110 protein-coding genes and 1 tRNA gene (1 of these 111 running past the window's edge) are annotated in these 114,500 nt (G+C 72.4%); 91 read left to right on the top strand and 20 right to left on the bottom strand.

The features are described 5' to 3' along the window. The 53 genes from gcvP to glmM form a co-directional block, all read left to right on the top strand. Positions 1-1,346, top strand: the end of a protein-coding gene (gcvP, locus tag RE027_RS08350) for an aminomethyl-transferring glycine dehydrogenase (protein ID WP_368807786.1). The gene continues 1,516 nt to the left of window position 1, outside the view; 1,346 of the gene's 2,862 nt are visible here — the last part of the coding sequence; its start codon lies beyond the left edge, outside the window; the stop codon is at positions 1,344-1,346. Next, positions 1,343-2,452, top strand: coding sequence for a glycine cleavage system aminomethyltransferase GcvT (gene gcvT, locus RE027_RS08345; protein WP_368807785.1), 1,110 nt, complete (start codon positions 1,343-1,345; stop codon positions 2,450-2,452). Before gcvP ends, gcvT begins: the two co-directional genes overlap by 4 nt. A gap of 254 nt (positions 2,453-2,706) precedes the next feature. After that, positions 2,707-6,216 (top strand): DNA-directed RNA polymerase subunit beta, encoded by a 3,510-nt coding sequence (gene rpoB, locus RE027_RS08340; RefSeq protein WP_368807784.1) that lies wholly within the window; start codon positions 2,707-2,709, stop codon positions 6,214-6,216. Positions 6,217-6,278: 62 nt separating this feature from the next. Then, a complete protein-coding gene (locus RE027_RS08335; protein ID WP_368807783.1) occupies positions 6,279-10,163 on the top strand; it encodes a DNA-directed RNA polymerase subunit beta' in 3,885 nt (1,294 codons plus the stop codon). 149 nt (positions 10,164-10,312) lie between these two features. Further along, positions 10,313-11,077, top strand: a complete 765-nt coding sequence (locus RE027_RS08330; protein ID WP_368807782.1) for an IclR family transcriptional regulator — start codon at positions 10,313-10,315, stop codon at positions 11,075-11,077. 110 nt (positions 11,078-11,187) lie between these two features. Next, positions 11,188-12,384, top strand: coding sequence for a 4-hydroxybenzoate 3-monooxygenase (locus tag RE027_RS08325; protein ID WP_368807781.1), 1,197 nt, complete (start codon positions 11,188-11,190; stop codon positions 12,382-12,384). 147 nt (positions 12,385-12,531) lie between these two features. Further along, a complete protein-coding gene (gene pcaH, locus RE027_RS08320) occupies positions 12,532-13,362 on the top strand; it encodes a protocatechuate 3,4-dioxygenase subunit beta (RefSeq protein ID WP_368807780.1) in 831 nt (276 codons plus the stop codon). Beyond that, complete coding sequence (gene pcaG / locus RE027_RS08315; protein ID WP_368807779.1) at positions 13,352-13,936, top strand: protocatechuate 3,4-dioxygenase subunit alpha; 585 nt, start codon at positions 13,352-13,354, stop codon at positions 13,934-13,936. The genes pcaH and pcaG overlap by 11 nt, the downstream gene beginning before the upstream one ends. A 124-nt stretch (positions 13,937-14,060) precedes the next feature. Beyond that, entirely contained in the window at positions 14,061-15,506 is a 1,446-nt protein-coding gene (locus RE027_RS08310) for a lyase family protein (RefSeq protein WP_368807778.1), read from the top strand. After that, the gene (locus RE027_RS08305) at positions 15,503-15,994 is read left to right on the top strand and encodes an alpha/beta fold hydrolase (protein ID WP_368807777.1); all 492 of its coding nucleotides are present in this window, start codon (positions 15,503-15,505) and stop codon (positions 15,992-15,994) included. Before RE027_RS08310 ends, RE027_RS08305 begins: the two co-directional genes overlap by 4 nt. Next, positions 15,991-16,422, top strand: coding sequence for a 4-carboxymuconolactone decarboxylase (gene pcaC, locus RE027_RS08300; RefSeq protein ID WP_368807776.1), 432 nt, complete (start codon positions 15,991-15,993; stop codon positions 16,420-16,422). Before RE027_RS08305 ends, pcaC begins: the two co-directional genes overlap by 4 nt. Positions 16,423-16,491: 69 nt before the next feature. Continuing rightward, the gene (locus RE027_RS08295) at positions 16,492-17,679 is read left to right on the top strand and encodes a thiolase family protein (RefSeq protein WP_368807775.1); all 1,188 of its coding nucleotides are present in this window, start codon (positions 16,492-16,494) and stop codon (positions 17,677-17,679) included. Between the two features lie 49 nt (positions 17,680-17,728). Then, entirely contained in the window at positions 17,729-18,415 is a 687-nt protein-coding gene (locus RE027_RS08290) for a 3-oxoacid CoA-transferase subunit A (protein ID WP_368807774.1), read from the top strand. Between the two features lies 1 nt (position 18,416). Continuing rightward, entirely contained in the window at positions 18,417-19,106 is a 690-nt protein-coding gene (locus tag RE027_RS08285; RefSeq protein WP_387920916.1) for a 3-oxoacid CoA-transferase subunit B, read from the top strand. A 66-nt stretch (positions 19,107-19,172) separates the two neighbouring features. Then, positions 19,173-19,985 carry an IclR family transcriptional regulator domain-containing protein gene (locus tag RE027_RS08280; RefSeq protein WP_368807773.1) on the top strand — a complete coding sequence of 271 codons (813 nt, stop codon included), beginning with the start codon at positions 19,173-19,175 and terminating at the stop codon, positions 19,983-19,985. Between the two features lie 315 nt (positions 19,986-20,300). Further along, on the top strand, positions 20,301-20,675 hold the full coding sequence (gene rpsL, locus RE027_RS08275) for a 30S ribosomal protein S12 (RefSeq protein WP_062734959.1): 375 nt from the start codon (positions 20,301-20,303) through the stop codon (positions 20,673-20,675). After that, positions 20,675-21,145, top strand: a complete 471-nt coding sequence (rpsG, locus tag RE027_RS08270; protein WP_368807772.1) for a 30S ribosomal protein S7 — start codon at positions 20,675-20,677, stop codon at positions 21,143-21,145. Before rpsL ends, rpsG begins: the two co-directional genes overlap by 1 nt. A 70-nt stretch (positions 21,146-21,215) precedes the next feature. After that, positions 21,216-23,330, top strand: coding sequence for an elongation factor G (gene fusA / locus RE027_RS08265; protein WP_368807771.1), 2,115 nt, complete (start codon positions 21,216-21,218; stop codon positions 23,328-23,330). Between the two features lie 161 nt (positions 23,331-23,491). Further along, a complete protein-coding gene (gene tuf / locus RE027_RS08260) occupies positions 23,492-24,682 on the top strand; it encodes an elongation factor Tu (RefSeq protein WP_368807770.1) in 1,191 nt (396 codons plus the stop codon). A gap of 465 nt (positions 24,683-25,147) precedes the next feature. Continuing rightward, positions 25,148-25,456 (top strand): 30S ribosomal protein S10, encoded by a 309-nt coding sequence (gene rpsJ / locus RE027_RS08255; protein WP_003803825.1) that lies wholly within the window; start codon positions 25,148-25,150, stop codon positions 25,454-25,456. A 16-nt stretch (positions 25,457-25,472) separates the two neighbouring features. Then, on the top strand, positions 25,473-26,129 hold the full coding sequence (gene rplC / locus RE027_RS08250; protein WP_368807769.1) for a 50S ribosomal protein L3: 657 nt from the start codon (positions 25,473-25,475) through the stop codon (positions 26,127-26,129). 6 nt (positions 26,130-26,135) lie between these two features. Next, positions 26,136-26,759, top strand: coding sequence for a 50S ribosomal protein L4 (gene rplD / locus RE027_RS08245; RefSeq protein WP_368807768.1), 624 nt, complete (start codon positions 26,136-26,138; stop codon positions 26,757-26,759). Then, positions 26,756-27,061: a 50S ribosomal protein L23 gene (rplW, locus tag RE027_RS08240; protein WP_368807767.1), complete on the top strand. Its 306-nt coding sequence runs from the start codon at positions 26,756-26,758 to the stop codon at positions 27,059-27,061. The genes rplD and rplW overlap by 4 nt, the downstream gene beginning before the upstream one ends. Positions 27,062-27,091: 30 nt before the next feature. After that, the gene (rplB, locus tag RE027_RS08235; protein WP_017833299.1) at positions 27,092-27,931 is read left to right on the top strand and encodes a 50S ribosomal protein L2; all 840 of its coding nucleotides are present in this window, start codon (positions 27,092-27,094) and stop codon (positions 27,929-27,931) included. Positions 27,932-27,943: 12 nt separating this feature from the next. Beyond that, positions 27,944-28,225, top strand: coding sequence for a 30S ribosomal protein S19 (gene rpsS, locus RE027_RS08230; RefSeq protein WP_368807766.1), 282 nt, complete (start codon positions 27,944-27,946; stop codon positions 28,223-28,225). 53 nt (positions 28,226-28,278) lie between these two features. Beyond that, positions 28,279-28,644: a 50S ribosomal protein L22 gene (gene rplV, locus RE027_RS08225; protein WP_368807765.1), complete on the top strand. Its 366-nt coding sequence runs from the start codon at positions 28,279-28,281 to the stop codon at positions 28,642-28,644. Beyond that, positions 28,645-29,496: a 30S ribosomal protein S3 gene (rpsC, locus tag RE027_RS08220; protein WP_368807764.1), complete on the top strand. Its 852-nt coding sequence runs from the start codon at positions 28,645-28,647 to the stop codon at positions 29,494-29,496. Continuing rightward, positions 29,497-29,913: a 50S ribosomal protein L16 gene (gene rplP, locus RE027_RS08215; protein WP_017833303.1), complete on the top strand. Its 417-nt coding sequence runs from the start codon at positions 29,497-29,499 to the stop codon at positions 29,911-29,913. Positions 29,914-29,915: 2 nt separating this feature from the next. Next, complete coding sequence (gene rpmC, locus RE027_RS08210) at positions 29,916-30,191, top strand: 50S ribosomal protein L29 (RefSeq protein WP_017833304.1); 276 nt, start codon at positions 29,916-29,918, stop codon at positions 30,189-30,191. Continuing rightward, on the top strand, positions 30,188-30,478 hold the full coding sequence (gene rpsQ / locus RE027_RS08205) for a 30S ribosomal protein S17 (protein ID WP_368807763.1): 291 nt from the start codon (positions 30,188-30,190) through the stop codon (positions 30,476-30,478). Before rpmC ends, rpsQ begins: the two co-directional genes overlap by 4 nt. A 362-nt stretch (positions 30,479-30,840) precedes the next feature. Further along, positions 30,841-31,209 carry a 50S ribosomal protein L14 gene (rplN, locus tag RE027_RS08200; protein WP_368807762.1) on the top strand — a complete coding sequence of 123 codons (369 nt, stop codon included), beginning with the start codon at positions 30,841-30,843 and terminating at the stop codon, positions 31,207-31,209. A 2-nt stretch (positions 31,210-31,211) separates the two neighbouring features. After that, complete coding sequence (gene rplX, locus RE027_RS08195) at positions 31,212-31,556, top strand: 50S ribosomal protein L24 (protein WP_368807761.1); 345 nt, start codon at positions 31,212-31,214, stop codon at positions 31,554-31,556. Further along, a complete protein-coding gene (rplE, locus tag RE027_RS08190) occupies positions 31,556-32,125 on the top strand; it encodes a 50S ribosomal protein L5 (protein WP_368807760.1) in 570 nt (189 codons plus the stop codon). Before rplX ends, rplE begins: the two co-directional genes overlap by 1 nt. An 85-nt stretch (positions 32,126-32,210) precedes the next feature. After that, complete coding sequence (gene rpsH, locus RE027_RS08185; protein WP_368807759.1) at positions 32,211-32,609, top strand: 30S ribosomal protein S8; 399 nt, start codon at positions 32,211-32,213, stop codon at positions 32,607-32,609. A 23-nt stretch (positions 32,610-32,632) separates the two neighbouring features. Next, the gene (gene rplF / locus RE027_RS08180) at positions 32,633-33,169 is read left to right on the top strand and encodes a 50S ribosomal protein L6 (protein WP_368807758.1); all 537 of its coding nucleotides are present in this window, start codon (positions 32,633-32,635) and stop codon (positions 33,167-33,169) included. 2 nt (positions 33,170-33,171) lie between these two features. After that, positions 33,172-33,543 (top strand): 50S ribosomal protein L18, encoded by a 372-nt coding sequence (rplR, locus tag RE027_RS08175; RefSeq protein ID WP_368807757.1) that lies wholly within the window; start codon positions 33,172-33,174, stop codon positions 33,541-33,543. Beyond that, positions 33,540-34,271, top strand: coding sequence for a 30S ribosomal protein S5 (rpsE, locus tag RE027_RS08170; protein WP_368807756.1), 732 nt, complete (start codon positions 33,540-33,542; stop codon positions 34,269-34,271). Before rplR ends, rpsE begins: the two co-directional genes overlap by 4 nt. After that, positions 34,271-34,480 carry a 50S ribosomal protein L30 gene (rpmD, locus tag RE027_RS08165; protein ID WP_047804314.1) on the top strand — a complete coding sequence of 70 codons (210 nt, stop codon included), beginning with the start codon at positions 34,271-34,273 and terminating at the stop codon, positions 34,478-34,480. The genes rpsE and rpmD overlap by 1 nt, the downstream gene beginning before the upstream one ends. Positions 34,481-34,482: 2 nt before the next feature. Then, positions 34,483-34,971, top strand: coding sequence for a 50S ribosomal protein L15 (gene rplO, locus RE027_RS08160; RefSeq protein ID WP_368807755.1), 489 nt, complete (start codon positions 34,483-34,485; stop codon positions 34,969-34,971). A 261-nt stretch (positions 34,972-35,232) separates the two neighbouring features. Continuing rightward, complete coding sequence (gene secY, locus RE027_RS08155; RefSeq protein ID WP_368807754.1) at positions 35,233-36,543, top strand: preprotein translocase subunit SecY; 1,311 nt, start codon at positions 35,233-35,235, stop codon at positions 36,541-36,543. 73 nt (positions 36,544-36,616) lie between these two features. After that, positions 36,617-37,180, top strand: coding sequence for an adenylate kinase (locus tag RE027_RS08150; protein WP_368807753.1), 564 nt, complete (start codon positions 36,617-36,619; stop codon positions 37,178-37,180). Positions 37,181-37,297: 117 nt separating this feature from the next. After that, positions 37,298-38,134, top strand: coding sequence for a type I methionyl aminopeptidase (map, locus tag RE027_RS08145; RefSeq protein ID WP_368807752.1), 837 nt, complete (start codon positions 37,298-37,300; stop codon positions 38,132-38,134). Positions 38,135-38,178: 44 nt separating this feature from the next. After that, positions 38,179-39,366: a dual-specificity RNA methyltransferase RlmN gene (gene rlmN, locus RE027_RS08140; RefSeq protein WP_387920964.1), complete on the top strand. Its 1,188-nt coding sequence runs from the start codon at positions 38,179-38,181 to the stop codon at positions 39,364-39,366. 260 nt (positions 39,367-39,626) lie between these two features. Then, positions 39,627-39,848, top strand: a complete 222-nt coding sequence (gene infA / locus RE027_RS08135; protein ID WP_017833319.1) for a translation initiation factor IF-1 — start codon at positions 39,627-39,629, stop codon at positions 39,846-39,848. Between the two features lie 55 nt (positions 39,849-39,903). Further along, the gene (gene rpmJ / locus RE027_RS08130; protein ID WP_017833320.1) at positions 39,904-40,017 is read left to right on the top strand and encodes a 50S ribosomal protein L36; all 114 of its coding nucleotides are present in this window, start codon (positions 39,904-39,906) and stop codon (positions 40,015-40,017) included. A 169-nt stretch (positions 40,018-40,186) separates the two neighbouring features. Then, a complete protein-coding gene (rpsM, locus tag RE027_RS08125) occupies positions 40,187-40,555 on the top strand; it encodes a 30S ribosomal protein S13 (RefSeq protein WP_368807751.1) in 369 nt (122 codons plus the stop codon). A gap of 94 nt (positions 40,556-40,649) precedes the next feature. Then, positions 40,650-41,054: a 30S ribosomal protein S11 gene (gene rpsK, locus RE027_RS08120; RefSeq protein ID WP_368807750.1), complete on the top strand. Its 405-nt coding sequence runs from the start codon at positions 40,650-40,652 to the stop codon at positions 41,052-41,054. A 139-nt stretch (positions 41,055-41,193) separates the two neighbouring features. Next, positions 41,194-42,201 (top strand): DNA-directed RNA polymerase subunit alpha, encoded by a 1,008-nt coding sequence (locus RE027_RS08115; protein WP_368807749.1) that lies wholly within the window; start codon positions 41,194-41,196, stop codon positions 42,199-42,201. Between the two features lie 67 nt (positions 42,202-42,268). Continuing rightward, positions 42,269-43,030, top strand: coding sequence for a 50S ribosomal protein L17, sunset domain variant (rplQ, locus tag RE027_RS08110; RefSeq protein ID WP_368807748.1), 762 nt, complete (start codon positions 42,269-42,271; stop codon positions 43,028-43,030). 134 nt (positions 43,031-43,164) lie between these two features. Further along, entirely contained in the window at positions 43,165-44,070 is a 906-nt protein-coding gene (gene truA / locus RE027_RS08105; protein WP_368807747.1) for a tRNA pseudouridine(38-40) synthase TruA, read from the top strand. A 260-nt stretch (positions 44,071-44,330) separates the two neighbouring features. Continuing rightward, positions 44,331-44,774 carry a 50S ribosomal protein L13 gene (rplM, locus tag RE027_RS08100; RefSeq protein ID WP_062734945.1) on the top strand — a complete coding sequence of 148 codons (444 nt, stop codon included), beginning with the start codon at positions 44,331-44,333 and terminating at the stop codon, positions 44,772-44,774. A gap of 33 nt (positions 44,775-44,807) precedes the next feature. Then, positions 44,808-45,314: a 30S ribosomal protein S9 gene (gene rpsI / locus RE027_RS08095; RefSeq protein WP_368807746.1), complete on the top strand. Its 507-nt coding sequence runs from the start codon at positions 44,808-44,810 to the stop codon at positions 45,312-45,314. 134 nt (positions 45,315-45,448) lie between these two features. After that, entirely contained in the window at positions 45,449-46,804 is a 1,356-nt protein-coding gene (gene glmM, locus RE027_RS08090) for a phosphoglucosamine mutase (RefSeq protein WP_368807745.1), read from the top strand. A 245-nt stretch (positions 46,805-47,049) separates the two neighbouring features. Here glmM and RE027_RS08085 read toward each other — a convergent pair whose 3' ends face one another. Continuing rightward, positions 47,050-47,892, bottom strand: coding sequence for a M15 family metallopeptidase (locus tag RE027_RS08085; protein WP_368807744.1), 843 nt, complete (start codon positions 47,890-47,892; stop codon positions 47,050-47,052). Beyond that, positions 47,892-48,848 carry a type I pantothenate kinase gene (gene coaA, locus RE027_RS08080; RefSeq protein WP_368807743.1) on the bottom strand — a complete coding sequence of 319 codons (957 nt, stop codon included), beginning with the start codon at positions 48,846-48,848 and terminating at the stop codon, positions 47,892-47,894. Before coaA ends, RE027_RS08085 begins: the two co-directional genes overlap by 1 nt. Positions 48,849-49,023: 175 nt before the next feature. Here coaA and RE027_RS08075 point away from each other — a divergent pair, with 175 nt between their 5' ends. The 11 genes from RE027_RS08075 to RE027_RS08025 all read left to right on the top strand — a co-directional run bounded on the left by RE027_RS08075 (position 49,024) and on the right by RE027_RS08025 (position 65,232). Beyond that, positions 49,024-51,120 carry a PTS mannitol transporter subunit IICBA gene (locus RE027_RS08075; protein WP_387920907.1) on the top strand — a complete coding sequence of 699 codons (2,097 nt, stop codon included), beginning with the start codon at positions 49,024-49,026 and terminating at the stop codon, positions 51,118-51,120. Between the two features lie 231 nt (positions 51,121-51,351). Further along, positions 51,352-53,244, top strand: a complete 1,893-nt coding sequence (gene glmS / locus RE027_RS08070; protein WP_368807742.1) for a glutamine--fructose-6-phosphate transaminase (isomerizing) — start codon at positions 51,352-51,354, stop codon at positions 53,242-53,244. Between the two features lie 95 nt (positions 53,245-53,339). Beyond that, on the top strand, positions 53,340-53,723 hold the full coding sequence (locus tag RE027_RS08065) for a holo-ACP synthase (protein WP_368807741.1): 384 nt from the start codon (positions 53,340-53,342) through the stop codon (positions 53,721-53,723). Further along, a complete protein-coding gene (locus RE027_RS08060; RefSeq protein WP_368807740.1) occupies positions 53,720-55,282 on the top strand; it encodes an NAD(P)H-hydrate epimerase in 1,563 nt (520 codons plus the stop codon). The genes RE027_RS08065 and RE027_RS08060 overlap by 4 nt, the downstream gene beginning before the upstream one ends. A 170-nt stretch (positions 55,283-55,452) precedes the next feature. Next, positions 55,453-57,639 carry a glycogen debranching protein GlgX gene (gene glgX, locus RE027_RS08055; RefSeq protein ID WP_368807739.1) on the top strand — a complete coding sequence of 729 codons (2,187 nt, stop codon included), beginning with the start codon at positions 55,453-55,455 and terminating at the stop codon, positions 57,637-57,639. Positions 57,640-57,722: 83 nt separating this feature from the next. Continuing rightward, on the top strand, positions 57,723-60,080 hold the full coding sequence (treY, locus tag RE027_RS08050; RefSeq protein ID WP_368807738.1) for a malto-oligosyltrehalose synthase: 2,358 nt from the start codon (positions 57,723-57,725) through the stop codon (positions 60,078-60,080). Between the two features lie 6 nt (positions 60,081-60,086). Next, positions 60,087-61,961, top strand: a complete 1,875-nt coding sequence (gene treZ, locus RE027_RS08045; RefSeq protein WP_368807737.1) for a malto-oligosyltrehalose trehalohydrolase — start codon at positions 60,087-60,089, stop codon at positions 61,959-61,961. 47 nt (positions 61,962-62,008) lie between these two features. Then, entirely contained in the window at positions 62,009-63,091 is a 1,083-nt protein-coding gene (gene mgrA, locus RE027_RS08040) for an L-glyceraldehyde 3-phosphate reductase (protein ID WP_368807736.1), read from the top strand. Positions 63,092-63,111: 20 nt separating this feature from the next. Continuing rightward, positions 63,112-63,804: a LysE family translocator gene (locus tag RE027_RS08035; RefSeq protein WP_368807735.1), complete on the top strand. Its 693-nt coding sequence runs from the start codon at positions 63,112-63,114 to the stop codon at positions 63,802-63,804. A gap of 166 nt (positions 63,805-63,970) precedes the next feature. Beyond that, on the top strand, positions 63,971-64,510 hold the full coding sequence (locus tag RE027_RS08030; protein WP_368807734.1) for a hypothetical protein: 540 nt from the start codon (positions 63,971-63,973) through the stop codon (positions 64,508-64,510). 182 nt (positions 64,511-64,692) lie between these two features. Continuing rightward, on the top strand, positions 64,693-65,232 hold the full coding sequence (locus RE027_RS08025) for a hypothetical protein (protein ID WP_368807733.1): 540 nt from the start codon (positions 64,693-64,695) through the stop codon (positions 65,230-65,232). A gap of 108 nt (positions 65,233-65,340) precedes the next feature. Here the strand turns inward: RE027_RS08025 and RE027_RS08020 are convergent, their stop codons facing one another. Then, complete coding sequence (locus RE027_RS08020) at positions 65,341-66,129, bottom strand: phosphatase (protein ID WP_368807732.1); 789 nt, start codon at positions 66,127-66,129, stop codon at positions 65,341-65,343. Further along, on the bottom strand, positions 66,126-67,409 hold the full coding sequence (locus RE027_RS08015; RefSeq protein ID WP_368807731.1) for a glycosyltransferase: 1,284 nt from the start codon (positions 67,407-67,409) through the stop codon (positions 66,126-66,128). The genes RE027_RS08020 and RE027_RS08015 overlap by 4 nt, the downstream gene beginning before the upstream one ends. 55 nt (positions 67,410-67,464) lie before the next feature. On the opposite strand from RE027_RS08015, the gene alr reads away from it, so the two are divergent. The 5 genes from alr to tsaD are packed head-to-tail and all read left to right on the top strand — an operon-like array spanning position 67,465 to position 71,610. Then, positions 67,465-68,706 (top strand): alanine racemase, encoded by a 1,242-nt coding sequence (gene alr, locus RE027_RS08010; RefSeq protein WP_438612425.1) that lies wholly within the window; start codon positions 67,465-67,467, stop codon positions 68,704-68,706. Further along, positions 68,703-69,317, top strand: coding sequence for a tRNA (adenosine(37)-N6)-threonylcarbamoyltransferase complex ATPase subunit type 1 TsaE (gene tsaE / locus RE027_RS08005; protein WP_368807729.1), 615 nt, complete (start codon positions 68,703-68,705; stop codon positions 69,315-69,317). Before alr ends, tsaE begins: the two co-directional genes overlap by 4 nt. 9 nt (positions 69,318-69,326) lie before the next feature. Continuing rightward, positions 69,327-70,004, top strand: a complete 678-nt coding sequence (gene tsaB, locus RE027_RS08000) for a tRNA (adenosine(37)-N6)-threonylcarbamoyltransferase complex dimerization subunit type 1 TsaB (protein ID WP_368807728.1) — start codon at positions 69,327-69,329, stop codon at positions 70,002-70,004. Between the two features lie 41 nt (positions 70,005-70,045). After that, entirely contained in the window at positions 70,046-70,516 is a 471-nt protein-coding gene (gene rimI / locus RE027_RS07995; RefSeq protein WP_368807857.1) for a ribosomal protein S18-alanine N-acetyltransferase, read from the top strand. After that, positions 70,513-71,610, top strand: a complete 1,098-nt coding sequence (gene tsaD / locus RE027_RS07990; protein ID WP_368807727.1) for a tRNA (adenosine(37)-N6)-threonylcarbamoyltransferase complex transferase subunit TsaD — start codon at positions 70,513-70,515, stop codon at positions 71,608-71,610. The genes rimI and tsaD overlap by 4 nt, the downstream gene beginning before the upstream one ends. Positions 71,611-71,625: 15 nt before the next feature. Here the strand turns inward: tsaD and RE027_RS07985 are convergent, their stop codons facing one another. From RE027_RS07985 to RE027_RS07955, 7 genes are all read right to left on the bottom strand, one after another. Beyond that, on the bottom strand, positions 71,626-72,609 hold the full coding sequence (locus RE027_RS07985; RefSeq protein ID WP_368807726.1) for a 2-hydroxyacid dehydrogenase: 984 nt from the start codon (positions 72,607-72,609) through the stop codon (positions 71,626-71,628). A 62-nt stretch (positions 72,610-72,671) separates the two neighbouring features. After that, positions 72,672-73,817 carry a glutamate--cysteine ligase gene (locus RE027_RS07980; protein WP_368807725.1) on the bottom strand — a complete coding sequence of 382 codons (1,146 nt, stop codon included), beginning with the start codon at positions 73,815-73,817 and terminating at the stop codon, positions 72,672-72,674. Positions 73,818-73,911: 94 nt separating this feature from the next. Next, positions 73,912-75,186, bottom strand: a complete 1,275-nt coding sequence (locus RE027_RS07975) for a THUMP-like domain-containing protein (protein WP_368807724.1) — start codon at positions 75,184-75,186, stop codon at positions 73,912-73,914. Between the two features lie 59 nt (positions 75,187-75,245). After that, the gene (locus tag RE027_RS07970) at positions 75,246-76,004 is read right to left on the bottom strand and encodes an iron ABC transporter ATP-binding protein (RefSeq protein ID WP_368807723.1); all 759 of its coding nucleotides are present in this window, start codon (positions 76,002-76,004) and stop codon (positions 75,246-75,248) included. Positions 76,005-76,017: 13 nt separating this feature from the next. Beyond that, positions 76,018-77,031, bottom strand: coding sequence for an iron chelate uptake ABC transporter family permease subunit (locus RE027_RS07965; protein WP_368807722.1), 1,014 nt, complete (start codon positions 77,029-77,031; stop codon positions 76,018-76,020). Beyond that, entirely contained in the window at positions 77,028-78,077 is a 1,050-nt protein-coding gene (locus RE027_RS07960; protein ID WP_368807721.1) for an ABC transporter permease, read from the bottom strand. The genes RE027_RS07965 and RE027_RS07960 overlap by 4 nt, the downstream gene beginning before the upstream one ends. 143 nt (positions 78,078-78,220) lie before the next feature. Next, entirely contained in the window at positions 78,221-79,189 is a 969-nt protein-coding gene (locus RE027_RS07955) for a siderophore ABC transporter substrate-binding protein (protein ID WP_368807720.1), read from the bottom strand. Between the two features lie 425 nt (positions 79,190-79,614). On the opposite strand from RE027_RS07955, the gene groES reads away from it, so the two are divergent. The 10 genes from groES (at position 79,615) to RE027_RS07905 (ending at position 95,963) form a co-directional block, all read left to right on the top strand. Continuing rightward, positions 79,615-79,911 (top strand): co-chaperone GroES, encoded by a 297-nt coding sequence (gene groES, locus RE027_RS07950; protein ID WP_047801805.1) that lies wholly within the window; start codon positions 79,615-79,617, stop codon positions 79,909-79,911. A 136-nt stretch (positions 79,912-80,047) separates the two neighbouring features. After that, positions 80,048-81,649, top strand: a complete 1,602-nt coding sequence (gene groL, locus RE027_RS07945) for a chaperonin GroEL (protein WP_368807719.1) — start codon at positions 80,048-80,050, stop codon at positions 81,647-81,649. A gap of 158 nt (positions 81,650-81,807) precedes the next feature. Beyond that, on the top strand, positions 81,808-83,880 hold the full coding sequence (locus RE027_RS07940; protein WP_368807718.1) for an acyltransferase family protein: 2,073 nt from the start codon (positions 81,808-81,810) through the stop codon (positions 83,878-83,880). A gap of 53 nt (positions 83,881-83,933) precedes the next feature. Then, positions 83,934-86,033, top strand: a complete 2,100-nt coding sequence (locus RE027_RS07935; RefSeq protein ID WP_368807717.1) for an acyltransferase family protein — start codon at positions 83,934-83,936, stop codon at positions 86,031-86,033. A 53-nt stretch (positions 86,034-86,086) separates the two neighbouring features. Continuing rightward, entirely contained in the window at positions 86,087-87,649 is a 1,563-nt protein-coding gene (guaB, locus tag RE027_RS07930; RefSeq protein ID WP_368807716.1) for an IMP dehydrogenase, read from the top strand. A 34-nt stretch (positions 87,650-87,683) separates the two neighbouring features. Then, the gene (locus RE027_RS07925; protein ID WP_368807715.1) at positions 87,684-88,805 is read left to right on the top strand and encodes a GuaB3 family IMP dehydrogenase-related protein; all 1,122 of its coding nucleotides are present in this window, start codon (positions 87,684-87,686) and stop codon (positions 88,803-88,805) included. A gap of 81 nt (positions 88,806-88,886) precedes the next feature. Continuing rightward, positions 88,887-89,846: an SURF1 family cytochrome oxidase biogenesis protein gene (locus tag RE027_RS07920; protein ID WP_368807714.1), complete on the top strand. Its 960-nt coding sequence runs from the start codon at positions 88,887-88,889 to the stop codon at positions 89,844-89,846. Then, positions 89,839-90,420 carry a DUF3817 domain-containing protein gene (locus RE027_RS07915; RefSeq protein ID WP_368807713.1) on the top strand — a complete coding sequence of 194 codons (582 nt, stop codon included), beginning with the start codon at positions 89,839-89,841 and terminating at the stop codon, positions 90,418-90,420. The genes RE027_RS07920 and RE027_RS07915 overlap by 8 nt, the downstream gene beginning before the upstream one ends. 23 nt (positions 90,421-90,443) lie before the next feature. After that, a complete protein-coding gene (gene guaA, locus RE027_RS07910; protein ID WP_368807712.1) occupies positions 90,444-92,051 on the top strand; it encodes a glutamine-hydrolyzing GMP synthase in 1,608 nt (535 codons plus the stop codon). Positions 92,052-92,168: 117 nt separating this feature from the next. Further along, positions 92,169-95,963, top strand: coding sequence for a hypothetical protein (locus RE027_RS07905; protein ID WP_368807711.1), 3,795 nt, complete (start codon positions 92,169-92,171; stop codon positions 95,961-95,963). A 179-nt stretch (positions 95,964-96,142) separates the two neighbouring features. Here RE027_RS07905 and RE027_RS07900 read toward each other — a convergent pair whose 3' ends face one another. The 3 genes from RE027_RS07900 to RE027_RS07890 form a co-directional block, all read right to left on the bottom strand. Beyond that, positions 96,143-96,850, bottom strand: coding sequence for an SAF domain-containing protein (locus tag RE027_RS07900; protein WP_368807710.1), 708 nt, complete (start codon positions 96,848-96,850; stop codon positions 96,143-96,145). Positions 96,851-96,963: 113 nt separating this feature from the next. After that, positions 96,964-97,281 (bottom strand): FmdB family zinc ribbon protein, encoded by a 318-nt coding sequence (locus RE027_RS07895; RefSeq protein WP_368807709.1) that lies wholly within the window; start codon positions 97,279-97,281, stop codon positions 96,964-96,966. Positions 97,282-97,344: 63 nt separating this feature from the next. After that, entirely contained in the window at positions 97,345-97,986 is a 642-nt protein-coding gene (locus RE027_RS07890) for a 5-formyltetrahydrofolate cyclo-ligase (RefSeq protein ID WP_368807708.1), read from the bottom strand. 142 nt (positions 97,987-98,128) lie between these two features. Here RE027_RS07890 and galU point away from each other — a divergent pair, with 142 nt between their 5' ends. From galU to RE027_RS07870, 4 genes are all read left to right on the top strand, one after another. Further along, positions 98,129-99,043, top strand: coding sequence for a UTP--glucose-1-phosphate uridylyltransferase GalU (gene galU / locus RE027_RS07885; protein WP_368807707.1), 915 nt, complete (start codon positions 98,129-98,131; stop codon positions 99,041-99,043). A gap of 14 nt (positions 99,044-99,057) precedes the next feature. Next, positions 99,058-99,690 (top strand): GNAT family N-acetyltransferase, encoded by a 633-nt coding sequence (locus RE027_RS07880; protein ID WP_368807706.1) that lies wholly within the window; start codon positions 99,058-99,060, stop codon positions 99,688-99,690. A 155-nt stretch (positions 99,691-99,845) separates the two neighbouring features. Then, positions 99,846-100,766, top strand: a complete 921-nt coding sequence (locus tag RE027_RS07875) for a hypothetical protein (protein ID WP_368807705.1) — start codon at positions 99,846-99,848, stop codon at positions 100,764-100,766. 143 nt (positions 100,767-100,909) lie between these two features. Next, positions 100,910-102,685 (top strand): CHAD domain-containing protein, encoded by a 1,776-nt coding sequence (locus tag RE027_RS07870; protein WP_368807704.1) that lies wholly within the window; start codon positions 100,910-100,912, stop codon positions 102,683-102,685. Between the two features lie 421 nt (positions 102,686-103,106). Here RE027_RS07870 and RE027_RS07865 read toward each other — a convergent pair whose 3' ends face one another. Both RE027_RS07865 and RE027_RS07860 read right to left on the bottom strand, forming a co-directional pair. Further along, complete coding sequence (locus RE027_RS07865) at positions 103,107-103,292, bottom strand: hypothetical protein (protein ID WP_368807703.1); 186 nt, start codon at positions 103,290-103,292, stop codon at positions 103,107-103,109. 93 nt (positions 103,293-103,385) lie between these two features. Beyond that, positions 103,386-103,458: transfer RNA gene (locus tag RE027_RS07860), tRNA-Ala, on the bottom strand. A 120-nt stretch (positions 103,459-103,578) separates the two neighbouring features. On the opposite strand from RE027_RS07860, the gene RE027_RS07855 reads away from it, so the two are divergent. Continuing rightward, positions 103,579-104,481, top strand: a complete 903-nt coding sequence (locus RE027_RS07855; protein WP_368807702.1) for a LysR family transcriptional regulator substrate-binding protein — start codon at positions 103,579-103,581, stop codon at positions 104,479-104,481. 13 nt (positions 104,482-104,494) lie between these two features. On the opposite strand, the gene RE027_RS07850 is transcribed toward RE027_RS07855, so the two are convergent. Then, positions 104,495-104,830: an antibiotic biosynthesis monooxygenase family protein gene (locus RE027_RS07850; RefSeq protein WP_368807701.1), complete on the bottom strand. Its 336-nt coding sequence runs from the start codon at positions 104,828-104,830 to the stop codon at positions 104,495-104,497. After that, positions 104,827-105,816 (bottom strand): mechanosensitive ion channel family protein, encoded by a 990-nt coding sequence (locus tag RE027_RS07845; RefSeq protein ID WP_368807700.1) that lies wholly within the window; start codon positions 105,814-105,816, stop codon positions 104,827-104,829. Before RE027_RS07845 ends, RE027_RS07850 begins: the two co-directional genes overlap by 4 nt. A gap of 130 nt (positions 105,817-105,946) precedes the next feature. Here RE027_RS07845 and RE027_RS07840 point away from each other — a divergent pair, with 130 nt between their 5' ends. The 5 genes from RE027_RS07840 to RE027_RS07820 are packed head-to-tail and all read left to right on the top strand — an operon-like array spanning position 105,947 to position 110,416. Then, a complete protein-coding gene (locus RE027_RS07840) occupies positions 105,947-106,699 on the top strand; it encodes a DedA family protein (RefSeq protein WP_368807699.1) in 753 nt (250 codons plus the stop codon). Between the two features lie 46 nt (positions 106,700-106,745). Continuing rightward, on the top strand, positions 106,746-107,219 hold the full coding sequence (locus RE027_RS07835) for an NUDIX hydrolase (RefSeq protein WP_368807698.1): 474 nt from the start codon (positions 106,746-106,748) through the stop codon (positions 107,217-107,219). Beyond that, the gene (locus RE027_RS07830; RefSeq protein WP_368807697.1) at positions 107,216-108,244 is read left to right on the top strand and encodes a glycine betaine ABC transporter substrate-binding protein; all 1,029 of its coding nucleotides are present in this window, start codon (positions 107,216-107,218) and stop codon (positions 108,242-108,244) included. The genes RE027_RS07835 and RE027_RS07830 overlap by 4 nt, the downstream gene beginning before the upstream one ends. A 44-nt stretch (positions 108,245-108,288) precedes the next feature. Next, entirely contained in the window at positions 108,289-109,506 is a 1,218-nt protein-coding gene (locus RE027_RS07825) for a pyridoxal phosphate-dependent aminotransferase (RefSeq protein ID WP_368807696.1), read from the top strand. A gap of 40 nt (positions 109,507-109,546) precedes the next feature. After that, complete coding sequence (locus tag RE027_RS07820) at positions 109,547-110,416, top strand: PPK2 family polyphosphate kinase (protein ID WP_368807695.1); 870 nt, start codon at positions 109,547-109,549, stop codon at positions 110,414-110,416. Positions 110,417-110,440: 24 nt separating this feature from the next. Here RE027_RS07820 and RE027_RS07815 read toward each other — a convergent pair whose 3' ends face one another. Both RE027_RS07815 and xseA read right to left on the bottom strand, forming a co-directional pair. Next, a complete protein-coding gene (locus RE027_RS07815; RefSeq protein ID WP_368807694.1) occupies positions 110,441-110,707 on the bottom strand; it encodes an exodeoxyribonuclease VII small subunit in 267 nt (88 codons plus the stop codon). Between the two features lie 154 nt (positions 110,708-110,861). Beyond that, on the bottom strand, positions 110,862-112,163 hold the full coding sequence (gene xseA / locus RE027_RS07810; RefSeq protein ID WP_368807693.1) for an exodeoxyribonuclease VII large subunit: 1,302 nt from the start codon (positions 112,161-112,163) through the stop codon (positions 110,862-110,864). A 65-nt stretch (positions 112,164-112,228) separates the two neighbouring features. Here xseA and RE027_RS07805 point away from each other — a divergent pair, with 65 nt between their 5' ends. Beyond that, positions 112,229-113,173, top strand: coding sequence for a hypothetical protein (locus RE027_RS07805; protein WP_368807692.1), 945 nt, complete (start codon positions 112,229-112,231; stop codon positions 113,171-113,173). A gap of 10 nt (positions 113,174-113,183) precedes the next feature. Beyond that, positions 113,184-114,266 carry a 4-hydroxy-3-methylbut-2-enyl diphosphate reductase gene (locus tag RE027_RS07800; protein ID WP_368807691.1) on the top strand — a complete coding sequence of 361 codons (1,083 nt, stop codon included), beginning with the start codon at positions 113,184-113,186 and terminating at the stop codon, positions 114,264-114,266. Positions 114,267-114,500: the final 234 nt, after the last annotated feature.

Below are 114,500 nucleotides of genomic sequence, written 5' to 3'. Positions count from 1 at the left end.
AGCCCATCAGCTGGCCCGAGTTCGCCTCGATCCACCCGCTGGCGCCCGAGGACCAGACCGCCGGCTACCGGGAGCTCATCGCCCAGCTCGAGTCCTGGCTCACGGAGATCACCGGCTACGCCGCCGTGTCCGTCCAGCCCAACGCCGGGTCCCAGGGGGAGCTCGCCGGCCTGCTGGCGATCCACCGCTACCACCTCTCCCGCGGGGACGACCGGCGCAGGACCATCCTCATCCCGTCCTCGGCCCACGGCACCAACGCGGCGTCCGCGGTGCTCGCGGACCTGAAGGTCGTGGTCGTGGCCACCGCCGAGGACGGCTCCGTGGACCTGGACGACCTCGCCGCGAAGATCGACGCGGTGGGGGACGAGCTCGCGGGCATCATGATCACCTACCCCTCCACGCACGGCGTGTTCGAGGAGCAGGTCACCGCGGTGTGCGCGGCGGTGCACGACGCCGGGGGCCAGGTCTACGTGGACGGCGCCAATCTCAACGCCCTCATGGGCCTCGCCCGGCCCGGGCGCTTCGGCGGGGACGTCTCCCACCTGAACCTGCACAAGACCTTCTGCATCCCGCACGGCGGCGGCGGGCCCGGCGTCGGGCCCGTGGCGGTCGCGGAGCACCTCGTGCCGTTCCTGCCCGGGGACCCCGGCGCCGTGGACGCGGCGGCCGAGTCCTTCCCGGTCTCCCAGTCCCGCTACGGCTCGGCCGGGGTGCTCCCGATCTCCTGGATGTACATCGCCATGACCGGGGCGGAGGGGCTCACCGCGTCCTCGCGCACCGCGATCCTCAACGCGAACTACGTCTCCGCCCGGCTCGCGGACGTCTTCCCGACGCTCTACACCGGTCCCGGCGGCCTCGTGGCCCACGAGTGCATCCTCGACCTGCGCCCCCTCACCAAGGCGTCCGGGGTCACCGCCGAGGACGTGTGCAAGCGGCTGGTCGACTACGGCTTCCACGCCCCCACGCTCGCGTTCCCCGTGGCCGGGACACTCATGGTCGAGCCCACGGAGTCCGAGAACCTCGCCGAGCTCGACCGCTTCGTCGCCGCGATGCGGGCGATCCACGCCGAGATGCAGGCGGTGGCCGACGGGGAGGTCCCGCTCGAGGACTCCGTCCTGCGCCGCGCCCCGCACACCGCGGAGGTGCTCACGGCCGACGGGTGGGACCGCCCCTACCCGCGCTCCCAGGCCGCCTACCCGCTGCCCGAGCTGCGCCTGGCGAAGTACTGGGTGCCCGTGGGCCGGGTCGAGAACGCCGCCGGCGACCGCAACCTGGTCTGCAGCTGCCCGCCGATCGAGGCGTTCGCCGCCGCGGGCGCGACCCAGGACGCGGAGGCGGCCCGATGAGCCCCCGGACGACCCCGCTCGAGGCCGCCCACCGGGAGGCCGGTGCCGTGTTCACCGACTTCGGCGGCTGGCAGATGCCCCTCAAGTACGCCAACGACGTCGCCGAGCACCACGCGGTGCGCCGCGCCGCGGGGGTCTTCGACCTCTCCCACATGGGGGAGATCGCGGTCGAGGGCCCCGCGGCGGCCGCGTTCCTCGACGCGGCGCTCGTCTCCCGGATGAGCGCGCTGGCCCCCGGTCGGGCGAAGTACTCCCTCCTCGTCGACGAGGCCGGCCGTGTGCTCGACGACCTCATCACCTACCGCCTCGCGGAGGACCGCTTCCTCGTGGTGCCCAACGCGGCCAACGGGGAGGTCGTCCTGCGCGCCCTGCAGGAGCGCGCGGACGGCTCCGGCGCCGCGGTCGAGGACCGTACGGAGGCGACCGCCCTCGTGGCGGTCCAGGGTCCCGCCGCGCAGGACACGCTGCTCGCCGCCGGCGTCACCGACCCGGACGCCGTGCGCGGGCTGCGCTACTACGCGTGCGTGCCCACCGAGGTCGCCGGGGTGCCGGCGCTCGTGGCGCGCACCGGGTACACGGGAGAGGACGGCTTCGAGCTCTACACGGCCCCCGCGCACGCGCGCACCGTCTGGGACGCGCTGCTCGCGGCCGGGGAGGAGCACGGGGTCGTCCCCTCCGGGCTCGCCGCCCGGGACTCCCTGCGCCTGGAGGCGGGGATGCCGCTGTACGGCCACGAGCTCGGCCCGGAGACCACGCCGTTCGAGGCCGGGCTGGGCCGGCTCGTGGAGGCGGCGCTGCGGAGCAAGGACGACTTCGTGGGGCGCGCCGCCCTCGAGGCGCAGGCGGCCGAGCCGCCGGCCCGGGTGCTCGTGGGGCTCAAGGGCCTGACCCGCCGCCCGGTGCGCGCCGGCAACACGGTGCTCGCTGGGGAGGAGACGGTCGGCGAGGTCACCAGCGGCGTCCCGTCGCCGACCCTCGGCCACCCGGTGGCGATGGCCCTGCTGCGGCCGGACGCGCTGGAGCCGGGGGTCCCGCTCGAGGCCGACGTGCGGGGCCGCCGCGCCCCGGTCGAGGTCGTCGAGCTGCCCTTCTACCGCCGCGGCTGAGAGGCGGCTGAGACGGAGCACACGAAATTCCTCATCCTACGGCCGGTGGGCGCTCGCGTCCACCGGCCGTGTGGACAGACTCGTCTTTCGCGCCTATGCTGGATATTTGCGTTGTCCCTCATTCTGCGTGCCTTCATATAGCGGTGGGCGCCCCCGGGGAAGCGAACCCAGCAGGTCAGCATGCTGGCCCTCGCACCCGTAGACCCGATCGGGAACTGCGCGATTCAACTGCAGGTCTGTGGAAGGAATCCATCTTGGTCGCCTCGAGCACCGATTCGAACGTAACCGCTAACCGACCGGCCGACGGGAACATCCCGCGCCGCATCTCCTTCGCCAAGATCCATGAACCACTGGACGTGCCGAACCTGCTGGCCCTCCAGACGGACAGCTTCGACCGTCTCGTCGGCAACGAGCGCTGGCAGGCCCGTGTCCAGCAGGCCATCGAGACCGGGGAGCAGGGCATCGCCCGCACCTCCGGGCTCTCCGACATCTTCGAGGAGATCTCCCCGATCGAGGACTTCCAGGGCACCATGTCCCTGTCCTTCTCGGAGCCGGAGTTCTACGACCCGAAGTACACCATGGACGAGTGCAAGGACCGGGACGCCACCTACTCGGCGCCCCTGTACGTCAAGGCCGAGTTCATGAACAACAACACGGGCGAGATCAAGCAGCAGACCGTGTTCATGGGCGACTTCCCGCTGATGACGGAGAAGGGCACGTTCGTCATCAACGGCACCGAGCGTGTCGTGGTGTCCCAGCTCGTCCGCTCCCCGGGCGCCTACTTCGAGCGCGGTCAGGACCGCACCTCGGACAAGGACATCTACTCCGCGAAGATCATCCCCTCGCGCGGTGCCTGGTTCGAGCTCGAGATCGACAAGCGCGACCAGGTGGGCGTGCGCCTCGACCGCAAGCGCAAGCAGTCCGTGACCGTGCTGCTCAAGGCGCTGGGCTGGACCGAGTCCCACATCCTCGAGGAGTTCGGCGAGTTCGACTCGATCCGGGCGACTCTCGAGAAGGACACCGTGGACTCCCGCGAGGACGCGCTGCTGGACATCTACCGCAAGCTGCGCCCGGGGGAGCCGCCCACGGTCGACGCCGCGCAGTCGCTGCTGGACAACATGTACTTCAACTCCAAGCGCTACGACCTGGCCAAGGTGGGTCGCTACAAGATCAACCGGAAGCTGGGCCTGGACAAGGCGTTCGAGGACGAGGACGCCTCGGTGCTCTCGGTCGACGACATCGTCGCGATGATCCGCTACCTCGTGACCCTGCACGCCGGCGGCAGCACCATGAAGGGTGTGCGCAACGGTGAGCCCCGCGAGGTCGTCGTGGACGTCGACGACATCGACCACTTCGGCAACCGCCGCATCCGCGCGGTCGGCGAGCTGATCGAGAACCAGATCCGCACGGGCCTCTCGCGCATGGAGCGCGTGGTGCGCGAGCGCATGACCACCCAGGACGTCGAGGCGATCACCCCGCAGACCCTGATCAACATCCGTCCCGTCGTGGCGGCGATCAAGGAGTTCTTCGGCACCTCGCAGCTGTCGCAGTTCATGGACCAGAACAACCCGCTGGCGGGTCTGACCCACAAGCGGCGCCTGTCCGCGCTCGGCCCCGGCGGTCTCTCCCGCGACCGCGCCGGCATGGAGGTCCGTGACGTCCACCCGTCGCACTACGGCCGCATGTGCCCGATCGAGACCCCTGAGGGCTCGAACATCGGTCTCATCGGCTCGCTGGCGACCTACGGGCGGATCAACCCGTTCGGCTTCATCGAGACCCCGTACCGCAAGGTCGTGGACGGCGTGGTGACCGACGACGTCGAGTACCTCACCGCCGACGACGAGCGCGGCGTCACGATCGCGCAGGCCAACGCCCCGCTGACCACGGACAGCCGGTTCGCCGAGGACGCCGTGCTCGCGCGTGCCGCCGACGGCTCCGGCGAGGCCGTGCTGGTCGACCCGACCGCCGTGCAGTTCATGGACGTGTCCCCGCGCCAGATGGTGTCCGTGGCGACCGCCCTCATCCCGTACCTCGAGCACGACGACGCCAACCGTGCGCTGATGGGCGCCAACATGCAGCGCCAGGCCGTGCCGCTGCTCGAGTCCGAGGCCCCGCTCGTGGGCACCGGCATGGAGCGCTACGCGGCCCAGGACGCCGGCGACTCCGTGCTGGCGCGCAAGGCCGGCGTGGTCGAGGAGGTCTCGGCGAACCTCGTGCGCGTGCTCAACGACGACGGGACGACCACGGTCTACCCGATCAACAAGTTCACCCGCTCGAACCCGGGCAACACCTACAACCAGCGCGTGATCGTCTCCGAGGGCGAGCGCGTCGAGGAGCGCTCGGTCATCGCCGACGGCCCCTCGACGGACCAGGGCGAGCTCGCCCTGGGCAAGAACCTGCTCGTGGCCTACATGTCCTGGGAGGGCCTCAACTACGAGGACGCCATCATCCTCTCCCAGCGCATGGTCTCGGAGGACGTGCTTACCTCGATCCACATCGAGGAGCACGAGATCGACGCCCGCGACACCAAGCTGGGCGCCGAGGAGATCACGCGGGACATCCCCAACGTGTCCGAGGAGGTGCTGTCCGCCCTCGACGAGCGCGGCATCATCCACATCGGCGCGGAGGTCCAGGCCGGCGACATCCTGGTCGGCAAGGTCACGCCCAAGGGCGAGACGGAGCTGACCCCGGAGGAGCGGCTGCTGCGCGCGATCTTCGGCGAGAAGTCCCGCGAGGTCCGCGACACGTCCCTGAAGGTGCCCCACGGCGAGTCCGGCACCGTCATCGGCGTGCGGGTGTTCGACCGCGACGACGAGGACGACGACCTGCCCGCGGGCGTCAACCAGGTGGTCCGGGTGTACGTGGCGCAGAAGCGCAAGATCACGGACGGCGACAAGCTCGCCGGCCGGCACGGCAACAAGGGCGTCATCTCGAAGATCCTGCCGCTGGAGGACATGCCGTTCCTGGAGGACGGCACCCCGGTGGACATCATCCTCAACCCGCTGGGCGTGCCCGGCCGCATGAACCTGGGGCAGGTCCTCGAGGTGCACACCGGCTGGCTGGCGAAGCAGGGCTGGAACATCGAGGGCGACCCGGAGTGGCTGGACCGGCTGCCGAACTTCCCGAAGCAGTCGGGCCCCACGAACGTGGCGACCCCGGTGTTCGACGGCGCGAGCGAGGACGAGATCTTCGAGCTGCTCGACTCCACCAACCCGACCCGCGATGGCGTCCGCCTGATCGACCGGTCCGGCAAGGCGCGGCTGTTCGACGGCCGTTCCGGCGAGCCGTTCCCGGACCCGGTCTCGGTGGGCTACCAGTACATCCTGAAGCTGCACCACCTGGTGGACGACAAGATCCACGCGCGCTCTACCGGCCCGTACTCCATGATCACCCAGCAGCCGCTCGGCGGTAAGGCGCAGTTCGGCGGCCAGCGCTTCGGCGAGATGGAGGTCTGGGCGCTCGAGGCCTACGGCGCCGCCTACACGCTGCAGGAGCTGCTGACGGTCAAGTCCGACGACGTCCACGGGCGTGTGAAGGTCTACGAGGCCATCGTCAAGGGCGAGAACATCCCCGAGCCGGGTGTTCCCGAGTCCTTCAAGGTCCTCATCAAGGAGATGCAGTCGCTGTGCCTGAACGTCGAGGTGCTCTCGGCGGACGGCAACACCATCGAGATGCGCGACTCGGATGACGAGGTCTTCCGGGCGGCCGAGGAACTGGGCATCGATCTCTCTCACTCCGAGCCCAGCTCGGTCGAAGAGGTCTGAGACCCTCCGTTCCACCCCCGACGAGACTTCAACTTTTCTAGAGAAAGAGATAAAGGACCCTCATGTCCAACGAATCTTCACTAGGCCTCATGCGGATCGGTCTTGCGACCGCGGAGGACATCCGGACCTGGTCGTACGGCGAGGTCAAGAAGCCGGAGACCATCAACTACCGCACGCTCAAGCCGGAGAAGGACGGCCTGTTCTGCGAGAAGATCTTCGGTCCCACCCGGGACTGGGAGTGCTACTGCGGCAAGTACAAGCGCGTGCGCTACAAGGGCATCATCTGCGAGCGCTGCGGCGTGGAGGTCACCCGCGCCAAGGTGCGCCGTGAGCGCATGGGTCACATCGAGCTCGCCGCTCCCGTGACGCACATCTGGTACTTCAAGGGCGTCCCCTCGCGGCTGGGCTACCTGCTGGACCTGGCCCCGAAGGACCTCGAGAAGGTCATCTACTTCGCGGCATACATGATCACCTCGGTGGACGAGGACGCCCGGCACGACGACCTGCCCAACCTGCAGGCCGCCGTGGACCGCGAGAAGGCGCAGATGGAGTCCACCCGCGACGCCGACATCGCCGCGATCGCCCGCGACCTCGAGACCGAGCTGGGCCGCGTCGAGGAGGAGGGCGGCAAGGCCGCGGAGAAGCGCAAGCTCCGCGACTCCGCCGACCGCCAGATGGCCAACGTGCGCAAGCGCGCCAACGTGGAGATCGACCGCCTCGAGCAGGTCTGGGACCGGTTCAAGAACCTCAAGGTCAACGACCTCGAGGGCGACGAGGCGCTCTACCGCGTGATGGTGGACCGCTACGGCATGTACTTCGAGGGCTCGATGGGCGCCGAGGCGATCAAGAAGCGCCTGGAGACCTTCGACCTCGAGGCGGAGGCCGAGTCCCTGCGCGAGACCATCGCCACCGGCAAGGGCCAGCGCAAGACCCGCGCCCTGAAGCGGCTGAAGGTCGTCAACGCGTTCCTGACCACGGACAACTCCCCGCTGGGCATGGTCCTGGACGCCGTCCCGGTGATCCCGCCGGAACTGCGCCCCATGGTCCAGCTCGACGGCGGACGCTTCGCCACCTCGGACCTCAACGACCTCTACCGGCGCGTGATCAACCGCAACAACCGCCTCAAGCGGCTGCTGGACCTGGGCGCCCCGGAGATCATCGTCAACAACGAGAAGCGGATGCTCCAGGAGGCCGTGGACTCGCTGTTCGACAACGGCCGCCGCGGCCGCCCGGTCACCGGGCCCGGCAACCGCGCGCTGAAGTCGCTGTCCGACATGCTCAAGGGCAAGCAGGGCCGGTTCCGCCAGAACCTGCTCGGCAAGCGCGTCGACTACTCCGGCCGTTCGGTCATCGTGGTCGGCCCGCAGCTGAAGCTGCACCAGTGCGGCCTGCCCAAGCAGATGGCGCTCGAGCTGTTCAAGCCCTTCGTGATGAAGCGGCTCGTGGACCTCAACCACGCGCAGAACATCAAGTCGGCCAAGCGCATGGTCGAGCGCTACCGCCCCCAGGTGTGGGACGTGCTGGAGGAGGTCATCACCGAGCACCCCGTGCTGCTCAACCGTGCCCCCACCCTGCACCGTCTGGGCATCCAGGCGTTCGAGCCGCAGCTCGTCGAGGGCAAGGCCATCCAGCTCCACCCGCTCGTGTGCGGCGCGTTCAACGCCGACTTCGACGGCGACCAGATGGCCGTGCACCTGCCCCTGTCCCCGGAGGCCCAGGCCGAGGCGCGCATCCTGATGCTGTCCTCGAACAACATCCTGAAGCCCTCGGACGGCAAGCCGATCGCCCTGCCCTCGCAGGACATGATCATCGGCCTCTACCACCTCACCACGGTGCGGGAGGGCGAGACGGGCGAGGGGCGCAGCTTCTCGTCGGTGGCCGAGGCGATCATGGCGCACGACGCCCGTCAGCTGCACCTGAACGCGCTGTGCCGGATCGAGCTGGACCACTTCGTGCCGTTCGAGGGCTGGGAGGCGCCCGAGGGCTGGGAGCCGGGTCAGCCCGTCCTGGTCGAGACCACCCTGGGCCGCGTGCTCTTCAACGACACCCTGCCCGAGGACTACCCCTGGGACGAGGCCGTCGCCGACAAGAAGCACCTGTCCGCGCTGGTCAACGACCTCGCGGAGCGGTACCCGATGGTGACCGTCGCGCACACGCTGGACGAGCTCAAGGACGCCGGTTTCCACTGGGCGGCCCGCTCGGGCGTGACCGTGGCGATCTCCGACATCGCGACCCCGCCGGAGAAGCCCGCCATCATGGAGGGCTACGAGGCGCAGGCCGCGAAGATCCAGGGCCAGTACGACCGCGGTCTGATCGACGACGACGAGCGCCGCTCGGAGCTCATCGACATCTGGACCAAGGCCACGGACGAGGTCGCCCAGGCGATGCAGGCCAACCTCTCGCCGCTGAACACCATCAACCGCATGGTGTCCTCCGGCGCCCGAGGCAACTGGATGCAGGTGCGCCAGATCGCCGGCATCCGCGGGCTCGTGTCCAACCCGAAGGGCGAGATCATGCCCCGCCCGATCAAGTCCTCGTACCGCGAGGGCCTGTCGGTGCTGGAGTACTTCATCGCGACCCACGGTGCCCGCAAGGGTCTGGCCGACACCGCGCTGCGCACGGCGAACTCGGGCTACCTGACCCGTCGTCTCGTGGACGTCTCCCAGGACGTCATCGTGCGGGAGGCGGACTGCATGACGGAGCGCGGCCTGAACCTGCCGATCGCCGACGTGCTGGAGGGCGGCGCCCGCACGCTGCACGAGGACATCGAGAACACGGTGCACGGCCGCGTGCTCGCGGTGGACGTGGTGGACCCGAACGGCGAGATCCTGGCCGAGGCCGGCACGGACCTCTCCGACCCGCTGATCCACGCCCTGTTCGCGGGCGGGGCCGACACGGTGCGCGTGCGCTCCGTGCTGACCTGCGAGTCCGCGGTGGGCGTGTGCGCGGCGTGCTACGGCCGCTCGCTGGCGTCCAACCAGCTCGTGGACATCGGCGAGGCGGTGGGCATCATCGCCGCGCAGTCGATCGGCGAGCCGGGCACGCAGCTCACGATGCGCACCTTCCACACCGGTGGTGTCGCGTCCTCGGACGGTGACATCACCCAGGGTCTGCCCCGTATCCAGGAGCTCTTCGAGGCTCGCACGCCCAAGGGCGTCGCGCCGATCTCGGAGGTCGCCGGGCGCGTGAGCCTCGAGGACACCGAGAAGTCGCTGAAGATCGTCGTGACCCCGGACAACGGGGACGAGGCGATCGGCTACCCGGTGCTGCGCCGCGCGAAGCTGCTGGTCACCGAGGGCGACCACGTCGAGGTCGGCCAGCAGCTGGTCTCCGGTGCGGTCGACCCCAAGGAGGTGCTGCGCATCCGCGGTCCGCGGCAGGCGCAGAAGCACCTCGTGGACGAGGTCCAGCGCGTGTACCGCTCGCAGGGCGTGGGCATCCACGACAAGCACGTCGAGGTCATCGTGCGGCAGATGCTGCGCCGCGTGACGATCATCGAGTCCGGCGAGACGAACCTGCTGCCGGGCGAGCTCGTCGAGAACGTCCGCTTCCTGGAGGCCAACCGGAAGGCCGTGGCCGAGACCGCCCGTCCCGCCGCCGGCCGCCCGGAGCTGATGGGCATCACGAAGGCCTCGCTGGCCACCGACTCGTGGCTGTCGGCCGCGTCCTTCCAGGAGACCACCCGCGTGCTCACGCAGGCGGCCATGGAGGGCAAGTCCGATCCGCTGCTCGGCCTCAAGGAGAACGTGATCATCGGCAAGCTGATCCCGGCCGGCACCGGACTCGCGCGGTACAACAACATCGACGTGGAGCCGACGGACGAGGCGAAGGCCTCCCTGTTCACGGAGCCGGGCTCGTTCTCGGACTTCAGCTACGCGGAGGAGAACTCCTCGCCCGCCGAGTTCCAGGCGATCCCCCTGGAGGACTACGACTTCGGCTCCAACTGAGGTCGGCGTCCCTGGAGGACGTGATCACGCGGTGATCACCACGGCAGCCCCGTCCCGGAGGAACACCTCCGGGGCGGGGCTGCCGCCGTTGCACGGCAGGGCAGAGCCCGGCGCGCTGCCCCGGACCCGGGAAGGACCCTGTCGGCACCATGGCGAACTCACCCACCGGCGAGTCCGTGCTCCAGCGCGCGGACCGCATCCTCGCGGCGTTCACGGCGGAGGAGCCCCGGCTGACGGGGGCGCGGATCGCCGCCCTCGCGGGCCTGCCCCCCGCCACGGCCCACCGGCTGGTGCGGGACATGGCCCGCCGGGGGTGGCTCGACCGGGTCGAGGGCGGGCGCTACATCGTCGGCACCCGGCTGTGGGAGCTGGCGAACCGGTCCTCCCGGGAGCTCGGGCTGGCCCAGGCCGCCCGCCCGTTCATGGGGGACCTCCACGCGGTGCTGCGCCAGCACGTGCAGCTCGGCGTCGTGGAGGGCCGGGAGGTGCTGCTCGTGGAGCGGCTCTCGCACCCGCGGGCCGTGCTGGTCCGTTCGGCCGTGGCGGGCCGCCTGCCCCTGCACCTCTCGGCCACGGGCCTCGTCCTGCTCGCGCACGCTCCCCGGGACGTCCAGGAGGCGTACCTGCAGGGCCCGATCCCGGCCGTCACCGAGTTCTCGCCCACTGACCCGCGGGTGCTCGCGGAGGAGCTCGGGCGCGTCCGGACCGCCGGCCACGCCCTCCAGACGGGCTACCTCGAGCCCGGCACGGCGGGCATCGCCGTCCCGGTGCGCAGCCGCGGCGAGCAGGTCGTGGCAGGGCTGGGCGTGATCACCCCCGCCGGGGACCCGGCCGCGCGGGCCGGGGCCGTCGTCCAGGCCCTGCACACCGCCGCCCACGGCATCCGGCGCACCCTGCGGGACACCGGCCGCTGAGCGCACCCACCACCCCTCCGCGGGCGTCCCGTTGAACGGGAGGAGTGTGGTGGCGCCCACGGGGCGCTGGGACACTGGACACGATTCCCTCCGTCCCACCAGGAGCACGCATGAGCGCAGAGCGCACCGTCGTCCCGACCCAGGTCGGCATCGTCGGCGCCGGACCGGCGGGGCTGATGCTGGCGCACCTCCTCGGCCGGGCCGGGATCGACAGCATCGTGGTGGAGAAGCGCGACAGGGACACCATCCACGCCACCCACCGGGCCGGCATCCTGGAGGCCGCCACGGTGCGGATGCTCACCGAGTCCGGCGTCGACGGAAGGGTGCTCACCGAGGGCCACGAGCACGAGGGCACCGTGCTGCGCTTCCAGGGCGAGAGCCACCGCATCGACTTCCAGGGCCTCGTCGGCCACTCCGTGTGGCTGTACCCCCAGAACGAGGTGTTCCGGGACCTGGCCGCGGCGCGGGAGCGCGACGGCGGGGACGTCCGCTGGTCGGTGCGCGACACCGAGGTGGTGGACCTGACGAGCGACCGGCCGGGCATCCGCTTCACCGACGCCGATGGCGAGGACTTCGAGATCCGCTGCGAGGTCCTCGTGGGCGCCGACGGCTCGCAGGGCGTCTGCCGCCGCTCGATCCCCGAGCACGAGCGCACCGACCACTTCGTCGAGTACCCCTTCGCGTGGTTCGGCATCCTCGCCGAGGCCCCGCCGAGCGCCCCCGAGCTCGTCTACGCCACCTCCGAGCACGGCTTCGCCCTGATCTCCTCGCGCAGCGAGAGCGTGCAGCGCATGTACTTCCAGTGCGACCCGGACGAGGACGTCGACGACTGGGACGACGAGCGGATCTGGGCCGAGCTGCAGCGCCGCGTGGACGGCCCGGACGGCCTGCGGCTGGAGCAGGGCCCGATCTTCGACAGGACCGTGCTGAGGTTCCGCTCCTACGTCTGCGAACCGCTGCGCCACGGCAACCTGTTCCTCGTGGGCGACGCCGGGCACACCGTGCCCCCGACCGGTGCGAAGGGCCTGAACCTGGCCTTCTGCGACGTCCGCGTCCTGGCGCCGGCCCTGGTCGACTTCTTCGGCACCGGCGACGCGTCCGGGCTCGCCGGGTACTCCGCGACCGCCCTCGAGCGGGTGTGGAAGGCGCAGAACTTCTCCTACTGGGCGACCAACCTCCTGCACGCCCAGCCGGGGGAGAACCCCTTCCACCGGAAGCGCCGGCTCGGGGAGCTCAGGGCGATCACCACCTCCGCGCGCGGTGCAGCCTACTTCGCGGAGTCCTACACGGGCTGGCCCGAGGACTGAGCCCCCGCCGCTGGCCGGACGACCCGCCCAAGAGTTCGCATCATGAACACATGTGCGAATGACGTACTCGATGGGCTATCGTCGGAGAGTCCTCCGGCGGGACGAGGGTCCGGTGCGGCAGCCACCCTGCAACAGAGGAGCTGAACCATGGCAGAGGAAGACCGGGACGCGCTCGACGGCGGCTTCGCGCCGGTCGCGTGGAGCAGGGGCGCCGACGACGCGGCGGACACCCAGGCCGACCTCGACCGGGAGATGGCCCGGATCCACGAGGAGTACGAGTCCTCCGGTGCGGTCGAGACGCAGCCGCGCCTGGACTACGCGCCGTACCGCAGCTCGGTCCTGCGCCACCCGACCAAGGACCTGCACCACGCGGACCCGGAGACCATCGAGCTCCACGCCCCCGCCTTCGGCGAGCGGGACGTGCACGCCCTCGAGTCGGACCTGACCGTCCAGTCCGGCGGGGAGCCGATCGGGGAGCGGATCAAGATCCGGGGGCGTGTCCTGGACGGTGACGGCCGCCCGGTGCGCCGTCAGCTCGTGGAGATCTGGCAGGCCAACGCGGCCGGGCGCTACCTGCACCAGCGGGACCAGCACCCGGCGCCGATCGACCCGAACTTCACGGGCGTGGGCCGGTGCCTGACCGGCGAGGACGGCTCCTACGAGTTCGTCACCATCAAGCCCGGCCCGTACCCCTGGAAGAACCACCGCAACGCGTGGCGGCCCGCGCACGTGCACTTCTCCCTGTTCGGCACCGACTTCACCCAGCGGATGATCACCCAGATGTACTTCCCGTCCGACCCGCTGTTCGCCCTCGACCCGATCTTCCGCACGATCGTGGACCCGAAGGCCCGGGAGCGGCTCGTGGCGCGCTACGACCACGAGGTCTCCGAGCACGAGTGGCTGCTCGGCTACAGCTGGGACATCGTGCTCACAGGCTCCCACCGCACCTGGACGGAGGGCGACTCCGATGCCCGATGACTCCTCGACCACCCAGCTCACGGCCACGCCCGGGCAGACCGTGGGGCCGTTCTTCGGCGACGCGTTGCCCTACGAGGGGGGAGAGCTGCTCGTGCCGCTGGCGCACCCGCGGGCGGTGCGCCTGCACGGCGTGGTCACCGACGGCGCTGGCGCCGTCGTCCCCGACGCGCTGCTGGAGATCTGGCAGGCCGACGAGCAGGGCAACGTCCCCACCGCGGACGGCTCCCTCGTGCGCGACGGCTACACCTTCACCGGCTTCGGCCGCGCCGCCGTGGACAACGTGGGGCACTACACGTTCACCACGCTGAATCCGGGCCCGACCGAATCGGGCAAGGCCGCCTTCATCGCCCTGACGCTCTTCGGCCGTGGGGTGACCAACCGGCTGTTCACCCGCGTCTACCTGCCGGAGGACACCCGGGCCCTGGCCGCCGACCCGCTGCTGGCCTCGCTGCCGGAGGACCGGCGCCGCACCCTGATCGCCGAGCGGGAGGCCGACGGCTCCCTGCGCTTCGACGTCCGGCTCCAGGGGGAGGGGGAGACCGTCTTCCTCGCCTACCCCCGCCACGAGACGTGACCCGCCCGTGCGGGGGCCGTGCCCGGCCGGGGCCCCCGCGCGCCGTGCCGGGACCGCGCACCGGGCGACCGCACACCGGTCGTCCGCAGACCCACAGCCCGGACGAGTCCCCAGGAGGATCCGCATGACCGACACCGGACTGCTCGACCCCGGAACCCACCGCGGCGCCGCCGCCACGGACGACACCGCGGTGCTCCAGGCGCTGCTCGACGCCGAGGCCGCCTGGGTCGCCGCCCAGGCCGCGGCCGGTCTCGCCCCGGCGGGCGCCGCCGACGCGGCCCGGGCGGCCGCCCGCGCCGCCGACTACGACGCCGCGGACCTCGCCCGGCGCGCCGAGGGCGGCGGCAACCCGGTGATCCCGCTGCTGGCCGACTACCGCCGCCGCCTGGGCGAGCTGGACCCGGACGCCGTGCGCTTCGTCCACCGCGGGCTCACCAGCCAGGACGTCATGGACACCGCCATGATGCTGCTCGTGCGACGGGCCTGCGCGCCCCTGACCCGGGACCTGCGTGCGACGCAGGACGCGCTGGCCCGCCTGGCCGGTGAGCACCGCGGCACAGTCGTGGTCGCCCGGACCCTCACCCAGCACGCCCTGCCCACCACCTTCGGGCTCAAGGCCGCCGGCTGGCTCGCCGGGCTGCAGGAGCTCGACGAGGACCTCACCGCGCTCGTCCGGCCCCCGCTGTCCTACGGCGGAGCCGCCGGGACCCTCGCCGGGAGCCTCGCCCTCTTCCCCGGTGCTCCCGACGCCGCGGAGCGGGCCCTGGGCCTCGCCCGCGCCTGGGCCGGGCAGCTCGGGCTGGGTCTGCCGCCCCACGTCTGGCACACCACGCGCCGGCCCGTGCTGCGCGCCGCGCAGACCTTCGCGGGCGTCTGCGCGGTGCTGGGCCGGATCGCCAACGACGTGCTGCTGCTCTCCCGGCCCGAGCTGGGCGAGCTGCGCGAGCCGGCCGCCGAGGGCCGGGGCGTGTCCTCGGCCATGCCGCAGAAGCAGAACCCCGTGCTCTCCGTGCTGCTCAAGCGCACCGCGCTGACCGCCCCGCAGCTCGTGGCGCAGGTCCACGTCGCGGCCTCCGCCTTCGTCGACGAGCGCCCGGACGGCGCCTGGCAGGCCGAGTGGCCCGCGCTGCGCGAGCTCGCCCGGCTCGCGGTCGCGGCGTCGTCGCACGCGGCCGAGCTCACGACCGGCCTCGTCGTGGACCCCTCCCGGATGCGCGCCAACCTCGACGCCGCGGGCCCGGCCGTGCTCGCCGAGCGGATCAGTGCCGTGCTCGCCCCGCTGCTGGCGCCCGCTGCCGACGGAGCCACGGGCAAGCAGCAGGTCCAGGCGGTGGTGCGGGAGCACGCCACCGACCCGGCCGGCATGCTCGACGCCCTCGTACGCCTCGGTGCGGGCACCGCCCTGCCCGACGGGAGACCGGTCGACGAGGACGTCGTGGCCGGGCTGCTCGAGCCCGCCGGCTACCTCGGCGCCAACGACCTGCTGATCGACCGCGTGCTCGAGCGCCACCGCCGCGCCGCGGGCGACCGCCCGGGCCCGGTCCGCCCGACCCCAGGAGCACCCGCATGAGCGTTCCCGTCCCGACCCTCGTGGAGTTCACCGGGCGCCCCGCGCCCTCGGCGCACGCGCCCCTGGTCGTGCTCGGCCCCTCCCTGGGCACCTCGGTCAGCTCCCTCTGGTCGGCCGCCGCCCGCGCGCTCGAGGGCGAGCACCGGGTGGTCGGGTGGGACCTGCCCGGCCACGGGGCCTCGGCGCCCACGACCGAGCCGTGCACCATGGCCGAGCCGGCGCAGGGGGCGCTCGAGGCCGTGGACCGGTTGCCGTCCCCGGCCGGGGTCGAACACGAACGACCGTTCTACTACGCGGGCAACTCCGTCGGCCAGCAGCTGCTGCTGGACGCCCCCGGCCGGGTGCGCGCCGCGGTCACCGGCGGCCGCGCCGCCGTGCTCGCGGGGGCTACGCACCTGCTCCCCGCCGAGGCCCCCCAGGAGGTCGCCCGCCTGCCGGCCGGGCACTTCGCCTCCGCCCCGATCCCGTCCGAAGGAGCACGAGCATGAGCAGCGATCCCCGCCGCACCGAGCAGCAGGCCCACGCCGAGGGCATGGCCGTGCGCCGGGCGGTCCTCTCCGACGCCCACGTGGACCGCGCCGAGGCCGGCAAGGACGCGTTCACCGCGGAGTTCCAGGACTTCATCACCCGCTACGCTTGGGGCGAGATCTGGACCCGGCCCGGCCTGGACCGGCGGACCCGCAGCGCGGTAACCCTCACCGCGCTCATCGCCGCCGGGCACTGGGAGGAGTTCGAGATGCACGTGCGCGCCGCACTGGGCAACGGCCTGACGCGCGAGGAGATCCAGGAGATCCTGCTGCAGTCCGCGATCTACCTCTCCGTGCCCTCCGCCGCCAACGCCTTCAAGCACGCCCGGCAGGTCCTCGACGCCCTCGACGCCGAGAACGCCGGCGGGCCCACGCCGCCGACTCCTTGACCTCCCCATCCCGACATCCCGGAACCGACGAGCAACGACGCAGGCAACAAGGCACGTGAGGAACACACCATGACCGAGGCCTATCTCTACGACGCCGTGCGCACCCCCTTCGGGCGCTTCGGCGGCGCCCTGGCCGGCACCCGCCCCGACGACCTGGCGGCCCTCGTGCTCGGCGAACAGGTCCGGCGCGCGCCCGAGCTCGATCCGGCCACGATCGACGAGGTGGTCCTGGGCAACGCCAACGGCGCGGGGGAGGAGAACCGCAACGTGGCGCGGATGGCCACCCTGCTCGCGGGGCTGCCGGTCGACATCCCCGGGACCACCGTCAACCGCCTGTGCGGGTCCTCCCTGGACGCGGCGATCATCGCCTCCCGCCAGATCGACGCGGGCGAGGCCGATGTCGTGCTCGTCGGTGGTGTCGAGTCCATGAGCCGGGCCCCCTGGGTGCTGCCCAAGACGGAGAAGCCCTATCCGGCCGGGGACCTGACCCTGGCCTCCACCACGCTCGGCTGGAGGCTCGTCAACCCGAGGATGGACTCCGCGTGGACCGTGTCCCTCGGCGAGGCCACCGAACTGCTCGCCGAGAAGCACGGCATCACCCGGGAGCGGATGGACGAGTTCGCGTCCACCTCCCACCAGCGCACCCAGCAGGCGTGGGACGAGGGCTTCTACGACGACCTCACCGTCCGGGTCCCCGGCACCGAGCTGACCCGGGACGAGTCCGTGCGCGCCTCCTCGACCGTGGCGAAGCTCGGCGGGCTGAAGACCGTCTTCCGGAAGGAGAACGGGACCGTGACCGCCGGCAACGCCTCACCGCTCAACGACGGCGCCTCGGCCGCACTGCTGGGCTCCGAGCAGGCCGCCGAGCTCACCGGCCTGCAGCCCCTGGCCCGCATCGCCGGGCGGGGCGCGGCGGCCAACGAGCCGCAGTACTTCGGTTACGCCCCGGTCGAGGCCGCGAACCTCGCCCTGCGGCGGGCCGGCATCACCTGGGACGACGTCGCGGCCGTGGAGCTCAACGAGGCCTTCGCCGCGCAGTCCCTGGCCTGCATCGACGCGTGGGGGATCGACCCGGGCATCGTCAACCGGCACGGCGGGGCCATCGCGATCGGCCACCCGCTGGGCGCCTCCGGCACCCGCGTCCTCGGCACCCTCGCGAAGTCGCTGCAGTCCTCCGGGGCGCGCTGGGGTGTGGCCGCGATCTGCATCGGCGTGGGGCAGGGGCTCGCCGTCGTGCTCGAGAACCAGAACGTCTGAGACCCGCCAGGGACCCGGCGGAACAGAACACCGAGGAGAGGCACACCGCATGCTGCACATCACCGACAGCTGCGCCGAGGCCGTGGCCGGGATCCCGGACGGGGCCACCGTCATGATCGGCGGCTTCGGCGTGGCCGGCCAGCCCGTCGAGCTCATCGACGCGCTGATCGAGACCGGCGCGACCGGCCTGACGGTCGTCAACAACAACGCCGGCAACGGCGACGTCGGGCTGGCCCGGCTCATCCGGCTGGGCCGGGTGGAGAAGATCATCTGCTCCTTCCCGCGCCAGTCCGACTCCTGGCACTTCGACGAGAAGTACCGGGCCGGGCAGATCGAGCTGGAGGTCGTGCCCCAGGGCAACCTGGCCGAGCGGATCCGCGCCGCCGGTGCGGGCATCGGCGGCTTCTTCACCCCCACCGGCTACGGCACCCCGCTGGCCGAGGGCAAGGAGGTCCGGGAGATCGACGGCCGCCACTACGTCCTGGAGCACCCCGTCAGGGCCGACTTCTCCCTCACCAGGGCGCACGTCGCCGACCGGGCGGGCAACCTGGTCTACCGCAGGACCGCGCGCAACTTCGGGCCGATCATGGCCGCCGCGGCCACCACCTCGATCGTGCAGGTCACCCGCCTCGTCGAGCGCGGCGGGCTGGACCCGGAGGTCGTGGTCACCCCCGGCATCTACGTGGACACGGTCGTGCAGGTCGACGCCCCGGCCCACCCCCGAGAGGAGTTCTGAGATGAGCGAGAACACCGGCCTTGAGAACACCGGCGCCGTGCCCATGACGTCCGGGGCCCCGCTGACCCCGGAGGAGCTCGCGCAGGTGGTGGCCCGGGACATCCCCGCCGGGTCCTACGTCAACCTGGGCATCGGCCAGCCGACGCTCGTCGCCAACCACCTCACCGCCGAGGACGACGTCACCCTGCACACCGAGAACGGCATGCTCGGCATGGGTCCCGAGGCCCACGGTGACGAGGTGGACCCCGACCTGATCAACGCGGGCAAGATCCCCGTGGTCGAGACGCCGGGCTGCTCCTACTTCCATCACGCCGACTCGTTCGCCATGATGCGCGGCGGGCACCTCGACTGCTGCGTGCTCGGCGCCTTCCAGGTGGACCAGCAGGGCAACCTCGCCAACTGGCACACCGGCCGGGCGGGCGCCATCCCGGCCGTGGGCGGGGCCATGGACCTGGCCACCGGCGCGAAGCAGACCTTCGTGATGATGTCGTTGCAGACCAGGAACGGACAGTCCAAGCTGGTGGAGCAGTGCACCATGCCGCTCACCGGCGTGGGCTGCGTGTCCCGGATCTACACCGACCAGGCCGTGTTCCTCGTCGAGGCCGACGGGGTGAGCGTGCGCGAGACCTTCGGCACGAGCTTCGAGGAGCTCCGGCGGATCGTCGGCGTCCCGCTGCGGCCCGCCCGCTGAGCGCGGCGCGGCTCCGGGTGCCCGGCGTCCGCCGCGCACCCGACCCAGGCTCCCAGGAGGCCCCCGATGACCGAGCAGGACCAGACCGCCCCCGCGGGGGAGCGGGGCGTGCCCGGGCAGTTCGTGCAGTCCCTCGCACGCGGGCTCCACGTGATCACGGCCTTCGACGACCGCCACCCCCGGATGACCCTCAGCGACGTCGCCCGGCGCACGGACCTGACCCGCGCCACCGCGCGCCGGTTCCTGCTGACGCTCGAGGAGCTCGGCTACGTCCGCACCGACGGGCGCCTGTTCGAGCTCACGCCCAGGGTGCTGCAGCTGGGCTTCTCCTACCTCTCCTCGCTGTCGCTGCCGGCCCTCGCCGGCCCGCACCTCGAGGCGCTGTCCGAGCAGGTCGAGGAGTCCACCTCCGCCTCGGTGCTGGACGGCTCCGACATCGTCTACGTGGCCCGCGTCTCCACGCACCGGATCATGACCGTCGCCATCGCGGTCGGGACCCGCTTCCCGGCCCACGCCACGTCCATGGGCCGCGTCCTGCTCGCCGGGCTCGACGCCGACCAGTGCGCCGAGTACCTGCGCTCGGCACGGCTCGAGCGCCTGACCGAGCACACCCTCACGGACCCCCGTGCCCTCGAGGCCGACCTGCGGCGGGTCCGCGCCCAGGGGTGGGCGCTCGTGGACCAGGAGCTGGAGATCGGCCTGCGCTCCGTCGCCGCCCCCGTGACGGACCGGGCGGGGCGCGTGGTCGCCGCCGTGAACGTCTCCATGCGCGTCGGCATGCCCGGCGCGAGCGCGGGGGACCCCGTGGACGACGTCGTGCCCCCGCTGCTCGAGTGCGCCCGGCGGATCTCCGCGGACCTCGCCGCGACCGGGCGCTGAGCGCCGGTCGGCCCCCGTTTCCCGGGCGGGGTCCGGTCTGATAGGCTGTCGAGGAATTGCACGGTCGTCCGTCGGCGCTCTCAGGCGCCGCCGGGGGCCGCGGAGATCAATGGCAGAACGGACTCGGTCCTCTGGTACGCGGTGTGTACCAAAATGCCATCCTTTTCGTCTGCCCACGTGCCAGCAGCGCGGTAACCGTGGCGCCCGCCCGCCGGGCCCGCACCAGGCGCTGCACCCGTGCCCGGCCCCGGCCGGTCGCGGGGGAGCCGACCATCCAGCGGGCCGCTGTCGCGGCCCGTCCAATCAGGAGACACTGTGCCTACAATCCAGCAGCTGGTCCGCAAGGGCCGGACCCCGAAGGTCGTCAAGACCAAGGCGCCCGCACTCAAGGGCAGCCCCATGAAGCGCGGTGTGTGCACCCGCGTGTACACCACCACCCCCAAGAAGCCGAACTCCGCGCTGCGCAAGGTCGCCCGCGTGAAGCTCAACGGCGGCATCGAGGTCACGGCCTACATCCCCGGTGAGGGCCACAACCTCCAGGAGCACTCCATCGTGCTCGTCCGCGGCGGTCGCGTGAAGGACCTCCCCGGTGTCCGCTACAAGATCGTCCGCGGCGCGCTCGACACCCAGGGTGTCAAGGGCCGCCAGCAGGCCCGTTCCCGCTACGGCGCCAAGAAGGAGAAGAAGTAATGCCTCGTAAAGGTCCCGCTCCCAAGCGCCCGCTCGTCGTCGACCCGGTTTACAGCTCCCCGGTCGTCACGCAGCTGATCAACAAGGTCCTCCAGGACGGCAAGAAGTCCACCGCGGAGCGCATCGTCTACGGCGCCCTCGAGGGCGTCCGCGGCAAGACCGGCGCCGACCCGGTCGCCACCCTGAAGAAGGCCCTGGAGAACGTCAAGCCGGCCCTCGAGGTGAAGTCCCGCCGCGTCGGCGGCGCCACCTACCAGGTGCCCGTGGAGGTCAAGCCGGGCCGTGCCCAGGCGCTGTCCCTGCGCTGGCTCGTCGGCTACTCCAAGATCCGCCGCGAGAACACCATGACGGAGCGTCTGCAGAACGAGATCCTGGACGCGTCCAACGGTCTCGGTGCCGCCGTGAAGCGCCGTGAGGACACCCACAAGATGGCGGAGTCCAACAAGGCCTTCGCCCACTACCGCTGGTAGAATCTTCTTCGGCCTGTCGGCCCCACCCGGGCCGACAGGCCGCCGGCACCATCTCCTGAAGGGAAACACCGTGGCACTTGACGTGCTTACCGACCTCAAGAAGGTCCGCAACATCGGCATCATGGCCCACATCGATGCCGGTAAGACCACCACCACCGAACGCATCCTGTTCTACACCGGTATCTCCCACAAGATCGGCGAGACCCACGATGGTGCCTCCACCATGGACTGGATGGCGCAGGAGCAGGAGCGCGGCATCACGATCACGTCGGCCGCGACGACCTGCTACTGGCACGACAACCAGATCAACATCATCGACACCCCCGGCCACGTGGACTTCACGGTCGAGGTCGAGCGCTCCCTGCGCGTGCTCGACGGCGCCGTCGCGGTCTTCGACGGCAAGGAGGGCGTCGAGCCCCAGTCGGAGACCGTCTGGCGCCAGGCCGACAAGTACGACGTCCCCCGCATCTGCTTCGTCAACAAGATGGACAAGCTGGGCGCCGACTTCTACTTCACCGTCGACACCATCATCAACCGCCTCGGCGCGAAGCCGCTGGTCATGCAGCTGCCGATCGGCGCCGAGTCCGAGTTCACCGGCGTCGTCGACCTGCTCACCATGAAGGCCTTCGTCTGGCCCGGCGACTCCAAGGGCGACGTCTCCCTCGGTGCGAAGTACGAGATCGAGGAGATCCCCGCGGACCTCCAGGAGCGGGCCGAGCAGTACCGCAGCGAGCTGGTCGAGGCCGTCGCCGAGGCCGACGACGACCTCATGGAGAAGTACCTCGGCGGCGAGGAGCTCACCATCGAGGAGCTCAAGGCCGGCATCCGCAAGCTGACCATCAACTCGCAGGCGTACCCCGTCCTGTGCGGCTCGGCGTTCAAGAACCGCGGCGTGCAGCCCATGCTGGACTCGGTCATCGACTACCTGCCGTCCCCGCTGGACGTCCCGAACGTCGAGGGCCACGCGCTCAACGACGAGGAGGAGATCCTCTCCCGCCCGGTCGACTCGACCGCGCCGTTCTCCGCCCTCGCGTTCAAGGTCGCCTCGCACCCCTTCTACGGGCAGCTGACCTACATCCGCGTATACTCCGGCAAGGCCGCCAACGGCGACCAGGTCCTGAACTCGACCAAGGGCAAGAAGGAGCGCATCGGCAAGCTGTTCCAGATGCACTCCAACAAGGAGAACCCGGTCGACACCATCCAGGCCGGCCACATCTACGCCGCCATCGGGCTCAAGGACACCACCACGGGCGACACCCTGTGCGACCTGCAGAACCCGATCGTGCTGGAGTCCATGTCCTTCCCGGCCCCGGTCATCTCGGTGGCCATCGAGCCGAAGACCAAGGGCGACCAGGAGAAGCTCTCCGTCGCGATCCAGAAGCTCTCCGCCGAGGACCCCACGTTCACCGTGTCCCTCAACGAGGAGACCGGCCAGACCGAGATCGGCGGCATGGGCGAACTCCACCTGGACATCCTGGTGGACCGCATGAAGCGCGAGTTCCGGGTCGAGGCCAACGTCGGCAAGCCGCAGGTGGCCTACCGCGAGACGATCAAGAAGTCCGTCGAGAAGATCGACTACACGCACAAGAAGCAGACCGGCGGTTCGGGCCAGTTCGCCAAGGTGCAGATGGCCTTCGAGCCGATCCCGCTGGACGCCGAGGAGCTCTACGAGTTCGACAACAAGGTCACGGGCGGTCGCGTCCCCCGCGAGTACATCCCCTCCGTGGACGCCGGCATCCAGGACGCCATGCGCCTCGGCATCCTCGCCGGCTACCCGGTCGTGGGCGTCAAGGCCACGCTGCTGGACGGCGCGTACCACGACGTCGACTCCTCCGAGATGGCGTTCAAGATCGCCGGCTCCATGGTCTTCAAGGAGGGTGCCCGCAAGGCGCAGCCCGTGCTCCTCGAGCCGCTCATGGCGGTCGAGGTGCGCACCCCCGAGGAGTACATGGGCGAGGTCATCGGCGACCTGAACTCCCGCCGCGGCCAGATCCAGTCCATGGAGGACGTCAGCGGCGTCAAGCTCGTCAGCGCCCTCGTCCCGCTGTCCGAGATGTTCGGCTACATCGGCGACCTGCGGTCCAAGACCCAGGGCCGCGCCGTGTACTCCATGCAGTTCGACAGCTATTCGGAGGTTCCCAAGGCCGTCGCCGAGGAGATCGTCCAGAAGAACCGCGGCGAGTAGGCACCACTCCCTCCGGCCCCGGCCGGGAATTTCATCAATCAAGTACAGCCAAAGTAGACTTGCAGAGGTTTCAGTACTGCTGAGTGCCTCAGCGCCCCCCGGCCCACGCGCGGTGGGGAAGTGCTGAGCAAGTTTCGACAAATGTTCTAGGAGGAACAACCATGGCGAAGGCCAAGTTCGAGCGCACCAAGCCGCACGTCAACATCGGCACCATCGGCCACGTGGACCACGGCAAGACGACGCTCACGGCTGCCATCTCCAAGGTCCTGGCCGACAAGTACCCGGACCTGAACGAGAAGCGCGACTTCGGTGCCATCGACTCCGCCCCGGAGGAGAAGCAGCGCGGCATCACGATCAACATCGCGCACATCGAGTACCAGACGGAGAAGCGTCACTACGCTCACGTGGACGCCCCGGGCCACGCCGACTACGTCAAGAACATGATCACCGGTGCGGCCCAGATGGACGGTGCCATCCTCGTGGTCGCCGCCACCGACGGCCCCATGGCCCAGACCCGCGAGCACGTCCTGCTCGCCCGCCAGGTGGGCGTCCCCTACCTGCTGGTGGCCCTGAACAAGTCCGACATGGTCGACGACGAGGAGCTGCTGGACCTCGTCGAGATGGAGGTGCGCGAGCTCCTCGCCGACCAGGGCTTCGACGGCGACAACGCGCCGGTCGTGCGCGTGTCGGCCCTGAAGGCCCTCGAGGGCGACCCCGAGTGGGTCTCCAAGGTCGAGGAGCTCATGGAGGCCGTGGACGAGAACGTGCCGGACCCCATCCGCGAGATGGACAAGCCGTTCCTCATGCCGATCGAGGACGTCTTCACCATCACCGGTCGCGGCACCGTGGTGACCGGCCGTGCCGAGCGTGGCACGCTGCCGATCAACTCCGAGGTCGAGATCGTCGGCATCCGCCCGGTCCAGAAGACCACCGTCACCGGCATCGAGATGTTCCACAAGCAGATGGACGAGGCCATGGCGGGCGAGAACTGCGGTCTGCTGCTCCGCGGTCTCAAGCGTGACGACGTCGAGCGCGGCCAGGTCGTGTGCAAGCCGGGTTCTATCACCCCGCACACCGACTTCGAGGCGAACGTCTACATCCTCTCCAAGGAGGAGGGCGGCCGTCACAACCCGTTCTACTCGAACTACCGTCCGCAGTTCTACTTCCGCACCACCGACGTCACCGGCGTCATCACGCTGCCCGAGGGCACCGAGATGGTCATGCCGGGCGACAACACCGAGATGACGGTCGCGCTGATCCAGCCGATCGCCATGGAGGAGGGCCTCGGCTTCGCCATCCGCGAGGGTGGCCGCACCGTGGGCTCCGGTCGTGTGACCAAGATCAACCAGTAGTCCCCGGACTGCTCGATCTGCACGGAACCCCCCGTCGCTCGCGTCAGCGGCGGGGGGTTCCGCGCGTCCGGCGGTCCGTGCGGGCCGGCGGACGCGCGTTTGCACCCGGTGCCCATCTCTGGCAGGATGGACGACGTTGTTCAAGCGCCGACGTGTGCTCTCAGCGGTTCGAACCGGCACCTCCCGAGACGTCTTCGGGACCCGAAGCAGAACCGAGGGCCAGCTGCCCGAGACGCTGCCACGCACGGACCACATACAGCCCGCCCCGCAAGACGAATCCGGTGCGCCCTCGTGTTCTGCACGTGGCGACACGCCCGAGTTCGGGGGTCGGAGCTCCAACAGGGTGAGGAACCCGGAACAGTCCGGATTCAGTCTGTGTGGAGGGGCGCCCAGCAGGCGGCGCCATGCACAAGGAGCACATGCTCCGTCACAGGGAAGTACTTGAAGAAAGAGAGTCACGACGCCATGGCGGGACAGAAAATCCGCATCCGGCTGAAGTCTTATGACCACGAGGTCATCGACGTCTCGGCCCGGAAGATCGTTGAGACGGTGACGCGCGCAGGCGCCACGGTGGTCGGCCCCGTGCCGCTGCCGACCGAGAAGAACGTGTACTGCGTCATCCGTTCGCCGCACAAGTACAAGGACAGCCGTGAGCACTTCGAGATGCGCACCCACAAGCGGCTGATCGACATCATCGACCCCACGCCGAAGGCCGTCGACTCGCTCATGCGCCTCGACCTGCCGGCTGACGTGAACATCGAAATCAAGCTGTAAAGAGGATCGCATCCCAATGACTACCACTTTCGAACGCCAGGTGAAGGGCCTGCTGGGCACGAAGCTCGGCATGACCCAGGTCTGGAACGAGAACGGGAAGTTCGTGCCGGTGACCGTCGTCAAGGCGGACTCCAACGTCGTGACCCAGCTGCGCAACCAGGACAGGGACGGCTACTCGGCCGTGCAGATCGGGTTCGGTGCGATCGACCCCCGCAAGGTGACCCAGCCGCTGGCCGGTCACTTCGAGAAGGCCGGGGTCACCCCCCGCCGCCACGTCGTCGAGCTCCGCACCGCGGACGCCGACACCTACGAGCTGGGCCAGGAGCTCTCCGTCGAGCTGTTCGAGGCCGGCCAGAAGGTCGACGTCATCGGCAAGACCAAGGGCAAGGGCACGGCCGGTGTCATGAAGCGGCACGGCTTCTCCGGCGTCGGCGCGTCCCACGGTGCCCACAAGAACCACCGCAAGCCGGGATCCATCGGCGGCGCGTCCTACCCCGCTCGCGTGTTCAAGGGCATGCGCATGGCGGGCCGCATGGGCGCCGTCCGTCACACGACGCAGAACCTTACCGTTCACGCCGTGGACGCCGAGAACTCCCTGCTGCTCATCAAGGGCGCCCTGCCGGGCCCCAAGGGTTCGGTCGTCCTCGTCCGTTCCGCCGTGAAGGGAGCCTGATAGACCATGGCAACTCAGACCGTCAACGTCGAACTGCCCGCTGAGATCTTCGACGTCCAGACCAACGTGCCGCTGCTGCACCAGGTCGTCGTCGCACAGCTGGCCGCCGCCCGCCAGGGCACGCACAAGACCAAGACCCGCGCCGAGGTCTCCGGCGCCGGCCGCAAGCCCTTCAAGCAGAAGGGCACCGGCCGCGCGCGCCAGGGCTCGATCCGCGCCCCGCACATGACCGGTGGCGGCATCGTGCACGGGCCGACCCCGCGCGACTACAGCCAGCGCACCCCCAAGAAGATGAAGGCAGCCGCCCTGCGCGGTGCCCTCTCGGACCGGGCGCGCAACAACCGCATCCACGTCGTGGAGGCCCTCCTCGAGGGCACCGTCCCCAACACCAAGGCCGCCCAGGCGACCCTGCGCGGGCTGAGCGACCGGAAGAACCTGCTGGTCGTGCTCCACCGCAACGACGACGTGGCCGCGCTCTCGGTGCGCAACCTCGACGACGTGCACACCGTCTACGCCGACCAGCTCAACACCTACGACGTGCTGGTCTCCGACGACGTGGTCTTCACCAAGGACGCCTTCGAGTCCTTCGTGGCGGCCGCCGGCAAGAAGAAGCAGGAGGACGCCAAGTGAGCGCGACCACCATCAAGGATCCCCGCGACGTCATCATTGCACCCGTCGTCTCGGAGAAGTCCTACGGGCTCATCGACGAGGGCCGCTACACGTTCTTCGTGGCGCCCGACTCGAACAAGACGGAGATCAAGTACGCCGTGGAGCAGATCTTCAGCGTCCAGGTCGAGTCCGTGAACACCATCAACCGTGCCGGGAAGCGGAAGCGCACGCGCTTCGGCTGGGGCCAGCGCAAGGGCACCAAGCGTGCCGTTGTGACCCTCAAGTCCGGCACCATCGACATCTTCGGCGGTCCGCTCGCCTGAGCGGAGACCACTTTAACGAGGAACTGACACATGGCTATCCGTAAGCACAAGCCGACAACCCCGGGCCGTCGCGGCTCCTCCGTTGCCGACTTCGCAGAAATCACGCGCACGACCCCCGAGAAGTCGCTGGTCCGGCCGCTGCCCAAGAAGGGCGGTCGCAACAACACCGGCCGCATCACCACCCGGCACAAGGGTGGCGGGCACAAGCGCCAGTACCGCGTCATCGACTTCCGTCGTCACGACAAGGACGGCGTCGACGCCAAGGTCGCGCACATCGAGTACGACCCCAACCGCACGGCGCGCATCGCGCTGCTGCACTTCGTGGACGGCTCCAAGCGCTACATCATCGCGCCGAACAAGCTCTCCCAGGGTGACGTCGTCGAGTCGGGCCCCGGCGCCGACATCAAGCCCGGCAACAACCTCCCGCTGCGCAACATCCCCGTCGGCACCGTGATCCACGCCGTCGAGCTGCGTCCGGGCGGCGGCGCCAAGCTCGCCCGCTCCGCCGGCGCGTCCGTGCAGCTCGTGGCGAAGGAGGGCAAGTACGGCCAGCTCCGTCTGCCCTCCGGCGAGATCCGCAACGTCGACGTCCGCTGCCGCGCGACGGTCGGCGAGGTCGGCAACGCCGAGCAGTCGAACATCAACTGGGGCAAGGCCGGCCGCAACCGCTGGAAGGGCGTCCGCCCGACCGTCCGCGGTGTGGTCATGAACCCCGTCGACCACCCGCACGGTGGTGGCGAGGGCAAGACCTCCGGTGGCCGTCACCCGGTCAACCCGAACGGCAAGCCCGAGGGCCGCACCCGCCGCCCCAACAAGGAGAGCGACAAGCTCATCGTCCGCCGTCGTCGCACCGGCAAGAACAAGCGCTAAGGAGCCTGACACATGCCACGCAGCCTGAAGAAGGGCCCTTTCGTCGATCAGCACCTTTTCCTGAAGGTCGCCAAGGAGAACGACAAGGGCACCAAGAACGTCATCAAGACGTGGTCCCGCCGCTCGATGATCATCCCCGACATGCTGGGGCACACGATCGCCGTGCACGACGGCCGCAAGCACACCCCCGTGTTCATCACCGAGTCGATGGTCGGGCACAAGCTCGGCGAGTTCGCTCCCACGCGGACCTTCCGCGGCCATGTGAAGGACGACAAGAAGGGCAAGCGCCGCTGATCCTCCGGGATCGCGCAGCGTGAGCACTTCGAGAAGACGAGAGAAGGAAAGCAATGGAAGCCAAGGCATCTGCGCGCTACATCCGCGTGACGCCTATGAAGGCCCGGCGCGTCGTCAACCTGATTCGTGGCCAACATGCGAATGAGGCTCTGGCGATTCTGAAGTTCGCCCCCCAGGGTGCTTCGGAGCCGGTGTTCAAGGTCCTCCAGTCGGCGGTCGCCAACGCGCGCCAGCTGGCCGACCGCGACGGTCTGGCGTTCAAGGAGGACGAGCTCGTGGTGAGCGAGGCCTTCGTCGACGAGGGTCCGACCATGAAGCGGTTCCGGCCGCGCGCCCAGGGCCGCGCCTACCGCATCAACAAGCGCACGAGCCACATCACCGTGATCGTGGCCAGCCCTGACAGCGAGGAGGTCCGCTAAGTGGGACAGAAGATCAACCCGCACGGGTTCCGGCTGGGCATCACCACCGACCACGTGTCGCACTGGTACGCGGACTCCACCAAGGAGGGCCAGCGGTACAAGGACTACGTCCGTGAGGACGTGAAGATCCGCAAGCTCATGTCCACGGGCATGGAGCGCGCCGGCATCTCCAAGGTCGAGATCGAGCGGACCCGGGACCGCGTGCGCGTGGACATCCACACCGCCCGCCCCGGCATCGTCATCGGCCGCCGCGGCGCCGAGGCGGACCGCATCCGCGGCGAGCTCGAGAAGCTCACGGGCAAGCAGATCCAGCTGAACATCCTCGAGGTCAAGAACCCCGAGGTGGACGCCCAGCTGGTCGCCCAGGGCGTCGCCGAGCAGCTCGCCTCCCGCGTGGCCTTCCGCCGCGCCATGAAGAAGGCCATCCAGTCGGCGCAGCGCGCCGGCGCCAAGGGCATCCGGATCCAGTGCGCCGGCCGCCTGGGCGGCGCCGAGATGAGCCGTTCGGAGTTCTACCGCGAAGGCCGTGTGCCCCTGCACACCCTGCGCGCGAACATCGACTACGGCTTCTTCGAGGCCAAGACCACCTTCGGCCGCATCGGCGTGAAGGTCTGGATCTACAAGGGCGACCTCACCTCGAAGGAACTGGCGGCCCAGCAGGCCGCCGCTCCCTCGCGCGGCCGCGGCGGCGACCGTGATCGCCGCGGCGGTCCGGGCGAGCGTCGCGGAGGCGGCGGCGGCGACCGTCGTCGTCCCGACCGTAACGACCGTGGCGGACGCCGTGAGCGCACGGACTCCGCAGCCTCCCCGGCCCCGGCCGGGGGAGCGACCAACGCAGAGGGTGGTAACTAAATGCTCATCCCACGTCGTGTGAAGTTCCGCAAGCAGCACCACCCGAAGCGTTCGGGTGCTGCCAAGGGCGGCACCACCGTCGCGTTCGGCGAGTGGGGCATCCAGGCGCTCACGCCGGCCTACGTGACGAACCGTCAGATCGAGGCCGCGCGTATCGCCATGACCCGCCACATCAAGCGTGGCGGCAAGGTCTGGATCAACATCTACCCGGACCGTCCCCTGACCAAGAAGCCCGCCGAGACCCGCATGGGTTCCGGCAAGGGCTCGCCCGAGTGGTGGGTCGCGAACGTCAAGCCCGGGCGCGTGATGTTCGAGCTCTCCGGTGTCTCCGAAGAGGTCGCCCGCGAGGCCCTGCGCCTGGCGATCCACAAGCTCCCGATGAAGGCACGCATCGTGCGTCGCGAAGGTGGTGAATGAGAATGGCTGTTGGATCCAAGGATCTGAGCATCGAGAACCTCGCGGCCCTCGACAAGGACTCTCTGGGTGAGGCGCTGCGCAAGGCCAAGGAGGAGCTGTTCAACCTCCGCTTCCAGTCCGCAACCGGTCAGCTCGAGAACAACGGCCGCCTGAAGGCCGTCAAGCGCGACATCGCGCGCATCTACACGGTGCTGCGCGAGCGCGAGCTCGGCATCCGGCCCCAGGCGGGCTCCGCCGAGACCACCGCCGAGACCACCTCCGAGGAGGACGCCAAGTGACCGAGCAGATCAACAACGGGGCCGAGCAGGCTTCCGAGCGCGGCGACCGCAAGAGCCGTCGCGGCTACGTGGTCTCCGACAAGATGGACAAGACCGTCGTCGTCCAGCTGCAGGACAACGTCAAGCACTCGCTGTACGGCAAGGTCATGCGCCGGTCCTCGAAGGTCAAGGCCCACGACGAGCAGAACTCCGCCGGCATCGGCGACCTCGTCCTGATCTCCGAGACCCGTCCGCTGTCCGCCTCCAAGCGGTGGCGGATCGTGGAGATCATCGAGAAGGCGAAGTAGTCCGGCCCGGCTCGACCGAGCCGGCCACTGCTGCGAACGGCCCGTCCCTCCGCGCGAGGGGCGGGCCGTTCGCCCGTTCCCCGGCCGCGCGGGCGGTGGGCCGTCTGTGCTAAGCTGGTGAGCTTGTATGGGCGTTTTCGTCTGCCCGTACGACCCACAGCTCTTCGTGCCAGCGCATAATGACCGCGTGCAGGGCGCCTCCGCGCCGCCTGGTGGCGGGTTCAGATGCTCCTGGCATGGAGGGCTGGGCCCGGTCCGGCGTGCGACGCCGGGGGAGGGCACATCATCCGACAAGCTGTTCCGCAAGGCCCGCACCGTGCTCTCGATCGGTGTTGGAACCGGCGTGACGACAGGAGTAATCAGTGATTCAACAGGAGTCGCGACTGAAGATCGCCGACAACACGGGTGCGAAGGAGATTCTCACCATCCGTGTTCTCGGTGGATCCGGACGCCGCTACGCAGGCATCGGCGACATCATCGTCGCCACCGTCAAGGATGCGATCCCGGGCGGGAACGTGAAGAAGGGCGACGTCGTCAAGGCCGTCATCGTCCGCACCAAGAAGGAGCGCCGTCGTCCGGACGGCTCCTACATCAAGTTCGACGAGAACGCCGCAGTGATTCTGAAGAACGACGGTGACCCCCGTGGTACCCGCATCTTCGGCCCCGTGGGCCGTGAGCTGCGTGACAAGAAGTTCATGAAGATCATCTCGCTGGCCCCGGAGGTGCTCTGACCATGGCGAAGTTCAAGATCAAGACCGGCGACCTGGTGCAGGTCATCTCCGGCAGCAAGGACAACAAGGGCAAGCAGGGCAAGGTCCTGCGCGTGTTCCCGGAGACCTCCCGCGTGCTCGTCGAGGGCGTCAACGTAAACACCCGCCACCGCAAGGCCTCCATGCAGGGCGAAGCCGGCGGCATCGTGAAGGTCGAGGCCCCGATCCACGTGTCCAACGTGGCACTCGTGGACCCGGAGACCAAGAAGCCGACCCGCGTCGGCTACCGCACCGAGACCGTGGAGCGCGACGGGCGCCAGAAGACCGTCCGGATCCGCGTCTCCAAGAGCACCGGCAAGGATCTGTGATGAGCGAAACCACCGAGATCAGCGTGTCCCCGCGCTTCAAGGACAAGTACCAGGAGACCGTCGTCCCCGCGCTGCAGGAGCAGTTCTCGTACGGCAACGTCATGGAGATCCCGCGCGTCGTCAAGGTCGTCGTGAACATGGGCGTCGGTGACGCCGCCAAGGACTCGAAGCTCATCGACGGCGCCGTCCGCGACCTCACCGCGATCACCGGCCAGAAGCCGCTCGTGACCCGGGCGAAGAAGTCCATCGCGCAGTTCAAGCTCCGCGAGGGCATGCCGATCGGCGCGCACACCACGCTGCGCGGCGACCGCATGTGGGAGTTCCTCGACCGCCTGGTGACCCTGGCGCTGCCGCGCATCCGTGACTTCCGCGGTCTGTCCGACCGCCAGTTCGACGGCAACGGCAACTACACCTTCGGCCTGACCGAGCAGTCGATGTTCCACGAGATCGACCAGGACCGGATCGACCGCGTCCGCGGCATGGACATCACGGTGGTCACCACCGCGAAGACCGACGACGAGGGCCGCGCGCTGCTGAAGGCGCTCGGCTTCCCCTTCAAGACCAACTAATCTCGCTACGTTCCAGGTCCGGCCGGGCGCCCACGGGCGCCGCCAGGTGCGGAAACCGGGACGAGGAAGGGCACGTGCCCCCAAAATGACAATGACAGATCCTGTCGCGGACATGCTGACGCGTCTGCGCAACGCCAACTCCGCCCACCACGACTCCGTGAGCATGCCGTACTCGAAGCTCAAGGCTCGCGTGGCGGACATCCTCAAGACCGAGGGCTACATCGCGGACTACCGGGAGGACGCGGCCGAGGTCGGCAAGACCCTGACGCTGTCCCTGAAGTTCGGTCCCAACCGGGAGCGCTCCATCGCGGGCGTCCGGCGGATCTCCAAGCCGGGCCTGCGCGTCTACGCCAAGTCCACCAACCTCCCCAAGGTCCTGGGCGGCCTGGGCATCGCCATCCTGTCCACCTCTTCCGGGCTGCTGACCGACAAGCAGGCCGCGAAGAAGGGCGTGGGCGGCGAAGTCCTCGCGTACGTCTGGTAACCCGGAACAGAAAGGAAGAGAACATGTCACGTATCGGACGTCTCCCCATCTCTGTGCCGGCCGGTGTGGAGATCAAGATCGACGGCAACGTCGTCTCCGTCAAGGGCGCCAAGGGCGAGCTGCAGCACACCGTTGCCAGCCCGATCACCGTCGCGCTCGAGGACAGCACCCTCACCGTCACCCGACCGAACGACGAGCGGGAGTCCCGCTCGCTGCACGGCCTCACCCGCACCCTGATCGCCAACATGATCCAGGGCGTCACCCAGGGCTACACCAAGGGCATCGAGATCGTCGGCACCGGTTACCGCGTGCAGGCGAAGGGCCAGGACCTCGAGTTCGCGCTCGGCTACAGCCACCCGATCACCTTCAAGGCCCCGGAGGGCATCTCGTTCACCGTCGAGGGCGTCAACAAGCTCTCGGTCAACGGCATCGACAAGCAGCAGGTCGGCGAGGTCGCCGCGAAGATCCGCAAGCTGCGCGCCCCCGAGCCCTACAAGGGCAAGGGCGTGCGGTACGCCGGCGAGCAGATCCGCCGCAAGGCCGGAAAGGCTGGTAAGTAACCATGGCTCTGAAGATCAAGGGCAAGTCCAAGGCCGCCGCCCGCGGCCGCCGCCACGTCCGGGTGCGCAAGCACCTGGCCGGCACGGCGGCCCGCCCGCGCCTGGTCGTCAACCGCTCCGCCCGCCACATGTTCGTCCAGGTCGTCGACGACACCAAGGGTGTCACCGTCGCCTCGGCGTCCACCATGGAGGCCGACCTGCGCGGTACCGAGGCGGACAAGACCGCGAAGGCCAAGCGCGTCGGTGAGCTCGTGGCCGAGCGCGCCAAGGCCGCCGGTGTCGAGGCCGTCGTGTTCGACCGCGGCGGCAACAAGTACCACGGTCGCGTGGCGGCTGTCGCCGACGGCGCCCGCGAAGGAGGTCTGGCACTGTGAGCGAGCAGAACAACGAGAAGGAAACTCAGGTGACCGAAGCCAACACTGCCTCCACGGAGGCGACCGGGGCCCAGCAGACCACCGAGTCCAACCGCTCCCAGGACTCCCGCGGCGACCGCGGTGGCCGTGGCGAGCGCGGTGGCCGTGGCGAGCGCGGTGGCCGTGGTGAGCGTGGCGGCCGCGGAGGCCGTGGCGGGCGCGAGGAGGAGAAGGACAAGTTCCTCGAGCGCGTCGTGACCATCAACCGTGTCTCCAAGGTCGTCAAGGGCGGTCGTCGCTTCAGCTTCACCGCCCTCGTCGTCGTCGGTGACGGCAACGGCATGGTCGGTGTCGGCTACGGCAAGGCCAAGGAGGTGCCGGCCGCGATCTCCAAGGGCGTCGAGGAGGCGAAGAAGAACTTCTTCCGCGTCCCGCGCATCGAGGACCGCACCATCCCGCACCGGGTGCAGGGCGAGGCCGCTGCCGGCGTCGTCATGCTCCGCCCGGCGACCCCCGGTACCGGTGTGATCGCCGGTGGCCCGGTCCGTGCCGTGCTCGAGTGCGCCGGCATCCACGACGTGCTGTCGAAGTCCCTCGGCTCGTCGAACCAGATCAACATCGTGCACGCAACGATCGAGGCGCTCCGCCAGCTCGAGGAGCCGGCGGCCGTCGCGGCCCGCCGTGGGCTGCCGATCGACGAGGTCGTCCCCGGTCCGCTGCTGCGCTCGATCCAGAAGGCAGGTGCCTGATGTCCGGCAAGCGTATCCAGCCCGACGGGGCGGAGCTGCGCATCACGCAGATCCGTTCGGTGGTCGGCCAGAAGCAGAACATGCGGGACACCCTGCGGTCCCTCGGCCTCAAGCGGCCGGGCAACGTCGTGGTCCGCAAGGCCGACGGCGTGACCGCGGGCATGGTCAACACCGTCGCCCACCTGGTCAAGGTCGAGGAGGCCAAGTAACCATGGCAGAGAACACTGCTGAGAACACCACTCAGAGCAACGAGAAGGTGCACGCCCTCAAGGTGCACCACCTGCGTCCGGCCCCGGGCGCGAAGACGGCCAAGACCCGCGTGGGTCGCGGTCAGGGCTCCAAGGGCAAGACCGCCGGCCGTGGCACCAAGGGCACCAGTGCCCGGTACCAGGTCAAGGCGGGCTTCGCCGGCGGCCAGCTGCCGCTGCACATGCGCCTGCCCAAGCTGCGCGGGTTCAAGAACCCGTTCCGCGTGGAGTACCAGGTCGTCAACCTCGACAAGCTCTCCGAGCTCTACCCGGAGGGCGGCGAGGTGAGCGTGGAGTCGCTCGTGGCCCGCGGTGCGGTCCGCAAGAACCAGCCCGTCAAGGTCCTGGGCTCCGGCGACATCGCGGTCGCGGTGGACGTGAAGGCGCACGCCTTCTCCGGTTCCGCCGCCGAGAAGATCGCCGCCGCCGGCGGCAGCACCACCGCGCTGTGAGCGCGGGCCGCGGGGCCGGGCACGCCCGGCCCCGCGGCGCACGGACCAGGCCCCGTCCACGCCAGCGTGGGCGGGGCCTGACCCGTTGACGGACCCGTGCCCGCGGCTCGACGCGCCCCGTCGCGGAAGTCCCGGGCGCGACGCGTTCGCTAGACTTGCCGGAGTCGTCCGTGCCCGCCCGCGCGCGGACGGGGACCGCACCCCGGCCCCACCCCACCCCCGCGGCCGGACGCCGGTCGGACCCAGTCTCTAGGAGGACATGTGCTCAGCGCTTTCGGACGGGCGTTGCGAACGCCCGACCTGCGACGCAAGCTGGGGTTCACGCTCGCCCTCATCGTGCTCTACCGTCTGGGCACGTTCATCCCGGCCCCGGGCGTCGACTACGGCAACGTGCAGCAGTGCCTCGCCCTCGGCACCACCACCGGCGGCGTCTACGACATGGTGAACCTCTTCAGCGGCGGCGCCCTGCTGCAGCTGTCGGTCTTCGCGCTCGGCGTCATGCCGTACATCACGGCGAGCATCATCGTGCAGCTGCTGCGCGTGGTCATCCCGCGCTTCCAGGAGCTGCACGAGGAGGGCGCGCAGGGCCAGACCCAGCTCACCCAGTACACCCGCTACCTCACGATCGGGCTGGCGCTGCTCAACGCGACCACGGTCGTCTCCCTGGCCCGCTCGGGCGCCCTGCTGGGCGACTGCCCCCTGCCGATCATCCCCAACGACACGGTGCTGACCATCGTCATCATGATCATCACGATGACCGCGGGCACCGCCATCATCATGTGGCTGGGGGAGCGGATCACGGAGAAGGGCGTGGGCAACGGCATGTCCCTGCTGATCTTCACCTCGATCGCCGCGACCTTCCCCTCCGCCCTGGGCGACATCCTGCGGACCAAGGGCTGGGGGGTGTTCCTCACCGTCCTGGCCGTGGGCCTCGTGGTGATCACCTGCGTGGTCTTCGTGGAGCAGTCCCAGCGCCGGGTGCCCGTGCAGTACGCCAAGCGGATGGTCGGCCGGCGCACGATCGGCGGCACCACCACCTACATCCCGCTCAAGGTCAACATGGCCGGCGTCATCCCCATCATCTTCGCGTCCTCGATGCTGATGCTGCCCGGCATGCTCGCCCAGTTCGGCATGCCCGACGACGGCTCGGACATCCCCGGCTGGGTCAACTGGATCAACACCTACCTCGTCTCCGGCGACCACCCCGTGTACATGGTCATGTACTTCATGATGATCGTGTTCTTCACGTACTTCTACGTGTCGATCACGTTCAACCCGGAGGAGGTCTCCAACAACATGAAGCGCTACGGCGGCTTCATCCCGGGCATCCGGGCGGGCCGTCCCACGGAGAAGTACCTGCAGTACGTGCTGACCCGGATCACCTTCCCCGGGGCCCTGTACCTCGGCATCGTGTCGATGATCCCGCTCGTGGCGCTCGTGCTGGTGAACGCCAACCAGAACTTCCCGTTCGGCGGGCCGTCCCTGCTGATCATGGTGGGCGTGGGTCTCGACACCGTGAAGCAGATCGAGGCGCAGCTGCAGCAGCGCAACTACGAGGGCCTGCTGCGCTGAGCCCGGCCCCCGGGCGCCGGGGGAGCGCCCGGTAGACTGGGCCCGCACCCACCACCGACAGCAAGGAGACCTCATGACCCGCATGCTCATCATCGGCCCCCCGGGCGCAGGCAAGGGGACCCAGGCCGTGCGCATCTCGGAGAAGCTGGGCGTGCCGGCCATCTCCACCGGTGACATCTTCCGGGCCAACATCAAGGGGCAGACGGCCCTGGGCCAGGAGGCCAAGGGCTACATCGACGCCGGCGACCTCGTGCCGGACTCGGTGACCAACCGGATGGTGCGCGACCGCCTGGCCGAGACGGACACCGCCGACGGCTTCCTGCTCGACGGGTACCCGCGCAACGCCGCGCAGGTCGAGGAGCTCGACGCCATCCTCGCGGAGCTGGGCCAGGAGCTCGACGTCGTGCTGAAGCTGACCGCCGACCGCGACGAGCTCGTGCAGCGGCTCCTCGGGCGGGCCCGGAAGGAGGGCCGCACCGACGACACGGAGGACGTCATCCGGCACCGCCTCGACGTCTACGACGCGGAGACCGCCGCCGTCGTGGACCTCTACGACCAGCGCGGGATCGTCCGCGAGGTCGACGGGCTGGGCAGCGTCGACGAGGTCTCCGAGCGGATCATGACGGCGCTGCCCTGACAGGGCCGTCCCCACCACGAACGCCGTGACACCCCCGGACACCCCCGGGGGTCTCACGTTTAACCCACCACCGCCGCGAGCTCCCCGTCCGGGGGAGCGGCTCGGAAGGAAGACCGCATGTTCGGCCGCCGCCGGATCGAGTACAAGACCAACGCCCAGCTGCGCGCCATGCAGCGCGCCGGGGTGGTGACCTCCCGCGCCCTCGACGCCGCCGTGGCGGCCGCCGTGCCCGGGGTGACCACCGCGTCCCTCGACGACGTGTTCCGCTCCGTCCTCGAGGAGCACGGGGCCACCTCCAACTTCCTCGGCTACTACGGCTATCCGGCCACGGTGTGCGTGTCCGTCAACGACGTGGTCGTCCACGGCATCCCGGGGGAGCAGGTGCTGCAGGAGGGGGACATCCTCTCCGTCGACGGCGGCGCGATCGTCGACGGCTGGCACGGCGACTCGGCGCGCACGGTGCTGCTCGGCCGGCCCGACCCCGCGGACGAGGAGCTGTCCGAGATCACCCGCCAGGCCATGTGGCGGGGCATCGCCGCCGCGGCCACCTGCACGCACGTGGGCGACATCGGGGCGGCCGTGGAGGACCACGTGCGGTCGGTCTCCGGGCACCGGTTCGGGATCCTCGAGGAGTACGTGGGCCACGGCATCGGCTCGAAGATGCACATGGCGCCCGACGTCCTGAACTTCCGCAGCACCGACCGCGGCCCCCGGCTGCGCGCCGGGATGGCCCTGGCCATCGAGCCCATGCTCGTGCGCGGAGGGATCGGCACCCGGGTGCTCGACGACGACTGGACCGTGGTCACCACCGACGGGGGCCGCTCCAGCCAGTGGGAGCACTCCGTGGCGCTGCACGCCGAGGGCCTGTGGGTGCTCACGGCCGAGGACGGCGGGGCCTCCGAGCTCGCGCCCCTCGGCGTCACTCCCGTCCCGATCCCGGAGGACCGCCCGTGAACCGGCAGACCGACCCCGACCCGCGACCCCGTGAGGAGGCCCCCGTGGCCCAGGCACCGCAGGAGAACGCCCCGACCAGCACATCGACCCGCACCCCCGTCGAGCTCACCGTCCGCCCGAAGCCGGGGCAGCTGACCTTCACGGCCCCGCGCCGCGGCAAGCCGCCGAAGCACCTCGCCGACTTCGACCTCGCCGGCCGCCGCGAGTTCCTCGCGGAGCTCGGGCACAAGCCCTTCCGTGCGGGGCAGCTCTCCCGGCACTACTTCGACCGGCTCGCCTCGGCCCCCGAGGACATGACCGACCTGCCCGCCGCGGGGCGGGAGGAGCTGGTGGCGCAGGCCCTCCCCACCCTGCTCACCTCCGTGCGCACCCTCGAGGCCGACCAGGGCGCGACGGTCAAGAGCGTGCACCGGCTCTTCGACGGCGCGATGGTCGAGTCGGTGCTGATGCGCTACACCAACCGGGTGACCATGTGCATCTCCTCGCAGGCGGGGTGCGGGATGAACTGCCCCTTCTGCGCCACCGGGCAGGCCGGGCTGACCCGCAACCTGTCGACCGCGGAGATGGTGGAGCAGGTGGTCCAGGGCGCCCGGCTGCTGCGCGGGGGCCGGGTGGGCGCGGCCGAGCAGGAACCGCTGCGGGTCTCCAACATCGTGTTCATGGGCATGGGGGAGGCGCTGGCCAACTACAAGGCCACGCTGGGGGCCGTGCACCGGCTGGTCGACCCCTCGCCCGAGGGCCTGGGCATCTCCGCGCGCGGCATCACCATGTCCACCGTGGGCCTGGTGCCCGGGATCCGGAAGTTCACCCGGGAGAAGCTGCCCGTGACCCTGGCCCTGTCCCTGCACGCCCCGGACGACGAGCTGCGCGACGACCTGATCCCCATCAACACCCGGTGGAAGGTCGACGAGGCGCTCGACGCCGCCCGCGAGTACTACGACGTCACCGGCCGGCGGGTGTCCATCGAGTACGCCCTGATCCGCGACATCAACGACCAGGGCTGGCGCGCGGACCTGCTGGGGGAGAAGCTCAACGCCCGCGGTGCCGGCTGGGTGCACGTCAACCCCATCCCGCTCAACCCGACCCCCGGTTCCAAGTGGACCGCGTCCCGGCCGGGTGTGGAGCAGAACTTCGTGGAGCGACTGCGCGCCCACGGCATCCCCACGACCGTGCGCGACACCCGCGGCTCCGACATCGACGGGGCCTGCGGGCAGCTCGCCGCCGTGGTCTGAGGACCGTCGACCGGCGCCGTCGGGCACCCGCCCCGAGGGGGCGTCCCCCGCGTTGCGGGAGACGCCCCCGATCACGTAGAGTGTTCTGTTGGTTGTCTGTGCTCTAGCGATTCCGCACTCATCGGACCACGCCGACCCTCACCGTGCACCACGAACGGTGATGGTGCACGCGTACAGGTCCGCAGCGGCGTTTAACGACGATGTACACCCGAAACCCTGCCCGCCGCCCCGGCGGAGGGCACCAGAAGTTAGCGGAGGATATGGCCAAGAAAGACGGAGTCATCGAGATCGAAGGCACTGTGGTCGAGGCTCTGCCCAACGCGATGTTCCGCGTTGAGCTGAACAACGGTCACCTTGTTCTCGCCCACATCTCCGGCAAGATGCGTCAGCACTACATCCGGATCCTCCCCGAGGACCGCGTGGTGGTGGAGCTGAGCCCGTACGACCTCACCCGCGGTCGTATCGTCTACCGCTACAAGTAGGACCGGCGGCCGTCCGGGCCGCACCCCACTCGAGAGAACGACGCGAAGGAATGCGATGAAGGTCCAACCGAGCGTGAAGCCGATCTGCGACAAGTGCAAGGTGATCCGCCGCAACGGGCGGGTCATGGTGATCTGCGAGAACCCGCGCCACAAACAGCGTCAGGGCTGACCAGCCCCGACCACCCACGCAAGTGGATCCACTCAGGCACCGCTCCCGACCGGAGAGATCCAGGCGGGTGCCCCCGGCACAGAGGCCGGGGACCGGCGGACGGACATGACGTCACCGACCGGACAGCGATGCTCCAGACCTCTGGAACACCACAAGGAGAACCGCCGATATGGCTCGTCTCGCAGGCGTCGACCTTCCCCGTGAGAAGCGGCTGGAAGTCGCACTCACCTACATCTACGGCGTGGGTCGCACCCGCGCGCTCGCCACCCTCGGTGCCACCGGCATCTCGGGCGACCTGCGCGTGCGCGAACTCACCGATGCCCAGCTCGTGGAGCTGCGCGACTACATCGAGGACAACTACAAGGTTGAGGGTGACCTCCGCCGCGAGGTGGCCGCCGACATCCGCCGCAAGGTCGAGATCGGCAGCTACCAGGGCATCCGGCACCGCCGCGGCCTGCCGGTGCACGGTCAGCGCACCAAGACCAACGCCCGCACCCGCAAGGGCCCGAAGCGCACGGTCGCCGGCAAGAAGAAGTAGCCCGTTGCCGCTCGCGCGCCAGGACCCCACGGTCCCCCGAGCGGCCCACCACCACTCTTCACTGCTCTTCCTGAAAACTTTGTAGGAGAATTCCATGCCCCCGAAGACTCGCGCAGCGGCTTCCCGCAAGCCTCGCCGCAAGGACAAGAAGAACGTCACCCAGGGCCACGCCCACATCAAGTCGACGTTCAACAACACCATCGTCACCATCACCGACCCCAACGGCGCCGTCCTCTCCTGGTCCTCCGCCGGGGAGATGGGGTTCAAGGGCTCTCGCAAGTCCACCCCGTTCGCCGCCCAGATGGCCGCCGAGGCCGCCGCCAAGCGCGCGCAGGAGCACGGCGTGCGCAAGGTCGACGTGTTCGTCAAGGGCCCGGGCTCCGGGCGCGAGACCGCCATCCGCTCCCTGCAGGCCACCGGCCTCGAGGTCGGCTCCATCTCGGACGTCACCCCGAGCGCGCACAACGGTTGCCGCCCGCCGAAGCGCCGCCGCGTCTGATGCGAGCGTGCCCACCGGGACCCCTCCACGGGGCCCGGTGGGCACGCCCACTCCGGACCGGGCACCGGTCCGCACCCATCAACTGTTTTCCACCATTTGCGCGCGTCATATAGCGGATGCCCGCTGAAAGGAAACATCAGTGCTCATCGCACAGCGCCCCACCCTCTCCGAAGAGGTCGTGGCCGACAACCGGTCCCGCTTCGTGATCGAACCGCTCGAGCCCGGCTTCGGCTACACCCTCGGCAACTCCCTCCGCCGCACGCTCCTCTCCTCGATCCCCGGTGCTGCCGTGACCAGCATCCGGCTCGACGGGGTGCTCCACGAGTTCTCCACCGTGGAGGGCGTGAAGGAGGACGTCACCGAGATCATCCTCAACGTCAAGAAGCTCGCCGTGTCCTCGGAGCAGGACGAGCCCGTCGTCGCCTACCTGCGCAAGCAGGGCCCGGGCGTCGTGACCGCCGCGGACATCACGGCTCCGGCCGGTGTGGAGATCCACAACCCGGACCTGCACATCGCCACGCTCAACGCGAAGGGCCAGCTCGAGCTCGAGCTGACCATCGAGCGCGGCCGCGGGTACGTCTCCGCCGCCCAGAACAAGGCGGGGGACGCGGAGATCGGCCGCATCCCGGTCGACTCGATCTACTCGCCGGTGCTCAAGGTGACCTTTCGCGTGGAGGCCACCCGCGTGGAGCAGCGCACCGACTTCGACAAGCTGGTCATCGACGTGGAGACCAAGGAGGCCATCACCCCGCGTGACGCCGTGGCCTCCGCCGGCACCACCCTGGTCGAGCTGTTCGGCCTGGCCCGGGAGCTCAACACGGCCGCCGAGGGCATCGAGATCGGCCCCTCGCCGACCGACGCCGCGATGGCCGCCGACATGGCGCTGCCCATCGAGGACCTCGAGCTCACCGTGCGGTCCTACAACTGCCTCAAGCGCGAGGGCATCCACTCCGTGGGCGAGCTCGTCGGCCGGTCCGAGGCGGACCTGATGGACATCCGCAACTTCGGCGCGAAGTCGATCGACGAGGTCAAGGCCAAGCTCGTCGACCTCGGCCTGTCCCTCAAGGACTCGCCTCCCGGTTTCGACCTCGCCGCTCGCGCCGCCGCGATCGACGACGAGAACCCGTTCGACGACGACGACCACTAGTCCTTCCCGCTGAAGTCCCACCGGCCGCCCGGCACGGACGGGACGAATTTCCAGGAGATCAACAACCATGCCTACTCCCACCAAGGGACCCCGCCTCGGAGGCGGCCCCGCCCACGAGCGCCTGATGCTGGCGAACCTGTCCCAGCAGCTGTTCGAGCACAAGCGCATCACCACCACCGTGACCAAGGCGAAGCGGATGCGTCCCTACGCCGAGCGGCTGATCACCTTCGCCAAGCGCGGTGACCTGGCGGCCCGTCGGCGCGTGCTGGCCCAGCTGACGGACAAGTCCGTGGTGCACGAGCTGTTCACCACCATCGCCTCGGCGATGGAGGACCGCAACGGCGGCTACACCCGCATCACCAAGATCGGCAACCGCAAGGGCGACAACGCCCCCATGGCCGTCATCGAGCTCGTGATGGAGCCCGTCGCGACCAAGGCCACCGTGGCCGAGGCCGAGCGCGCCACCGCGAAGGCCGCCCCGGCCCCCGCCGCCCCGGTCGACACCCCGGCGGACAGCACCGCCGCCGAGGTCGCCGCCGAGGAGATCCCCGCCGAGGAGCAGGCCCCCGAGGTCGGCTCCGAGCAGGCCGCCGAGGTCGCCGCCGAGAACGCCGAGGCCGAGTTCCCCGGTTCGCACGCTCCCCTGGAGTCGGGCGAGACCCCCGAGGGCTTCGAGATCAAGGGCAACCGGAACTCGATGAAGTACCACGTGCCCGGTTCGCGCTGGTACGCGGGCACCACCGCCGAGATCTGGTTCGACTCCCCGGCGAACGCCGAGGCCGCCGGCTTCCAGCCGGCCGGTGGCTCCGCCGCGCAGAAGCTGCGCTGACCGGCAGCCGTCCGGACGAACACCGTGCACGCCGCCGGGGACCTGGTCCCCGGCGGCGTTGCCGTGCCCGGCCCCGCCGGCCCTTCCCCGAACCCGAACCCGAACCCGAACCCGAACCCGAACAGGAGCCTCCCATGACCGCGCCCGAGCCCGCCGTGCGCGTGCGGATCGACCTGGCCTACGACGGAGCGCCGTTCTCCGGGTGGGCCCGCCAACCGGGCCTGCCGACCGTCCAGGGGTCCCTGGAGGAGGCCCTCGCGGTGCTGGTGCGCCGCGACGTGCGGGTCGTGGTGGCCGGCCGCACCGACACCGGCGTCCACGCACGCGGCCAGGTCGTGCACCTGGACCTCGCACCGGAGGAGTGGCGCGGGCTCGCCCGCGGCCGGGAGGAGGACCCGGGGGCGTCGCTCGGGCGGCGCCTCACCGGGGCGCTGGCGCACGTGCTGGGCGGGGGGCGCCGCGCGCAGGGCCTGCCCGAGTGCCCGGGGGCGATCGTCGTGCACCGGGCCGGTGCCGCGCCGGCGGGCTTCGACGCCCGGTTCTCCGCCGTCTCCCGCCGCTACAGCTACCGGATCGACGACGGCGCCGGGGGCCGCGACCCGCTGACCCGGCACCTGACCTGGTGGACGAAGGACGTGCTGGACGCCGGGGTCATGGCCGAGGCCGTCCAGGAGCTGGTGGGCCTGCACGACTTCCTCTCCTTCTGCCGTCCCCGCGAGGGCGCCACCACGGTGCGGAAGGTCCTGGACGTCTCCGTGGAGCGCGACCGGAACGGGCTCGTGGTGCTCGGCATCGAGGCGGACGCGTTCTGCCACCACATGGTCCGCTCCGTCGTGGGCGCCGCGGCGCGCGTGGGGGCCGGGCGCGAGGACGGCGACTGGCTCGGGCGCCGCCTGGCGGAGCGGGTCCGCGACGCCCGGGTGCTCATGGCCCCGCCGCACGGTCTCGTCCTGGAGCAGGTCCGCTACCCCGGCGACACCGCACTGGGGGAGCGGGCGCAGCGCACGCGGGCCCTGCGGGACCCGGTGCACCGGGATTGACCGGCGCATCCTCCGGGTGTATGCCCGGAGTGGTCTTTGGCCGCCCGATCCGGTAACGTGGGGTGCTGTTGTGCGTGTCCCGCCTCGGTTCACGTGTACCCGGATCCGCCGTCCCGTTGCAGGACACATGGCGCTCCGGTGCACCGGGGTCTCGGGCACCGGATGCAGCTCGGTCCTCACCCGAGCCCCGGAAGGCACACCGAGAAACGGCGTGATCCCAACTAGCGCCACCGAGAGAACCCGAACGAAGGCAAACTAACGTGCGTACGTACACCCCGAAGCCCGGTGACATTCAGCGCCAGTGGCACGTCATCGATGCCACCGACGTCGTCCTGGGTCGTCTTGCCAGCCAGACCGCAACGCTGCTGCGCGGAAAGCACAAGCCGACCTTTGCTCCCCACGTGGACGCCGGTGATTTCGTCATCATCATCAACGCCGAGAAGGTGGCCCTGACCGGCTCCAAGCTCGAGAAGAAGCGGGCCTACCGCCACTCCGGCTACCCGGGCGGGCTGAAGTCCACCTCCTACGCCGAGCTGCTGGAGAAGAACCCGGTCCGCGCCGTGGAGAAGGCCATCCGTGGCATGCTCCCGAAGAACAAGCTGGCCGCCCAGCAGATGTCCAAGCTCAAGGTCTACGCCGGCCCGGAGCACCCGCACGGTGCCCAGCAGCCGCAGACCTTCGAGTTCACCCAGGTCGCCCAGTAATCGGGCCTACGACAGAAACTAGCGAGGAGAATCGTGGCTCAGAATACTGAAGAGCAGAACACCGTGGACGGCGAGGAGCAGCTGAACAGCTACACCTCCGAGTCCGCCCCCGCCGCGGAGACCGCCGTCGCCGTCGAGCGCCCGGCCCTGACCGTCTCCGGCCAGGCCGTCGGCCGCCGCAAGGAGGCCGTCGCCCGCGTGCGCGTCGTTCCCGGCTCCGGCCAGTGGACCATCAACGGCCGCACCCTGGAGAACTACTTCCCGAACAAGCTGCACCAGCAGGAGGTCAACGACCCCTTCCGGCTGCTGGAGCTCGAGGGCGCCTACGACGTCATCGCCCGCATCCACGGCGGTGGCGCCTCCGGCCAGGCCGGCGCGCTGCGCCACGGCGTGGCCCGTGCCCTGAACGAGATCGACCTCGAGAACAACCGGGCCACCCTCAAGAAGGCCGGCTTCCTCACCCGTGACCCCCGTGTCATCGAGCGCAAGAAGGCCGGTCTCAAGAAGGCCCGCAAGGCCCCGCAGTACTCCAAGCGCTGATCGTCGGGCCCACCGGCCCGCACGCCCAGCCCCACGGACCCCGTCCGCTCCGGTGCACACCGGCCGCGGACGGGGTCCGTGCGTTTGCGCCCGCCTTCCGACGTGCACGGCGACGGGAACGTAGTATGAGGTCGATGTCTAGATTATTCGGAACGGACGGCGTGCGCGGACTCGCGAACGACCTCCTCACAGCCAACATGACCCTGGACCTGGCCCAGGCGGCCGCCATCGTGCTGGGCCACGGCCACGCCCCCGAGGGACGGCGTCCCACCGCGGTCGTCGCCCGGGACGGGCGCGCGAGCGGCGAGTTCATCGGCGCGGCCGTCTCCGCCGGCCTCGCCGGCTCGGGCGTGGACGTCCACGACGCCGGGGTCCTGCCCACGCCCGCACTGGCCTACCTCGTCGCGGACCTGGACGCCGACTTCGGGGTGATGATCTCCGCCTCGCACAACGCGGCCCCGGACAACGGGATCAAGTTCCTGGCCCACGGCGGGAGGAAGCTGCCGGACCGCGTGGAGGACGAGATCCAGCAGGTCTTCGAAGCCGGCCGGTTCCGGCGCCCCACCGGCGCCGAGGTGGGCCGGATCAGCTTCCTGGCCGACGCGGAGGACCGCTACGTCCTGCACCTGGTGGGGGCGATCCCGCGGCGGCTGGACGGGATGAGCGTCGTCCTGGACTGCGCCAACGGCGCGGCCAGCGGGGTCTCCCCGGACGCCTTCCGGGACGCGGGCGCCACCGTGCACGTCATCGGGGCCGAGCCCGACGGGCTCAACATCAACGACGGCTGCGGCTCCACCCACCTGGACCCGCTCCGCCGGGCCGTCGTCGAGGTCGGGGCCGATCTCGGGATCGCCCACGACGGCGACGCCGACCGCTGCCTCGCCGTCGACGCCTCCGGCCAGGAGGTGGACGGCGACCAGATCATGGCGATCATCGCGCTGGCCATGAAGGAGGCCGGCCGGCTCGTCGACGACACGCTGGTGGCCACCGTGATGAGCAACCTCGGGCTCAAGCTCGCCCTGCGCGAGGCGGGCATCGACGTGCGCGAGACCGCGGTGGGGGACCGCTACGTCCTCGAGACGATGACCGAGCACGGCTACAACCTGGGCGGGGAGCAGTCCGGCCACGTGATCATGTCCGACTACGCCACCACGGGGGACGGCCTGCTGACCGGGCTCATGCTGGCCTCGCGCGTGGCGCAGACCGGCGTGCCGCTGGCCGAGCTCGCCCGGGTCATGACCCGCCTGCCCCAGGTGCTGCTCAACGTCCGCGGCGTGGACCGCACCGCGGTGGGGTCCAACCCCGCCGTCCGCTCGGCCGTCGCGGAGGTCGAGCAGCGCCTCGGCGAGACCGGCCGGGTGCTGCTGCGCCCCTCGGGGACCGAGCCCGTGGTCCGCGTCATGGTGGAGGCGGCCTCCCTGGAGTCCGCCGAGGCCGAGACGCAGTACCTCGCCTCGGTCGTGGAGCGCGAGCTCGCCCTGACCGTCTGAGCCTCCCGGCCCGGACCGGGCCGGCACCGCCGGAGGCGCACACCGTGGTGCGGGCCTCCGGCGTTCCCCCGTCCGGGGCCAGGCGCGGCCTCGCGCGGCGCGGCACGGACGTCCGCCGGCAGCCGGACCTGCACGTCGGCGCCCTCCCGGCGGAAATCGGTGAGCTTCTCCGCCGGCTCACCGCAGGCTGCGCGCCGGTGCGGCCCGGCAGCTCCCCGGCGGCCGCTCCGTGGCCGGGGCCCGGATCAGCGCGGGGCTGGGGTTCCGTAGTCGGGGGCCGGGCCCAGCCCGGAGAACTCCTCCAGGGTCGCGGCGCCCGAGCGCACGAACTCCTGCGCGCGCCCGGGACCGAGGTAGCGCAGGTGCCACGGCTCGTACCAGTAGCCGGTGGTGGCCTCCTCGCCCCACGGATAGCGCACGACGAAGCCGTGCTCGGGCCCGTGCTCGGCCACCCACGCGGCGGCGGACGTCCCGGCGAAGCACACCTGCAGGTCGCACCCGCCGCCCTCGCCGACGTCCACGGCCAGACCCGTCTGGTGCTCCGAGTGGCCCGGCCGGGCGGAGACGGCGTCCGCGGCCCCGGCGCCCTTCTGCGCGACCCACCCGGCATAGGTCTGCGACTGCTCCGCCCAGGAGCGGTAGCCCGACACGATCCGGATCGGCACGCCGTCCGCCCGGGCCGCCGCGAGCATCCCGCGGGCGGCCGCTGCGGCCTCGGGCCGCAGCCGGTGCCCCTCGACGTCCTCGAGGACCGGCGGGGCCCAGTGCGGCGGGGAGAGGGGCCGGCGCTTGTTGACCACGACGGCCAGGGAGGCGGGATCGTCCAGGTCCGGCGGGCGGGACGGGGCGGGTCCGTCCGCGGGCGCCGTCGGAGCCGTGCCGCCGGCGGGCGGATCGCCGGCGGCTGCGGCGCCGGAGGGTGCAGCGCCGGACGACGGGGTCCCGGACGGCGCGGTGCCGGAGGGGACGGTGGAAGGGCTCTCCCGGGCCGGGTCGGGCGGGGCGGAGCCCGGCCCGGAGCCCGGCGCGCACCCGCCGAGCAGCACGGCGACGACGAGCAGGAGCGCGCTGCGCCGGGGGGCGTCCATCAGTTCTTGCGCAGCAGCACGCGTCGGATCGAGTGGTCGGACTCCTTGGAGAGGATCAGCCGGGCGCGGCCGCGGGTCGGCTGCACGTTCTCGATGAGGTTGGGCTCGTTGATCCGCCGCCAGATGCCGGTGGCGGTGGCCACCGCCTCCGCGTCGGAGAGGTCGGCGTAGCGGTGGAAGTAGGAACCGGGGTCGGCGAAGGCCGAGTAGCGCAGGGCCTGGAAGCGCTCCACGTACCACCGCTCGACGTCCGAGGGCCGGGCGTCCACGTAGATGGAAAAGTCGAAGAAGTCGCTCAGCGCCAGCGCGGCCCGGTCCCCGGGGCCGACCTTCGCGGGGGCGAGCACGTTGAGCCCCTCGATGATCACGACGTCCGGGCGGGTGACCACGACCTCCTCGCCGGGCACGATGTCGTAGCTGTGGTGCGAGTACTTCGGGGCGCGCACGTCGGGGGCGCCCGACTTGATCTTCGCGACGAACCGGAGCAGGGCACGGCGGTCGTAGGACTCGGGGAAGCCCTTGCGGTCCATGAGCCCGCGGCGCTGCAGCTCGGCATTGGGGTGGAGGAACCCGTCCGTGGTGATGAGCTGGACGTTCGGGGTGGAGGGCCACCGGGACAGCAGCTCCCGCAGCAGGCGGGCGGTGGTGGACTTGCCGGCGGCCACGGAGCCCGCGATGCCGATCACGAACGGCGTCCGGGCGTGCTCCTCCCCGAGGAACGCGTTCGTCGAGGCGTTGAGCCGGTTGGAGGACTCGTCGTAGAGGGTGAGCAGCCGCGAGAGCGGCAGGTACACCTCACGGACCTCTGCGACGTCGAGCCGGTCGCCGAGGCCGCGCAGGTTCTCGATCTCCTGGGAGGTGAGAGGAACGTCGATCTCGTGGGAGAGCCTCGACCAGGTCTGCCGGTCGAGCTCCACGAAGGGCGATGTGCGTTCGCTCAGCGTAGATGCGGTCATCGACCACAGTCTAGACCGCGGCGGGTCAGGGGCCGCGGCCCGGAGACAGTGAGCGTACTCAGGTGTAGATTTGGCCACGATCCGGCATTCCATGTGGAACAGCTCACAGTTCCCGCGGGGCGCGTGCGCTCCGCGGGGAGCGAGCACCACCTCTCCCGACAACGAGGACAGCACCATGGCCACGGCAACGACCACAGGAACGACAACACCACCGGCGGGCGGCCGGTCGCAGGCGGCCCGGGCGCACGTGCAGCGGTTCGGGACGTTCCTGTCGGGCATGATCATGCCCAACATCGGGGCGTTCATCGCGTGGGGCCTGATCACGGCCCTGTTCATCGAGACGAGCCCCTTCCTGCCCTTCGGCCCGATCGGGGGCTTCGGCGAGGACGCCGAGGGCGTCCCGTACACGGGGCTCGTCGGGCCGATGATCACCTATCTGCTGCCGTTGCTGATCGCCTACACCGGCGGACGGATGATCTACGACGTGCGCGGTGGAGTGGTCGGGGCCATCGCCACGGCCGGGGTGATCGTGGGAGCGGGCATTCCGATGTTCATCGGGGCGATGATCATGGGCCCGCTCACGGCCTGGCTGATGAAGAAGATCGACGGCATCTGGGACGGGAAGATCAAGCCCGGCTTCGAGATGCTGGTGAACAACTTCTCGGCCGGCATCTTCGGAGCGGCGATGGCGATCGTCGGGTTCTTCGTGGTGGGCCCGGCGGTGACGGTGTTCTCCAACGCCGCGGCGCGGGTCGTGGACTTCCTGGTCGCCAACAACCTGCTGCCGCTGACCTCGATCCTGATCGAGCCGGCGAAGGTGCTGTTCCTCAACAACGCGATCAACCACGGGATCCTCACCCCGCTGGGCACGACCCAGGCCCTCGAGCAGGGCAAGTCGATCCTGTTCCTGCTGGAGGCCAATCCCGGCCCGGGGCTGGGGATCCTGCTCGCCTACATGGTCTTCGGCCGCGGCACCGCCCGGGCCTCGGCCCCGGGCGCGGCGCTGATCCACTTCGTGGGCGGCATCCACGAGATCTACTTCCCCTACGTGCTGATGAAGCCGGCGCTGATCCTGGCCGTGATCGCCGGTGGCGCCTCGGGCGTGCTGACCTTCACGGTGCTGGGGGCGGGGCTGCAGGCTCCGGCGGCGCCGGGGTCGATCATCGCCCTGATGGCCCAGACCCCGCCGGCGGTGGGCAATTACCTGGGGGTGCTGTCCGGTGTGGCGATCGCCACGGTGGTGACGTTCCTGGTGGCGGCGGTGATCCTGAAGGCCTCCAAGGACAAGGGCGAGGGCGATCTCGCGGAGGCCACCACCCGGATGGAGACCATGAAGGGCAAGAAGTCCTCCGTCTCCTCCGCCATCGTGGGCACCAGCGGCGGCGCCGACAGCGGCGGCGACAGCGCCCGGGCGCTGGCCGAGGGCGGGCCGGTGCGCCACATCGTGTTCGCCTGCGACGCCGGGATGGGGTCCTCCGCGATGGGGGCCTCGGTGCTGCGCAACAAGGTGAAGGCAGCCGGTTTCAGCGACGTCAAGGTCACGAACGCGGCGATCGCCAACCTCACCGACGACTTCGACATCGTGGTGACCCACCAGGACCTGGCGACCCGCGCCCGGCCGAAGGTGCCCAGCGCCTCGGTCGTGACGGTGGACAACTTCATGGGCAGCCCCCGCTACGAGGAGATCGTGGAGGCCGTCCAGCAGCGCAACGGCGCCACCGTCCCCGCCGGCGGCGCTCCGGCGGAGGGGAGCGCCGCTGCCGGCGCCGGCACCGCAGCCGCCGCCGCGACCGGCGGACCCGCGGCGGACGGGGACGCGGGCGACGTGGCGGAGCCCTCCGGGGCGATCCTGACCACGGAGCGGATCGTGATGGACGGCGGTGCGCAGAACGCCGAGCAGGCCATCGACGAGGCCGGCGGCCTGCTCGTGGCGGCCGGCGCCGTCACCGACGCGTACGTGGCCTCGATGCACGAGCGCGAGCAGTCGGTGTCCACGTTCATGGGCAACGGCCTGGCCATCCCGCACGGCACCAACGCCGCGAAGGACAGCATCCGCTCCTCGGCCCTGTCGGTGGTCCGCTACCCGGACGGGCTGGACTGGAACGGCAAGCCCGTCACCTGGGTGATCGGCATCGCCGGCAAGGACAACGAGCACCTCGCGATCCTGTCCCGGGTCGCGAAGATCTTCGGCAACAAGGAGAAGGTGCGGCAGTTGGACGAGGCGAGGACCGCGGACGAGGTGCTCGAGCTGCTCGGGAAGGTCAACGACTGACGCGGTGCCCCCCCCCCCCCCCCGGCGCGGGGGCGGCGCCGGCCCGGTCCCTCCTGCTCGACGGCCGACGGGCCCCCGGACCGTCCGGGGGCCCGTCGGCCGTCCCGCGGGGACCGCCGGGCCGCGCCGGGGCCCGTGCCGCAGAGCGGCGGCCGCCCCCGGGAAACAGGTGCGTCCGCCGCCGGTCCGGCGTGCCCGGACGCCACGGATCCATGCGGTACCCTGAAGCGCATGTGTGGAATCGTTGGATATGTGGGCCCCTCCTCCCAGCTCGCGGACGAGCGCGGCACCGCCGCCGGGCACGACGCCCTGGACGTCCTCGTGGAAGGACTGCGGCGCCTCGAGTACCGCGGCTACGACTCGGCCGGGGTCGCCGTGATCTCCGACGGCACCGTCGGCTTCCGCAAGAAGGCCGGCAAGCTGCTCAACCTCGAGCAGGAGCTGGGCGAGCACCCGCTGCCGCGCTCCACCACGGGGATCGGCCACACCCGCTGGGCCACCCACGGCGGCCCGTCCGACCTCAACGCCCACCCGCACGTCGTCGACGGCGGCCGGCTGGCCGTGATCCACAACGGCATCATCGAGAACTTCGCCGAGATCAAGCGCGAGCTCGTCGAGAAGGGCCACGAGTTCCTCTCGGAGACCGACACCGAGGTCGCCGCCGTGCTGCTGGCGGACACCTACAACGACCTCGGGGACCAGGACCTCACCGCCGCCATGCAGGTCGCCTCCCGCCGGCTGGAGGGCGCGTTCACGCTCCTCGCCGTGCACGTGGACCACCCCGGGCGCGTGGTCGCCGCCCGCCGCAACTCCCCGCTGGTGCTCGGACTGGGCGAGGGCGAGAACTTCCTGGGCTCCGACGTCTCCGGGTTCATCGACTACACCCGCAGCGCCGTGGAACTGGGCCAGGACCAGGTCGTGTCCATCACGGCCGACGGGTACGAGATCACCGACTTCCACGGCAACCGGGCGGAGGGCAAGCCCTTCGAGGTGCTGTGGGACGCGGCCGCCGCCGAGAAGGGCGGCTTCCCCTCCTTCATGGAGAAGGAGATCAACGAGCAGCCCATGGCCGTCGAGCAGACCCTCATGGGCCGCACGGACCCGGACGGCAACCTGGTCCTGGACGAGCTGAAGATCGACGAGTCCGTGCTCCGCTCGGTGGACAAGATCGTCGTCGTCGCGTGCGGCACGGCCGCCTATGCGGGACAGGTCGCCCGCTACGCGATCGAGCACTGGTGCCGGATCCCCACCGAGGTGGAGCTGGCCCACGAGTTCCGCTACCGCGACCCCATCGTCAACGAGCGCACCCTGGTGGTCGCCCTGTCCCAGTCCGGCGAGACCATGGACACCCTCATGGCGGTCCGGCACGCCCAGGAGCAGGGGGCCAAGGTCGTGGCGATCTGCAACACCAACGGCTCCACCATCCCGCGCGAGGCCGACGCCGCGCTCTACACGCACGCCGGGCCCGAGATCGCGGTGGCCTCCACCAAGGCGTTCCTGGCCCAGATCACCGCCGCCTACCTCCTGGGGCTCTACCTCGCCCAGCTGCGCGGCAACAAGTATAAGGACGAGATCGCGGGCATCCTGGCCGAGCTCGAGACCATGCCCGCCAAGATCCAGCAGGTCATCGACGCCCAGGGCGCCGTCAAGGACCTCGCACAGTCGATGAAGGACGCGGCCTCCGTGCTCTTCCTGGGCCGCCACGTCGGCTTCCCGGTGGCCCTGGAGGGCGCCCTGAAGCTCAAGGAGATCGCCTACATCCACGCCGAGGGCTTCGCCGCCGGCGAGCTCAAGCACGGCCCGATCGCCCTGATCGAGGAGGGGCAGCCGGTCTTCGTGATCGTGCCCTCCCCGCGGGGGCGCGACTCGCTGCACGCGAAGGTCGTCTCCAACATCCAGGAGATCCGCGCCCGCGGCGCGGTGACCATCGTCATCGCCGAGGAGGGGGACGAGGCCGTCGCCGACTACGCGAACCACGTCTTCCGCGTCCCGCAGTCCCCGACGCTGCTCCAGCCGCTGCTGACCACGGTGCCGCTGCAGATCTTCGCGTGCGAGCTCGCCACCGCGAAGGGCTACGACGTGGACCAGCCGCGCAACCTCGCGAAGTCCGTCACCGTCGAGTAGCCCCTCCCCGTCGAGCAGCCCGACGGCCCGCCGTCCCGATCGCCCGGGGCGGCGGGCCGTCGGGGGCCGCGGCCGGGTGTGGCTAGGGTGGGGGCATGATCATCGGCACCGGCATCGACGTGGTGGACATCGCCCGCTTCGAGGAGCAGATCGCCCGCACCCCCGGCCTCGTGGCCCGGCTGTTCACCCCGCTCGAGCGGGACCTGCACGTCCGGTCGCTGGCCGCGCGCTTCGCCGCGAAGGAGGCGGCGGCCAAGGCGCTCAAGGCCCCACCGGGGATGATCTGGCAGCACTGCTGGATCGAGAAGGACCCCTCGGGGGCCCCGGTGCTGTGCACCGAGGGGACGGTCGCGGACGAGGCGCGCCGGCAGGGCATCGACCGGTGGCACCTGACCATGACCCACGACGGCGGGATCGCGATGGCCATGGTCATCGCCGAGCGCACCGGGGAGCCCGCCGCGGACGGGGGCACGGCATGATCGCGGCGTACACGGGCGCGCAGGTCCGCGCCGCCGAGGCGCCCTTCCTCGAGCGGGGCGAGGGACCCGCCCTGATGCGACGGGCCGCCCACGGGCTCGCCCTGGCTTGCGCGGAGCGCCTGCGCGCCCGCCGGGGCCGGGTCGCCGGCGCACGGGTGGTGGTGCTGGCCGGGACTGGCAACAACGGCGGGGACGGCCTGTGGGCCGGGGCGGAGCTCGCCCGGCGCGGGGCGGCGGTGCTGGCCGTGGCGGTCGGGGACCGGCTGCACCCGGAGGGCGCCGCGGCGCTCACTGCGGCGGGCGGGCGCGTCCTGTCCCTGGCGGACGCCCGCGCGGACGAGGGGCCCGAGCGCGTGCTCGGCGCCGACCTGGTGCTCGACGCCGTGCTCGGCACCGGCGCCCGGGGCGGGCTGCGCGGGGCCGCCGAGGAGCTGGTCCGGACGGTCCTGGACCGGTGGCCGGACGAGGGCGCCCCGCTCGTCGTGGCGTGCGACGTGCCCTCGGGGGTCTCGGCCGACACGGGCGCGGTCTCCGGGCCGGTCCTGCCCGCGGACGTGACGGTGACCTTCGGCGGCGCGAAGGCCGGGCTGTTCCTGCCCCCGGGCGAGCGGTCCTGCGGCGAGGTGCGCACCGTGCGCATCGGCATCGAGGACGCCCTGACCGGGCCCGCGCTGCGCCGCCTCGAGCCCGGCGACGTCGCGGCGCTGTGGCCCCGGCCGGGAGCGGCGTCGCACAAGTACTCCCGGGGCGTGGTCGGCGTCGTGGCCGGCTCGCCCACCTACCCCGGTGCCGCCCTGATGTGCGCCCGCGCCGCCGTGGACGCCGGCGCCGGCATGGTCCGCCACCTCGGCGACGCCGGGACCCGCCGGCTCGTGTGCCTCACCAGCCCGGAGGTCGTCGCCTCCGAGGAGCACCCCGACGACGTCCACGTCCAGGCGTGGGTCGTGGGCCCCGGCGCCGTGGGCGACCCCGCCCAGGAGTCCCGGATCGACGCCGTCCTCGCCGGCGGGCTGCCCGCCGTCGTCGACGCCGGTGCGCTCACGGCCGCGGCCCGGGCCGCGGCCGACGGGGCGCTGGGGCCGGGGAAGGTGCTCACCCCGCACGCCGGGGAGCTCGAGCAGGTCCTCGCCTGGCTGGCGGCGCTGCGCGGGGTCGGGGACGCCCCCGACCGCGCCGCGATCGAGGCGGAGCCCGCCCGGTGGGCGCGCGCGGCGGCGGAGGCCACCGGCGCCGTCGTCGTGCTCAAGGGAGCCACCACGCTCGTGGCCGCTCCCGACGGCACGCTGCTCGCCCAGGCGGACGGGAGCCCCTGGCTGGCCACGGCCGGCAGCGGGGACACCCTCGCGGGGGTCATGGGCGCGGCGCTCGCGGGCTGCGCCGAGAACCCGGACGCCTTCGCCGCGGCCGGGGACTGGGCCTGCGGGGACACCCGCCTCGCGGTGGCGGCCGCGCTCGCCGTGGCCGTCCACGGCCGCGCGTCCCGGGTGGACGGGCTCGGGCCCGTCCCGCCGACGGTCCTGGCCGGCAATGTCCGGCGCGTGCTGCGTTCCGGCTCCTGACAGGGGTGCCCGACGGCTCCTGACAGGGGCGCCCGACGGCTCCTGACAGGGGCGCCCGACGGGCGGGCGGCCACGGACGCCGCCGGTCCCGGCTAAGGTTGTACCCACTTGCCCCATACCCAGCCCGCTGATGGTGACCCCCTGCCCGGCGGTACGACAGGAGAACCCACATGGAAGTCTGGCCCGGTCAGCCCTATCCCCTCGGAGCCACCTTCGACGGCACCGGCACCAACTTCGCCCTCTTCAGCGAGGTCGCGGAGAAGGTCGAACTGTGCCTGTTCGAGGAGGACGGCACCGAGACCCGGATCGAGGTCACCGCCGAGGACGGCTACGTCTGGCACTGCTACCTGCCCACGGTGCAGCCCGGCCAGCGCTACGGCTACCGGGTCCACGGCCCGTGGAACCCCGCGGCGGGGCAGCGCTGCAACGCGTCGAAGCTGCTGCTCGACCCCTACGCCAAGGCCGTCTCCGGGCAGATCGACTGGGACCAGCCGCTGTTCTCCTACAACTTCGGCGAGGAGGACTCCTTCAACGACGAGGACTCGGCCCCCCACATGATGATGAGCGTGGTGGTCAACCCGTTCTTCAACTGGGAGGGCGACCGCACCCCGCGCACGCCGTACCACAAGTCGGTGATCTACGAGGCGCACGTCAAGGGGCTCACCCAGCAGCACCCGGAGGTCCCCGAGGAGCAGCGCGGCACCTACGCCGGCGTGGCCCACCCCGCGGTGATCGCCCACCTGCAGAAGCTCGGCGTCACCGCCATCGAGCTCATGCCGGTGCACCAGTTCGTGCAGGACAGCACGCTGCTCGAGAAGGGCCTGCGCAACTACTGGGGCTACAACACCATCGGGTTCTTCGCCCCGCACAACGAGTACCAGTCCACCAACGACCTCGGCGGCCAGGTCCAGGAGTTCAAGGCCATGGTCAAGGCCCTGCACCAGGCGGACATCGAGGTCATCCTCGACGTGGTGTACAACCACACCGCCGAGGGCAACCACCTGGGCCCCACGCTGTCCATGAAGGGCATCGACAACCAGGCCTACTACCGGACGGTGGAGGGTGACGAGAAGTTCTACATGGACTACACGGGCACCGGCAACACGCTCAACGTCCGCCACCCCCACTCGCTGCAGCTGATCATGGACTCCCTGCGCTACTGGGTGACCGAGATGCACGTGGACGGCTTCCGCTTCGACCTCGCCTCCGCGCTGGCCCGCGAGTTCTACGACGTGGACAAGCTGGCCACGTTCTTCGAGCTCGTCCAGCAGGACCCGGTCGTCTCGCAGGTCAAGCTGATCGCCGAGCCGTGGGACGTCGGCCCCGGCGGCTACCAGGTGGGCAACTTCCCGGCCCAGTGGACGGAGTGGAACGGCAAGTACCGGGACACGGTGCGCGACTTCTGGCGCGGTGAGCCCGCGACCCTCGGGGAGTTCGCCTCCCGGATCACGGGCTCCGCGGACCTCTACGAGCACAGCGGCCGGCGGCCGTTCGCCTCGATCAACTTCGTCACCGCCCACGACGGCTTCACGCTGCGGGACCTCGTGTCCTACAACGAGAAGCACAACGAGGCCAACGGCGAGGGCAACAACGACGGGGAGTCCCACAACCGCTCCTGGAACTGCGGCGTGGAGGGCCCCACCGACGACCCCGAGGTGCTCGCCCTGCGCTCGCGCCAGCAGCGCAACTTCCTGGGGACCCTCCTGCTGTCCCAGGGCACGCCCATGGTGCTGCACGGCGACGAGCTGGGCCGCACCCAGGACGGCAACAACAACACCTACTGCCACGACGACGAGCTGTCCTGGATCAACTGGGACACCATGGACGGCCCGCTCACCGAGTTCGTCGCCGCCGTCACCCACCTGCGCCACGACCACCCCACGTTCCGCCGCTCCAACTTCTTCGACGGCCGCCCCGTGGAGATGGACGACGAGGACACCGGGCGCCCGATGCCGGACATCGCGTGGCTGACCACGGACGGCGCCCCGCTGAAGCCGGCCGACTGGGACGAGCCCCTGTCCCGGTCCTTCGGCATGTGGCTCAACGGCCACGGGATCGCCGGTGTGGACATGCGCGGGCGGCCCATCACGGACGTCAACTTCATCGTGTACTTCAACTCCAACCCGGAGCCCGTGAAGTGCAAGCTCCCGCCGGTCCGCTACGGCAAGCGGTGGGAGGAGGTCATCGACACCGCCGGCAAGTACGCCGACGGGCAGGTCCGCAGGGCCCGCAGCGCCATCACCCTGGAAGGCAAGTCGATGGTCGTGCTGCGCGCCTACGAGGACCCCGAGGTCGAGCCCGACGCCTCGGTCGCCGCCTCCGTGGCCGCGTACGCGAAGTCGCCGCAGGACCAGTGACCTGACGGCCCGGCAGGCTGTCGACCCGGACACGGGTCGACAGCCTGCTGGCATTTCCGGGGCCGGGCCGACAGACTGGTGCCGTGCGCACACCTACCTCGACCTACCGACTCCAGATCACCTCCGACCTGACGCTGGACCGCGCGGCCGGGCTCGTGGACTACCTCCACGACCTCGGCGCGGACTGGGTCTACCTGTCGCCGATCCTGCGGGCCGTCGACGGCTCCGACCACGGCTACGACGTCGCGTCCCCGGCCGAGGTGGACCCCGTCCGCGGCGGCCCCGCCGGGCTCAGGGCGCTCGCCGACGCGGCCCACGCCCAGGGCATGGGCGTGCTGGTCGACATCGTCCCGAACCACCAGGGCGTGGCCGTCCCGGAGCAGAACCCGTGGTGGTGGTCGCTGCTCGAGCAGGGGCCGGACTCGCCCTACGCCGACGCCTTCGACGTCGAGTGGGAGGCCGGCGGCGGCAAGGTCCTGATCCCGGTGCTGGGCGACGGCGACGGCGAGCTCGACCAGCTGCGCGTCGAGGACGGCACGCTGCGCTACTACGAGAACACCTATCCGCTGGCGGAGGGCACCTGGGCCGAGGGCGACGACCCGAAGGACGTCCACGACCGCCAGCACTACGAGCTGGTCGACTGGCGCCGCGGGGACGCCGAGCTGAACTACCGGCGCTTCTTCACCGTGGCCACGCTCGCGGGCGTGCGCGTCGAGGATCCCGAGGTCTTCGAGGCGTCCCACGCCGAGATCAAGCGGTGGATCGACGAGGGCCTCGTCGACGGGCTGCGCATCGACCACCCCGACGGGCTGCGCGACCCTCGGGAGTACCTCGAGCAGCTCCGGGAGCTCACCGGCGGCGCCTACGTCGTCGTCGAGAAGATCCTGGAGCCCGGCGAGCGCCTGCCCGGGGACTGGGCCACGGAGGGCACCACGGGCTACGACGCCCTCGGCGTGATCGACCGGCTGCTCACCGACCCGGCGGGGGAGTACGCGCTCACGAGCCTCGACGCCCGGCTGCGCGGCGGGGAGCCCGTGCACTGGGACGAGATGATCCACGGCACCAAGCGCGCCATGGCCGACGCCGCCCTGCAGGCCGAGGTCCGGCGCCTCGCCCGGGCCGTGCCCGCCGACGCCGGGCTCGACCCCGACGAGGCTGTGGACGCCCTCGCGGAGATCCTCGCGAACTTCCCCGTCTACCGCAGCTACCTGCCCGAGGGCGCCGAGCACCTGCGGGCCGCGCTCGACGCCGCCCGCGGGCATCGGCCCGACCTGGCCGGGCCGATCAGCACCCTGGGCGAGCTGCTCGGGGTGGACGCCCGGGACGGTGCCGAGCTCGGGGAGCTGGCGCGCCGCTTCCAGCAGACCTCCGGCATGGTCATGGCCAAGGGCGTGGAGGACACCGCCTTCTACCGCTTCCCCCGCCTCACGTCCCTGACCGAGGTGGGCGGCGACCCGTCGCACTTCGCGGTGACGCCCGAGGAGGCCCACGCCGAGCTCGCCCGCCGGGCCGCCGAGGAGCCCCTGGCGATGACCACGCTGTCCACCCACGACACCAAGCGCTCCGAGGCCGTGCGCGCCCGGATCACGGTGCTCGCCGAGGCCGGCGAGCAGTGGGCCGGCGTGGTCGGCACCGTGCGCAGGCTCGCGGAGGAGGCCGGCGTCCGGGTGGGCGACGGACCGCTGCTCAACCTCGTGCTGCAGGCCGTGGTGGGCGCCTGGCCGATCTCGCAGGAGCGCACGGTCGACTACGCGCTCAAGGCCGCCCGCGAGGCCGGGAACTCGACCGCCTGGGTCGACGGGGACCCGGACTTCGAGGACCGGCTCGTGCGGTTCATCGAGCTCGTCCTCCACGACCCGGAGATGCGGGCCGTCGTCGAGGGCTTCGCCCAGCACGTCACGGAGGCCGGCTGGAGCAACGGGCTGGCCGCCAAGCTGGTCCAGCTCACGATGCCCGGCGTCCCCGACGTCTACCAGGGCTCCGAGCTGTGGGCGGAGTCCCTCGTGGATCCCGACAACCGCCGTCCCGTGGACTTCGAGGAGCGGGTCGCGAAGCTTGCCCGGCTGGACACGCCCGTGGGCGGGACCGCGGACGGTATCCCGGCCGTGGGCCCTGACGCCGCGGCCAAGCTGCTCGTCACCAGCCGCGCCCTGCGGCTGCGCCGCGACCACCCGGAGCTGTTCGGCGGCTACACCCCGCTGAGCGCCTCCGGCCCGCTGGCCGGGCACGTCTTCGCCTTCGACCGCGGCGGCGCCGTCACCGTGGCCACCCGTCTGCCCCTGGGCCTCGCGGCCCGGGGCGGCTTCACCGACGAGACCCTCGCGCTGCCCGAGGGCGACTTCGAGGACGTGCTCACGCACCGCCCGCTCACGGGCACCGTGGCGCTGTCCGTGCTGCTGTCCGACTACCCCGTGGCGCTGCTGCGCCGGAAGGACTCCTGAACCTCCATGAACACCCGTGACCACCTCAACCGCTTCGACGTCTGGGCCCCGCACGCCAGGTCCGTGACCGTGCGGATCGAGGGAGACGACCACGACATGGTCCCGGCGGCCTCGCTGCCCGTGGGCTCCCCGGAGGGTCCCGCCGCCCGCCGCGACGGCTGGTGGACCCTGCCCGACGACGCCGACGTCCCCACGGGGACCGTCCGCTACGGCTACGTCCTGGGCAAGACCTTCGACGAGGGCACCGCCGAGGAGCGCTCGCAGGTCTCCGAGGTACTGCCGGACCCGCGCTCGCGCCGCCAGCCGCAGGGCGTGCACGACCTCTCCTGCACCTTCGACCCCTCCGCGCACCGGTGGGGCGACACCGCGTGGACGGGCCGGACCCTCGCCGGCTCCGTGGTCTACGAGCTGCACATCGGCACGTTCACCCCCGGGGGCACCCTCGACTCGGCGGTCGAGCGGCTCGACCACCTCGCGGAGCTCGGCGTGGACTTCGTGGAGCTGCTGCCCGTCAACGGGTTCAACGGCGAGCACAACTGGGGCTACGACGGCGTCCTCTGGTACACCGTGGACGAGTCCTACGGCGGGCCCGCGGCCTACCAGCGCTTCGTGGACGCGTGCCACCAGCGGGGGATCGGCGTGATCCAGGACGTGGTCTACAACCACCTGGGCCCGTCCGGGAACTACCTGCCCCTGTTCGCCGACTACTTCAAGCCGGGCTCCAGCACGTGGGGCGACCTCATCAACCTTGACGGGTGGGGCTCGGACGGGGTGCGCGACTACATCCTCGACAACGTGGAGATGTGGCTGCGCGACTACCACGTGGACGGGTTCCGCCTCGACGCGGTGCACGCGCTGCAGGACCACCGGGCCGTGCACATCCTCGAGGAGATCGCCGAGCTCGTGGAGCGGGTGGGCGTGGAGACGGGCAAGCCGCTGTTCACCGTCGCGGAGTCCGACCTCAACGACCACCGGATGATCACCCCGACCACCGCCAACGGCATGGGCATGACCGGGCAGTGGCTCGACGACTTCCACCACGCCGCGCACGTGGCGCTGACGGGGGAGACGCAGGGCTACTACGCGGACTTCGCGGCGCTGGCCACCCTGGACAAGGTCATGCGGGACGCGTTCTACCACGACGGCACCATGTCGGTCTTCCGCGGCCGCCACCACGGCCGGCCGGTCGACAAGCAGCGCGTGAGCCCGTGGCAGTTCGTCACCTGCATCCAGAACCACGACCAGGTGGGCAACCGGGCCGCCGGGGACCGGATCAGCGCGAGCCTCTCGGCCGACCAGCTGGTGCTCGGCGCCACGGTCCTGCTCACCCAGCCGTTCACCCCGATGCTGTTCATGGGGGAGGAGTGGGGCGCGTCCACCCCGTGGCAGTTCTTCACGGCCCACCCCGAGCCGGAGCTGGGCGAGGCCGTGGCGAAGGGCCGCAAGGCGGAGTTCGCGGCCATGGGCTGGGACGAGTCCACCGTCCCGGACCCCCAGGCGCCCAGCACGTTCGCGGACTCGAAGCTGGACTGGGACGAGCCCGGCCGGGGGGACCACGCCCGGGTGCTGGCGGCCTACCGCGAGCTCATCGCGCTGCGGCGCGCCGTGCCGGAGCTCACCGACCCGCGGTTCGCGACGATCGGCACGGACTTCGACGAGTCCGCGCGCTGGTTCGTGCTCCGCCGGCCCGCGGCACCGGGCTCCGACCACGGGGTCGCGGTGCTGCTGAACTTCGGGGCCGACGCGGTGCAGGCCCCGTTCCCCGGCCGCCCGGACGCCGAGGTGCTCTTCCGCTCCGGCGACGTGTCCCTCACCTCGGGGCCCGGCGGCAGCACCGTCGCCGCCCTGCCCGCCCACGGCGCGGCCGTGGTGCGCTACTGAGCCGCCGCGACCCCGCCCGGAACGCTTCCCCCTCACGAAAGGCTGCCGTGCTCACCTACGGACCCGATGCCCGATACCTCGCCGCCGAGGACCGCTACGAGAACATGCCCTACCGGCGCGTGGGGGACTCCGGGCTCAAGCTGCCCGTGATCTCCCTGGGCCTGTGGCACAACTTCGGCGACGACAAGCCGCTCGGCACCCAGCGGGCCACGCTGCGCCGGGCCTTCGACCTCGGCGTCACCCACTTCGACCTCGCGAACAACTACGGCCCGCCCGCCGGCGCCGCGGAGCTGAACTTCGGCACGATCCTGAAGCAGGACTTCGCGCCGTACCGGGACGAGCTGGTGATCTCCTCGAAGGCCGGGTGGGACATGTGGCCGGGACCGTACGGCTTCGGCGGCTCCCGCAAGTACCTGGTGTCCTCGCTGGACCAGTCCCTGCGGCGGATGGGCCTGGACTACGTGGACGTCTTCTACCACCACCGCCCGGACCCCGACACCCCCCTCGAGGAGACCATGCGGGCCCTGGACCACATCGTGCGCTCGGGCCGGGCGCTCTACGTGGGGATCTCCTCCTACAACGCGGAGCTGACCCTGCGCGCCCAGCAGATCATGCGCGAGCTCGGCACCCCGCTGCTGATCCACCAGCCCTCCTACTCGATGCTCAACCGGTGGGTCGAGGCCCCCGGTCCCTCGGGGACCTCGCTGCTGGGGGCGCTGACCGAGGCCGGGATGGGCTCGATCGTGTTCTCCCCGCTGGCCCAGGGCATGCTCACGGACCGCTACCTCGGCGGGATCCCGGAGGGCTCCCGGGCCGCGGCGGAGAAGTCGCTGAACCCGGAGTGGCTCACGGACACGACCCTCGAGAAGGTCCGCGGGCTCCACGAGATCGCCGCCGGGCGCGGGCAGAGCCTGGCCCAGATGGCGATCGCGTGGGTGCTGCGCGAGCAGCAGGACGGGCAGGTGACCACGGCGCTGGTGGGCGCCTCCTCCCCGGAGCAGCTCGAGGACAGCGTGGGCGCGGTGCGGAACCTCTCGTTCACCCCGGAGGAGCTCGGGGCGATCGACCGGCTGGCCACCGACTCCGACATCAACATCTGGGCGGGCGCCCAGGAATCCAAGCACGCGTGAGCCGCGGGGCCCGGTAGGCCGTGGACGCCTCGCAGTACCTCGCCCTGCTCGGGCTGTGGATCGCCGGGATCGTCGCCCCCGGCCCCGACGTCCTGGTGATCCTGCGCAACTCGTCGCTGGGCTCCCGCACGGCCGGGGTGCTCACCGCGCTCGGCGTGATGACCGGCAACCTCGTGTGGATCACGCTGTCCCTCACGGGCGTCACCGTCCTGATCGGCCAGGCCGACACAGCGCAGCGGATCGTCCAGGTGGCGGGGGCGCTGTTCCTCGGCTGGCTGGGGGTGGGCGGGATCCGCGCCGGACTCGCCGCGCGGACCGCGCCCGCTCCGGTGCCGGCAGGCGCCGGACTTGCCGCGCAGGGTGCGGGGGCGCCGCCGCGGCCGGCGGCGCCCGACCGTGCCGTCGGCCGCGCGCCCGGACCGGCCCGGGCGTTCGTCCTGGGGCTCGTGACCAACCTGTCCAACGCCAAGGCCATCGTCTTCTTCGTGGCGCTGTTCGCCAACGTGGTCCCGGCCGGAGCCCGGTGGTGGGAGACCGCCCTGGTCTTCGTGCTGCTCGTCGGAGTGGGCCTGGCCTGGTTCACCGCGGTGGCGTGGGTGGGCTCGGTGGAGCGCCTGGCCGCGGGCTTCCGCCGGCACGGCGCCGCGGTGGAGCTCGTGGCGGGCGGTCTCTTCCTGGTCCTGGCCCTCGGGCTGCTGATGACGGCACTGTGAGCACGGGGACTGCTGTCGGCGCTGTGCGCGCGGGCGAGCCGTGAAGCGGTCACACGCCCGTCAGGGGTTCCGCTACGGCCCGGGGAGTGATAGGAATCGAGTCCTTCCCCTGCCGATCCGTCCGCTCCGCGCCGGGTCCCACCGGCCGACCACGAGGAGGTGCAGCATGCCGGACCACGGGCACCTCACCCGGTCCGTCCACGACCTCACCGCCGCCGCCTGGTTCGGCGGCTCCCTCATGGGCGCCGTCGGCCTCAACGGGGCGGCCGCGGCCGCCGTGGACCCGCAGGAGCGGATCCACCTCTCCGGCGTGGGCTGGAGGAAGTGGCAGCCGGTGGAGGCCGCGGCGCTGATCATCCACGGCGTGGCCGGCGCGGCGCTCGCCCACCAGAACAGGGGCCGGCCGGCCGGTCAGGACGGCGTTCCGCGGCGCACCCTGCTCAAGGCCGCCGTGACGGTGGTCGGTGTCGTGGGCTCGGCCTGGGCCGGGGTCGCCGGGAGGAGGGCCGAGGCGCTGGCCCACGAGGGCGCCGAGGGCGCCACCGAGCCCCACGCCGGTGCCTCTCCCGAGCTGGCCTCCGCCCAGAAGCAGCTGAAGGTCCTGCAGTGGGTCAACCCGGTCCTGGCCGGTGCCGTGGTGGTGCTGGGCGCCGGGCACGGCGAGACGCAGCGGCCCCGCACCGTCCTGCAGGGCCTGCACCGGTAGCGTCCCCGGTCCGACGGCACCCGAGGCGGTAGCGACCCCGAGCGCGCTCCGGGGAACGCGGAGCGAGGACGGGTGCCAGGGGTTCCCTGTGTCGGAGCGTGATGATAGACAGTAAGCACCCTTGTTTCCGGGGATCTCCCGGTTCCATCGGCTCGCGCACGACAACCACGAGGAAGTGCAGCATGTCAGACAACGAGTACCTCACCCGGTCCATCCACGATCTCACCGCCGCCGCCTGGTTCGGGGGCTCCCTCATGGGCGCCGTCGGCCTCAACGGGGCGGCCGCCGCCGCCAAGGACCCGCAGGAGCGGACCCGCCTGTCCAACATCGGCTGGAAGAAGTGGGCTCCCGTGCAGGCCGCGGCCCTGATCGCCCACGGCGTGGCCGGCGCGGCGATCATCTACCAGAACAAGGGCCGCCTGGCCGGTCAGGACGGCGTCACGCGGAACACCGTGCTCAAGGGGGCCGTCACCGTCGTGGGCGCGGCTCTCACGCTGTACTCCCGCGTGCCCGGCAAGAAGGTCGAGGCGCTGGCCCACGAGGGCGCCGAGGGCGCCACCGAGCCCCACGCCGGTGCCTCTCCCGAGCTGGCCTCCGCCCAGAAGCAGCTGAAGGTCCTGCAGTGGACCATTCCCGTGCTGGCCGGCACGGTGGTGGTGCTGGGCGCCAAGCACGGCGAGATGCAGCGGCCCCGCAACATCCTGCAGGGCCTGCTCAAGTAGGCCCGGCCCGCCCGTGGAGCACCGGTCCGTCCCGTCGCGGGGCGGACCGGTGCTCCACGGGCGCCGGTTCCGTGGGGTCCGACGGCGCCGGGCCGGTCCGCAGGGGACCTAGACGTAGTCCTCCAGGCCGGCGTGGTGCAGCACGAACGCGGTGACCGGGTCGTAGACGCGCGGCGCGAGGTTGTCGTCGAGGGGGACGGCGACCTCCACCTGGCCCTGTGCCTCGGCCACGAACACGCCGGGGTCGTTGCAGTCGGCGATCGCGATCGTGCGCAGGCCGCGGGAGCCGGCCGCCCCGGCGAGGCCGTGGTCGGCGACCACGAGGTCGGGCGGGTTCTGCCCGTCGCGGCGCAGCTTCTCCAGGGCCAGGGACATGGGTCCGGGGAAGTGGGTGTGCCGCAGCCCCCCGTACTGCTCCACCATCACCACCTGCATGATCTGGCGCACCTGCCCGTCCTCGAAGGGGAAGCCGTCCGGGACCTGCACGACGTGGGCGCCCGCGCGGCGGGCCACGCGGGCCAGCTGGGCGTAGACGGGGAACAGCCCGGCCGGGTGGCCGGTGGCGAACAGCACGCGGCCGCCCGCGGCGACGACCTCCCCGAGGACCCGCGCGTAGCGCTCCAGCGCGGCGAGGGCCAGCTCGGCGGAGATCGTGTCCTGGCCCTCGACGTGCGAGCGGTCGGGCGAGATGCCGACCCGGTCGCGCATCAGCGCGAACACGTCGTCGTAGGACCACTCGCGGGTGCGCACCACGCCCATGTGCTGGTGCTGGTCGCCGTCGAGGAAGCCCTGGATGTTGCGCAGGTTCGCCTCCCGCGGGGTGGCCACCGCTCCGGTGAGGCGGTGGCGGTCGAGGTGGCGGGCGAGGTCTGCGGCGGGGAGGAGGGAAGTCGTCACCGTTCGAGTGTATTCAGGCCCCGCCGGCTACCGTGGCGTATCCGCACCCGGTCCTGGATCCGGGCGTAGACCGCGGCCGTGGCCAGGGCGGTGCGCTCCCAGGAGTGCTCCCGGGCGCGCCGGGCCGCGGCGGCGCCCATCCGTGCCAGGGCCTCGGGGTCCCGGGCGAGCTCCAGGACGGCCCCCGCCCACGACCCCGGCTCGCGGTCCGGCACGAGCCGGCCGGTGACGCCGTCGAGCACCGCGGTGCGCAGCCCGTCCACGTCCGTGGCCAGCACGGGGGTGCCGCAGGCCTGGGCCTCCAGGGCCACCAGGCCGAAGGTCTCGGAGGAGGAGGGGACGGCCACGAGGTCGGCGCCGCGCATCCGGGCCGCGAGCTGCGGGGCCGGCAGGGCCGGGCCGAAGCGCACCACGTCCTCCAGCCCGAGCTCGTGCACGCGCTCCCGCAGCCGCGTCGTGAACCCCCGGGTGCCGACGCCCACGACGTCCAGCTCCACCGGCAGCCCCGGCGCCTCCGAGCGCAGCTGCGCGAGCGCGTCGACCAGCACGTGCGGCCCCTTGAGCGCCTGCAGCCGGCCGGCGAAGAGCAGCCGCAGCGGCCGCCCGGGCGTGCCCGGCCGCGGCTCGTCCGGGCGGGGCCCGCGGGGGGCCGGGGAGAAGGCGGAGAGGTCGACGCCGGGGGTGATCACGGTCAGGCGCGCCGGGTCGGCGTCGTAGAGCTCGACCATCTGCAGGGCCTCGGTGCAGGTGTTGACCACCGTGGCCTCGGCGCGCCCGATCAGCTCCGCCTCGGCGGCGGCCCGGGAGTCCGGCTCCAGCCCCTCCCCGGTCCGGGTCCGCAGGTTCTTGCCGCGGGCCGTGGTGTGCAGGGTGAGGACCAGGGGAACGCCCCAGTCGTCGGCCAGCTCCCGGCCCGCGGCACCGGAGAGCCAGTAGTGGGCGTGCACCACGTCCGGCCGGGGCGCGTGGCCGCGGAGCACGTCCGCGAAGGCGGAGGTGAGGTGCGGCAGCTCCTCCTTCACGGCGCCGGCCGCACCGGGCAGCGAGACCGTGAGCAGCCGCAGGCCCTCGCGGATCCCGGTGACCTGCACCCCGGCGGTGCGCGGCGCGCCCGTGCCGCGGTCCAGGGTGGCCATGTCCACGGTGTGCCCGGCGTCCACGAGGGCCCCGGCGAGCTGGCGCACGTAGACGTTCATCCCGCCCGCGTCGCCCGACCCCGGTTGTTCGAGGGGAGAGGTGTGCAGGCTGAGCAGCAGGACGTGCAGGGGAGCGGCAGACACGGCTCCACTGTAGCCGCCGAGCGCAGGACCGTGCCGCTCCGGCCGCGGTGCGAGAATGGGCACCGTGAACCGTGCCGAACCCGTCCCGTTCCCCCTGCCCGGGGAGGCCTTCCCCCGCCCTGCCCGGCCCGAGCGCAGCGCCGTGGTCGACCTCGCCGCGGTCCGCGCCAACGTGCGCCGGATCCGGGAGCTGGCCGCCCCGGCGCGGCTGATGGCCGTGGTCAAGGCCGACGCCTACGGCCACGGGGCCGTGCCCGTGGCCCGCGCGGCCGTGCAGGCCGGCGCGGACGCCCTGGGCGTCGCCCACGTGGCCGAGGCCCTGGAGCTGCGCGCCGCCGGGATCACCGCGCCGCTGCTCGCGTGGCTGCACACCGTGGACACGGACTTCCGGGCCGCCCTGGCCCGGGACGTCGAGCTCGGCGTCAGCGGGTGGGAGCTCGGCCCGATCGCCGAGGCCGCGCGGGAGCTCGGCGGCACCGCCCGGATCCACCTCAAGATCGACACCGGCCTGGGCCGCAACGGCGCGACGGCCCAGCGGTGGCCCGAGCTGGTGCGCTGGGCCGCGCAGGCGGAGGCCGAGGGGCTCGTGCGGGTGGTCGGCGTCTTCACCCACCTGGCCGTGGCCGACGAGCCCTCCCGGCCCGAGACCCGGGAGCAGCTCCGGCGCTTCCGCGCGGCCGTGGACGTCGCGCGCGCCGCCGGGCTGCGCCCCGCGCTGCGGCACGCCGCGAACTCGCCGGGCCTGTTCTCCGCCGCCGGCCTCGAGCGCCCGGCGGACATGCTCCTCGACATGGTCCGCGTGGGCGTCTCCGTCTACGGGCTCTCGCCCTTCCCCGGCCGCAGTCCGCAGCAGCTCGGCCTGGTGCCCGCCATGACCCTGCGCAGCACCGTCAGCGCGGTGAAGGACGTCCCGGCCGGCCAGGGCGTCTCCTACGGGCTGAGCTGGGTGGCCGAGCGGCCCACGACCCTCGCGCTCGTCCCGCTGGGCTACGCCGACGGGGTGCCGCGGAGCGGGGCCGGCGGCCCGGTGCGGATCCGGGGCCGCACCCGTCCCGTCGTCGGCCGGGTCGCCATGGACCAGATCGTCGTGGACCTGGGCGCACCGGGGCTCTCCGCCCCCGAGCACGGGCTGGTGGGCGCGGAGGCGGTCCTGTTCGGGGCCGGGGAGCACCCTTCGGCCTCCGCCTGGGCGGACGCCGCCGGCACCATCAACTACGAGATCGTCACCCGCGTCTCGGGCCGCGTGCCCCGGGTGCACGTGGACACCGCGGCGGACAGCGGAGAGGAGCAGGCATGAGCGAGTGGACCCTGAGCCTGACCGTGGACGGCCCCGAGCGGACCCAGGCACTGGCCGAGCGGCTCGGGGCGCGGCTGCGCGCCGGGGACCTGCTGGTCCTCACGGGCGAGCTCGGCGCCGGCAAGACCACCTTCACGCAGGGCCTGGGCCGGGGCCTGGGCGTGCGCCCCGGCATCATCTCGCCCACGTTCGTGCTGGTGCGCCGCCACCCCAACGTCCCGGACGGGCCGCGGCCCGGCGGACCGGACCTCGTGCACGTCGACGCCTACCGGCTGGGCAGCGCGGCGGAGGTCGACGACATCGACCTCGAGGACACCGTGGACACGGCCGTGACCGTGGTGGAGTGGGGGACCGGGAAGGTCGAGCACCTGGCCGACTCCCGCCTGGAGATCGTCCTGGAGCGCGCGGTCGGCGCCGCGGCGCCGGCACCCGTGGCGATGCCCGGGGCGGCGGACGGCGCGGAGGACGACGCGGAGGACGACGCGGAGGACGACGCGGAGGACGACGACGCCGAGCCCCGCCGCATCACCCTGACCGGGATCGGCCCGCGCTGGGCGGGCGGGCCCCCGCCGCTGGACCCGCCGGGGGAAGGGCCCGCGCCCGGGCACTAGAATGGCCGGGTGCTCCTCCTGTGCCTGGACTCCTCCGCCGTCGCCTCCGCCGCCCTCGTGACCGGCGCGGGCGAGGTCGTGGGCTCCTTCGTCAGCCCCGACACCCGCTCCCACGCCGAGGTCCTGGCCCCCGCGGTCCGCGACCTGCTGGAGGGCCGCGGCCTGACCGGCGCCGGGCTCGACGGCGTCCTGGTGGGCACCGGTCCCGGCCCCTTCACCGGCCTGCGCGCCGGGATCGCGACCGCCCGGGCGCTCGCCTTCGCCTGGGACGTGCCGCTGCAGGGCCTCATGAGCCTCGAGGCCCTGGCGCAGGACGCCGCCGAGGACGCCCGGGCGGCCGGCCACGAGGAGTTCCTCGTGCTCACCGACGCCCGGCGCAGGGAGGTCTACTGGGCCCGCTACGCCCTCGCCCCCGACGGCCCGCGGCGCGTCGGCGGGCCCGGGGTCGCCGCCGCGGAGCAGCTCCCGGAGCTGCCCGCCTACGGCCGCGGCGCCGGCCTCTACGCGGACCGGCTGGCCCGGCCCGTGCCCGGTTTCGCCGAGGCGCAGCCCACGGCGTCGTCGCTGGGGCTCGCGGCCCTGCGCCTGCGGGCCCGCGGCGAGGGGCCGGGGGCGGACACGACCCCCCTGTACCTGCGCGAGTCCGACGCGAAGGTCCCCGGTCCCCGGAAGAAGGCCCTCGCGTGAGCGCCCCGTCCGCACCGGGGACCCCCTGGACCCTGCGCCGGATGACGGCCCGGGACGTCCCCGTGGTGCACGCCCTCGAGCAGCAGCTCTTCCCGGCCGACGCCTGGCCGCTGGAGATGTTCCAGGCCGAGCTGGCCCAGCCCGTCTGCTGGTACTGGGTGGCCGAGCAGGACGAGCGGATCGTCGGCTACGCGGGGCTCATGTGCATCCGCCCGGTGGGCGACGTCCAGACCATCGCGGTGCTCCCCGAGCACGAGGGACGCGGGATCGGCTCCTCGCTGCTGCGCACGCTGCACGGACGGGCGCGGGAGCTGGGCGCCACGGAGGTGCTGCTCGAGGTCCGCGCCGACAACCCGCGCGCCCAGCAGCTCTACCGCCGCTTCGGCTACGAGCACATCCACACCCGCCCCCGCTACTACCGGGACGGCACCGACGCGCTGATCATGCGCCTCGACCTCACCGCGCCGGAGCCCCCGGCCACCCCGACCACCCCGACGGAGGGAAGCCGATGACCGACGGACCCCTGGTGCTGGGCATCGAGTCCTCCTGCGACGAGACGGGCGTCGGGATCGTGCGCGGGCGCACCCTGCTCGCCAACGTCGTGTCCTCCTCGATGGACGAGCACGCGCGCTTCGGGGGCGTGATCCCCGAGATCGCCTCCCGCGCCCACCTCGACGCGCTCGTGCCCACGCTGCGCGAGGCCCTGGACCGGGCCGGCGTGGGCCTCGACGAGCTGGACGCCCTGGCCGTGACCTCCGGCCCGGGCCTGGCCGGGGCGCTCATGGTGGGCGTCGCTACCGCGAAGGCGCTCGCCGTGGCCACCGGCAAGCCCCTGTACGCCGTCAACCACCTCGTGGCCCACGTCGGCGTGGGCGTGCTCGAGGACTCGGGGATCGAGGGCTTCCGGGGCGCCTTCGACGACGGCCTGCCCCGCGACCTCGGCGCGCTGCTGGTCTCCGGCGGGCACACCGAGATCCTCGCCGTCGACGACCTCTCCCGGGACGTGCGGCTGCTCGGGGCCACGATCGACGACGCGGCCGGCGAGGCCTACGACAAGGTGGCCCGGGTGCTGGGCCTGGACTACCCGGGCGGCCCGGCCATCGACGCCGCCGCCCGGACCGGGGACCCCACGGCCTTCCGCTTCCCCCGCGGACTCACCGCCGGCAAGTACCTGGGCTCCGCCGAGCGCCCCGGCCCGCACCGCTACGACTTCTCCTTCTCCGGGCTCAAGACCGCCGTGGCCCGCGTCGTCGAGGCCCACGAGGCCGAGGGGCGCGCGGTCCCGGTCGCGGACGTCGCGGCGTCCTTCCAGGAGGCCGTGGCCGACGTCGTCACCCGCAAGGCCGTCCTCGCCTGCACCGAGCAGGGGCTCGGCACGCTCCTGCTCGGCGGAGGGGTGGCCGCCAACTCCCGGCTGCGGGAGCTCACGGCCGAGCGCTGCGCCGCGCACGGGATCGAGCTGGTGGTCCCGAAGCTGTCCCTGTGCACCGACAACGGGGCGATGGTCGCAGCGCTCGCGGCCCGCGTCGTGGCCGGGGGCCGCGAGCCCTCGGGCCTGGGCTTCGCCGCCGACTCCTCCCTGCCCGTCACGACCGTCTCGGTCTGAGCCGGCCCGCGGGCCTCAGGACACGGGCGTGACGAGGGTGCCGTCGGCCAGGTAGCTGCGCAGGTTGTGCAGGGTGAGCTCCGCCATCGCCCGCCGGGTCTCCACCGTGGCGCTGCCCACGTGCGGGAGCAGCACCACGTTCTCGAGCTCGCGCAGGGCGGCGGGCACGTGCGGCTCGGCGGCGTAGACGTCGAGCCCGGCCCCGCCCAGCCGCCCCTCCCGCAGCGCGGCGACGAGCGCGGTCTCGTCCACGACGGAGCCGCGGGCCACGTTGACGAGGTACCCCTCCGGCCCGAGGGCGTCCAGGACCCCCGCGTCGACCGTCCCGGTGGAGTCCGGTCCGCCGGGGACGGCGACCACGAGGACGTCGACGGCCGCGGCGAGGTCGGCGGGGGAGCCGTGGTAGGCGTGCTCGACGCCGGGGACCGGCCGCCGGTTGTGGTAGTGGATCTCGCAGTCCAGCGCCGCCAGGCGGCGGGCGACGGCCCGGCCGATCCGGCCCAGGCCCAGGATCCCCACCCGCCGGCCCGAGGCGTGGGCGGTCAGCGGGTAGTTGCCGGACGTCTCCCACTGCCCGCGGCGGACGAAGCGGTCGGCCGCGGAGAACCGGCGCAGCACGTCCAGGTACAGGGCCAGTGCGGTGTCCGCCACGGCGTCGGTGAGCACGTCGGGGGTGTTGCTCATGCGGATCCCGCGCGCGGCGGCCTCGGCGGCGTCCGTCCCGTCGTAGCCGACGCCGAAGTGCACGACGGCCTCGAGCCGGGGCAGGCGGCCCATGAGGTCCCGGTCCACCCCCGTGCGCCCGGAGCACACCACCACGCGCACCTGCTCGGCGTGCCGGTCCAGGAACCCGTCCCGCGCGGCGGGGTCGGCGGGCAGGCGCAGGGCCGCGAACTCGGCGGCGAGGGTCTCCTCCACCAGGGGGTGCAGGGCACCGATCTGGAGCACGGGTCCTTGCGGCGGGGCGTCGCCCGGGCGGGCAGGGGTGGGGTCGGTCATGTCGGCAACCTCGGGATCGGGCGTCCGCGCGGCCGGGGCGCGGACTCGGGCGGACGGGACGGTCAGTCGTTCTCGCGGGTGCGTCGGACGATGTCGAGGGCCACCGCGCGCAGGTCCCCGCCGTGGGCCCGGGCCACCGCGCGCTGGCGCTGGTAGCCGGCGCCCTCCTCCATGATCCGCTCCACGTCGGAGAGCTCCTTCGAGCAGCCCAGCCGCGCGGCGACGGGCTCCAGGCGGTCGAGCAGCTCGGTCAGGTCCTCGCACAGGGCGCGCTCGGTGTTCTCCGGTCCGGTGATGACCTCGGCGTCCAGGCCGTAGCGGGCGGCCCGCCACTTGTTCTCCTGGATGTGCCACGGCTTCAGGCGGGCGGGGGCCCGGCCGGCGTCGAGGTCCTGGGAGAGGGACTCCGCGAGGCACTGGGTGAGGGCGGTGAGCGCCCCGACCTCCCAGAGGGTCGAGAGCCCGTCGCAGAAGCGGACCTCGTCGGTGCCCAGCCGCGGCACGGGGCGCACGTCCCAGCGCGCCTCGCTCAGCTCCTCGATGATCCCGGTGGAGACCATGTCCTCGATGCACTGCTCGTAGGCGTCCCAGGACGGGAAGTGGTAGGGCAGCCCGGCGGTGGAGAGCTGCTGGAAGATCATGGAGCGCTGGGACGCGTAGCCGGTGTCCTCGCCCGCCCAGAACGGGGAGTTCGAGGATAGGGCCAGCAGGTGGGGGTAGTAGGTCAGCAGCCCGTCGAGCACCGGCAGGGCCTTGGCCCGGGCGTCCAGGCCCACGTGCACGTGCACCCCGTAGATGACCATCTGGCGGCCCCAGTACTGGGTTCGGTCCACGAGCTTGTGGTAGCGCTGCTTGTCGGTGACCTGCTGGTCCTGCCAGCGCGCGAAGGGGTGGGTGCCCGCGGCGAAGATCTCCAGGCCCTGCGGGTCGGTCACCGTGCGGATCTCGTCCATCATCTCGGCCAGCTGCTCGGTGGAGTGGGCGACGTCGCGGCACACCCCGGTGACCATCTCGACCGTGTTCAGCAGGAACTCCCCGGTCAGCTGCGGGTGGTCGCCGTCGGTGCCCCACTCGGGGCGGGCGTCCAGGACCGCCTCGAACGTCTCCCGGCCGCGCGGGACGAGATCGCCCGTGGTGGCGTCCACGAGGGCGATTTCCCACTCGACGCCCAGCGTCGACTGGGCGGAGCGGGCGAACGAGATCTCCACGCGGCAGGTCCTCCGTGTTCTGCGGGCGTGCTCGCCCGCGCGGTGCGGGCCGGATCGGCCCGGTCGGGTGCGGACCGGATCGTCCGCGGCGACCTCAGTCTACGGTTTCGACGACGAGGACGACGCGCCTCTCGCCGGCCCCCGGGCCCGGCCCGCCGTCCGGGGCGGGCGCGGCGGTCCTGGTCAGCACGAGCGTGGCCCGGCCGGGGCCCCGGGGCGCGAGCTGGCGGCGCAGCTGCTCGGGGGTCACGTCGGTGCCGCGCTTCTTGATCTCGAGGGTGCCGACCTCGTGCTCCCGCACCCACCGCCTGAGCACCTTGACGGTGTGCGGCAGCACCTCCCGCACCCGGTAGGCGCGGGCCAGCGGCGTGCGGACGAGCTCGTCGGAGGACAGGTAGGCGATCCGGGGGTGGATCAGCCGCGCGTCCAGCTGCCGGGCGAGGTCGGCGACGAGGCCCGCGCGGATCACCGCGCCGTCCGGCTCGTACAGGTACGACCCGACGGGGCCCACGACCGCGTCCGCGTGGGCGGGGTCGAGGTCCTCCGCGCTGGTGAGCTCCGTGGCGCCGTGCTCGGAGAGCACGAGCGCCGCCCGCCGGACCCCGGGCCGGGCCACCGCGTTGAACCAGAGCACGGCCTCCACCACGTCCCCGCGCTCGGAGACCCACTGCGCCTCGCAGCCGGCCGGGACGGCCTCGTGGGGGATGCCCGGGCCCAGCTTCACGCCGACGGGCAGGCCCCGGGCGGCGAGGCCCTCGACGAAGGACAGGGGCGGGGAGAACGCCTCGGGGTCGAAGATCCGCCGGGTCCCGGACGACGAGGTCGTGCGCCGGGCGGGGTCCAGCCACACCCCGTCCGGCGGTCCGCCCGGCAGGGCGGAGAGGTCCAGGGACGCGGCGTCGGCGTGCAGGACCGTGGCCTCCGGGAAGGGGGCGAGGTTGAGGGTGGCCACCGCGGCCGTGGTCTCGTCGAGCTCCACGGCGGTGACCCGCCGGTCGAGGGAGGCCAGCGCGAGCGCGTCGGCGCCGATGCCGCAGCCGAGGTCGGCCACGTGGGCGAGGCCGGTGTCGGCGAAGCGCCGGGCGTGCAGGGCGGCCACGCGCAGCCGGGTGGCCTGCTCCAGCCCGGCCCGTGTGAAGAGCATGCGGGCGGCGAAGTCCCCGAACTTCTCCCGGGCCCGGGTGCGCAGCTTCGCCTGGCTCAGGGCGGCGGAGACGAGCTCTGGGGCGTGCCCCTCGGCCCGCAGCCGTGTGACGGTGCGCAGCGCCTCCGCCTCGTCGTAGGGGCCCAGGGAGTCGAGCAGGGCCATGCCCTCCCGGGTCAGCAGCGGGGCGATCTCGCGGGGGTCGCCGGGGGTGTCGGAGCTCATGGGTGCCGTTCGGGTCGGAGGTGCCGGAGGACGTGCCGGGCGGAGGACCGGACGGAGGATCAGACGAAGTAGATGCCGATGCGGTGCCCGTCGACCTGCTCCACCCGGATGTCGATGCCGTAGATCTCCTGCAGCACGTCCGGTCGCATGATCTCATCGGGGGTGCCGTGGTGCAGGAGGGCGCCGTCCTTCATGGCCATGATCCGGTCGGAGTAGCAGGACGCGAAGTTGATGTCGTGGATGACGAGCACCACGGTCTTGCCGAAGTCGTGGGTCATCTGCCGCAGCAGCCGCATCATCTCCACGGCGTGCTTCATGTCGAGGTTGTTGAGGGGCTCGTCGAGCAGGACGTAGTCGGTGTCCTGGGCGATGACCATGGCGATGAACGCCCGCTGCCGCTGCCCGCCGGAGAGCTCGTCCACGTAGCGGTCCGCGAGCTCCTCCAGCTGCAGGTAGCGCAGCGCCCGCTCCACGTGCTCCCGGTCCTCGGCGGTGTGCCGGCCCTTCGAGTGCGGGTGGCGGCCGAAGGCCACGAGGTCCCGCACGCTCAGCCGCACGCTCAGGGTGTTCTCCTGGCGCAGGATGGACAGCTTCCGGGCCAGCTGGTCCGAGGGGGTGGAGAGGATGTCGAGCTCGTCCACGAACACCGTGCCCCGGTCCATCGGCAGCAGCCGGGCGGCCATGGACAGCAGGGTGGACTTGCCCGCCCCGTTGGCGCCGATGATCGAGATCAGCCCACCCGACTCGATGCTGCCCGAGACGTCGTCGACGACGGTCTGCGTCCCGTACCTCTTGGTCAGGCCGGTCAGTTCGATCACGATGCACTCCTGTTCACTTGATGGACCCCCGCAGCAGCATGACGAGGAACAGCAGCCCGCCCACGAACTCGATCACGATGCTCAGCGCGGTGTCGAAGGCGAAGACCTGCTCCAGGACCACCTGGCCGCCCACGAGGGCGATGATCCCCAGCAGCACCGCGATGGGCAGGACGTGGCGGTGCCGGAACCGCCGGCACAGGGCGTAGGCGAGGTTCGCCACGATGAGCCCGAAGAAGGTGATGGGCCCGACCAGCGCGGTGCACACGCCCACGAGCACGGAGCACACCACGAGCACGGCGGTCACGACCCGGGTGTGGTCCACGCCGAGGCTGATCGCGGTGTCCCGGCCGAGGGCGAGGACGTCGAACTGCCGGCGCAGCGCGACGGCCGCCAGCGTCGCCAGCCCGACGAGCACGAAGGACAGGCGCAGGAGGCCGGTGTCCACGTTCGTGAAGGACGCGAACATCGCGTCCTGCAGGACGACGAACTCGCTGGGCTCGAGCAGGCGCTGCAGCAGCGAGGAGACGCCGCGGAACACGGTGCCGAAGACGATGCCGACGAGCAGCACGAGGTGCAGCGACCTGCCCGAGCCCGTGAACAGCCAGCGGTAGATCACCCAGCTGAACGCGACCATGAGCCCGAGCTCGAGCCCGAACCTGGTCCCCGTGCCGAGGGCGACCACCCCCGTGGAGCCCAGGAGGAACACCAGCACCGTCTGGATGAGCACGTACAGGGAGTCGAAGCCCATGATCGACGGGGTGAGGATGCGGTTGCCGGTGATCGTCTGGAACAGCACGGTGGACACGCCCACGGCGTAGGCGACGAGCACCATGGTCAGCACCCGGTTGATCCGGCGCGGCAGGACGTAGCCGAGGTCGCCGCCGAGGTCGACGGTCAGGTAGAGGGCCACGGACGCGGCCGCGAGCACGGCGAGGATCCCGATCCAGGCGCCCGGTGCCAGGCGCGGGCGCGGGCCGCCGCGACGGGCCGTCACGGCGGCGGGCAGGGGGGAGGTCCTGGCGCTCACCGGTTCCGCCCCCGCAGCAGCAGGGCCAGGAACAGCACGCCGCCGACGACGGCGACGATCGTGCCGACCGGGATCTCGTACGGGTAGCGGATCACCCGGGCCAGGATGTCGCAGGCCAGCACGAAACCCGCCCCGAGCACGGCGACCCAGGGGACCGTGCGCCGGACGTTGTCCCCGACGAGCATCGAGACGAGGTTGGGCACCACGAGGCCCAGGAAGGGGATCGACCCGACGGTCACGACGACCACGGCGGAGATCAGCGCGACCAGGGTCATGCCCAGCGCCATGACGCGGCGGTGGTCGATGCCCAGGTTGGTGGTGAACTCCTGTCCCATGCCCGCCACGGTGAAGCGGTCGGCGGCCACGTAGCCGACGACCGTGAGGGCCAGGACGAGCCACAGCAGCTCGTAGCGGCCGCGCAGCACCCCGGAGAAGTCCCCGATCATCCAGGCGTTGAGGCTCTGCAGCAGGTCGAAGCGGTAGCCGAAGAAGGTGGTCACGGACGCGATGACGTTGCCCAGCATGATCCCCACGAGGGGGACGAGCAGGGAGTTGCGCAGCGGGATGCGCTGCAGGACCAGCAGGAACAGGCCCGTCCCGGCGAGGGCGAACAGCGAGGCGACGCCCATCTTCGCCATCAGGGGCGCCGCGGGCAGCAGCAGGGTCACCACGAGCAGGCCCGCCTGCGCGGACTCGACCGTGCCCACGGTGGAGGGCTCCACGAACTTGTTGCGGGCCATCAGCTGCATGATCAGTCCCGCCACGGACAGGGCCAGCCCGGCCAGGACGACCGAGGCGGTGCGCGGGAAGCGGGACACGGCGATGACCTCCACCGAGTCCCGGAAGCCGTCGAGGTCCCCGGCGGCCAGCTGGCGCCACAGGGACCACGGCGTGACGTCGAGGACGCCCACGAACGTGCTGACCACCGCCAGCACGAGCACGACGGCGCTCGCCGCGACGAGGTGGCGGGCGTCGCGGAGGGCGGCGGCCCGCGGGTCCACCGACGACGAGCCCGCCGGTGCGGCGGCGGTGGGGGGAGCGGTCACGACGGTGCTCATCGTCGTCCGGTGGCTGTCATCGGGATCCTTCCGATTCGGGGCGGCGCGGGCCGGGAGGGGGCCGGGGCGCCCGGCGCGGCGGTGGCGATCGCCGGGCCGGGCGCCCCGGGGTCCGCCCGTCCGTCAGCGGGTCAGGAGAGGGACTCCTGGACCTCGGTGATCATGGACGGGAAGTTGTTCAGGCCGAAGCCGACGACGTACCAGCTGGCGCTGTCGAGGTAGGTGATCCGGTCCTGCTGGGCCGCGGCGGTGCCGTTGACGAGTTCGTTGTCGAGGACCTGCTGCGCGGCCTCGCCGCCGGACTGCCCGATCGCGGTGTCGCGGTCGAGGACGTAGATGCGGTCCGGGTCCGCCGCGGCGATCGCCTCGAAGGAGACGGCCTCGCCGTGCCGCCCGTCGGCCTGGACGTCGGTCGCGGACTCGAGCCCCAGCAGGTCGAAGACGACGTTGCCGAAGCGCGAGGCCGGGCCGTAGGCGTTGACCTCCCCGGCGTTGGTCAGCAGGAACATGGCGGTGCCGGCGCCGGCGGCCTGCTCCGCGGTCTCGGCGATCTGCTCGTCGATCGCGGCCAACTTCTCCTCGACCTCGGCCTCCTTGCCGAAGATCGCCCCGAGCGTCCCGGACTGCTCGGTGAAGGAGGCGAGGGGGTCGGTCTCGTCGATCGACAGGTCGACGGTCGGGGCGATCTCGGAGAGCTCGTCGTAGAACTCGGCTGTGCGCCCGGAGATGATGATCAGGTCGGGGGCGGCCTCGGCGACGGCCTCGAGGTCCGGCTCCTTCATGGCACCGGCGTTGACGTACTCGTCCGAGCGGTACTCGGCGAACTGGTCGGGCAGGCTGCCGCCCTGGGGCAGTCCCTGGACGTCCTCGCCGAGGGCCTCCATCGAGTCGAGGACGCCGAGGTCGAAGGTGATCACGTCCTCGGGGGAGACCGGGACCTCGGTGGTGCCCTGGGCGTGCTCCACGCTGACGGTCTCCGCGGAGGCCGAGCTCTGCGTCTCGTCGGCGGTCGCGGCCCCGGAGGTCGAGCAACCGGCGAGGGCCAGGACCGAGGCGGCGGCCAGCAGGGCGGTCGAGCGCTGTCGGGAGGTGCTGTTCATGGTCTTCCTTCGTGCAGGGCGCCGGCGTCCTCCGGGGTGGAGGGCCCCGGCGGGGTCCGGTGGGCACGACGTCCTGCCGCGGGACGGCGCGGACGTCGGGGGAGGGCACCGTTGCTCGGCCGAGGTAAGGGTTGCCTTACCGATCAACCTAGAGGGTGCCCGGCCGGTGAGGCAAATCATTGGCGAACATCCCCGTGACCTAATTCGGTCGCAGGGGAGGGGATGCCACGGTGCTGGCACTCGCCTTGACCGACTGCTAGGCGACTCCTATAGTCGGCCTTGGCACTCTCCGGGTGAGGGTGCTAAGGGCCTGGCGATCGATCGGCACCGCGACGACGGTTGGTGCGCCAACCGGCCCGAAGCACGACGGCGGGTTCCGCCCGCGGTCGCCCACCGCTTTCCACGCCTACAGATAAGGAGAGATCGTGTCGGTCTCCATCAAGCCTCTCGAGGATCGCATCGTCGTTCAGCCGCTCGCCGCTGAGCAGACCACCGCTTCCGGTCTCGTCATCCCGGACACCGCCAAGGAGAAGCCCCAGGAGGGCAAGGTCCTGGCCGTCGGCCCCGGTCGTGTCGACGACTCCGGCAACCGGATCCCGGTCGACGTCAAGGAGGGCGACGTCGTGATCTTCTCCAAGTACGGCGGCACCGAGGTCAAGTACAACGGCGAGGAGTACCTGGTGCTCCCGGCCCGCGACGTCCTCGCCGTCGTCGAGAAGTAGTCCTGGCGCAGACCGCGCAGTCCTGACGAAGGGTGCCTGCCGCACACGCCCCGCGGGGCCCGCGGCGGGCACCCTTCGTCGATCCGTTTCCCCGAACCCCGCTGGACCACCAGCCACGCAGAAGGAGCCATCGTTCATGGCCAAGCAGCTGGCATTCGACGATGCCGCACGCAAGTCCCTCGAGAACGGCGTCAACAAGCTCGCCGACACCGTCAAGGTCACCCTCGGCCCCCGCGGGCGCAACGTGGTGCTCGACAAGAAGTGGGGCGCCCCCACGATCACCAACGACGGCGTGACCATCGCCCGTGAGGTCGAGCTCGACGAGCCCTACGAGAACCTCGGCGCCCAGCTCGCCAAGGAGGTGGCGACGAAGACCAACGACGTCGCCGGCGACGGCACCACCACCGCCACCGTCCTCGCCCAGGCGCTCGTCAAGGAGGGCCTGCGCAACGTGGCCGCCGGCGCCGACCCGCTGAGCCTCAAGCGCGGCATCGAGAAGGCCGTCGAGGCCGTCTCCGAGCGGCTGCTCGAGAACGCCCGTCCCGTCGAGGGCGTCAACGTCGCCCACGTCGCGACGATCTCCGCGCAGGACCCCGCGATCGGGGAGCTCATCGCCCAGGCCTTCGAGACGGTCGGCAAGGACGGCGTCATCACCATCGAGGACGGCTCGAGCACCGAGGTGGAGCTCGAGGTCACCGAGGGCATGCAGTTCGACAAGGGCTACCTGTCCCCGTCCTTCGTGACCGACGCCGAGCGCCAGGAAGCGGTCATGGAGAACTCCCTGGTGCTGCTGTACCAGGGCAAGATCTCCTCCGTGCAGGAGCTCATGCCGGTGCTGGAGAAGGTGCTGCAGGCCAAGAAGCCGCTGACCATCATCGCGGAGGACGTCGAGGGCGAGGCCCTGTCCACCCTGGTGGTCAACAAGCTGCGCGGCACGCTCGACGTCGTGGCCCTGAAGGCCCCCGGGTTCGGCGACCGCCGCAAGGCGATCCTGCAGGACCTCGCGGTGCTCACCGGCGGCGAGTTCATCACCGCCGAGCTGGGCATCAGCCTCGACCAGGTGACCCTGGAGCAGCTGGGCACCGCCCGCCGCGTGACGGTCACCAAGAACACCACCACGGTGGTCGACGGCGGCGGGACCCAGGAGCAGATCCAGGAGCGGGTCGCCACGATCCGCGCCGAGGTCGAGCGCACCGACTCCGACTGGGACCGGGAGAAGCTGCAGGAGCGGCTCGCCCGCCTGTCCGGCGGCGTCTCCGTGATCAAGGTCGGCGCGGCCACCGAGGTGGAGGCCAAGGAGCGCAAGCACCGCATCGAGGACGCCGTGTCCTCGACCCGCGCGGCCCTCGAGCAGGGCATCGTCTCCGGCGGCGGCACCGCCCTGGTGCACGCCGGGAAGGTCCTCGGGGAGTCCGACCTCGGGCTCACCGGCGACGCGGCGACCGCGCTCGGCATCGTCCGCCGCGCGCTGCGCCAGCCGCTGTTCTGGATCGCGCAGAACGCCGGCCAGGACGGGGCCGTGGTCGCGTCCCGCGTGGCCGCCCTCGAGCCCGGGCACGGCTACGACGCCGCGGCCGACGACTACGTCGACATGGTCGCCGCCGGCATCATCGACCCGGTCAAGGTCACCCGCTCGGCGCTGCAGAACGCCGCGTCCATCGCGGCGCTCGTGCTGACCACCGAGACCCTCGTGGTGGACAAGCCCGCCGAGGACCAGGGGCACGGCCACCAGCACTGAGCCGCCCGCCCGCAAGGACCCGTCCCGCTTCCCGCGGGGCGGGTCCTTCGTCGTCGGCGATCCTGTCCGGCTCCCGCCCGGCCGGCTCCGGTAGAGTGCGGAGGTCCACCCGACCACTGCCCGCGCCCCCGGTGGCACGGTGTTCCCAGGAGCTGCCCATGACCAGCCTTCGCGAGCAGGGCGCCCCGGCGTCCGCCGAGGCGTCGACGGCCCGGCGGGTGGCCCGGTACTCGGGGTTCCGGCCCGAGGTGCAGGGCCTGCGGTTCGTGGCGGTGCTGCTCGTGGTGGTCTACCACGTCTTCCTCGACCGGGTGTCCGGGGGAGTGGACGTCTTCCTGCTGATCTCGGCGTTCTTCCTGACCCTGTCCTTCGTGCGCAAGCTCGAGGCCGGGCAGCCGCTGGCCCTGGGCCGCTACTGGCTGCACGTGTTCAAGCGGCTGCTGCCCCTGGCGGTGCTCACCGTGCTGGGCACGCTCGTGCTCGCATGGCTGTTCTTCCCGGAGGCGCGGATCGACCGGGTCCGCACCGAGGCCCTGGCCTCGGTGTTCTACGTGGAGAACTGGGCGCTGGCCCTGGCGGAGGTCGACTACTACGCGGCGGACAGCTCCACGGCCTCCCCGTTCCAGCACTTCTGGTCCCTGTCGGTGCAGGGGCAGGTGTTCCTGCTGTGGCCGCTGGTCTTCGGCGCGGCGTGGTGGCTCCACCGGAAGGCGGGCTGGCGGCCGGTGCCGGTGCTGACGGCGCTGTTCGGCGGGATCCTCCTCGCGTCCCTGGCGTGGTCGGTGCACTCGACCGCCACGAACCAGGCCTTCGCCTACTTCGACACCCGCACCCGGCTGTGGGAGTTCGCCCTGGGCTCGCTGCTGGCCCTGGCGGTGCCGTACCTGCGGCTGCCGCGGGCGGCCCGGGTGGTGCTGGGCTGGGCCGGGATGCTGAGCATGGTCTCGGTCGGGGTGCTGATCAACGTCCAGGGGGCGTTCCCGGGCTGGATCGCGCTGTGGCCGCTGCTGTCCGCGGCCGCGATCATCGTGGCCGGGCGCTCCGGCTCACCGTTCGGGCTGGACCGGGTCCTGGCCTCGCGGCCGCTGGTGCGCCTGGGGGACGCCTCCTACGCCCTGTACCTGGTGCACTGGCCGCTGCTGATCACCTACCTGGTGCTGCGCGACCGGCCCGTGGCCGGCCCGCGCTCCGGGGTGGTGATCGTCGTGGTCTCCCTGGTGCTGGCGGTGCTGGCCACCAAGCTCGTGGAGCAGCCGTTCCAGCGGTGGGCGTGGCCGGAGCGGGACAAGCGGCGCCTGGCCGTGTCGGTGGCCGTGAGCCTCGCCCTGGTCGCCCTGCCGGTGCTCGCCTGGCAGCAGGCCGACGCCCGGCGGGCGGCCCGGCTCGCGGAGGAGGCCGCCCGCAACAACCCCGGGGCCGCCGTGCTGCAGCCCGGGTTCGAGTTCCGGGGGGACCCGGAGGCGCCCGCGCTGCCGCTGGCCTCGGCGCTGCGGGACGAGTGGGTGGGGCTGCCCGAGCCCTGCTCCGGGCAGTTCGCCCCCGAGCAGGAGCTGCTCGAGCAGTACTGCCGCCAGACACCGGTCGTGCAGGATCCCGCGCGCACGGTCCTGGTGGTCGGCAACTCCCACATGGAGCAGTTCATGGGGGCGGTGATCCCCCTGGCGGAGGAGCGCGACTGGCAGCTCGTCGCCGTCCTGCAGCCCGGCTGCGCCTTCGCCGTGCGCCCGGAGGGGGACGCGTGCCACGAGGGCAACGAGGCGGCACTCGACTACGTGGAGCAGGTCGCCCCGGACGCGGTCCTGACGACGTCGACCTACGCGGCCCGGATGGACGGGTCCGCGGAGGCGGTGTTCGGGGGATTCCCGGAGCTGGTCGACCGTCTGACGGGGCGGGGGATCGAGGTCGTCGGCTTCCGCGACAACCCCCGCTTCGACTTCGACCCCTACGCGTGCGCCGAGACCCACGGCGAGGACGCGGCCCGGTGCCAGGTCCCCGTCGAGCAGGTCCTGGCCCCGGTGAACCCGGCCGACGCCCTCCGCGACCGTCCCGGCTTCACGTCGCTGGACCTCACCGACCTGATCTGCCCCGGCGGCCTGTGCCGTCCGGTGGTGGGCAACGTATACGTCTTCTTCGATCCGCACCACCTGACCTGGACCTACACGCGGACCATGGCGCCGGCCCTCGAGGAACGCCTCCTCCAGGACCCGGCCACCGGCGGCACCGGGCTCTGACGGACTCCTCGCTTCGCCCCCTCCCCCTCCCCCCGCACGCCCCTGGAGAAGCTGTGACCCTCACGATCGACCGTTCCACCGGCCCGACCGGCGATGCCGGCGGATCCACCCGCCCGGGGGCGGGCCCGTCCCGCTACTCGGGGTTCCGCCCGGAGGTGCAGGGCCTGCGCGCGGTGGCGGTGCTGCTCGTGGTCGTCTACCACGTGTTCCTCGGCCGGGTCTCCGGGGGAGTGGACGTCTTCCTGCTGATCTCGGCGTTCTTCCTGACCCTGTCCTTCGTGCGCAAGCTGGAGTCCGGCCGGCCCCTGGCGATCGGGCGCTACTGGCTGCACGTGTTCAAGCGGCTGCTGCCCCTCGCCGTGCTCACGATCCTCGCCACCCTGCTGCTGGTGGAGCTGCTCTACCCCGCCTACGACGTCGGCCGCTGGCGCAGCGAGGCGCTGGCCTCGGTGCTGTACGCGGAGAACTGGGCGCTGGCGCTCAACGCGGTGGACTACTACGCCGCCGACCACTCCACGGCCTCCCCGTTCCAGCACTTCTGGTCCCTGTCGGTGCAGGGGCAGGTGTTCCTGCTGTGGCCGCTGGTCTTCGGTACGGCGTGGTGGCTCCACCGGAGGGCGGGCTGGCGGCCCGTGCCGGTGCTGACGGCCCTGTTCGGCGCGGTGTTCGCGGCCTCCCTCGCCTGGTCGGTGCACTCGATCGCCACGAACCAGGAGTTCGCCTACTTCGACACCCGCACCCGGCTGTGGGAGTTCGCCCTGGGCTCCCTGCTCGCGCTCGCCCTCCCGTACCTGGACCTGCCGCGGGCGGCCCGGGTGGTGCTGGGCTGGGCCGGTCTGCTCAGCATGGTCTCCGTCGGGGTGCTCGTCGACGTCCAGGGCGCCTTCCCCGGCTGGATCGCGCTGTGGCCGCTGGCCTCCGCGGCGGCGATCGTCGTGGCCGGGCGCTCCGGCTCACCCCTCGGGCTGGACCGGGTCCTCGCCTCCCGGCCCCTCGTGCGGCTGGGCGACTCCGCCTACGCCCTGTACCTGCTCCACTGGCCGCTGCTGATCACCTACCTGGTGCTGCGCGACCGGCCCGTGGCCGGGCCCCGCTCCGGGGTGGTGCTGGTGCTGCTGTCGGTGCTCCTGGCCGTGCTGGTCACCCGGCTCGTCGAGACCCCGCTGAAGGCGTGGACGTGGCCGGAGCGGAACAAGCGGAACCTGGCGGCCACGGTGGCCGCGAGCCTCGCCCTGGTCGTCGCGCCCGTGCTGTCGCTGCAGCACGCCGAGGACCGCCGGGCCACCGCGGTCCTCGCCGCCGCCGACCGCAACAACCCCGGGGCCGCGGCCCTGCTGCCGGGATTCCGCGACGTGAGCGACCCCGACGCGCCGGCGATCCCGGTCGTCACCGGCGACCACTACCGGAAGCCCGTGCTCGGCGAGCCCTGCCCCGCCGGACTGGGGGTCTCCGAGCGCTACCAGCAGTGGTGCTTCGACACCGTCCCGAACCCCGATCCCGCCGCGACCCTCCTGGTCGTCGGCAACAGCCACGTGCACATGTGGATCCCGGCGATCGAGGAGCTGGCCGAGGCCTCCGACTGGCGGGTGGTGACCTACATCCGCGGCAACTGCATGTACTCCAGCGTCGAGGAACAGGTCGCCGACCACGAGCCGTGCGCCCGCTGGCTCGAGGGCGCCGACCCCGTGGTGGAGGCGGTGGACCCGGACCTGGTGCTGGTGCAGGGCACCCGCAGCACGGACGAGGACGAGGAGCAGTTCACCCCCGGCATGGAGCAGCGCATCCGCGGCCTGGCCGAGCGCGGCATCCAGGTCGTCGGGCTGCGCGACAACGCCCGGTTCGACTTCGTCCCCGCGCAGTGCGCGGTGGACCACGGGGCCGAGGCCCCCGAGTGCGCCGCCTCCCACACGATCCTGGGCCCGGACAGCCCGCTGGCCCCGGTGGCGGACGAGCTGGCGCAGGTGTCGATGGTGGACATGGGCGACCTGATCTGCCCGGACGGCACCTGCGACCCGGTCGTCGGCAACGTGTACACCTACTGGGACAACAACCACCTCACCGTCGAGTACGTGCGGACACTGGCCCCGATGTTCGTCGAACGGGTGCGGGAGGCCCTGGCCGCCGACGGCGTCGATCCCGCCGCCGCTCCGTGAGACTCGGCACAGCCCCCTCCCGGCCCGATCCGGGGCGGCCGGAGGCCCGTAGAATGGTCGGGACTCCCTCGAAGCTGAAAGGCCCCACCGTGTCGGATACCGCCGTCCCCACCGCTCTGTCCGAGGACCCGTTCGGGTTGACCGGACTGACCTACGACGACGTCCTGCTGCTGCCCGGCAACACGGACGTCATCCCGTCCGAGGCCTCGACGCGCACCCGTCTGTCCCGGCGCATCACCCTGGAGGTGCCCCTGCTGTCCGCGGCCATGGACACCGTCACCGAGTCCCCGATGGCGATCGCGATGGCCCGCCAGGGCGGGCTCGGCGTGATCCACCGCAACCTCTCGATCGAGGACCAGGCGGAGCACGTGGACCGGGTCAAGCGCAGCGAGTCCGGCATGATCACCGACCCGGTGACCATCTCCCCGGACGCGACCCTCGAGGAGCTGGACCGGCTCTGCGGCTACTACCGGGTCTCCGGGCTGCCGGTCGTGGACGCGGAGCAGAAGCTGCTGGGCATCATCACGAACCGCGACACCCGCTACCTGCCGGAGAGCGAGTTCCCCAGGCGCCGGGTGCACGAGATCATGACGCCCATGCCGCTGGTCACCGGCAAGGTCGGGATGGCCAAGGACGACGCCCACGCGCTGCTGGCGTCGAACAAGATCGAGAAGCTGCCCCTCGTCGACGACGCCGGCCGGCTCACCGGGCTGATCACGATCAAGGACTTCACGAAGGCCGAGCAGTACCCGCACGCCACGAAGGACGACGAGGGCCGGCTGCGCGTCGGCGCCGCGGTCGGGTTCTTCGGCGACGGCTTCGAGCGCGCCATGACCCTCGTGGAGGCCGGCGTGGACGCGCTGTTCATCGACACCGCCAACGGGCACTCCCAGGGCGTGCTGGACATGATCGCCCGCCTCAAGGCCGAGACCGCCGCCGCGCACGTCGACGTCATCGGCGGCCAGGCCGCCACCCGCGCGGGCGCGCAGGCCATCGTCGACGCGGGCGCGGACGCCGTCAAGGTCGGGGTGGGCCCGGGCTCCATCTGCACCACCCGCATCATCGCCGGCGTGGGCGTCCCGCAGATCACCGCGGTCAACGAGGCCGCCAAGGCCGCCATCCCCGCCGGGGTCCCCGTCATCGCCGACGGCGGGCTGCAGCACTCCGGCGAGATCGGCAAGGCCCTCGTGGCCGGCGCGGACTCCGTGATGCTCGGCTCCCTGCTCGCCGGCTGCGACGAGTCCCCGGGGGAGCTCGTGTTCGTCAACGGCAAGCAGTTCAAGACCTACCGCGGCATGGGCTCGCTGGGGGCCATGCAGTCGCGCGGCAAGAACACCTCCTTCTCCAAGGACCGCTACTTCCAGGCCGACGTCGCCAGCGACGAGAAGCTCATCCCCGAGGGCATCGAGGGCCAGGTGCCCTACCGCGGCCCGCTCTCGGCCGTGGTGCACCAGCTCGACGGCGGCCTGCGCCAGACCATGTTCTACGTGGGCGCCCACGACGTCGCGGAGCTGAAGACGAAGGGCCGCTTCGTGCGGATCACCTCGGCCGGGCTCAAGGAGTCCCACGCCCACGACATCACGATGACCGTCGAGGCGCCCAACTACCAGCGCTGAGCGGCGACCTGGAGCATCCCCCGGAAAGGACACCATGAGCTACGACATCGAGATCGGCCGGTCCAAACGCGCCCGCCGCACCTTCTCCCTGGACGAGATCGCCCTCGTCCCCTCCCGCCGCACCCGCGACCCCCACGACGTCTCCACGGACTGGCAGATCGACGCCTACCGGTTCTCGATCCCCTTCCTGGGCGCCCCGATGGACTCGGCCACGTCCCCGGAGACGGCCATCGCCCTCGGCCGCGCCGGGGGGCTGGGCGTGCTCGACCTCGAAGGGCTCTGGACCCGCTACGAGGACCCGCAGCCGGTGCTCGACGAGATCGCGGACCTCTCCGGGGAGGACGCCCCGTCCGCCACCCGCCGGATGCAGGAGCTCTACGAGGCCCCGGTCCAGGCGGAGCTGATCACCGCCCGGCTCGCCCAGATCCGCGAGGCCGGCGTGATCGTCGCCGGCTCCCTCACCCCGCAGCGCACCGTGGAGCACTACCGGACCGTCCTGGACGCCGGCGTGGACGTCTTCGTCATCCGCGGGACCACGGTCTCCGCGGAGCACGTCTCCCGCAACCAGGAGCCCCTGGACCTGAAGAAGTTCATCTACGACCTCGACGTCCCGGTCATCGTGGGCGGCGCGGCGGGCTACACCCCGGCGCTGCACCTCATGCGCACGGGCGCGGCCGGGGTGCTCGTGGGCTTCGGCGGCGGCGCGTCCATGCGGATCCAGAACACCCTGGGCATCCACGCGGCCATGGCCACGGCCATCTCCGACGTCGCCGCCGCCCGCCGGGACTACCTCGACGAGTCCGGCGGGCGCTACGTCCACGTCATCGCCGACGGCGGCGTGGGGGTCTCCGGGGACATCGTCAAGGCCCTCGCGATGGGCGCCGACGCCGTGATGCTGGGCACCGCGCTGGCCCGCACCGCCGAGGCGCCCGGGCAGGGCTGGCACTGGGGCGCGGAGGCGCACCACGGGGAGCTCCCGCGCGGGCTGCGCACCCGGGTGGGCACGGTCGGCCCGCTGCAGGAGGTCCTCTTCGGCCCGTCCCGCCACGTGGACGGCACCTCCAACCTCGTGGGCGCCCTGCGCCGCTCGATGTCCACCACCGGGTACCTGAACCTCAAGGAGTTCCAGCGCGCCGAGGTGGTCATCCGCGGCTGAGCCCCCGCCGCGGTCCCCGGGGACCGCGGCGGGGCCGGCGGGGATTGGCGAACGTCCAGGAAGGCGCACTAGCCTTGACGGGTGCTCAAGACCGCCCTGCGCCCCCGTTCGATCCTCGCGCTGATCGTGAGCCTCGGACTGGCCGTGGGCTTCGTGCTGCTGAGCCAGTGGCAGCTGGAGTCGAGCGAGCAGGCCCGCACGGTGGCCGATCCCGCCAAGGACGTGGCCGCCCCGCTCGCCGAGGTCGCCCAGGCCGGCACCCCGGTCACCGGGACGCAGGCCGACCAGCTGGTCACCGTCACCGGCGAGTACCGGGACGGCTCCACGGTCATGGTCCCCGGACGGCTGCAGGACGGGACCGAGGGGTACTGGGCCGTCTCGGCGCTGACCGTGCCCGGCAGCGCCGGCCGGTGGCCGGACGCCGGCGGCGAGCTCACCGTGGCCGTGGCCCGGGGCTGGACCGCCGACCCCGCGGCCGTGCCGGAGGAGCCCGAGGGCCGGATCGGCGTCGTCGGCCGGTACCTGCCCGCCGAGGGCCCGGTGCCCGGCCAGGAGCTGCCCGACGGGCAGGTGGGCACGGTCTCCCCGGCCCAGCTCACCAACCTCTGGGACGCCCCCCTCTACTCCGGGTTCGTGGCCGCCTTCGCCGAGAACCCGGCCTCCGCGCCGTTCCAGCTCCGCGACGACGGGACGCTCGCCCGGGACCCCGCGCTGATGAGCCCCCGGCTGTCCGAGCTCGAGATCGACCAGCAGCCCACGGACGAGTCCGTGAACCTGCTCAACCTCTTCTACGCGGTCGAGTGGGTGTTCTTCGCCGGGTTCGCCCTCTACATCTGGTGGCGGTTCGTGCGCGACGAGTGGCTGCGCGAGCAGCGCCCGGAGGAGTACTTCTACTTCGAGGGCGAGTACTACTTCGACGCCGCGAGCGGGCGCTACTACTACTACGATCCCGAGGCGGGGGAGTACTACTGGTTCGACGACCAGCCCGGCGCCCGCACCCACGACAGGACCCAGGACAGGACCGGAGCCCACCATGACTGAACCCACCCAGCCGACCCCCTCCCCGAAGGAGCGCACCGACGGGGTGCGGGTCTCCCTCCCGCAGGACGCCCGGCCCTCGGCCGCGGCGGGTCCCGGCCGGGTCCCGCGCCGGGACGCCCTGCAGCCGCGCCGCCGCTTCGGCGGCACCGAGGCGCAGATCCGGGGCGCGCTGAACTTCTACATGGTCTGCGCCTGGATCTCCGGCACGTTCCTGCTGCTGCTCGTGGCCGAGATGATCACCCGCTACGGGTTCGGCTACGACCTGATCGCCGGGGGCACGGACCAGCTCACGGGCCGGACGGTGGCCCTGGGCTGGCAGGACCTGGAGCTGGAGAACCTCGCCGGCGGGGTCAACATCTCCACGTGGATCCTCATCGTCCACGGCTGGTTCTACGTGGTCTACCTCATCTCCTGCTTCCGCGTCTGGACGCTGATGCGCTGGCCGTTCCCGCAGCTCGTGGTCATGGCCCTCGGCGGCGTGGTGCCGTTCCTGTCCTTCGTGGTGGAGCGCAAGATCCACGCCTCGACCACCGCCGAGCTGCGGGCCAACCCGAAGGCCGCGAAGCGGTACTGAGCCCTCCCCGCGCCTGGCCTAGGATGGAGGGCGTGACCGAAACACCTGAGACCCGTACCGAGCTGGAGCAGCGCCCGGTCCTGGTGGTCGACTACGGCGCGCAGTACGCGCAGCTGATCGCCCGCCGGGTCCGCGAGGCCAACGTCTATTCCGAGATCGTCCCGCACACCTGGTCCACCGAGCAGATCCTCGCCAAGCAGCCCGCGGCGATCATCCTCTCGGGCGGCCCCTCCTCCGTCTACGCCGAGGACGCGCCGCAGCAGGACCCCGCGCTCTTCGAGGCCGGGGTGCCCGTCTTCGGCATCTGCTACGGCTTCCAGGCCATGGCCCAGGCCCTCGGCGGCACGGTCGCCCACACCGGCGCCCGCGAGTACGGCGCGACCACCGCGACGGCCGTGGGCGGACCGGGTGCCTCCATCCTGGAGGGCTCGCCCGGCACCCAGACCGTGTGGATGAGCCACGGCGACTCCGTCGTGGAGGCGCCCGCCGGCTTCGAGGTCCTCGCCTCGACGGAGACCACCCCGGTCGCCGCGTTCGCCGACGACGCCCGCCGCCTCTACGGCGTGCAGTGGCACCCGGAGGTCAAGCACTCCGTGCACGGGCAGAAGGTGCTCGAGCACTTCCTGTTCGACGGCGCGCAGGTCGAGCCGAGCTGGTCGACCGGCAACATCATCGAGGAGCACGTCCAGCGGATCCGCGAGCAGGTGGGCTCCGCCTCCGTGATCTGCGGGCTCTCCGGCGGCGTGGACTCCGCCGTGGCCGCAGCCCTGGTCCAGCGCGCCGTGGGCGACCAGCTCACCTGCGTGTTCGTGGACCACGGCCTGCTCCGCGAGGGCGAGGCCGAGCAGGTCGAGAAGGACTTCGTCGCCGCCACCGGCGTCAACCTGTACGTGGCCGAGGAGAAGGAGCGCTTCCTCGGCGCCCTCGCCGGCGTCACCGACCCGGAGCAGAAGCGCAAGATCATCGGCCGGGAGTTCATCCGCTCCTTCGAGGCCGCCGCGGAGGCCGTCGCGAGGACCGCCGCCCAGGAGGGGGAGCCCGTGCGCTTCCTCGTCCAGGGCACCCTCTACCCCGACGTCGTCGAGTCCGGCGGCGGGGAGGGCGCCGCGAACATCAAGAGCCACCACAACGTGGGCGGGCTGCCGGAGGACCTGCAGTTCGAGCTCGTCGAGCCCCTGCGCACCCTGTTCAAGGACGAGGTCCGGGCCGTGGGCCGGGAGCTCGGCCTGCCCCACGAGATCGTGGGCCGCCAGCCGTTCCCGGGCCCCGGCCTGGGCATCCGGATCATCGGAGAGGTCACCGAGGCCAACCTCGCGGTCCTGCGCCGCGCGGACGCGATCGCCCGCGAGGAGCTCACCCGCGCCGGGCTCGACGACGAGGTCTGGCAGATGCCGGTCGTGCTCCTGGCGGACGTGCGCTCCGTCGGCGTGCAGGGCGACGGCCGCACGTACGGCCACCCCGTGGTGCTGCGCCCGGTCTCCAGCGAGGACGCGATGACCGCCGACTGGTCGCGCCTGCCCTACGACCTGCTGGCCCGCATCTCCAACCGCATCACCAACGAGGTCGAGGACGTCAACCGGGTCGTGCTGGACGTCACGTCCAAGCCCCCGGGGACCATCGAGTGGGAGTAGGCCGGTAGGGCCTGCCCCGCGCGGGCCGGACACGAGCAGCCGCGGTCGGGCGGTCCGCACGGACCGCCCGACCCGTGCGTGCCCGGCAACCCCCCGCCGAGGCACAGGAGGAGAACCATGTCGATCGGATCCGACCGCACCCCCCGGACGTCGGACACCCCCCGGGCGCAGCCCGAGCGCGTCTCGCTGCAGCCCTGGACCCGCCAGATGGACGCCTACACCGGGCCGGACACGCTGCTGGACTTCAACCAGGTCGACAACGTGTGCATCGACCTCACCGAGGCGAACTCCTCGGGCCAGGCCCAGCTGCTCATGGGCCGGCCCACCCGCCTGTCCACGATCGTGCACGACCCCCAGGCCTACGGGCTGGCCGCGCGGGCGGCGCGGGCCCTGCGCACCAAGATCCACGAGCTGTCGGTCAACCACGGTCTCGACGCCGCCTACCTCGCGGCCGGCACCGCCTCCTGGCTGGCCCGGCCCCGCGGGGCCGACCCGACCGGCTCGGGCCAGCGGCGCTGGATCGCCCCGGTGCTGCTCGCCCCGCTGACGCTCAAGCCGCGCCCCGACCTCGACGACTTCGAGCTCCAGCTCGTGGGGCCCGCCCGGCTCAACCCCGCGATGGTCCGCAGACTGGCCGCCGACCACGGGGTGGACCTCACCTCGGGGGAGCTCGCCCGGCTCGCCTACGGCACCCGCCGGCTGGACCCCGCCCCGGCCCTGGAGACCCTGCGCAGCGTGGCCGGGGCGGTCCCCGGCATGCACGTCGAGCACAGGCTGCTCGTGTCCACCTTCGCGGACCTGCACGACCGTCCCGCGGACCTATCGGTCGTGGCGCGCACCGCGGTGGTGCGGGACCTCGCCCGGCTCAAGGCCGCCGCGGTGGGGCGGGTCCCCCAGGTCGAGGAGATCTCCCACGACGCGCCCCCGCTGGACGAGCGCGACCCCGCCGACGAGCTCCTGCTGCTCGACGCCGACGGCCCCCAGCAGGAGGTCCTGGACCTCGCGGCGCAGGGGCACTCCTTCGTGGTCACCGCGGCGCCCGGCACCGGGCAGCTCGACACCGCGGTGAACACGGTGGGCACCCTCGTGGCCGCCGGCCGCACCGTCCTGGTGCTGGGGGAGCGGCGCACCACGCTCGCCGCGTTCGGCCGGCGCATGGACGGGCTCGGGCTGGGCACCGCGGTGCTCCCGCTCTCCTCCCAGCTCAGCGACGCGGACGTCGCCCAGCAGCTCATCCGCGCGGTCGCCCGCAACGAGCGGACCGAGCGCCCGGACCTCGCCGAGCTGCACGGGACGCTGCGCGCCTGCCGCGACCGGCTCGCCGAGCACGTGCGCTCCCTGCACACCGTGCGCCCGCGCTGGTCCGTCTCCCCGTACCGGGCCGTGCAGGCCCTCGCGGAGCTGACCTCCCGCCGCCCGGCCCCGGCCACGCCCGTGCGCTTCCCGCGCTCCGTCCTCGACGCCGTCGCGGACCGGGACGCCGTCGTGGCCCGGCTCGAGCGGGCCGCCGAGCTCGGGGCCTTCGACGCCGGGATCCTGGCCGGGCCCTGGAGCGGGGCCCGGCTGGTCAACGAGGACGAGTCCCGCCAGGCCCACCGTCTCGCGCAGTCCCTCCTGCTCGAGCTGACCACCCTGGAGACCGGGATGCGCCACGTCCTGGCCACCAGCGGGCTGCGCGGCGGCACGACCGTCCCGGAGTGGGGACGGCAGCTGCGCCTGCTGCAGGAGGTCCAGGACTCCCTCACCCGGTTCACCCCGGACATCTACGACCGGCCCGTGACGGACCTGGTCGCCGCGACCGCGGGCGCCGCGTGGCGGCGCGAGCACGGGATCGAGATGACCGGCCTGCAGCGCTCGCGGCTGCGCAAGGCCGCGAAGGAGTACATCCGGCACGGGGTGCACCTGTCCGACCTGCACAGCGCCCTCGTGCGGGTGCAGTCGGAGCGGGAGCGGTGGCGGGAGTGGGCCACGTCGTCGGTGTCCCCCACGGTCTCGGAGCGGGTCGAGGAGCTCGCGGCCGTGCACGCGCGCTTCGTGGAGGACCTCGAGGGCCTGGCGATCGCGCTCGAGGGCTCCCCGGCCGGCGCGGACCTGCTCGGCCGGCCGATCGAGCACCTGCGCGGGATCCTCGACGGGCTCATCAACGACGAGGAGAACCTCGAGATGCTGCCCGAGCGCACCGTCCTGCTGGACGAGCTGCGCGGCCAGGGCCTCGGCGAGCTCCTGGACGACCTCGTGCGGCGCACCGTGGCCCGCGAGCAGGTGCCCGGCGAGTTCGACCTGGCCTGGTGGCAGTCCACGCTCGAGGCCATGATCACCGGGGACGACTTCCTGGCGATGCCCGAGGGGCACACTCTGCGCAATGCCGAGTCCACGTTCCGGCGCGCCGACGCGGCGCACGTCGCCTCCGGCGCCGACCGGCTGCTCTGGGAGCTCGCCGACCGCTGGCAGCGCACCGTGCGCCGGTCCCCGCGCGCCGGGGCCGCCCTGCGCCGGATGCTCCGCGCCGGCGCCGCCCCGCTCGAGGAGGTCAGTGCCTCCGCCGGCGAGCTGATCGGCTCGCTGGTGCCCGTGTGGACGGCCAGTCCGCTCGTGCTCTCGGCGGCGCTGCCCGAGGAGCACGACTTCGACGCCGTGGTGGTGCTCGACGCCGAGAGCTCCCCGCTCGCGGCGGTGCTGCCGGCGCTGACCCGGTGCCGCCAGGTGATCGCGTTCGGCGACCCGCACCTGGGCCGCCCCCAGCCCTTCACCGTGGCGCCCACCGCGGTGCCCGCCCCGGGGGCGCAACCGGTGGTCGAGGTGGACAGCGCCTTCGACGCCCTCTCCCGCGTGGTGCCGGAGCGGACGCTGCGGACGGTCTACCGGTCGATGGACGAGCAGGTCTTCCGCTACTTGAACGAGCAGTTCTACGGCGGGCGGCTCCGGCGCCTGCCCCACGGCGAGTCCGTCACCGGGGCCACCCCGGTGCTCTCCGTCGAGTACGTCCCCGACGGCGTGGGAGCCCTCACCGCGGGGATCGAGGGCATCCAGGCCCCCGCCGCCGAGGTCCGCCGCGTCGTGGAGCTCGTGTTCGAGCACGCGGCGCGCCACCCGCGCCGCTCCCTGGCCGTGGTGACGGCCAGCCCGGTGCACGCCACCCGGATCGCCGAGGCCGTCCGGCGGCGGATGCGGGAGGAGCCGGGCGGTGCGGCGTTCTTCGCCCCCGGGCCGGAGTCCTTCCGGGTGGTGGACCTGCACCGGGCCGCCGGGATCGTGCGGGACACCGTGATTTTCTCCCTGGGCTTCGGCAAGACGGCCAACGGCCGCACCGTGCCGTACCTGGGGGCCCTGTCCGAGCGGCACGGGCGGCAGTCCTTCGTGCTGGCCATGACCCGGGCCCGGCACACCACCCGGATCGTGACCTCCTTGCACCCGGACGAGGTGGAGGGCAAGGGGCTCCAGCACGGCGCCCGGGACTTCGCCCGCGTGCTCGCCGTGCACCTGGGCGCCGGGGCCCGGCCCGAGACCGGCGCCTGCGACGCCCACGAGGACGCCCTGGTCGTGGACCTCGCCCGGCGGCTCACGGACCGCGGGGCCTCGGTGCGGCTCGACTACGCCGGAGTGGTCGACCTCGTGGCCTGGGCCGACACGGAGTCGATGTCGGCCGGTGCCGTGCTCGACGGCCGGCTCCGCGCCGAGGGCGGGACGCTGCGCATCCCGGTGGCCGGCCAGTCCGACGGCTCGGCCGAGGCCGCGGCGCTGTCCGTGCGGGAGCGCTCGCGGCTGCGGCCGCAGCAGCTCGAGCGCACCGGCTGGAACTACCTCACGCTGTGGACGATCGAGGTCTTCACCGACCCGGACACGGTGGCCGAGCTGATCCGGCGCTACCTCGGCCTGCCCACCGCTCCGGAGCGGGGCTCCCGTGCCGGGTGAGCCGCAGGACCGGACGCCGCCGGAGCCTCCCGAGGACCGGCCCGCCCGGCGGCGAGGACCCCGGCGGGCCACCGGCGGCACGTTCTCCGGGGCTGAACCGCGCCTGTCCGGACTCGGCGGACCCGCGTCCGGGACGGAGGAGCCGGACCGCTCCGCGGACCGCGCGCACGAGGAGTGGCTCAGGGCCCAGCGGCCCCCGCACTGGGACTGACGGGCGCGGGGACGAGCACCACGGTGCTGGGCCCGGCCCCGGCCAGCCGCGCGGCGTCCGCGTGCCGAGCCCCGACCACCAGCAGCCCCTCGTCCGCCGCGCCGGGCGGCGCGGCGAGCAGGCCGCCCTCCGCCCCCGGCCCGGGGGAGGAGACCCACAGGACGGGCAGGGCGCGGCCCAGGACGTGCCGCTCGTCCGAGGAGGCGCCGTCGGAGAGGCCCACGACGTCCACGTGGTCCCCCGCCCGCACGTGCCGCAGCACACCGGGGTCGTCGATGCGCAGGGTGACCGCGGTCGTTCCCGCGGGCCGGCCGGTGAGCAGGCCCGGCCCGACGACGGCCGACTCGGTCAGCGGCTGCCCGGAGCCCACGGCGCCCGCGAGGGTGCGCCCGGCCAGGGCGGCCGGGTCGGCGACGGCGCCCTCGGGGGCCAGCCCGGGCGGATAGGACGTGACGGTCAGCTGCTCGAGGCCCAGCACCGTGCCCGCGGGCAGGGCCTCGGCCGTGGTCACCACCGGCACGGTGCCGGCCCGCGGCGGACCGAGCTGCAGGACCGCCAGGCCCAGCGCGAGGCTGAGGAGGACGGCGGCGGCGAAGCGTCGGCGCCGGGACAGCGCGGAGCGCAGGTGCAGGGACAGCGGGTAGCGGCGCCGGACGGGCCGCGGTCGTGGGCTCATGGCCGGCACGCTAGGGCGCGGACGGCCGGCGCGGCGGTGGCCCGGGGAGGAGCGGGGAGCCCGGACGCCTCCGAGGGTGCGGTGGAGTGCGGACGCCGGGGTGGCGCGGCGGCTCAGGCGTCCGCGGCACCCGTCCCGGAGGAGGACGAGGAGGCACCGGACGAGGAGGCCCCGGCGGTCGCCGGAGCGGCGTCGGCCGTGGCCGGCGCAGCGGCCGGGGCGGTGCCGGACGAGGTGCCCGAGCTCGTGCTGTCGGAGCGGGAGTCGTTGCGGTAGAAGCCGGAGCCCTTGAACACCACGCCCACCGTGTTGAACTTCTTGCGCAGGTCCCCGGCGCACTCCGGGCACACGGTCAGGGCGTTCTCGCTGAACGACTGGCGGATGTCGAACGCGTGGCCGCAGTCCTTGCAGGCGTAGGCGTAGACGGGCATGGGTCCTCCTGGGAACGGTCGACGGGTGCGCTCTCTGGCACTCGAAGGTGTCGAGTGCTGATTCTACCGTGCGGCGGCGCCCGCACCGGTGCGGGTGCCGAGGCTCACGGGCCCGTCCTCGGTGAGGGCCAGCGCCACGGGGGCGTCGAGCTCGTCGACGGGGACGGCCCCGGCGGGGAGGACCTCGTCGGCGAACACGCAGACCACCGTGCGCAGCTCCGGGTGGGCCGTGCGGGGCAGGGTGGCCAGGAACCGGTCGTAGAACCCGCCGCCGAAGCCCAGCCGCCCGCCGTCGTGCGAGACCGCGAGCGCGGGCACCAGCAGCACGCCCACGGACCGCATCACCTCGGCCCCGTGGCGGGCGCCCACGGGTTCGCGCAGACCGCCGAAGCCTCCGGTGCGCACGGGGGTGTCCGGGGTCCAGCGCGCCCACGCGAGCCGGCGGCCGGGTTCGCACACGGGCACCCAGATCCGGTGCCCGCGCCGGTGCGCCGTGACCAGGGCCGGCTCCAGGGGCGGCTCGGTGGGCATCGGCAGGTACGCGGCGATGTCGAGGTGGGCGCTGCCGGCGAGCAGCTCCGCGAGGTGCCGGTCGAGGCCGACGGCGGCGTGCTCCCGCACGGCGCGCGCCCGCCGGGTGCGGTCGGCGCGCAGCTCGCGGCGCAGGCGGGCCTTCGCGTCCGCGGTGGTCCCCGGGTCGGTCATCGTCGTGTTCCGCTCCTGTCCGGTGCTCGGCCGGGGGCGGCGCCCCGGATGGACCGGCCCGCCCGGGGCCGGTGGTGCGAGGTTAGCCGTGGGTGGCGTGGGGATCAACCGGCGCGGGCAGTCGATCCGTTAGCCTGTGCCCATGAGTGGAAACAGCAGCCCCCGCACGGTCCGGAAGGCCGTCATTCCCGCCGCCGGGCTCGGCACCCGGTTCCTGCCCGCGACGAAGGCCATGCCCAAGGAGATGTTGCCGGTCGTGGACCGACCGGCCATCCAGTACGTGGTGCAGGAGGCGGTGGACGCCGGCCTGCAGGACGTGCTGATGATCACCGGCCGCTCCAAGCGGGCCCTGGAGGACCACTTCGACCGCGTGCCGGCCCTGGAGCACCAGCTCCAGGAGTCGGGCAAGACCGCGCTGCTGCGCGAGGTCGAGCACGCCTCGGAGCTGGGCGAGATCCACTACCTGCGCCAGGCCGACCCCAAGGGACTGGGGCACGCGGTGCTGCGGGCCAAGATCCACGTGGGCGAGGAGCCGTTCGCGGTGCTGCTGGGCGACGACCTCATCGACGCCCGCGACGACCTGCTCACGCAGATGATTGCCGTCCAGGAGCGCACCGGTGGTTCGGTGGTGGCGCTGATGGAGGTGGAGCCGGAGCAGATCAGCTCCTACGGCTGCGCCGACGTCACCGTCGTGGAGGGCGAGGAGTTCGTGCGGGTCAACGGGATGGTGGAGAAGCCGGCCCCGGCCGACGCCCCGTCCAACCTGGCGGTCATCGGCCGCTACGTGCTGCACTCGGACGTGTTCGAGGTCCTGGAGAACACCGCTCCGGGCCGCGGCAACGAGATCCAGCTCACCGACGCGCTGCAGACCCTCGCCGGGCGCGACGGCGAGGGCGGCGGAGTGTACGGGGTGGTCTTCAAGGGCCGCCGCTACGACACCGGCGACAAGCTCAGCTACCTCAAGGCCAACATCATCCTGGCCTCGGAGCGGGAGGACCTCGGTCCGGAGCTGCGGGAGTGGCTCAAGGACTACACCCGGTCCCTGCCGGTCGGCTGAGAGGCCGTCACCCCGTGCCCGGGCAGTTCCGCTGGCCCGTGACCGTCTCCTGGGGCGAGCTGCGGCTGCGCCCCCTCGTGCGGGCGGACCGCCGGGAGTGGGACCTCGTGCGCGCCCGCAACCGGGAGTGGCTGGACCCCTGGGAGGCGACGAACCCCGCCCCCGGCGGGACGGCGCCCACCTTCTGGCAGTTCGTGCGCGCCCTCGACCAGCAGGCGCGGCAGGGCACGGCGCTGCCGTTCGTGATCACGGAGCGGGTCCCGGGGACGGAGCGGTTCGGCCTCATCGGCCAGCTGACCGTCTCCGGGATCTCGTGGGGGTCGTCCCTGTCCGCGAGCCTGGGCTACTGGGTGGACCGGGAGCAGGCGGGGCGCGGCGTGACGCCCATGGCGGTGGCCATGGCCACCGACTACTGCTTCGAGGGACTCGGTCTGCACCGGATGGAGATCAACATCCGCCCGGAGAACACCAAGTCCCTGCGGGTGGTCGAGAAGCTCGGGTTCCGGGACGAGGGCCTGCGCAAGGACTTCCTGCACATCGACGGCCGCTGGACGGACCACCGCAGCTTCGCCCTCACCGCGCCCGAGGCCCCCGGGGGTCTGGTGCGGCGGTTCACCGGTTCGGACCGCCCGGCCGTGTGGCAGTGACCGGACCTGCCGCGTCCACAGGGACACCCACCCCCGGCGCCTCACGGTAGTAGGCTGTGGCTCACGGCCCGAGCCCGGGCCCGGACCCGCCGGCGCCCGCGCGCCGGCGGCCCACGTCCGCTCGTCCGAGCGACCACAGAGGCAGGACCGCGACCATGATCTGGGTGAGCAGCTCGGCCGTGCTGGTCGTGGTGTGCGCCCTCTCCCTGTTCTGGGTCGTGCCGCACCTGCAGCGCCGCCGCGAGACGCAGGTCGAGAGCACCGGGACCGACCAGGCCGGTGCGGACCCCGCCCCGGCGGAGCACTCCCTCCGGATCGAGGCGCCCTCACCCGAGTCCCGCCGACGAAGGATCACCATGGCGACCACCGACACCGACTCCCCGTCCTCCGGCAGCAGCGCCGCCCGCCGCCCCGGGACGCTGCGCATCAAGCGGGACCGCGCCGGCATCCTCCTCGCCGGCTGCGCCGCGCTCGTGGCCGCACTGCTCACGGCCGTCGTCGCGCCCTTCTCGGCCGCCGTGAGCTGGCCGTGGCCCGTGTTCCTCCTGCTGCTCGCCGTGGGCTCCGTGCTCGCCCTGCGCTACCTGGCCGTCCAGGACCGGGCCGCCCGGCGCAGCTCGCGCCCGGTCCGCGTCCCGGCCGTGGACCCGCACGCCCCGCGGGAGGACGTGGCCCTGTTCGACAACGAGGACGTCGTCACCGAGGACGTCGCCGCCGAGGAGGTCGACGAGGTCCGGGAGCGGCCGGGCGTGGCCGCCCAGGAGCTCGACCTCCCGGCCGCGCACGAGCAACCCCGGGCGCCCGCCGCGTTCACCGTGGAGGAGCTGCGCGCCGAGGCGCTGCGCGTGGCCCGGGAGTCCGCCGGTGCGGCCGGCCGCACGTGGGAGCCGGTGCCCGTGCCGCGGCCGACCTACGCCGACGCCCCCGTGGTCCAGCGCCCCGCCCCGGAGCCGCTGCCGGTGCCCGAGCAGCCGGCCTCCCGCTCCGGCAGCCTCAAGGACGCGGTGCGCACGGGCGAGGAGCGGGGCCGGGCCGCCCTCGACCTCGACGACGTCCTCAAGCGCCGCCGCGCCTGAGCGCACTCCGCCGGCGTCCTCCTGCTCCGCCGCACGGTCCCCGACGGAACCGTGCGGCGGAGCCGTTCCACGGGCGGCGGGCTCCGTCCCCGGTATCATCACGGCAACAACCGGCTGCCGGACGCCCCGACCGAGGAGGAACCATGACCGCCGTCGCCCACCGTGAGGTCGAGCGCAAGTACGAGGTGCCCGAGGGGGCCGAGGAGCGCGTCGACTGGAGCGGGCTGCCGGGGTACACGGTCTCCGCGGAGCCGGTGGAGCACCGCATGGAGGCGGTCTACTACGACACCGAGGACATGTCGCTGGGCCGCCGGCTCGTCGCGCTGCGCCGCCGCCGGGGCGGTGCCGACGACGGATGGCACGTGAAGTTCCACGAGCCCACCGGCCGGCAGGAGTGGCAGGTCCCGCTGCTGCGGACCCCGGACCGGATGCCCGCGGCCGTGCGGAACCTGCTGGCCGGGCTCAGCGGCGGGCAGCAGCTGCGCCCGATCGCCACCCTGCGCACCGTCCGGCGGGTCCGCACGGTCAGCGACGAGGGCGGGACCGAGGTCGCGGAGTTCGCCGCCGACGTCGTCGAGGCCGTCGACGAGCGCACCGGCACGGCCCGGTCCTGGTCCGAGTGGGAGGTCGAGCTCCTCGACGGCACGGTCCCCGAGGAGCAGCAGCGGGAGATCTTCGACGCGGTCGAGTCCGCCATCTTCGCGGTGGGCGGCCGGCCCTCGAGCTCCCGGGCGAAGATCGCCCGTGCCCTCGGCGCCGAGGACGGCGCCGGCCCGGCGGGGGCCGAACCCGGTGCGGAAACGGACGGGACGACGGCGCCGGAGGAGGAGCGCGGCGAACGGACGGAGAAGACGTCCGGCCGGCAGGCGGAGAAGAAGTCGGGCAAGAAGTCCGCACCGAAGACGGAGAAGAAGTCGGGCAAGAAGTCCAACGACAAGGCGGAGAAGAAGTCCGGCCGGCGGGCCGAGAAGAAGTCCGCGAAGAAGTCGGGCAAGAACCCCGGCCGCAAGGCGAAGGGCACGGGTCCGGAGGTCCTGCGGACGGTGCTGGAGGAACTCGCCGAGCAGCTGGTGCTGTGGGACTTCAAGGTCCGCCTGGACGCCCCGGACGCCGTCCACCAGATGCGGGTGACCTCGCGGTCCCTGCGCAGCGTCCTGCGGGTCGCGTCCCCCTTCTTCGAGGGGGACGCCGCGGACGAGCTCGACGCCCGGCTGCGGGAGCTCGCCCGGGCGCTGTCCTCGGCGCGGGACGCGGAGGTCACCGCGCAGCTGCTGGCCGGGCGCGTGGCGGAGCTCGACGGCCGGGTGGGCCCGGCAGCGGCGGAGGTCCTGCAGCGCACCGCCGAGGACCAGGCCCGCAGGGCGGCCGGCACGGTGCACAAGCACGTGGCGGCCAAGGGGCACCTGCAACTGCTGGCGGACGTGCGGGCGTTCGCGGCGACCCCGCCGCTGACCGAGGAGTGCGCGGAGCTCTCGGCACGGGAGGTCTCCGACGCCCTGGTGCTCCGGGCGCTGCGGAAGGTCGTCCGCGTGGCGGAGCGCGGAGCCGCGGCGGAGGATGCCGGGGAGACGGGCGGAGAGCAGCGGCTCGAGCACCTGCACGACGTCCGCAAGGCGGTCAAGCGCGTGCGCTACGTCGACGCCGTGCTGGACCGGGCCGGGTTCCGCCCCGGGAAGTCCCTGCGCCGGGCCGCCCAGGACGCGGAGGACTACCAGGACGCCCTGGGCCTGATCATGGACGCCTCGGTGGTCGAGGGGTGGCTCGCGGCCACGGCGACGGCCCTCGCCCGTTCGGGGGAGGACCGCTACGCGGTGGGTGCCCTGCACGGCGCGGAGGTGGTCCGGTTGCGCACCGGGACGGAGGGCGGCGCGGACGTCGTCGGGGTGCTGCTCTCCCAGCTGCGGGAGGACCTCGCCTGAGCGGGGGCACACATGGGGAGCTGGGGCGCAGGGCGCTGTCCGCAGGAGGAGGACCGGCTCGGCGCCTCGCCTCTGTTCAACTGCCGTTCAGCCGTCCTCAGTACGGTCGAGCCATCCCCGCCCTCGGGGGAGGTACCGGATCGCCATCCTGGGTACGTGAGCACCCCGCCTGCCTGCCGGCAGTCGGGGTGCTCCACGAGGCCGGATGCCTCGTGTCCAGAGTGTGAGATGGTGCGTTAGGTCACTCAACTCGTGGCTGGATACCTTGACTATCGGTTAGACCAGTCGAGCCGGGGGGCTCGATGTCAGGGTTGAACGGCGCCTCCGGGGGGAAGCGCCCGAACTCCACCCCGATCTCGTCTAGTCACGCACCCATGGTGCGACGGGGGCGCCCCGCCCGAGAGATGGTGGGGCGCCTCTGTCATGTCGTCACGGTCTCCTGAGCGTGCACCATGAGCTCGCCCACCATGTCGAGCCATACCTGCCGGTGCAGCTTGGTCAACGGCTCGGCACCCTCGGCGACGGGCCTCCACTGCGTCGAGCGGGCGGCCATGGCACCGGCTCCCGCTGCTGTGCCGGAGCGGTTCGCGGGGGCCACCGAGAACAAGAACGTGGGGTGGGCGTGGGGTGGGACCGGTGAAACCGGAGAAGCAAAGGGCCCCCACTCGGCGGTCTGCCGGGTGAGGGCCCTCTTTCGGGGTGGAGCTAAGGGGAATCGAACCCCTGACCTTTTCATTGCGAACGAAACGCTCTACCAACTGAGCTATAGCCCCGGAGCAACCGTTCCATCCTATACAGCTCGCGCCGGTTTCGCATCCCGGGACACGGGCGTGCCGGGGGATGCGCCCGGCGGTGGTCCGGTGGCCGGCCCGGCAGTGGGTAGATTGGCGGCCATGGACGAAGCGCCCGGACCCCAGGACCCCGCAGCCGATGAGACCGGGACGGCGGCCGACCTCGTCGTCGCCTTCGTCCCCGGGGTGATGCCCGGCAAGTGGTTCTTCCGGTGGCGGGACCGCAATCCCGGCCGCGTCCTCGCCGAGCGCCCGCTCGAGGCGGAGACGTGGCGGGAGGAGCTCGGCGAGGGGAGCGCGCACGCGTGCTTCGTGCGGCTGCCGCCCCACCCCCGGCCCGACGTCGACGACCTCGCCGCCCTGCGCCGGAGCTTCCGGGCCGTGGAGCTCTACGCGGAGCAGCAGGTGGTCGTGCTGCCCCGGGACCACGAACTGACCCTGCTCGACGAGGTCCCGGTCGCCGAGCTCGTGGACGAGGTGCTGCTGCAGGAGCCCTCGACCCTGCCCGAGCGGGACCGGCTGCGCGCCCCGGGGGCGAGCGCCGCGGACGCCCCGCTGCCGCCGATCCGCCACGCCCGCGACGCGATCGAGCTCGTCGCCGCGGGGCTCGGCCTGGTGGTGGTGCCGATGTCGCTGGCGCGGCTGCACCACCGCAAGGACCTCGTCCACCGGGTGGTGCCCGACGCCGCCACGGTCCCCGTGCTGCTGGTGTGGCCGCAGGACCTGCCGGAGGAGCAGGAGGAGCTCGTGCAGGACTTCGTGGGCGTCGTGCGGGGGCGCGGCCTCAACAGCTCCCGCGGCAGCGGAGCGGGGGCCGCGCCGGCCCCGGAGGAGCGCGCGGCCGCCGGCGCGAAGGGGGCGAAGGCGTCGTCGCCCCGGGGCGGTGCCCGGACCCCGCAGCGGACCCGGCGCGGCCCGGTGCGCGGCGGAGCCGCGGGCGGCCGGGGCGGGGCCCGAGGGGGAGCCAAGGGCGGGCGGCGCTCCGGCGGGCGGGGACGGCGCTGACCGGGCCCGCGCCCTACTGCTGCTCGACGGCCACCGTGTAGGACCACAGCTCCGAGGAGGTCCCCACCGGGGTCGGCCGCCCGGAGGCCTCCGCCCCGGCACCGCGCCCGGGGCCGCGGCCGTGGGACCGGGCGAAGTCCTGGGAGGACTTCCACGCCTCGAAGGACTGCTCGTCGGCCCAGCGGGTGAGCACGAGCCACTGCGTGCGCCCGTCGGTGGGCCGGAGCAGCTCGAAGCCCTCGAAGCCGGCGACACCGGCCATGGACCCGCCGTGGGCGGCGAAGCGCCGGCCCAGCTCGTCGCCGGAGTCGGCGGGAACGGTGATGGCGTTGATCTTGACGATGCTCATGCGTCCGATCCTGGCACACCGCGCCGGACGGCCCGGACCTGGCCCGTCTCGGGTGCTCCGGGGGCGGGCCCCGTCCCGGCCTGGCGGATCACCGTCTGGTTCAGCAGGGGCACCTGCAGGCCCTCGCGGTCGAGCATGATCTTCATCCGCAGCCGCAGCGCCCGGGCCACGTCCCACTGCTTGAGGGGCACGGTGCGGACGGCGACCCGCACGGTGACCGACTCGCCGGTCACGGCCTCGACACCCCACACCTCCGGGTCCTCGGTGATGAACTCGCCCACCTTGGGGTCGTCGCGCAGCAGGGCGGCCTCGTGCAGGATGAGCTCGGTCATCAGCTCGATGTTCGTGTCGTAGGGCACCGGCAGGTCCAGCACGCAGCGGGCCCAGCCCTGGGACTGGTTGCCCACGCGCAGGATCTCGCCGTTGCGCACGTGCCACAGGGTGCCGTTGACGTCCCGGACCTGGGTCACCCGCAGTCCCACGGCCTCGACCGTTCCGCTCGCCTCGCCGAGGTCGACGACGTCGCCGATCCCGAGCTGGTCCTCGGCGACGATGAAGATCCCGGACAGGTAGTCCTTGACGAGGGACTGCGCCCCGAAGCTCAGGGCCACGCCGGCGATCCCGGCGCTGGCCAGGACGGGGCCGATGTCGTACTCCAGCTCCGAGAGGATCATCAGCAGCGCGACCGCCCAGATGAGCACCGTGCCCACGGAGGAGAGCACCGAGCCGATGGTCGTGGCCCGCTGCGCCTGCCGGGCACCGGCGAGCCCGGCGTCCTCGACCCACCGGGGCCTGCCCCGGTCGAGCCGGCGGACGATCCGGGAGCGGGTGCCCCGGGCGATGCCGCCGGAGACGCGGCGGATGAGCAGCCGGGCCACGGCGGAGAGGACGGTCGCCCCGAGCAGGACGACCAGGACCCGCAGGGGCTTGTCCAACCAGAACTGCCAGCTCAGGTCGAGGGCGGGGGACGACATGGGGAAGAGCATGGGGGAAGCGTAGCGAACGCTCCGCCCGGCCCGTGCTGCTCCCGGCCGTCCCGGGGAGGCATCGGGCACAATGGTGCCCGATCCGGCGGGGCCCACCGCGCGCCCCGCCCCCGTCCAGCAGCGAGGACCCATGACCGCACCGAGCCCCGTCCAGTCCGCCGCCCCCGAGCCGGCCCCCCTCGCCGCGGTGCTGCACGCCGTCCCGGACCCCGCCACCACCACCGGCGCGGCCGAGGGGCTGGGCGGTGTCGCCGACTGGGCGGTGCGGGTGATGGAGGCCATCGGCGCCCCGGGCGCCGGGCTGCTGGTGGCCCTGGAGAACCTCTTCCCGCCGCTGCCCTCGGAGGTGATCCTGCCGCTGGCCGGGTTCACGGCCAGCCAGGGCAACTTCTCCCTGGCCGGGGCGATCTTCTGGACCACCCTGGGGGCGGTGCTCGGGGCGACCGCCCTGTACTGGATCGGTGCGGCCCTGGGCCGGCGGCGGCTGCGGGTGATCGTCGAGCGGATGCCGCTGGTGGACCTGCACGACCTGGACCGCACCGAGGCGTGGTTCCAGCGCCACGGCAGGGCGGCGGTGTTCTTCGGTCGGATGATCCCGATCTTCCGGTCCCTGATCTCGATCCCGGCCGGCGTCGAGCGGATGTCCTTCCCGGCCTTCGTGCTGCTGAGCACGGCGGGCTCGCTCATCTGGAACACCGTGTTCGTGCTCGCCGGGTACTACCTGGGGGAGAACTGGCACCTCGCCGAGCGGTACGCCGGCATCTTCTCCCGGGTCGTGCTCGTCACGGTCGCCGCGCTCGTCGTCTGGTGGGTGGTCAAGCGGGTGCTGCGCAACCGCCGGGGACTGTCCGACGCCGCCCGGCGCCGACGCGAGGAGCCCTGAGCGCGGCGGTCCCCGACCCGTGCCCGGTCTTCCTAGAATGGGGGACATGAGTTTCCCCATGGACACCCGGGTGGGCGCCTACGCCGTCATCGTCCAGGACGGGGCGGTGCTGCTGAGCCACTGGAACCCCCGCCACCCCACGCTGCGGGGGGCGTGGAGCCTGCCCGGCGGGGGCATGGAGATCGGGGAGCAGCCGGCGCAGACCGCCCGCCGGGAGGTCACCGAGGAGACGGGCCTCACCGTGGAGCTCGACGAGCTGCTCGGCGTGCACAGCCGCCACATGGACCCCGAGGAGCGACTGGACGGGCACGGCCGGCCCTTCCACGCGCTGCGGGTCATCTACCGTGCGCACGTCACGGGCGGGACGCTCACCGCGGAGCTGGACGGCTCCTCGGACGAGGCGCGCTGGTTCCCGCTGGACGCGGTGCCGCAGCTGCCGCTGCTGAGCCTGGTGACGGTGGGCCTGGACCTGGCCGGTCTCCTCCCCGCGGGCCTCCCGGCGGCCGGTGGCAGGTGGTGAGCCGTCGCCGCGCGGCGTCCGGCCTGCTCGCCCTCGCCGTGCTGACCGGGTGCGCCGGCGCCCCGGAGGCCCCGGCGACGCCCTCGCCGAGCGCGACGCCGTCCGTCCCCGCGGAGCCGATCCGGATCGCGGCGGGACCGACCGGGCAGACGGCCGTGCTCGCCCACGTCTACGCCGGGCGGCTGCGGGAGGCCGGCTTCGACGCCGGCGTGGTCGACGCGGGCGCCGGCCGCGCGGACTACCTCGCGGCCCTGGAGCGCGGCGACGTCGAGCTCGTGGCCGACTACTCCGGCAACCTCTACCTGCACCTGCGCGGACGGGCACCGGTGGGGCCGGCCGGGGCCGCCTCCACGGGAATCGCCACGCCGAGCCCCACGCCCACCCCGGAGGAGCGCGGGCTCGCCGAGGACCTCTCCGAGCTGCTGGGCCTGGGGGAGGAGAGAGCGGACGACGACGACGTGCTCGCCGGTGTGCGCGAGGTCCTGCCCGAGGGGCTGCGGGTCCTCGAGCCGGCGCCGGCGGAGAACACGGTGGCGGTCGTGGTCACCCGCGCGACCGCCGTGGAGCACGGGCTGTCGGACCTGGAGGACCTGGGGCCCGTGTGCGACGAGATCGCCCTCGGCACCGGCCTCGACTTCGCGGGCCGCTCCTACGGCCCGGAGGGGCTGAAGGACGCCTACGAGTGCGTGCCGCGGAGCTTCGTGCCGTTCGCCGAGCAGGACGAGCTCGTGGACGCCCTCCTCGGGGACCGGGTCCAGGCGGCGGCCCTGTTCACGGCATCGCCCGCGATCGAGGACAACGCCCTGGTGGTCCTCGCGGACCCGCTCAACAACTTCGTCCCCCAGCGCGTGGTCCCGGTGGGGGACCGGAAGCTGCCGGACGCGGCCGTGCAGGTCGTGGAGGAGGTCTCGGCGCAGATCGACACCGACGACCTCGTGCTGATGACCCGGATGACCACCGCCCGCGACCCGTACACCCCGGAGGAGGCCGCGCGGTACTGGCTGGAGGGCGGCGACGACACCTGAGCGCCGCCGCGGGAGGCGGTTCGCCCGGGGGTAGGGTGTACCGCATGTCAGTGGTGAAGCAGTCCGAGAAGCTGAAGAACGTCCGCTACGACGTCCGGGGTCCCGTGCTCGAGCAGGCCGAGCACATGGAGGCGGAGGGTCACCGGATCCTCAAGCTCAACATCGGCAACCCCGCGCCGTTCGGCTTCGAGGCACCCGACGCGATCCTCGTGGACATGATCAAGAATCTGCCGACCGCGCAGGGCTACTCGGACTCCCGCGGGATCTTCTCGGCGCGCACGGCGGTGGTGCAGTACTACCAGACCCGGGGGATCATGAACCTGGACGTCGACGACGTCTACCTGGGCAACGGCGTCTCCGAGCTGATCAGCATGGCCCTGCAGGCGCTGTGCAACCCGGGCGACGAGATCCTCGTCCCCGCCCCGGACTACCCGCTGTGGACGGGGGCGACGACGCTCTCCGGCGGGACCGCCGTGCACTACCGCTGCGACGAGGACGACGACTGGAACCCCGACCTCGAGGACCTCGCGGCGAAGATCACCCCGCGCACCCGCGGGATCGTGGTGATCAACCCCAACAACCCCACGGGCGCGGTGTACTCCCGGGAGGTGCTCCAGCGCATCGCGGACCTCGCCAAGGAGCACGAGCTGATCCTGTTCGCCGACGAGATCTACGAGAAGATCACCTACGACGCCGCGGAGATGATCAACCTCGCGACCTTCACCGGTGAGGACGTGCTGTGCCTGACGTTCTCCGGGCTGTCCAAGGCCTACCGGGTGGCCGGCTACCGCTCCGGGTGGCTGGCGATCACCGGCCCCAACTGGAAGGCCGAGTCCTACCTGGAGGGCCTGAAGCTGCTGGCCAACATGCGGATGTGCGCCAACGTCCCGGCCCAGCACGCGATCCAGACCGCCCTGGGCGGCTACCAGTCGATCAACGACCTCATCCTCCCGGGCGGGCGGCTCAAGGCCCAGCGCGACCTCGCCCACCGGAGGCTCAACGAGATCGACGGCGTGTCCTGCCGGCAGGCCGACGGGGCGCTCTACCTGTTCCCGAAGCTCGACGTGGAGAAGTTCAACATCGTCGACGACGAGAAGTTCGCCCTGGACCTGCTCAAGGAGCAGAAGATCCTCGTCAGCCACGGCAGCGCCTTCAACATGAACACCCCGGAGCACTTCCGCCTGGTGTTCCTGCCGTCGACGGAGGTGCTCGCGACCGCCCTGGACCGGATCGAGGAGTTCCTCGGCAGCTACCGCCAGTGACCGCCGGCCGCCCCGCGGCCCGCACCCCAGGAGGCCCCGTATGAGCGCTGTCGACCGCAAGCCCGGCACCGGCTTCGAGCAGGACGTGCGGCCGCTGCTGCGCGCCCGGCCGGGACTGGCCCTCGCCCGGGTGGACACCGGCTCCACCCCGGGTTTCTCCGGGTCCAAGAAGCTGGGCACCGCCCTGCGCGCCGCCCGCGAGAGCGAGCTGTCCGAGCTCCAGCGGCTGATCTACGCCGGCGCCACGGCGGGGGCCCGGCACCGGGTGCTGCTGGTGCTCCAGGGCATGGACACCTCGGGCAAGGGCGGGGTCATCCAGCACGTCCTCGGCGGGCTCAGCCCGCACGGCGTGCACACCCACGGCTTCGGCCGGCCCACCCCCGAGGAGGCGGCCCAGCACTTCCTCGAGCGTGTCCGGCGCCAGCTGCCGCGCCCGGGCGTGATCGGGGCCTTCGACCGCTCCCACTACGAGGACGTGCTCGTGCCCGTGGTGCACGACATGCTCGAGGACCGTCAGCTCGAGCGGCGCTACGCCGAGATCCGGGAGTTCGAGCAGGAACTGGCGGAGGACGGCACGATCGTCATCAAGGTCTTCCTGCACCTGGGCCGGGACGAGCAGCGCCAGAACCTGATGGCCCGCCTGGGCGACCGGACGAAGCAGTGGAAGTTCGACCCTTCGGACCTCACCGCCCGCAGCCGGTGGGACGTCTACATGGCCGCCTACGAGCGCGCGATCGACGCCACCGACGCCGACCACGCCCCCTGGTACGTGGTGCCCACCGACCGGAAGTGGTACGCCCGGGCCGTGGTCCAGGAGCTGCTGATCTCCGCCCTCGCGGGCCTGCACCAGGACTGGCCGGACCCCCAGTACGACGTCAGGGAGATGCGCCGGCGGCTCGCCGCGCTCTGAGCACCCCGGCCGGGCAGGACCGGCTCAGTCGCGCCCGGCGTCGTCGCCCTCGGCGTCCGCGCGGCGGGCCCGGGCGGCGTCGAGGCGCTCGCGGGCGCCGTCCAGCCACTGCTCGCAGCGCGCGGCCAGGGCCTCGCCGCGCTCCCACAGGGCGAGGGACTCCTCGAGGGAGGTGCCCCCGGCCTCGAGCCGGGAGACCACCTGCACGAGCTCCTCGCGGGCCTGCTCGTAGCCCATGCCCGCGATGTCGGACAGGTCGGGCGCTGCTGCGGGGTGGTCGGTGCTCGCCATGGGTGCGGCCTTTCTGCGGCGGGAGGTGTGCGTGCGGTGTCGGCGGAGGAGCTCGTCCGGTCCGGGACACGGCCCATCCTCCCACCTCCTGCGGGTCCCGTGCCCCCTGCGACGGCGGAGGACCGTGCTCCTCCGGGCGGCGGGGGCGCGCCCGTCAGGCGTCGCCGGCCCGCTCGCCCGGGCGGCGGGCGGAGACGGTCTCGGTGCGGACGCCGAGCTCGCCCGCGGCCAGGCGCACGCCCAGCAGGTCCCCGGCGCGCACGGCGGCGGCGTCGGTGACCACGGCCCCCGAGGCGTCCAGGACCACGGAGTAGCCGCGCTGCAGCGTCTCCTGCGGGGACAGGGCGCGGACGCGCGCGCGCAGGTGGCGCACGGCGTCGCGCTCCCGGAGCGTGCGGGCGTCCACGGCCGCCAGCGCCCGGGTGCGCCACCGGTCCACGTCCTCCTCGCGCAGCAGGATCGTGTTCTCCGGCTGGGCGAGGGCGGGGCGGGAGCGCACGGCCGCCAGCCCGGTGGCCTCCCGGTCCAGGAAGGCGCGCACAGCGCGGTCCAGGGTCACCCGGGCCCGCGCCACCCCGGCGCGCTCCTCGACGACGTCGGGGACGATCCGCTTGCCGGCGTCCGTGGGGGTGGACGCCCGCAGGTCCGCCACCCAGTCCAGCAGGGGCTGGTCGTTCTCGTGCCCGATGGCGCTCACCACCGGGGTCCGCGCGGCGGCCACGGCGCGGATCAGGGACTCGTCGCTGAAGGCCAGCAGGTCCTCGAAGGACCCGCCCCCGCGGGCGATCACGATGACGTCCACCTCGGGCATGCCGTCGAGCTCGTGCAGCGCCTGGGTCACCGCGCGCACCGCGCCGGCGCCCTGCACGGCGACCTCCCGCACCTCGAAGTGCACGGCCGGCCAGCGCAGCGACGCGTTGCGGACGACGTCCTTCTCGGCGTCCGAGTTGCGCCCCGTGACCAGGCCGACCCGGCGGGGCAGCAGCGGCAGCGGCTTCTTGCGCTCGGCGTCGAACAGCCCCTCCTCGGCCAGGGCCCGCCGCAGCAGCTCGAGCCGTTCGAGGAGGTCCCCGAGGCCGACCGGCCGGATGCCGCGGCCCAGCATGGACAGCCGGCCGGTCTTGGCCCAGAAGTCGGGCTTGAGCTGGGCGACCACCCGCATGCCCTGCTCGAGGGGGCGGTCCAGGTGCGCGGTCTCGTTGGCGAACAGGGTCACGGGCACGGAGATCTCGGCGTCGACGTCGCGCAGGGTGACGTAGGTGACGCGGGCGCGCCGGTTGAGCTCGATGATCTGCCCCTCGACCCACGTGGGGGCGCAGCGGGCGATGTAGGCGTGCAGGTTCTCCGAGAGCATCCGCAGCGGCCAGGGGTTCTCCGGGGTGGTCCGGTCCGCCCGCGCGGGCAGTTCGCGTCCACCGCCCGGGGGCGCGTCCCCCTGGGGCTCGAGGTAGGTCATGTCCCATGCTTACCACCCGGTGCGGACAGCCGTGCACGCGCTCCGCCCGTGCGTACAGTGGTGCTGTGAGCCCTTCAGCACCCCCCGCCCCCGGACACCGTTCCCGACGACGGGCCGCCACCGTCCTGCGCACCGGTCTCGGCGCGGTCCTGGGCCTGACCGCCGCGGCCCTCGTGGCGGTGCTCGTGCCGCTGCACTGGGCGCAGGACACGCTCGTCTCCCGGGAGGGCTTCACCCAGGTGGTGGGCACCCTCGCGCAGGACGAGCCGTTCCAGGAGGAGCTGGCCCGCACCGCCGTGGAGCAGGCGGCCGACCGGATCATGGGGGAGCAGGCCACCGGCGTCGGGTTCCTCGACCGGATGCTGGAGAACGCCGTCCGCCGGGCCGCGGACGTCGCGGTGGACCTCACCTCCGAGCCCGCGTACCAGCGGGCGTGGACACAGGCGCTCACCCGGACGCACGAGGCCAACGTCCCCGTGGACGGCGCGGTGGACACGCCGCCGAAGCACCTCGTGCTGGACATCGGACCGGTCCTCCAGGAGGTGGACGCGGCCGTGCAGCGGTCCCTGGGCGTGGACATCGGCCTCGCGGACCGGGAGGGCCGGGTCACCGTCCCCGGCTCGAACACCGGGCGCCTGATCGAGGCGGGGACCCGGCTGACCGAGCTCGCCGTGCCCCTCACCTGGGCCGCCGCCTTGCTGGCGGCGCTCGCGCTGCTGGTGACCCGGCACCGCTTCGCCACGCTCGCCGTGCTGGGGCTGGGCACGCTCGCCGGCCTGGGCGTCGTGTGGCTGACCGTGGAGGAGGGCGTCCGGCGGGCCTCCGGCGTGCTCGGCCCGGACCCGGTGGTGCGCCTCGCCGCCGACCGGGTGCTCGTCCTGCTCACCGGCTCCCTCGGCGAGCAGATGGTCACCGCGGCCTGGATCGCCGGGATCACGGGCGTCGTCGGCCTTGTCGGGGCGATCCTGGTGTCGGGCGGATCACGGCGCGGTGTCCGGCCCACCGCGTAGCATGGAGGCCATGCCGACCACCGTTGCGCTCACCATGCCCACCGTCCCCCGTCAGCGGCGCTCGCCCGCCGACGTGGCCGCCGCCGCTCCCGTCGGCGCGCCCAAGAAGGTCCTCCTCGCGTCCCCCCGCGGCTACTGCGCCGGCGTGGACCGCGCGGTGATCGCGGTGGAGAAGGCCCTCGAGCACTACGGGGCCCCGGTGTACGTGCGCAAGGAGATCGTGCACAACAAGTACGTGGTGAACACCCTCGAGGAGCAGGGCGCCGTGTTCGTCGACGAGACCGACGAGGTCCCGGAGGGCTCGCTGCTCATCTTCTCGGCGCACGGGGTCTCCCCGGCGGTCGTGCGCTCCGCCGAGGACCGGCAGCTGCGCACCATCGACGCCACGTGCCCGCTGGTGACCAAGGTGCACCGCGAGGCCGTGCGCTTCGCGAAGAGCGACTACGACATCCTCCTCATCGGCCACGAGGGCCACGAGGAGGTCGAGGGCACCTCCGGCGAGGCGCCCGAGCACATCCAGGTGGTCAACAGCCCCGACGAGGTCGACCAGGTCGTGGTCCGCGACCCGGACAAGGTCGTGTGGCTGTCCCAGACCACCCTCAGCGTCGACGAGACCCTGGAGACCGTGCAGCGGCTGCGCGAGCGCTTCCCCTCCCTGCAGGACCCGCCGAGCGACGACATCTGCTACGCGACCTCCAACCGGCAGACCGCGATCAAGAAGATCGCCCCGGACGCCGACCTCGTGATCGTCGTGGGCTCCGCCAACTCCTCCAACTCCGTGCGGCTCAAGGAGGTCGCCCTCGAGTACGGCGCCCGCCGCGCCGAGCGCGTGGACTTCGCCAACCAGGTGGACGAGGCGTGGTTCGAGGGCGTCGCGACGGTCGGGGTGACCAGCGGGGCCTCCGTGCCCGAGGTGCTCGTGCAGGACGTGCTGCGGCTGCTCGCGGACTACGGCTACGGGGAGGTCGAGCAGGTCGTCACCGCCGAGGAGGACGTCCTGTTCTCCCTGCCCAAGGAGCTGCGCGCCCGCCTCACCGCGGCCGGGGACACCTCCCACCGCCTCGGCGGCCGCGGGGCCCGGCCCACGCGCTGACCGGGGCGGGACATCCCGCCCGCGTCCCGCCACCGGTCCGGGTCATCCGCCCGGCCCGCGGCGCACCGCCCCGCCGACCCCGGGCAGCGCCACCCGGCCGCAGGGCGGTCCGCGGGCACCTCACGGGGGGGGGGGGGGGGGGGGGGGGGGGCCCCCCCCCGGCCGTTCCCCCCCCCCCCCCGGCCGCCCCCCGGGGGGTGGGGGGGGGGGGGTTTGCCGTGCCCGCCCGGGGGG

This window comes from Kocuria sabuli (assembly GCF_040981185.1).
GTDB lineage: Bacteria > Actinomycetota > Actinomycetes > Actinomycetales > Micrococcaceae > Kocuria > Kocuria sabuli.
The sequence above is the reverse complement of the archived record's forward strand: the minus strand, read 5'-3'. Positions and strand labels throughout refer to the sequence as shown.

Coding starts and splice junctions, on each gene's coding strand:
- gcvT (WP_368807785.1), top strand. CDS start 1,343: ATGAGCCCCCGGACGACCCCGCTCGAGGCCGCCCACCGGGAGGCCGGT.
- RE027_RS08335 (WP_368807783.1), top strand. CDS start 6,279: ATGTCCAACGAATCTTCACTAGGCCTCATGCGGATCGGTCTTGCGACC.
- RE027_RS08330 (WP_368807782.1), top strand. CDS start 10,313: ATGGCGAACTCACCCACCGGCGAGTCCGTGCTCCAGCGCGCGGACCGC.
- RE027_RS08325 (WP_368807781.1), top strand. CDS start 11,188: ATGAGCGCAGAGCGCACCGTCGTCCCGACCCAGGTCGGCATCGTCGGC.
- pcaH (WP_368807780.1), top strand. CDS start 12,532: ATGGCAGAGGAAGACCGGGACGCGCTCGACGGCGGCTTCGCGCCGGTC.
- pcaG (WP_368807779.1), top strand. CDS start 13,352: ATGCCCGATGACTCCTCGACCACCCAGCTCACGGCCACGCCCGGGCAG.
- RE027_RS08310 (WP_368807778.1), top strand. CDS start 14,061: ATGACCGACACCGGACTGCTCGACCCCGGAACCCACCGCGGCGCCGCC.
- RE027_RS08305 (WP_368807777.1), top strand. CDS start 15,503: ATGAGCGTTCCCGTCCCGACCCTCGTGGAGTTCACCGGGCGCCCCGCG.
- pcaC (WP_368807776.1), top strand. CDS start 15,991: ATGAGCAGCGATCCCCGCCGCACCGAGCAGCAGGCCCACGCCGAGGGC.
- RE027_RS08295 (WP_368807775.1), top strand. CDS start 16,492: ATGACCGAGGCCTATCTCTACGACGCCGTGCGCACCCCCTTCGGGCGC.
- RE027_RS08290 (WP_368807774.1), top strand. CDS start 17,729: ATGCTGCACATCACCGACAGCTGCGCCGAGGCCGTGGCCGGGATCCCG.
- RE027_RS08285 (WP_387920916.1), top strand. CDS start 18,417: ATGAGCGAGAACACCGGCCTTGAGAACACCGGCGCCGTGCCCATGACG.
- RE027_RS08280 (WP_368807773.1), top strand. CDS start 19,173: ATGACCGAGCAGGACCAGACCGCCCCCGCGGGGGAGCGGGGCGTGCCC.
- rpsG (WP_368807772.1), top strand. CDS start 20,675: ATGCCTCGTAAAGGTCCCGCTCCCAAGCGCCCGCTCGTCGTCGACCCG.
- tuf (WP_368807770.1), top strand. CDS start 23,492: ATGGCGAAGGCCAAGTTCGAGCGCACCAAGCCGCACGTCAACATCGGC.
- rpsJ (WP_003803825.1), top strand. CDS start 25,148: ATGGCGGGACAGAAAATCCGCATCCGGCTGAAGTCTTATGACCACGAG.
- rplC (WP_368807769.1), top strand. CDS start 25,473: ATGACTACCACTTTCGAACGCCAGGTGAAGGGCCTGCTGGGCACGAAG.
- rplD (WP_368807768.1), top strand. CDS start 26,136: ATGGCAACTCAGACCGTCAACGTCGAACTGCCCGCTGAGATCTTCGAC.
- rplB (WP_017833299.1), top strand. CDS start 27,092: ATGGCTATCCGTAAGCACAAGCCGACAACCCCGGGCCGTCGCGGCTCC.
- rpsS (WP_368807766.1), top strand. CDS start 27,944: ATGCCACGCAGCCTGAAGAAGGGCCCTTTCGTCGATCAGCACCTTTTC.
- rplV (WP_368807765.1), top strand. CDS start 28,279: ATGGAAGCCAAGGCATCTGCGCGCTACATCCGCGTGACGCCTATGAAG.
- rplP (WP_017833303.1), top strand. CDS start 29,497: ATGCTCATCCCACGTCGTGTGAAGTTCCGCAAGCAGCACCACCCGAAG.
- rpmC (WP_017833304.1), top strand. CDS start 29,916: ATGGCTGTTGGATCCAAGGATCTGAGCATCGAGAACCTCGCGGCCCTC.
- rplX (WP_368807761.1), top strand. CDS start 31,212: ATGGCGAAGTTCAAGATCAAGACCGGCGACCTGGTGCAGGTCATCTCC.
- rplE (WP_368807760.1), top strand. CDS start 31,556: ATGAGCGAAACCACCGAGATCAGCGTGTCCCCGCGCTTCAAGGACAAG.
- rpsH (WP_368807759.1), top strand. CDS start 32,211: ATGACAATGACAGATCCTGTCGCGGACATGCTGACGCGTCTGCGCAAC.
- rplF (WP_368807758.1), top strand. CDS start 32,633: ATGTCACGTATCGGACGTCTCCCCATCTCTGTGCCGGCCGGTGTGGAG.
- rplR (WP_368807757.1), top strand. CDS start 33,172: ATGGCTCTGAAGATCAAGGGCAAGTCCAAGGCCGCCGCCCGCGGCCGC.
- rpmD (WP_047804314.1), top strand. CDS start 34,271: ATGTCCGGCAAGCGTATCCAGCCCGACGGGGCGGAGCTGCGCATCACG.
- rplO (WP_368807755.1), top strand. CDS start 34,483: ATGGCAGAGAACACTGCTGAGAACACCACTCAGAGCAACGAGAAGGTG.
- RE027_RS08150 (WP_368807753.1), top strand. CDS start 36,617: ATGACCCGCATGCTCATCATCGGCCCCCCGGGCGCAGGCAAGGGGACC.
- map (WP_368807752.1), top strand. CDS start 37,298: ATGTTCGGCCGCCGCCGGATCGAGTACAAGACCAACGCCCAGCTGCGC.
- infA (WP_017833319.1), top strand. CDS start 39,627: ATGGCCAAGAAAGACGGAGTCATCGAGATCGAAGGCACTGTGGTCGAG.
- rpmJ (WP_017833320.1), top strand. CDS start 39,904: ATGAAGGTCCAACCGAGCGTGAAGCCGATCTGCGACAAGTGCAAGGTG.
- rpsM (WP_368807751.1), top strand. CDS start 40,187: ATGGCTCGTCTCGCAGGCGTCGACCTTCCCCGTGAGAAGCGGCTGGAA.
- rpsK (WP_368807750.1), top strand. CDS start 40,650: ATGCCCCCGAAGACTCGCGCAGCGGCTTCCCGCAAGCCTCGCCGCAAG.
- rplQ (WP_368807748.1), top strand. CDS start 42,269: ATGCCTACTCCCACCAAGGGACCCCGCCTCGGAGGCGGCCCCGCCCAC.
- truA (WP_368807747.1), top strand. CDS start 43,165: ATGACCGCGCCCGAGCCCGCCGTGCGCGTGCGGATCGACCTGGCCTAC.
- glmM (WP_368807745.1), top strand. CDS start 45,449: ATGTCTAGATTATTCGGAACGGACGGCGTGCGCGGACTCGCGAACGAC.
- RE027_RS08085 (WP_368807744.1), bottom strand. CDS start 47,892: ATGGACGCCCCCCGGCGCAGCGCGCTCCTGCTCGTCGTCGCCGTGCTG.
- coaA (WP_368807743.1), bottom strand. CDS start 48,848: ATGACCGCATCTACGCTGAGCGAACGCACATCGCCCTTCGTGGAGCTC.
- RE027_RS08075 (WP_387920907.1), top strand. CDS start 49,024: ATGGCCACGGCAACGACCACAGGAACGACAACACCACCGGCGGGCGGC.
- glmS (WP_368807742.1), top strand. CDS start 51,352: ATGTGTGGAATCGTTGGATATGTGGGCCCCTCCTCCCAGCTCGCGGAC.
- RE027_RS08065 (WP_368807741.1), top strand. CDS start 53,340: ATGATCATCGGCACCGGCATCGACGTGGTGGACATCGCCCGCTTCGAG.
- RE027_RS08060 (WP_368807740.1), top strand. CDS start 53,720: ATGATCGCGGCGTACACGGGCGCGCAGGTCCGCGCCGCCGAGGCGCCC.
- glgX (WP_368807739.1), top strand. CDS start 55,453: ATGGAAGTCTGGCCCGGTCAGCCCTATCCCCTCGGAGCCACCTTCGAC.
- treZ (WP_368807737.1), top strand. CDS start 60,087: ATGAACACCCGTGACCACCTCAACCGCTTCGACGTCTGGGCCCCGCAC.
- RE027_RS08030 (WP_368807734.1), top strand. CDS start 63,971: ATGCCGGACCACGGGCACCTCACCCGGTCCGTCCACGACCTCACCGCC.
- RE027_RS08025 (WP_368807733.1), top strand. CDS start 64,693: ATGTCAGACAACGAGTACCTCACCCGGTCCATCCACGATCTCACCGCC.
- alr (WP_438612425.1), top strand. CDS start 67,465: ATGGGCACCGTGAACCGTGCCGAACCCGTCCCGTTCCCCCTGCCCGGG.
- tsaE (WP_368807729.1), top strand. CDS start 68,703: ATGAGCGAGTGGACCCTGAGCCTGACCGTGGACGGCCCCGAGCGGACC.
- rimI (WP_368807857.1), top strand. CDS start 70,046: ATGACGGCCCGGGACGTCCCCGTGGTGCACGCCCTCGAGCAGCAGCTC.
- tsaD (WP_368807727.1), top strand. CDS start 70,513: ATGACCGACGGACCCCTGGTGCTGGGCATCGAGTCCTCCTGCGACGAG.
- RE027_RS07985 (WP_368807726.1), bottom strand. CDS start 72,609: ATGACCGACCCCACCCCTGCCCGCCCGGGCGACGCCCCGCCGCAAGGA.
- RE027_RS07975 (WP_368807724.1), bottom strand. CDS start 75,186: ATGAGCTCCGACACCCCCGGCGACCCCCGCGAGATCGCCCCGCTGCTG.
- RE027_RS07955 (WP_368807720.1), bottom strand. CDS start 79,189: ATGAACAGCACCTCCCGACAGCGCTCGACCGCCCTGCTGGCCGCCGCC.
- groL (WP_368807719.1), top strand. CDS start 80,048: ATGGCCAAGCAGCTGGCATTCGACGATGCCGCACGCAAGTCCCTCGAG.
- RE027_RS07940 (WP_368807718.1), top strand. CDS start 81,808: ATGACCAGCCTTCGCGAGCAGGGCGCCCCGGCGTCCGCCGAGGCGTCG.
- guaB (WP_368807716.1), top strand. CDS start 86,087: ATGGTCGGGACTCCCTCGAAGCTGAAAGGCCCCACCGTGTCGGATACC.
- RE027_RS07925 (WP_368807715.1), top strand. CDS start 87,684: ATGAGCTACGACATCGAGATCGGCCGGTCCAAACGCGCCCGCCGCACC.
- RE027_RS07915 (WP_368807713.1), top strand. CDS start 89,839: ATGACTGAACCCACCCAGCCGACCCCCTCCCCGAAGGAGCGCACCGAC.
- guaA (WP_368807712.1), top strand. CDS start 90,444: ATGGAGGGCGTGACCGAAACACCTGAGACCCGTACCGAGCTGGAGCAG.
- RE027_RS07905 (WP_368807711.1), top strand. CDS start 92,169: ATGTCGATCGGATCCGACCGCACCCCCCGGACGTCGGACACCCCCCGG.
- RE027_RS07900 (WP_368807710.1), bottom strand. CDS start 96,850: ATGAGCCCACGACCGCGGCCCGTCCGGCGCCGCTACCCGCTGTCCCTG.
- RE027_RS07895 (WP_368807709.1), bottom strand. CDS start 97,281: ATGCCCGTCTACGCCTACGCCTGCAAGGACTGCGGCCACGCGTTCGAC.
- RE027_RS07890 (WP_368807708.1), bottom strand. CDS start 97,986: ATGACCGACCCGGGGACCACCGCGGACGCGAAGGCCCGCCTGCGCCGC.
- galU (WP_368807707.1), top strand. CDS start 98,129: ATGAGTGGAAACAGCAGCCCCCGCACGGTCCGGAAGGCCGTCATTCCC.
- RE027_RS07875 (WP_368807705.1), top strand. CDS start 99,846: ATGATCTGGGTGAGCAGCTCGGCCGTGCTGGTCGTGGTGTGCGCCCTC.
- RE027_RS07870 (WP_368807704.1), top strand. CDS start 100,910: ATGACCGCCGTCGCCCACCGTGAGGTCGAGCGCAAGTACGAGGTGCCC.
- RE027_RS07855 (WP_368807702.1), top strand. CDS start 103,579: ATGGACGAAGCGCCCGGACCCCAGGACCCCGCAGCCGATGAGACCGGG.
- RE027_RS07850 (WP_368807701.1), bottom strand. CDS start 104,830: ATGAGCATCGTCAAGATCAACGCCATCACCGTTCCCGCCGACTCCGGC.
- RE027_RS07845 (WP_368807700.1), bottom strand. CDS start 105,816: ATGCTCTTCCCCATGTCGTCCCCCGCCCTCGACCTGAGCTGGCAGTTC.
- RE027_RS07840 (WP_368807699.1), top strand. CDS start 105,947: ATGACCGCACCGAGCCCCGTCCAGTCCGCCGCCCCCGAGCCGGCCCCC.
- RE027_RS07835 (WP_368807698.1), top strand. CDS start 106,746: ATGAGTTTCCCCATGGACACCCGGGTGGGCGCCTACGCCGTCATCGTC.
- RE027_RS07825 (WP_368807696.1), top strand. CDS start 108,289: ATGTCAGTGGTGAAGCAGTCCGAGAAGCTGAAGAACGTCCGCTACGAC.
- RE027_RS07820 (WP_368807695.1), top strand. CDS start 109,547: ATGAGCGCTGTCGACCGCAAGCCCGGCACCGGCTTCGAGCAGGACGTG.
- RE027_RS07815 (WP_368807694.1), bottom strand. CDS start 110,707: ATGGCGAGCACCGACCACCCCGCAGCAGCGCCCGACCTGTCCGACATC.
- xseA (WP_368807693.1), bottom strand. CDS start 112,163: ATGACCTACCTCGAGCCCCAGGGGGACGCGCCCCCGGGCGGTGGACGC.
- RE027_RS07800 (WP_368807691.1), top strand. CDS start 113,184: ATGCCGACCACCGTTGCGCTCACCATGCCCACCGTCCCCCGTCAGCGG.